Source organism: Winogradskya humida (genome assembly GCF_016862215.1).
Classification (GTDB): domain Bacteria; phylum Actinomycetota; class Actinomycetes; order Mycobacteriales; family Micromonosporaceae; genus Actinoplanes; species Actinoplanes humidus.
The window spans coordinates 1-115343 of sequence record NZ_BOMN01000108.1 but is presented as its reverse complement, the minus strand read 5'-3'; the positions used below and the strand labels follow the sequence as shown (position 1 = coordinate 115343).

The following is a 115343-nucleotide window of genomic DNA, read 5'->3' as shown; positions in this document are numbered from 1 at the left end:
CAGTGGACCCGCGCCGGTCCCGTTGTCATCGCGCTGGTCTGCGCCGTGGCACTCATCGGGTTCGTCATCCTTGCGCGACCGTCACCGAGCGTGGTGCGCGCCGCGGCCATGGGAGCAATCGGGCTCCTCGGTCTCGCCGTCGGCCGCGCCCGTGCTGCCGTGCCCGCGCTCGCCGCCGGGGTGGCCGTGCTGATCGTGATCGACCCGGAACTGGCCGGGGACATCGGGTTCGCGCTGTCGGCCCTGGCCACCGGCGGTCTGCTGCTGCTCGCCCCCAAGTGGCGGGACGCCCTGACCAGCCGGGGCTGGCCCGCGTGGGCCGCCGAAGCACTCGCCGTCCCCGCCGCAGCCCAGGTCGCCTGCGGGCCCGTCGTCGCCGGGATCTCCGCCGGCATCAGCCTCGTCGCGGTGCCGGCAAACCTGCTGGTCGTGCCGGCGATCGCACCCGCCACCCTGATCGGCGTCAGCGCCGCGGTCCTGTCGCCCTTCTGGCCCGCGGGCGCCGAGTTCGCCGCGTGGTGCGGTCAGTGGCCCACCCGCTGGCTCGTCCTCGTCGCCACGCACGGCGCCCGGCTGCCCGCAGGGGCGCTTCCCTGGCCCGGCGGTATCCCCGGGGCGCTGCTGCTCGCGATGCTCACCGTCGCATCACTGGTGGCCACCAGACGGCCCGCGGTGCGGCGACTCGTGGCCGTGGTCGCGGTGAGCGCGATGCTGGGCGCGCTGCCAGTGCGCCTCATGGCCGCGGGCTGGCCGCCACCGCACTGGCTCGTGGTCACCTGCGCCGTGGGACAGGGCGACGCGATCGTCCTGCCCGCAGGCGAGGGCCGGGCGGTGGTGGTCGACGCCGGACCTGACGCCACACTGATCGACCACTGCCTGCGGCGGCTGGGCGTACGACAGGTGGCGCTCTTCGTGGTCAGCCACTTCCACGTCGACCACATCGGCGGGGTCGAAGGGGTGTTCCGCGGGCGCACGGTCGCCGGGGTGGCCACGCCCGACTGGCCGGACCCGCCCGCAGGCCGAGCCTCCGTCGCAGCCCAGGCCGCCAGTTCACGAGCCCCGATGGCAGCGGTCGGCCCAGGCTGGCGATACACGATCGGCGGCCTCGAACTCACCGTCCTCGGCCCCCTCGAACCCCTGCACGGCACCAACTCCGACCCGAACAACAACTCGCTCGTCCTGCTCGCCCGCATCGAAGGACACACCGTCCTGCTACCCGGCGACGCCGAAACCGAGGAACAACAGGAACTCCTCAACCACCTCGGCCCCCAAGCCGTCCACGCGGACGTACTGAAGGTCTCGCACCATGGCTCGCCGTACCAGCTCCCGGCCTTCGTGGACGCCGTCGACCCGGCTGTCGCCCTGGTGTCGGTCGGGCTGGACAACGATTACGGGCATCCGAACGGGGCTCTGCTTGATCGGATCAGTCGCGGGGGTGCGCGGGTTCTGCGTACGGACAAGGAGGGTGACCTGGCCGCGGTCCGCATCCCCACCGGCCTAGCCGTCGTCGCCCGCGGCGACCCGCCGCCACCTTGACCCAGGTCAGCCGAGCGAGCCCGAGCAGCACCATGGCCGAGGTCCGCCTGCCTGCCCGGCGCTGCCTGCCCGGCCCTGCCTGCCTGCCTGGCTCGCCTGCTTACCTGGGTCGGCTCGCCTGCTTACCCGGCTCGGTTCGGCTTCCCGGGTCGGTTTGGCCGCCGGGGTTGGTTCCCGCCTGGCTCGGGTTCGACTGGCTGGCGCGAGCTCGGCCTTGCCCCGTCTGGCCTCATTCCGTTCCGTGCGGCTTGGCCATGTTCCGTGCGGCTTGGCCCTGTCCCGTGCGGCTTGGCCCTGTCCCGCGCGGCTTGGCCTTGTCCTGTCCTGCGCGGCTCGGCCCTGTCCTGTCCTGTCCTGTCCTGCGCGGCTCGGGCTGGGTCCCGTCCTGCGTGACTTGGTGGGGCCTGGCTTTGATGGGCTGGTTGCTCGTGGCGGGCTTGTGAGGCGTTGCGCGGTGCCTGGCGGGAGTGGTGATGGGTTAGTTGTTCGCGTAGGAGCGGGCGGCCAGCCATTCGTCGAAGGTTGCTGTGCCGCGGGGGCCCGGGGTGGTGGGTAGTAGGCCTCCGGTGCTCATGGGGCCGGGGAGCCAGAGGGGCAGGACCGGGCGGCGGCGGGCGCCTCCGGCGGCGATGAGGCGGCGGGTCATGGTCACCATGGATTCGACGTGGGGGCCTGCCAGTTCCGGGGCCATGCCCTGGGGCGGCTGCCCGGCTGCCACGTCGACGAGGGCTCGGGCTACCTCGCGTACGGCGATGGGCTGGGTTTTCATGGTGGGCACCAGGGCGACCGGGCCGGGAAGGCCGCTGAGCAGTTGGCCCGCGAATTCGTGGAACTGTGTTGCGCGCAGGATGGTCCACGGGACACGACCCTCTCGGACGATCTCCTCTTGGCGGATCTTGCCGGCGTAGTAAGGGTTCTTGACCACCTCGACGCCGACGATCGACAGGGTGACCAGGCGCCGGACGCCGGCCCGGTCTGCTGCGCCGGCCAGGTTGCGGCCCGCCTTGTCGAAGAAGGCAACCGCCACATCGCGCTTCATCGTGCTGACATTGCTCACGTCGATCACCGCGTCGGCTCCGGTCAGCGCCGCGTCAAGCCCGGCCCCGGTCACAAGGTCCACGCCCTCGGCCCGCGCCAGCGTGATCGGCTCGTGCCCTGCCGCCGTCAGCGCACGCACCACGTGCCGCCCGGTGAGGCCCGTGCCGCCCGCAACTGCGATCTTCATCGTCCGCTCCTCTCGATGGGTACGGGAGGGGGACGAGCGGCCGTCCAAGAATGTGACGGTCTGGCGTGAGTGACCCGGGTCATGAAGACGTCGAGCCCGGAGCAACAGGAAGTGCACGCGGGCTGAGATCGGGGACATCCGGGATCAGCTGCGCTTAGAGAAGCACTTGCGTGCCAGCACATGAGCAGCTGCGCTGAGAGACGCGCTCGGGTGCCGACCCCAGTGATCAGCCGTGCTTTGGGGAGCATTTGCGTGCCGGCATGTGCTCAGCTGCGCTGAGTGGGCATTCGCGTGGCGGCACGTGCTCAGCTGCGCGGAGGGGGCATTTGCGTGTGGGCACCTGCTCAGCTGCGCTGAGAGGGCGTTCGCGTGGCGGCATGTGCTCAGCTGCGCTTGGGGAGTATTCGCGTGCCGGGGCCGGCGTGATCAGCTGGTCTGGGTGGGTCCGGCTACTCGTAGCGGCGGGCCGCTGACTGGCGGGCTCGTTGGTGGTCGTCGAGTTGGTCGGCCCACTGGCGGGCTGGTGTTGTCCCGTTGATCGTTATGGCTTCTGCGTTCCATGTGCTCGAGTCTCCACCTGCGACGGAAGGGCCGGACTTGCCCGAGCCCGCGCCCGGGGAGTCGCGACGCCCACTTGAGTCGGTGCCTTCGCTCGGTTTGGGGTCTGCCTGCGAGCCGGCGTTCCCGTCTGCGTTGCTCCCGCTGGATGACCCAGAAGACCCGGAAGAACTGGATGACCCGGAAGACCCGGAAGACCCAGAAGAACTGGAGGACCCGGAGGACCCGGAGGGCTTGGAGGAGTCGGAGGGGCTTGGTGCGCTGGGCCAGCCGGTGGCGATGGGGCCGCCGGCGTCGATGGAGGAGCCGGGGCCCAAGGGGGAGGCGGGGCCGGGTGTCCATTGTTCTTGGTCGTCGGAGTGGCTTGTGCGGCCGCTTGTTAGTTGGCGGGGGAGGGTGGTCAGGGTTGGTTCGGGGCCGAGGGGTGGGACTTTGCGCTGGGTGGGTTCTGCGGATCTGGTCGTGGGGGAGCCTCGTTTTGCCGCCCGGCGGGCTGAGCGGCCCTGCTTGGACCAGCTTCGGGCGGGGGCGTCCTGGTCTGCTTCGCGGGTGGGTGAACCCCAGCCCCAGCTTCGGGGAGGGGCTGCCTCGGCGTCGGTCGACGCATCGGATTGCCTCTGGCCGGCGTTGGCGGCGGCAGACGCTGATCCGTATTCCCGGGCGCGTTCGGTGCTCGAACTCGACCCGTTGCCCGCAGCCAGCTCGACGCCTGAGCTCGACCCATACGCCGCAGGTGGCTTGACGCCTGAGCTCGACCCGTACGCCGCAGGTGGCTTGACGCCTGAGCTCGACCCGTACGCCGCAGGGCGCTCGACGCCTGAGCTCGACCCGAAGCTCGCGGGCAGTTCGACGTCTGAGCTCGGTCCATGGCCCGCGGCCGGCTCGCCGCTTGAGGTTGACCCGTAGCTGGCGGTTGGCTCGGTGGTTGTGGGGGGCTGGTCTGAGCGGGGGTGGAGGCGGACGGTGGGGCCGTCTTCCTGGGTGGGTGGGGTGGTGATCCGGGAGAGGGCCGTGGCGGACAGGCGGACTGTTTCTTCCGCTGGTGGCGTGTCGGTCACCGCGGTTGCGGACAGGTCGATCACCGAGGTGACGGCGGCGGAGGGGTAGGTGGTGGTACGGGGGGTGGGGTCGCGGAATCCGGCGGGGCCGGCGTTGGTGCTGCGGGCTCCGGGGGTGCTGAATTCGGGGGCGCTGAATTCGGGGGCGCTGAATTCCGGGGCGCTGATTTCGGGCTCGCGGGAGTGAGGCTCGTGGGGGTGGGACTCGCGGGCGTGGGGGTTGCGGGAGGTTGCGGGGGTGGTGGAGCGGTGGGGGGAGGAGGTCAGCGCGGCGACGGGCGAGGTGGGGACGGTGGGGCGGGGGGTGAGGGCGCCGGCCACGATGTCGTTGAGTTTGACCATGGCGGCGACCGTGAGGGGCAGGACCAGGACGCCCCACCAGCTGACCAGCTCGGCGAGGGCCAGGAGGATGCCGAGGGCCACCGCGCCTTCGAGGAAGACGAAGCAGAGGAAGCCGCTGGGGGCCAGGTATTGCAGGCCGAGGAGGCGGGCGTAGAGGGGTTGCTGGCTGACTTCTTCGCGGGAGAGGCCTGCGCGGCGGGAACGGGTCATCGGGATCCTCCCGCGTGGCGGGCCCGGGCCACGGCGAAGACCGCGACTTCCAGGGCGTAGCCGCGGTCCTCGGCGCCGCCCTTGACCGCGGCGTTGCAGTCGGCTGCGGCGCGCATGGCGTCGACGAGGCCTTCGGGGCTCCAGCCTCGGCTGCGTTCCTGTGCCTTCTGGATCTTCCACGCCGGCATGCCCAGTGAGCTGGCCATCTGGTAGGGGTTGCCGCGGCCGGCGGAGGCGACCCGGGCGACTGTGCGCACGCCGTCGGCGAGTGCGTCGGCGATCGGCACCGGGTCGACGCCGACGTGCAGGGCCCAGCGCAGTGCCTCCAGGGCCGCGGGGACGTCACCGATCATCGCCGCGTCGGCCACCGCGAAACCGCTGACCTCGGCGCGGCCCTTGTAGTAACGCGCCACCACCTCGGCGCTCATCTTGCCGTCGGTGTCGGCGAGCAGCTGGGAACAGGCCGCGGCGATCTCACGCAGATCGGTGCCGACAGCTTGGAGCAGCGCGGACGCCGTGGCCTCGTCGCATCTGCCGCCGTTGCGCCGGAACTCGTCGCGGACGAACGCGATGCGCTCCCGCTCACCCTTCAGCTTCGCGGCGGGCACCACGGTCGCCCCGGCGCTCTTGAGGCCGTCGGCGAACGCCTTGCCCTTGGCCCCGCCCAGGTGGGTGACGATCAAGGTCACTTCAGGATCGGGATTCTTCGCGTACGCCAGGAGCGCCGCAACAAGATCCTTACGCGCATCCTGCCCGGCGCGGATCACGAGCACCCGCTGCCCCCCGAACAGCGAGGGGCTCAGCATCTCGGCGACCTCGCCGGGGGAGAGCTGGCCGGCCTCATACTCCCGCACGTCCGCCCCGGGGTCGGCCGCACGCGCGGCGTCGACCGTCGTGGTGACGGCCCGGGCGGCGAGCAATTCCTCGTCACCTTGGACGAGGACCAACGGGGCGGGCGGGGCGCTGTTCACGGTCAAAATCTTTGCACGTGGGTCCGACACTTCCCGAAGGCTCACTCCTACGCGCAGCTCTCTGATCATGGAATGCGAAAGCAGACATATCGGCCGACTGGTATGTCGGCTCGGTGGCAAAACCGCTCGATCAGGCTGGATGTCTGATTTGAGAACACGGAGTGATCCGACGCACATCACGACCGATCGTCCGGGGTCGAATCGCATGGACGGCCTAATCCGGGCGTGTCGCTCCCGCCGCAACGTCCGGCTTCGATCTTCCGAACCGTCACAAAGCGCGATCATGGTGACCGGGGAGGCCCAGGGCGTCCGTGCCAGCAGTAACCGGGAGATGCAAAACGGGCGGGGCGTGGGCGCGGGATGGCCGGGGCCCTGCCCGGCAGTGGAATGCGGCGCGCCTGATCGGTCAGCCCGGTGGAGTGGGCGCGGGGGTGAAACGACTCAGGCATCGCTGGACCTGGGTCCGGCGATGCCTGGAGTGCGTTGATCCTGCTGCCGAGTGATCAGCACGCAGAGACGCACGAGTGCGGCCGCCTTGCTCAGACGGCTCCTCGCGGCGGCTCGGGACGCTTGGGCGCGTCGGCGCCGCGAGCGAGCCCTGCGATGATCAGGCCGACAGGGCGGCGATCTTCTTGGCGATGGCCGACTTGCGGTTGGCCGCCTGGTTCTTGTGGATGACACCCTTGCTGACGGCCTTGTCGAGCTGGCGCGAGGCGTCACGCAGGAGCGCGGTGGCCGACTCGGTGTTGCCCGCGTCGCCCGCCTCGTGCAGCTTGCGGATCACGGTCTTCAGAGACGACTTGACCGACTTGTTGCGCAGCCGGGCCTTCTCGTTCTGGCGGTTGCGCTTGATCTGGGACTTGATGTTCGCCACGCGACAGCCTTGTCCTGACTAGTTCGGATGATTCGAAGAATCATGTACTGGCTACTGCTGAATAACTGATCTTGCAGAAGTGCTGAGTAACTCGGTCTTACTGAGTAACTGGACGAGTGGCAGCACGCATGAACGCGTCACCACACGCGACGTACCAATGTATCAGGCCCCTCTGACGCCACCCAAATCGAGCGGCTGCACCCCGCGAGAAACGGCAGCTCAGGACCACCCTCGGCGTTCGGCGAGCCATGCCAAGGCCTGTCGGCCGCTGAACCGCTGGTGCTGCCGGCTGTGCGGTGAGGCGCTGCTCGGGCCGCTTGCCGCACGGGTCAGCCAGTATCCGCCCATCGCGGCGAGGGCGCCGTCGATCCCTTCCGGCGGTGCGTCCCACGGTTCCAGGAGGCGATCCGTGTCGAGGCCGCTGGCGTACGCCGTGATGAGCAGTGTCACGGTGTCGAACCATGGCTGACCCGTGGCCGGCCAGGTCCAGTCGCACAGCCACGCCTCGCCGTACGCGTCGATGAGGGTGTTGTCTATTCGCAGGTCGCCGTGGAGCATTCCCGGGCCCTTGACCAGGTCGGGGAGGCGTTGTTCGAGTGCTGCGAGGGTTTCGAGCCGGGCCGGGACCCAGGGCGGTGACGGTGGGAGTGGTGCCCGCCTCGCGAAGATCTCGGACCAGTGGGAGAGCTCCGTGCGTACGAGATGATCCAGAGGGGGAAGTCGCAGGTCTCGCGGTGGATTTTGCAGTGTCGCGGCGGACCGGTGCCAGGCGTTGAGGGTTGCTCGGAGGTCCTCCGGCTTCCAGGGCAGGGAGGGGATCCGGCCGTCGATCGCGTCCAGGCAGAGGACGAAGTAGCCCTCGGTCACGAGCGTCCAGCGGGGGCGTGGGGCGCGTACCTCGATCGGCAGTGCGGATGTGACGGTCGCCTCACGGGCGTACGCGTCGGAATTTGGATCGTGAAGTGGGGCTGCCTTCAGGAAGGCCCGCTCGCCGTTTGCGGTCTCGACGACGCTGGCGAAAGCCCTGGTGAAACCCCCGCCTGCGGTGGTTGCGGCAGCGACGGGAGACCCGAGCCGATCATCGATCGCGGCCCGCAGAGGCAAGGGCAGATCAGACCAATGCGGCCGTACGCTCGTAGCGCCGTACGCGATCTCGGGAAGTGACACGGGACGCATGCGTCCATCCTGCTCTCGGGATCCCCGATTTTGTCGTACCCGGCTGGCAGGCTGTGCGCATGAGAACGGACGACTTCTGGGCGGTCATCGACCGGGCGACTGCCGACCGGCCGGGTTCGCCCGGTGAGGTGGCCAGCCGCGCCATCGCGGAGCTTGCCACCCGCGAACCCGACGAGATCGTGGCCTGGGGCCGCCATCTCGACAAAGTCATGGGCGCCTCCGGCAAGGAGGACCTCTGGGCCGCCGCCTACCTGATCAACGGCGGCTGTTCCGACGACGGATTCGACCACTTCCGCGGCTGGCTCGTCGCCAACGGCCGCGAGGTCCTTGCCCGTGCGGTCCGCGAGCCCGACTCCCTGGCCGATCTTCCCTCGGTCCGCGCCGCCGCCACGACGGGCGCGGTGTTCGAGGCCGAGGAGGTGCTCGGCATCGCGGGAGAGGCATATCGGCAGGCCACCGACGAGGAGATGCCGCCGAGCGACGCGCCGCCGGGGCGGCCCGATGCCGCGATGCTCTGGGACTTCGATGACGAGGAAGAGATGCAGAAGCGGTTGCCGAGGCTCTCCTCCCTCTTTCTGGAGCCGCCGGACTGACATCCCCGTGGCCGGTATCTCCGTTGCCACCGGGCCGGGGCCTCGGGAGGATCGGGCTATGAGTGCTGTGCTGCAGGGTGGTGTCGCGGCCGTGAGCTGCAACGACGTGTATTCGTTCAGCAAACCGAACCGGGGTCGGATCGTGCTGGTGCCGGGTTTGGGAGTGGAGGGTGACATCCATGCGGGGGTGACTGTCCGGCACCGGTCGCGGGTCGCCGCTGATCCTTCGCAGCCCAATCTCCGGCAAGTGCACCTCATCCAGTCCGAGTTGTTCGGCGAGGTCGGCGCCAAGGGGTATGAGGTGCCGGACGGCGGGCTCGGAGAAAACGTGACGACCGTGGGGCTCGACCTGCTCGGGTTGCCGTGCGGGACGGTGCTGCGGTTCGGCTTGAATGCCCCCGTGCGCCAGGCCGTGGAGCCCGGCAGTGCCCTGGACGTTCTTGCTGCGGCCCGGCGTGCGGTGCTGGATGACGATATCGCCGGCACCGTGGCGGTGGTGGGGGAGGCGATCGCTGCCGAGTTCGAGCGGGGTGATGGGGACACTCGGCCCGCGGTGGTCATCACCGGGCTCCGTAACCCGTGTGCGCAGATCAACCGGTTCCGGCCGGGGCTGCTCAAGGAGGTTCTCGGGCGCGATGAGCAGGGCGGGGTCGTGCGGAAGGCGGGTGTCATGGCGGTTGTGCTCCGAGGTGGGGAGATCAGGCCCGGAGATGTCTTTGTTGCCGAGGTTCCGGCCCGGCCGCACCGGGCTTTGACGAAGGTGTGAGCGGTGGGCCGGGGTCGCTGATCGGGTCTCATCGGGCCGGGGCTGCGCGGCGTGGGACCATGGAGTGGGCGGTCTCCCTTGACCGGCCCCTTGAATGTCGGACCTGACCACTGCTTCAGAACGGACGAACGTGCCTGGACCGCTCGACCCCGGCGTGAACATCATCGGAGCGACCGATCCGCGTCGCATCCGGAACTTCTGCATCATTGCCCACATCGACCACGGCAAGTCGACCCTGGCCGACCGGATGTTGCAGATCACCGGCGTGGTCGATCCGCGGCAGATGCGCGCGCAGTACCTCGACCGTATGGACATCGAGCGCGAGCGCGGGATCACGATCAAGAGCCAGGCCGTGCGGATGCCCTGGGTGATCCGCAACGGCGACAAGCAGGGCGAGACCGCCGTGCTCAACATGATCGACACCCCCGGTCACGTCGACTTCACCTACGAGGTGTCGCGCAGTCTCGCCGCCTGCGAGGGCGCGGTCCTGCTCGTCGACGCCGCGCAGGGCATCGAGGCGCAGACCCTGGCCAACCTGTACCTGGCCATGGAGAACGACCTGCGGATCATCCCGGTGCTCAACAAGATCGACCTGCCGGCCGCGCAGCCCGAGAAGTACGCCGAGGAGCTCGCCAAGCTCATCGGGTGCGAGCCGAGCGACGTGCTCAAGGTCTCCGGCAAGACCGGCGAGGGCGTCGAGCACCTGCTCGACGAGATCGTCCGGGAGTTCGTGGCGCCGGTCGGCGACGCCGATGCCCCGGCCCGCGCGATGATCTTCGACTCCGTGTACGACGTCTATCGCGGCGTCGTCACGTACGTCCGGGTGATCGACGGCCGGATCGAGGCCCGCGACAAGATCAAGATGATGTCCACCGGGGCCGTGCACGAGCTGCTCGAGATCGGTGTCGTCTCGCCCGAGATGGAGAAGGCCGGCGCGCTCGGCGTCGGCGAGGTCGGCTACATGATCACCGGCGTGAAGGACGTGCGCCAGTCCCGGGTCGGCGACACCGTCACCGGTCACAACCGGCCGGCCAAGGAAGCCCTCGGCGGCTACAAGGACCCGCGGCCGATGGTCTACTCCGGCCTCTACCCGATCGACGGCTCCGACTACCCGGCGCTGCGTGACGCGCTCGACAAGCTCAAACTCAACGACGCCGCCCTGGTCTACGAGCCCGAGACCTCCACGGCGCTCGGCTTCGGCTTCCGCTGCGGCTTCCTCGGCCTGCTCCACCTGGAGATCATCTCCGAGCGCCTCGAACGCGAGTTCAACCTCGACCTGATCTCCACCGCGCCCAACGTGATCTACCAGGTGATCACCGAGGACATGAAAGAGTCCACGGTCACCAACCCCAGCGAATTCCCCGAAGGCAAGATCGCCGAGATCCGGGAACCCACCGTACGAGCAACCGTGCTGGTCCCCAACGAATTCGTCGGCGCCGTCATGGAGCTGTGCCAAGGCCGCCGCGGCACCATGCTCGGCATGGAGTACCTCTCGTCGGAGCGGGTCGAACTGCGCTACACGCTCCCGCTCGGCGAGATCATCTACGACTTCTTCGACCAGCTGAAGAGCAAGACCAAGGGCTACGCCTCCCTCGACTACGAACCCTCCGGCGAACAGGCCGCCGACCTCGTCAAGGTCGACATCCTCCTCCACGGCGAACCGGTCGACGCCTTCAGCGCCATCGTCCACAAGGACAAGGCCTACAACTACGGCGTCTCCATGGCCGGCAAGCTGCAGAAGCTCATCCCGCGCCAGCAGTACGAGGTCCCCATCCAGGCCGCGATCGGCAGCCGCATCATCGCCCGCGAAACAATCCGCGCCATCCGCAAGGACGTCCTCGCCAAGTGCTACGGCGGCGACATCAGCCGCAAGCGCAAACTGCTGGAGAAGCAGAAGGAAGGCAAGAAGCGCATGAAGATGGTGGGCCGCGTCGAGGTTCCCCAGGAAGCCTTCATCGCCGCACTGTCGACCTCGGACTCCCCGGACCCCAAGGCGGCCAAGAAGTAACGTCCGCCCTGGCGGGTAGCGCAGCAGGATTTGGCGGGGCAGGGCCGGTGAGGCTCTGCCCCGCTTTGCTGTGCCCGGACGAGGTGGGCGGGGCGGGGGGTTGGCGGGGGCTGGGATGAAGGCTGGGTTCGTGGGCTGGGTTCGTGGGCTGGGTTCGTGGGCTGGGCTGTCGGCTGGCCTGGACGTGTGGACTTGGGGGATAGAGCCGGCCGGGTGGGTTTGGCTCGGGCGCAGGGTGGCTCGGAGGCACGGTCTGGGTGAGGGCGGTCTGGGTGAGGCGCGATCTGGGTGAGGCTCGGTCTGGAGTGAGGCGCCGGGGTTGGGCGGGTTGAGTTGGGTGGCTTGGGCGAGGCGGTTTGGTGATCTGGGGGTGGGCGGTCCGTGTGCGGTGGGGTGGGGCGGGGCTGGCTGGACGGGGGACGGAGTGAGGGGGTGGGGAAATTTTTGGGGTGGGAATTTTGGGTGGGAGGGGGGCTGAGCTGGGCGGATTCTGGGGGTGGGGGGTTTCTGGGCGGGTGGGCTGAGAGGTTGCTGGCAATTAGGCGGTTTGGTTTTTTGGGGGGGCGGGAACTCTGTTTTTCGACGGACGCAACGAATGTTCCACCCCGAGAGGATCTCCCCCATGACTGTTACCGGCATCATCACCGCACTCATCGTCGGTCTCATTATCGGCGCGCTGGGCCGTCTTGTCGTACCGGGCAAGCAGAACATTCCGATCTGGCTGACCATGGTTATCGGTGTTGTCGCCGCGCTGCTGGGCACGGTTCTTGCCCGCGCGTTCGGTGTTGCTGACACCAATGGTTTCGACTGGACCGAGCTGCTGTTCCAGATCGTTCTGGCCGCGATCGGTGTGGCGCTGGTTGCCGGTATCGGCAGCCGTCGGGGCTTCAGCCGCCGGTGATTTCAGGTCCCTTCGGGGGCCTGTCAGGAACCGTATAGAAACAAGTACTCAACGAAATACGCCGGACCCCTTAATTGGGGGGCCGGCGTTTTCGTGTTTGCAGCCGGAAGGCGCGGCCGGGACGCGCGGGGGGACATTGCCGGAACGGGTGGCCGGGACGCGCGGCGGGGACGGGTGGCCGGGACGCGCGGCGGGAACGCGCGGCGGGAACGCGCGGCGGGAACGCGCGGCGGGAACGCGCGGCGGGGACATGGCTGGAAGGCGCAGCCGGAACGCGTGGCTGGAAGGCACGGCTTGGGGCATGGCCGGAATACACGGTCGGGACGCACGGCGGGGATGCACGGTCGGAACGCATGGTCGGGACCCTCTACGGGGATGCACGGCGTGAAACAGACGGCGGGAAGCGCGTTAGCGGGGAACAGGTAGTGGGGACGCACGGCTGGGTTTCACGGCGGGGAACAGGTAGTGAGGACGCACAAGCTGGGACGTACAAGCTGGGACGCGCGGTGGAGACAGGCGGCGGAAGCGCGTGGCGGGAGGTGGGTGGCTGGGACGCACGGTGGGAGGGTGCGCCGGAGAGGGGGCGGGGTGCGCGTGGCGGGGGGATTGGTTCGCTGAAGGGGGGCAGTGGTGGGCAAGATCGACCTGGCAGGTCAGCCCGGTGGTCCCGTTCGGAGCCTTGAGTGGGCAGGTAGATCGGGTGGTGGACTCGGTGCGGGGGGTTGGGCGTACTTAGAGGGTGGTTTTGGGGGTTAGTAGCGGAATTTGTGCTGGGCGCTGCGGCGGTTGACCCAGGCGGGGAGTTCGTCGACGTGGTCGAGGTGGGGGAGGCGTTCGACGGGGTCGTGGGCGTGGGTGACGTCTTTCATGGTGACGACGAAGCCTCTGACCAGGCGGTCTTCTCGGAGGTCTCGGTAGGTGGCCTCGACTAGGACCTGGGTCTGGTCGGCTCGTTGGAGGGCGCAGTAGACGACGCCGTCGCCGTCTTCGCGGAGTTTGCGGCGGACCTGGCTGCTGTCGTCGGGGTGGACGAGGTCGGCGAGGGTGGTGAAGGGTGGGAGGTCCTCTTCGCCGATGAGTTCGCGCAGGGCGGGGCTGGCATATCTGATGACCTGGTCGTCGTCGATGACAAGCATGATGTCGGCGGTGTTGCGGATGACGGCGCGCAGGTAGAGGTCGCTGTCGCGGCGGCCGACCGCGTCGACGAGGGAGATGCGGTCCAGGGCGAGGGCAGCTTGGCCGGCTAAGACCTCGAGGGCGTCGCGGCCTGCTGTCAGGACGTCGCGGCGGCCGGTCAGGACCAGGGCGCCGCCGTTGGGGCGGGCGACGGCCAGTGGTTCGAGCCAGAGTGGGCAGACCAGGGTGGCGTCGTCCGTGCCGGGGTCGCGGGGGCGGGTGGGGTTGAGCCACCAGCTGCGGGAACCGGCCGGGGTGGTGGGTGTCGCGGGGAGCGGGAGTTTGCGGTCGTCCGCGGCGAAGACCAGCTCGACCGGGCTCTGGGGCAGGAGCTGGGTGACGGCCGCGCGGACCGCGTCGTCGACCGCGGCTTCGTCCGCCGCTGCGACCAGGGCCGCGCTCGCCTCGCGCAGGGCTCGCTCGCGGGTGAGGGACTGGCTGCTGAGCTGGACCGAGTCGGAGAGGCGGGTGATGGTCAGCACCAGGGTGATCGCGCCGCCGACGCCGATCACGACACCGTCGGTGACGGGGCCGGTGACCGCTTCGATCAGCAGGACGATCGGCGGGGTGGCCACCGAGACGCCGAGCAGGGCCGCCCAGCTGCTCTTCCACGGCGTCGCGCGGGCCGGCATGGGGGAGCTCAGCTCGACCATCGACGGGTGCAGGGCCGCCGCGCCCCAGGACAGGTAGAGGACCATGTAGCCGATCTCGGCCCAGTGACCGGGGACCAGGCCGTACGCGATGTCGCCGCCGAGCACTCCGACCGCGCCCGTCAGCAGCAGGATCGACGACCAGTTGAACCAGGATGCCACCGCCAGGCGGATCGCGACGCCGAGCAGCAGCATGCAGCCGAGCATGTCCGCGGCGGGGAAGTCGCCGAACGGGTTGTTGTCGCCGACCGCGACGACCCAGACCACGAGCAGCGTGGAACAGGAGAACGCCAGCAGATCGATGAGGCGGGCGCGGTTCAGCAATAGTGCGCCGCCACGGGTCAGTTGTATCAGGGCGAGCGAGACGAAGACGTACATCGTCAGGTACCACGCGGTGGCCGCGTCCGGCAGGTCGAACGCGAAGAAGACGTCGCCGACGGTCATGCACGTGACCGATGCGGCGAGCAGCAACCAGGGGCCGACCCGGGCCGGTCGGTGCCGGCTTGTTCCGAGAACGATGGCGCCTACGCTCGCGGCTCCGAAGAGGATCCATTCCAAGGCGTGGAGCACGAATAACTAGTACCAGTGCGGTCGCTGTCTGTCCATGTCGATGTATACGTAGCGCTATGGATCGGGGGAGTGTTTTCTGTCAGCGAAATACTTCCGCCACGACCGTGTCATTGCCGACGCGGCGGTCACCTGTAACCGGCTGCCACTTGCCGTCCGGGGCGTTCCACTCCCGATCGGCGAAACGCACCCGCTCCAGGCCCGTGGTCTGGGCGTGTGAGACCAGCCAGTGTGCGTAGCGCCAGCCGGTGTTCGCGTCCTTGACCGCGACTTTCAGGCCCGCGTCCTGGGACGCGTCGAGGCCCCAGTCCAGCCGCAGACCCTCGGTGAGAGCGGCCGCGGCAGCCGCCCCGCGAAGCGCCGGTTCGCCACTCACCGTGCACTCGACGGCACCCGTGGCTCGTCCGGTGAGCGCTTTGGTCAGGACTTCGGACTCGTCGGCCCATTTCTCGTACGCGTTCGGGTAAGCCGACCGTTGCACCTTCTGCGCGGCATCGGTGACCCGCATCTTCTTCCAGCCCTTGACCTTCTTGAGGGCGGTGTAGAACTTGTCGGCGGCGTAGCGCGGGTCCTGGATCTGCTCCGGCGTGCCCCAGCCCTGGCTGGGCCGCTGCTGGAACAGCCCGACCGAGTCACGGTCGCCGGTGTCGAGGTTCTCCAGCTTCGACTCCTGCAGCGCGGTGGCCAGCGCGACCACGATGGCCCGCTCGGACATCTTGCGCCGCATGCCGACCGCGGAGATCGTGGCGGCGTTCGCCATCTGCACGGAGTCGAGGGTGACCTCGCCGTCGGCCTTGACGGTGCATTCCGGGCCGAGCAGCGGCAGCTTGATGGTGCCCTTGAAGGACTGCGAGACGAAGAAACCGAGTGCGACGACCAGCGCTAGAACCGCGACGATCGCGAACGTCTTGTTCTTCACCCACGCTCCTCTGTTTGATCAAGATTAGACTTTCACGTCACGGGCACCCAGTTCGCCGGTCGTTTTTCCCGGAAGGCGGCGACGCCCTCCCTGCCTTCCGCGGACTTGAAGTACGAGCCGGAGCGGGCCGCCAGCTCGGCCATGTCGGCGCGGATCGACTCCGCGGGCGGTCGGCGGAGCAGCTGTTTCGTCCCCGCCAGGGCGATCGGGCCGCCCTTCACCAGAGAGTCGCAGAACGCGGCAACCCGCCCGTCCAACTCCTCCAACGAGACGGCGGCGGTCACGAGGCCGATCTCGGCAGCTCGTACGCCGTCGAAGACGTCACCGGTCAGGTAGAGCTCGGCCGCGGCGCGCGGGGCGAGACGGGGCAGCACGGTGGCACTGATCACTGCCGGGATCACGCCGAGCCGTACCTCCGAGAACGCGAACGTGGCATCACGTGTGCACACCGCGAGGTCGGCCGCCGCGATCAGGCCGAGACCGCCCGCGCGGGCCGGCCCGGCGACCCGGGCGACCACCGGTTTCGGGAACTCCCAGATGGCGGCCAGCACGTCAGCCATGATCTCGGCGGGAACCTTGGCGTCGTCGCGGGTCTCGGCGGTCTCCTTGAGATCGGCGCCGGAGCAGAAGACCGGGCCCGTGTGCGAGATCACCACCGCGCGCACGGACGTGTCGGTCAGCGCCGCGCCGAGACCGCTGAGCAGGTCACGCATCAACGCGGAGGAGAGGGCGTTGCGGTTCGCGGGGCTGTCCAGCGTCAGGGTGGTCACCCCGGCGTCGGTGACGGAACGGACCAGAGCCATGCGAGGAACCCTAACCGGGGGCGTGCACACTTGACGGATGCCTGGAGCTTTGCCCGATGGGGAGCCTGTCCCGAGTGACGGGTCGTTGCCTGACTCCGTGCGGGTGTCCGATCAGTTCGGCGTCTATGTCCACGTGCCTTTCTGCGCCAGCCGGTGCGGGTATTGCGACTTCAATACGTATACGGCTCGGGAGCTGGGTGGGGGCGCGAGTCAGGCTGAGTACGCGTCGACGGTCCTTACAGAAGTCCGATTTGCTGGAAAAATCGTGACTCGGCAACCGGTCCAGACCGTCTTCGTCGGTGGCGGCACGCCTACGCTGCTGTCGGCAGAGGATCTTGGGCGGATTCTCGAGGGCATCGATGAGACCTGGGGAATCGCTACCGGCGCGGAGATCACCACGGAGGCCAACCCCGAGACGGTCAGCCCGGCATATCTTGAAAAATTGCGAAGTGTCGGGTTCAACCGCATCTCGCTCGGCATGCAGTCCGCCTCGGCCGGCGTCCTGAGGATCCTCGAGCGTAACCACACCCCGGGACGCGCGATCCAGGCCGCCACGGAAGCACGCGAAGCCGGGTTCGAGCACGTCAACCTGGACCTGATCTACGGGACGCCCGGGGAGACCGCTGACGACTTCGCGGCCTCGCTCGACGCGGTGATCGGGGCGGGGGTCGACCATGTGAGCGCGTACTCGCTGATTGTCGAGGACGGCACCAGGATCGCGGCCCGGATGCGGCGGGGCGAGCTGGAATACCCGAGCGACGACGTGGCCGCCGACCGCTACCTGACCGCTGACCGGGCGCTGACGGGTGCGGGCTTCGAGTGGTACGAGGTGTCGAACTGGGCCACGTCACCCGAGGCGCAGTGCAGGCACAACCGGCTGTACTGGACCGGTGGCGACTGGTGGGGGTTCGGGCCGGGGGCGCACAGCCATGTCGGCGGGGTGCGGTGGTGGAACGTCAAGCACCCTTCGGCGTACGCGCAGCGGTTGGCGGAAGGTGTCTCACCCGGCCTGGCCCGCGAGATCTTGACCCCCGATGACCGCCGGGTCGAGGAAGTGATGCTGGGGCTGCGACTGAAGGACGGCCTGCCGCTCGCCGGGCTGGACCCGGTCGGGGTGGAGAAAGCGCTGGCCAACGGCCTGCTGGAGCCTTCCGTCCCGGGGCGCGCCGTGCTCACCCTGCAGGGCCGCCTGCTGGCCGACGCGGTGGTCCGCGATCTGCTGCCGTGACACGCCGGGAGGTCGTGACACGCGCGGGCAGCAGATCGCGAATCCGCACTATTTGATGATCGAAACCGTCAGCGGGTAGTTGTACGGCTCGTTGTTGCTGGCCTTGACGCCCGCGATGACGCCGATGATCGCCGCGATCAGCGTCGCGACCGGGGCGATGATGAACCCGATGATGGCGCAGGTCGTGATCCAGCCGATCAGCGCGATGATCGACCAGAGGATCTGGAAGTTCAGCGCCTTGATCGCCTCGGCCCGGGCCACGGGCGACTTCGGGCCCTGGACGAGCAGCGCGACCAGCGGTGCGATCCAGCCGGCGCAGCCCGCGCCGAGGAACGCTCCCGCCGCGCCGCCGAAGTGGGCGACGAGGATCCAGGTCTTGTCATCGTTGGCGCTGCTCGACGGGTAGCCGCCGCCGTAAGGCTGCTGGCCGTAAGGCTGCTGCTGCCCGTAGGGCGCGCCGGAGCCGGGCGGGGTCGACCCGTAGCCCGCGTCGGAGCCGGGTGCGGGGGATCCGTAGGCCGGCGGCGGTGGGGGAGGCGGCGTGCCATGAGAGGGCGGGGGATAGTTGTACGGCTCGGTGGGATCCGAAGGATTCCCCTCACCGGGCGGGCGCGGCGGCTCAGTCATGGGCAACACGGTAGGACCGCGGGTCGACCGTGGCGAGGGCAACACCCAGGTGGGGTCGGAGAATAGACACTCGGCTAAGCAGAGGTCGACCTACCGGTCGATCATCGCGCGCATCGCGACGGCGACGTAGACTGGCACTCCGGGAAGTCGAGTGCCAGGACCGATAGAGGGGGAGGGGTCATGAGTCTTGATGACCGCAAGCTCGAGGTTCTGCGCGCCATCGTCGAGGATTACGTCGCGACGCAGGAGCCCGTGGGCAGCAAGTCCCTCGTCGAGCGCCACCAGCTGGGGGTTTCCCCGGCCACGGTGCGCAACGACATGGCCGTGCTGGAGGAAGAGGGCTACATCCGGCAGCCGCACACCAGCGCCGGCCGGGTGCCCACCGACGCCGGCTACCGGCTCTTCGTCGACCGGCTCTCCCGGGTCAAGGCACTGAGCCCGGCCGAGCGGCGCGCGATCGAGCGCTTCCTGGCCGGCGCCGTCGACCTGGATGATGTGGTGCACCGCACAGTGCGGCTGCTCGCCCAGCTGACCCGCCAGGTCGCCGTCGTGCAATATCCCAGCCTGTCGCGCTCCGCGGTGCGTCATCTGGAGCTGGTACCGATCTCCAGCACCCGGATGATGCTCGTGATGATCGCGGACACCGGCCGGGTCGAGCAGCGTCTCGTCGAGCTGCCCGGTCCGACCAGCAACGACGACGTGCTCGACATGCGCCGTCAGGTCAACACCAAGCTCAGCGGGCAGAAGATGGCCGACACGCCGCCGCTCGTGCAGGCGCTGGTGGACGAATGTCCGCAGGAGAAACGCAATACCATGGCCTGCCTGGCGTCCGTGCTGCTCGAGACCCTGGTCGAGCGCAGTGACGAACGTCTCGCCCTAGCCGGCACGGCCAACCTGACCCGCGGCGGTGTCCTGGACTTCCAGGGCTCCCTGCGGCCGGTGCTGGAAGCGCTGGAAGAGGAGGTCATCCTCCTCAAACTGATCGGTGAAGTGGAGCCGAGCACCACGCGCGTCCGCATCGGCGACGAGAACGAGATCGACAACTTGCGGGCGGCCTCGGTCGTCAGCTCGGGTTACGGACCGGGTACGACAATCGTTGGTGGCCTCGGCGTGCTGGGGCCGACCCGGATGGATTACCCCGGCACCATCGCTACGGTGCGTGCAGTGGCACGCTACGTTGGCGATTTGCTGGCACAGAACTGACGCACAAGCGACGACGCTCTCCAGCGCGTAGCGCGGGGCAGACATGAGGACTCGAAACCCAGTGGCCAAGGACTACTACGGAATTCTCGGCGTCAGCCGGGAAGCCACCGACGACGAGATCAAGCGCGCCTATCGCAAGCTGGCCCGTCAGTACCACCCGGATGTGAATCCGGACCCCGAGGCGCACGAGAAGTTCAAGGACATCAACGCCGCCTACGAGGTCCTCTCCGACGACCAGAAGCGCCAGATGGTCGACCTCGGTGGTGACCCCCTCGCGCCCGGTGGCGGAGGCGGTGGCCCGGGCGGTCCCGGCGGCGCAGGCCCGTTCGTCGGCTTCCAGGACATCATGGACGCGTTCTTCGGCACGGCCGCCGGCGGCGGCTCCCGAGGCCCGCGCCCCCGCACCCGTCCCGGCGCCGACGCGATCCTGCGCCTGGAGCTGGACCTGGTCGAGACGGCGTTCGGCGTCGAAGCCCCCATCACGGTCGACACGGCGGTGCTCTGCACCCAGTGCTCCGGAGCGGGCACGGCCCCCGGCACCCACCTCGCCACGTGCGAGACCTGCGCGGGCCGCGGCGAGGTCCAGTCGGTGCAACGCACCTTCCTGGGCCAGGTCGTCTCGTCCCGCCCCTGCCAGACCTGCCAGGGTCACGGCACCGTCATCCCGCACCCCTGCCCCACCTGCGCCGGCGACGGCCGCATCCGCACCCGCCGCTCACTCACGGTCAAGATCCCCGCGGGCGTCGAGGACGGCATGCGCATCCGCCTCGCCCAGCAGGGCGAGGTTGGCCCCGGCGGCGGCACGGCAGGCGACCTCTACGTCGAGATCCACGAACGCCCCCATGACGTCTACTCCCGCAAGGGCGACGACCTGCACTGCCGGGTCACCCTCCCGATGACGGCCGCCGCCCTCGGCACCAGACTCACGATCAAAACCCTCGACTCGGAAGAGAACATCGAGGTCAAAGCCGGCACCCAGCCCGCCTCCACGTTGCGCGTCCGCGGCAAGGGCGTCCCCCACCTGCGCGGCCAGGGCCGAGGTGAGCTCTTCGTCCACCTCGACGTCAAAACGCCCACCAAGCTCACCCCCGATCAGGAACGCATGCTCCGCGACTTCGCCAAGACCCGGGGCGAGGACATCGCCGAGCTCAGCAAGCAGGGCGGCTTCTTCTCCCGCATGCGGGACGCCTTCAACGGGCACTGATTTTTCCGGCTCCGCTTTTTGGAGCTTCAGACGCGGCAAGTCCTTTCAGGCACGGCAGCAGATCAAGGTCAAGATCTTGCTGTCGTGCCTGATTGCATGGTGCTGACCGCAGTTCCCACCGAGGCCGGCGTCGATCAGCCAGGCGCCTGGCGGCGCCGGAACGGCCGCTCGCCACCTTCATTCTGCGCGAGTGGTCTCGCCTCGCTCCGCATCGTGCGCGGATCTTTCGGTCGTGATCGGCGTCGCGTACCGTCTCCATTCCCGGGGAGCATCGCGGAGTGTGCACGGAGGTGCCGGTGGAGTGCCGGTGGAAATCATTGATGGCCCGCGGGTTGTCGCCGCGCCACTCCGGCATTGCGTCGGGATTCGGGTGGTTACGCCGTTCCGGGGGATGTTCGCCGTACGGGACCAGCTCATGGCGGAGCTCTACTCGTGGGCGGACGAGCGCGCCGTTGCGTACGGTCACACGTTCTTCCGGCTCCATGTCGTGGACATGGACGGCCCGATGGACGTCGAGGTCGGCGTCATCACCGACCGCGACGTGCCGGTCCGGGACGACGACCGGGTCCGCGCCGGAGTGTTGCCGGCCGGCCGCTACGCAACATTGACGTACATCAACCACGGCCGCCGCGCGAACGGCATGTTGCGCGACTGGGCCCACGACCAGGGCCTCACCCTGGACCGCACGGTCAGCCCCGCCGGCGAACGTTTCGCCTGCCGCTACGAGGCCTACCTCACCGATCCCCGCACCGAACCCAGGAAAACCCGTTGGCACACCGAACTGGCCATCCGCTTGACCGATGAATCCCCGGAGGCCTCATCCATCGATTGACTTGAGATGCACACTTGTCGAGTGCATACTAGCTTCATGTCTAGAAGTCATGGTTCTAGCTTGGCTCAGCTCGAGCGACCAGATGTTCCGCCGGACGTTACGAACGATGCGGCAGGTCCCGGCGATGACGACACTAGTATTTACGTCATGGGCGCTGAGGCAGTCGGCAACTACTTTCCTGCCACCGTCACGCTCGACGACCTGACGGTGATGAATACCGCGGACCGGTATGGCCACCGTTATGAGTTGAGCCCTGAGGGAGTGCTGACCGTCATGCCGCCGCCTGGTTCGAGGCACGCTGCCATCGCCCAGCGGCTGTCCTTCTGGTTCGGATTTGCCGGCTGGCCAGCGGACCATGTTCTCCAAGGTCTCGGGATTCTGGTCTCGGGACCGGACGGCGACGGGGGACGTATCCCGGATGTGACGTTGTGGGCGCAGCCGTTGCCGGATGGTGTCTGGTTCACCCTCGACGACCTGCTTCTGGTGGTGGAGATCGTCTCACCCAGTTCCGCAACAATGGACGGGGTTACCAAGCTTCAGGAGTATGCCGCGACCGGGATTTCTCGGTATTGGATCGTCGATCAGGACGACGCACGGACTGTCTCCATGTACGAGCTCGGCGCTGACAAAACGTATGAGCTGGCGGCGGAGGTGCCGCTCGCCGATTTGCTGGAGGCTGCGCCGGGGGATTACGGCCTGGGCTGGGATGCTCGCTGACCTTGGGAGTGGGGTGACCAGGTAGCGTTCGGGGCGTGTCCGCGCCGCTGTTTCTTGTCGACGATCTGCCCACTTCCTCCCGGTACACGCTGGCGGGTAAGGAAGGGCATCACGCTGCTGATGTTCAGCGGTTGAAGGCCGGGGAGGCCGTGCTGCTCTCCGACGGTCGTGGGGGGCTCGCCCGGGCCGAGGTCGCGGGCGTGGGGCGGGGCAGCGTCGACATGCTGGTCAGCGAGCGGTCGTTTGTCGCCGCCGGGGATCCGCGGCTGGTTGTCGTGCAGGGGATCGCCAAGGGTGACCGGGGTGAGCTCGCCGTGCAGGCCATGACCGAGATCGGGGTCGACGAGATCGTTCCGTGGGCCGCGTCGCGTTCCGTGGCGCAGTGGCGTGGCGACCGCGGGGTGCGGGCCCGCGAGAAGTGGATCGCCACCGCGCGCGAGGCCGCCAAGCAGGCGCGCCGTTCTTGGCTTCCGGTTGTCTCCGGGGACCCGGACACCTCCACGAAGAAGGTCGCTGCCCGACTGGAGAGGGCGGCCGCCGCGTTCGTGCTGCATGAGGAGGCGAGTGACCGGCTGACCGTCGCGAAGCTGCCCGAGGCCGGGGAGATCGTGCTGGTCGTCGGGCCCGAGGGCGGGATCAGCGACCAGGAACTGGGCTCGTTCGTGGCGGCCGGCGCGCATCCGGTCAAGCTCGGTGATTCTGTGCTGCGAACGTCGACGGCGGGAATGGCAGCTCTGGCCGTACTCTCCGCTCGCCTTGACCGGTGGTGACGGCAGCCCGGACCGGTCGATCCCCGGTGGGGCGTCCCGGGTGCTGACGAATAGGGAAGGCTAGCCTAAGCTTCGGCGCATGGTCCTGACGCGTACGGCGGCGCCTGCGCGTCCGCAGCCGGCGGCCGGGCTGGCGAAGACCCAGGCGCGGCGGGGTGTCGGGTTGCTGCTCTGCCTGGTGCTGCTCGGTGTGGTCTGTCTGCTCAGCATTGCGCTCGGTACGCGCAACATCTCGCCGCATACCGTCTGGGACGCGTTCTTTCATTACGCGGACACCGATGACCAGTCGATCGTTCGGGAACTGCGGGTGCCGCGGACGATCCTGGGGCTGCTCGCGGGGGTTGCGTTCGGGCTGTCCGGCGCTGTCATCCAGGCGGTCACCCGTAACCCGCTCGCGGACACCCAGGTGCTCGGCATCAACGCCGGCGCTGCGCTCTTCGTGGTCGTCGCCGTCGGTCTGCTCGGGCTGACCAACCTGCACCAGTACATGTGGTTCGGGTTCGCCGGTGTCGCGTTCGCGCTCACCATGGTCTATCTGCTGGGCTCGGCGGGACGGGCCGGCGCCACACCCGTACGCCTCACTCTTGCCGGTATCGCCCTCGGTGCCGTGATGGACGGGATCTCCAGCGGTATCCGGCTGATCCGGCCGCGGGCCTTCGACTACCTGCGGTTCTGGGACGTGGGATCGCTCGCGGGGCGGCCGGCCGATGTGGCGTTGACGATCGCGCCGTTCGTGCTCGCGGGGGTGTTGCTCGCACTCCTCGTTGCGCGGTCGTTGAACGCGGTGGCGCTCGGTGACGATCTGGCGCGCACGCTGGGTGCGAGCGTCGGGCGTACCCGGATCCTGGCAACTGTCTCGGTGATGTTGCTGACCGGGGCCGCGACCGCCGCGGTCGGGCCGATCGGTTTTGTCGGGCTGATGGTGCCGCATGTGGTCCGGTGGATCGTCGGCCCGGACCAGCGGTGGATCTTCGTCTACACCATGGTGCTCGGGCCGGTGCTGCTGCTGGTCTCCGACATCGTCGGCCGGCTCGTGGTGCGGCCCGGCGAACTCCGCGTCGGGGTGGTCACCGCGTTCGTGGGCGCGCCCGTCCTGATCTGGTGGATCCGCCGCTCGCGGGTGAGCGGCCTGTGACCCCGGACCGGACCGAGCGGGTTGATTTCGGGCGGCGGGTTCTGGTTCTGCGGGGGCCGGGCGTTTCCGCGCGGATCAGTCTCAAGCCGTTGCTGGTCACCGTGGTGCTCATGCTGCTGGCTCTTGCGGTGGGTGTGCTTGCGCTGGGTACGGGTGAGTTCACGCTCAGCCCGGCGCAGGTCATCGAGGCGTTGGCAGGCGAGGGTACGCGTGCCGCGCGGCTCGTCGTGGTCGAGTGGCGGCTGCCGCGGGTGCTGCTGGCGTTGATGATCGGTGCCGCGCTGGGGCTGTCCGGGGCGATCTTCCAGGCGTTGACGCGGAACCCGCTGGGGAGCCCGGACATCATCGGGTTCAACACCGGCGCGTACACGGGTGTGCTGGTGGCGACGGTTTTCGTCGGGAACGGTTACTACCTGCTGGCCGGGGGCGCGCTGGCCGGCGGGCTGGCCACGGCGGTCGTCGTGTATCTGCTGGCGTTCAAGCGTGGGGTGCAAGGCTTCCGGCTGATCATCGTGGGCATCGCGATCGGTGCCATGCTCGCGTCGGCGAACCAGTGGTTCATCATCAGGATGAATGTGCAGGCCGCGTACTCCGCCGCGTTGTGGGAACAGGGCAGCCTCAACGGGCTCGGCTGGGCACAGGTCACGCCGGCCGCGGTCATTCTGGCGGTGCTCGCCGGCGTGCTTCTCGCGTACGGTCCCCGGCTTGCTCTGCTGGAGATGGGTGAGGATGCGGCGGCCGCTCTGGGCGTACGTGTGGAACGGGTCCGGCTTGTGTATCTGATCGTCGGTGTTGCCTTGATCGCGGTGGCGACGGCGACGGCCGGACCGATCTCGTTCGTCGCCCTCGCCGCGCCGCAGCTCGCCCAGCGGCTCACCCGTACACCCGGGATCGCTCTTGTTCCGTCCGCGGCCATGGGCGCGTTTCTGCTCATGCTCAGTGACTGGCTCGCTCAGCGTGCCTTCGCGCCGACCCAGTTACCGGTCGGTGTGGTGACCGTGTCGGTCGGTGGCGTCTACTTCGTCTGGCTGCTGGTGCGCCAGGCTCGTCGATAAGGGATCACAGCCATGAGCCTCGCCGCCCGCGACATCACCATCGGATACGACAAGAAGACGATCAGCGAGCATCTGTCGCTGGAGATCCCGGCCGGTAGGTTCACCGCGATCATCGGCCCGAACGCGTGCGGCAAGTCCACGTTGCTGCGGGCGTTGTCGCGGCTCATCAAACCTGTTACCGGTGAAGTGCTGTTGGACGGTAAGGACATTCACGGTCGCCCGGCGAAGGAGGTCGCGCGCCGGCTCGGGTTGCTGCCGCAGTCGTCGATCGCGCCGGACGGCATCTCGGTGGCCGAGCTGGTCGCCCGTGGCCGGTTCCCGCACCAGAAGCTGATCCGGCAGTGGTCGGCCGCGGACGAGGCCGCCGTGGTCGGTGCCATGGCCGCGACCGGGGTGACCGAACTCTCGGGGGAACTGGTCGACACCCTTTCCGGCGGTCAGCGCCAGCGGGTGTGGGTCGCCATGGTGCTGGCCCAGCAGACGCCGATCGTGCTGCTCGACGAGCCGACGACGTTCCTGGACATCGCGCACCAGATCGAGCTGCTGGAGCTTTGCGTACGGCTGAACCGGGACCAGGACACCACGATGGTCGCCGTGCTGCACGACCTGAACCAGGCGGCCCGGTACGCGGACCACCTGGTCGTGATGAAATCCGGCGAGATCGTCGCCCAGGGTGACCCGCGTGAAGTGATGACCGCCGATCTGGTCGAGCGGGTTTTCGGGCTCGGCTGCCGGATCATCGACGATCCCGAGACGCACACCCCGATGGTGATTCCACGCTCTAGCTTAGGTTAGCCTTACCTGGTAAATCGGTGTCGATGCAAGGAGCCTCTGTGTCCAGCAACCCGTTCGATGACGAGAACGGCACGTTCCACGTCCTCGTGAACGACGAGGAGCAGCACTCGCTCTGGCCGGCGTTCAAGGAGGTCCCGTCCGGCTGGCGCAGTGTGTTCGGCCCGTCCTCGCGCCAGGAGGCCCTGGACTATGTGGACCGCACCTGGACGGACCTGCGGCCGAAGAGCCTTCGCGACAGCATGTCCCCCCAGTGAATCGTTCCGGTTCAGGGAGTCGTTCCGGTTCGCGGATCCTGCGGCGGGTCATCTCCCGCAACGGCAAGCGTCTCTGGACCGGGACCGCGCTGATCGGCGTACACCAGGCCTGTGAGGCTTCGATCCCGATCCTGATCGGTGTCACGGTCGACAGTGCGGTCGGTCCCGGCGACGGTATGTCGCTGATTCTCTGGGTGAGCGTGCTGGCTCTGCTCTTCGTCGTGCTGAACCTCGCGTACCGGTTCGGGTCGCGGCAGCTGATGAAGGCGATCGCCGAGGAAGCCCATGTCCTGCGGGTCGAGGTCGCCGCGAAGATCCTGCACCCGCGCGGGGCGCAAACCGGGTTCCGCACCGGTGATCTGCTGACCGTCTCCACGACCGACGCCGACGAGACGTCATACCTGCTCGACTATGTGCCACGCATCGCCGGCTCGATCGTCGCCACGATCATCAGCGCCGTCACGCTGCTGTGGATCAGCGTGCCGCTCGGCCTGACAGTGCTGGTCGCCACGCCGATCGTGCTGGTTGTGCTGCAGATCAGCGCACCGCTCATCACGAAGCGGGTCGCGGACCAGCAGGCTCAGGCCGGCCGGGCGACGTCTCTCGCCACCGACCTGGTCACCGGGCTGCGGCCGTTGCGCGGTATCGGCGCCCAGGACGCTGCCGCCGACCGGTACCGCGCGGTCAGCCGCCGATCGCTGGCGGCGACCCTGCGCGCCTCCCGCACCCAGGGCACCTACCAGGCCGCCTCCACGACCCTGAGTACATTGCTGGCCTGCGGCATCGCGGTCATGGCCGGCTGGTTCGCGCTCACCGGTCGGATCACCGTGGGCCAGTTCATCACCGTGATCGGGTCCGCGCAGTTCCTGATGGAGCCGTTCGGCCTGCTGGCCATCGTGCCGAGCTGGGTCGCCGAGGCCCGCGCCTCCGCCGACCGGGTCGCCCAGGTCACCGATGCCGGGATGGTCCTGCCCGAGGGCGTGGCCGACCCCAGCGAGGAACGCTGCGAACTCAGGCTCACCGGGGTCCGTCACGGTCCGCTCGAAGGTCTGGACCTGCATGTACGCCCTGGCGAGCTCGTCGGCGTGGTAGCCAACCGCCCCGCCGACGCCGAAGCCCTCGTGAAACTGCTCGCCGTCCCCACCGGGTTCGAGGGCACGGTGCTGCTCGCCGGCGTTCCGCTGGAGGACATCGAGCGGTCCCGCGCCCGCCGGCTGCTGCTCGTGGAACCGCACAACACCGACCTCTTCACCGGCACCATCGGGACCAACGTGGCGCTGTCCGACGACCAGCCCGCGCTTTTGTCTGATGCGCTGGCTGCGGCCGCTGCGGATGATGTGCTTTCGCTTTCCGCGGATGGGCTGGACGCTCCCGTCGCCGAACGCGGCGCCAGCCTCTCCGGCGGGCAACGCCAGCGACTCGCCCTGGCCCGCGCACTGCACGCCCGCCCACCGGTGCTGGTGCTGCACGACCCCACCACCGCCGTCGACGCGGTCACCGAACACGCCATCGCGCAGGGCATCCGCGCACTGCGCCACGGCCCGGACTCCGGCTTCGCCACGATCGTGATCACCAGCAGCCCGGCACTGCTCGCCGTCACCGACCGCGTGGTCGTGCTCGGCGAGGGTGTGGTCACGACCGAGGGTTCGCACGCCGAACTGGGAACCGACGACGCCGACTACCGCCGGATGGTGCTGCGATGACCCTCCCCATTGCATCGTCCGAAGAGAGCCGCGCGTGGCTCCGGGCCGAACTGCGGACCCGCAAGGCAGAGGTCAGTTACACACTGGCCGCCGGCGTCGTCGCGGCCATCGCGACGATCATTCCCGTGTACGTGCTCGGCCGCCTCGTCGACCAGGTCCGCGACGGTGCCGGTGCCTCCGCCATCATCCCGATCTCCGTGGTCATCGTCGTGTCCGCGCTGATCGGGGGCGCCGCGACGGGACTGTCGACGTACCTGGTCGGGCGGCTCGGCTCCCGGATGCTCGCCGACCTGCGCGAAAGCACTGTCGCGACCGCGCTGCGCCTGCCCGCGCTGGTCCTGGACCGGGCCGGCCGCGGTGACCTGCTCTCCCGGGTCGGCGCGGACATCGCCGCCATCGGCAAGGCCGTCTCCGAGGTGCTGCCGCAGGTGATCTCGGCAGTGCTGCTCGGCCTCCTCAGCCTCGTGGCGATGGCCGGCATCGACTGGCGGCTCGGCCTCGCCGGCGCCGTCGCGGTGCCGTTCTACGTGTTCGCCCTGCGCTGGTACCTGCCGAAGGCCGCCCCGCGGTACGCCCAGGAGCGCGCGGCCGTCGCCGAACGGTCCCAGCTGCTGGTGGAGAGCATGCAGGGGTTACGGACGGTGCACGCGTACCGGCTCGAGGACCGGCACCAGGCCGAGATCGGCACGGCTTCCGCGAAGGCCCGCGACATCTCGGTGAACGTCTTCATCCTCTTCACCCGCTTCGGTGCCCGGATCAACCGCGCCGAGTTCTTCGGCCTGGCAGTGATCCTCGTAACCGGCTTCTGGCTGGTCCGCAACGGCTCCGTGACGGTCGGCGAGACCTCGGCGGCGGCACTGCTGTTCCACCGCCTCTTCAACCCGGTCGCCATGCTCATGTTCACCTTCGACGACGTGCAGGCCGCGGGCGCGAGCCTCGGCCGCCTGGTCGGAGTCGTACGCATGGACGTGCCCGCTGTGCCGTCCGGTGACCGGCCCGCCGGTTCGGCCCTCACCCTCGACAAGGTCAGCTTCAGCTACGACGGCGTCACCCCGGTCCTGCACGAGGTGTCACTGCGGGTCGAGCCGGGCGAGCGGGTCGCGCTGGTCGGTTCGACCGGGGCGGGCAAAACAACAGCTGCGTCGATCGCCGCCGGCATCCTGCGACCTTCACAAGGCTGCGCGTACGTCGACGGCGTCCCGGTCCCGGACCTGCCCCCTCGAACCGTGGCGATCGTCAGCCAGGAGACACACGTCTTCGCCGGGCCGCTCATCGAGGATCTGCGTCTGGCCCGGCCGGGTGCGACCACGGAGGACGCGCTGGCCGCGCTGTCCCGGGTCGGGGCTCTGACCTGGGCGCAAGCGCTACCTGAGGGGTTGGACACGCTCGTCGGTGACGGTGAGCACGAATTGACCGCGGCGCAGGCTCAGCAACTTGGCCTTGCCCGGTTGGTGCTGCTTGATCCGGCCGTCGCGGTGCTTGACGAGGCTACGGCTGAGGCTGGTAGTGCCGGTGCGCGGGATCTTGAGGACTCCGCTGCTGCTGCTCTTGAGGGGCGTACGGCGCTGGTGGTTGCGCATCGGCTTACCCAGGCTGCCGCCGCTGACCGGGTGATCGTGATGGAGCACGGGTCGATTGTGGAATCAGGGCCGCATGAGGAGCTGGTTGCTGCCGGTGGGCGGTATGCCGGGTTGTGGGCTGCCTGGTCGGCGCGGACCCCGGCTTCTGCCTCTGCCTCTGCTTCTGCGTCGCCGGGTTCGGCGTCGGGGTCTGGTTCGCCGGGGTCTTCGGCCGGCGACTGAGTGACTTTGGCGGGTGGTCCGGGCTGTGTCTGGCTCGGGCCGCTTTCGCCTGCGCGCGTTACGCCACTTCGATCGGCATCCGGGGTCTGGCCGTCTGGCACTCGGTCTGGCCGGCAGTTGAGCTGGCAGTCGGACTGGCAGTCGGGCTGGCAGTCGGGCCGGCAGTCGGGCCGGCAGTCGGGCCGGGCCGGCAGTCGGGCCGGGCCGGGATTCGGGGGTTGAGGGAGGGCGGTCTGGTGTTGATCAGAGGTTAGGCTAACCTAAATTCGCGTCGGTGACGCGCGCCCTCGTGGGCGTTCTACATCGGAGGTGCGGGGCACATGACGGCTGGGCTGCAAGGGATCGAATCTTCGCTGGCGCGGTGGAACAACAACACCACGCCCGCTGAGGTCTCTACCGTGGTCGATGCCTTCGTTGCCGAGGCGGCGCGGCACCCGCAGGCGTTGGCGCTGGTCGCGGGGGAGACCCGGCTGACCTACGGCGAGCTCAGCGAGCGGGTGTTCGCCCTTGCCAGGCAGTTGCGCGAGCGCGGCATCGGCACTCCCGGCCCCGGCTCGAACCCTGGCTCCGGCTCGGCCTCCGGCTCCGGCTCCGGCTCCGGCTCGGCCTCCGGCTCCGGCTCGATCCCTGGCTCCGGCTCGGTCTCCGGATCCGGTTCGGATGGTGGCGGGGTTGTCGGTAGCCGGGCCGAGGACGTGGTGGGCGTCGGGATGCCTCGATCGGCCGAGATGGTGATCGCCGTTCTCGGGATCATGGTGGCCGGCGCGGCGTTCGTACCTGTCGATCCTGCTTGGCCTGAGCAGCGCCGTGAGCAGGTCCTGGCCGAGGCCGGTGCGAAACTTGTGCTGACCGCCGCCGACATTCCCGCGACCCGCATTCCTTCGCAGCGGATCTCCGCCGGCATCCCGTCCCGGCAGGGTGAGGAGATCGATCCGCGCGGGCTTGCGTACGTCATCTTCACTTCGGGGTCGACCGGACGCCCGAAGGGCGCGATGATCCGGCACGAAGCGATCCATGAACGCCTGCGCTGGCAGCGCGACGAGATCCTGCACTTCGGGCCGGGTGACGCGACGCTGTTCAAGGCGCCCCTGTCGTTCGACATCAGCGTCAACGAGATTTTGCTGCCGCTCGTCTCCGGCGGGTACGTCGTGGTTGCCGAGCCGGGCGGGGAACGTGACCCGCAATACCTGCTCGACCTGATCGCCACCGAGGGTGTCACCTTCGTCTACCTGGTCAGTTCCATGCTGGATGTATTGCTGCAGCTTTCCCGGGGCACCCATCAGCTCGACGGGTTGCGGCACGTGTGGTGCGGCGGCGAGGTGCTCACACCGGAACTGTTCGAACGTTTCCGGGCGCAGCTCACCACGACGCTCTACCACGGGTACGGGCCGGCCGAGGCGACGATCGGCGTCTCCCACGTCATCTACCGTGACCATGCCGAACGGATCGCCACCTCGATCGGGCGCCCGAACCCGCACACCCAGCTGTACGTCCTCGACGACGACCTCAACCCGGTCGGTGCGGGTGTCACCGGTGAGCTCTACGCGGCGGGCTTCCTGCTGGGTCGCGGCTACGTCAACGCTGCTGCCCTGACCGGGTCACGGTTTGTCGCCAACCCGTTCAGTGCCACCGGCGAACGCATGTACCGCACCGGGGACCTGGCCCGCTGGACCGGCGACGGCAGCCTCGAGTTCGTCGGGCGCGCCGACAACCAGGTGAAGATCCGCGGCATGCGGCTCGAGCTCGAGGAGGTCGAGGCCGTCGCCTCGACAAACCCCGCGGTGCGCCAGGCAGTCGTCACGGTCCAGGACAGACACCTCATCGGGTACGCCGTCCTGAGCGCACCCGCTACCGCCGACGACCTCCGCGCGTGGTGCGCCGGCCGGCTGCCCGAGTACATGGTGCCGTCGGTGTTCGTGATCCTGGACGCGTTCCCGCTCACCGCGAACAGCAAGGTTGACCGTCGCGCGCTGCCGGCGCCTGTGCTGGGTGGTAGCCGCTCGCGCTCACCGCGTACCCCTGCTGAGGTTTCGCTCTGTGAGGTCTTCGCATCGGTGCTCGGGCTGGACGAGGTCGGCGCTGAGGATGACTTCTTCGCGCTCGGCGGTGACAGCATTGTCGCGATCGGTGCTGTACGCGCAGCCCGGCGGGCCGGCTTCACATTGCGGGCGCGTGACCTCTTCGCCAACCCGACTCCAGCGAGCCTGGCCCTGGTTGTCTCGGCCTCGGAGCCGTCGAAAGCCGCTGTCGTCCCGCCGATCGGCGAGGTCCCGGCTACCCCGATCATTGCCTGGCTGGATGAGGTCGGTAATGCGCACGACGGGTTCTTCCAGGCCATAACGCTGCCGGTTTCGGGGGATGTGTCCGCGCTGGTCGACGGGTTGCTCGCTGCGCATGACGTGTTGCGAGGTGCCATTGATGGCGCTGTGCTGACCATCGCGCCGGTGGGTTCGGTGTCGGCTGACGATGTGTTGCGGGTGGGCGAGGACCTTGAGACGACGGTCGCCCGGCTGAGCACCGATCGGCTGGTCGCATTCTCGTACCTGCCGGCGGCGGGCCCGGCGGGCCCGACCGGTTTGGCGGGGTCGGCGGGTCAGTTGATTGTTGCTGTGCATCACGTGGTGGTGGATGGGGTTTCGCTGCGGGTGCTTGCTGAGGACCTGCGGGGTGGGTTGCCGATCGAGGCCGCGCCGACCTCGTTCCGGCAGTGGGCCAGCGCTCTGCGCGACGCCGACTTCTCCGCTGACCTGCCTTTCTGGACGGCGGCAGCGCAGACCTCGACGCGCGTCCTGGGTGATCGCCCGCTCGACCATGACACCGACACCGTGGCCACCGAGGAGAGCCTGACGGTCGTTCTGCCGGATGACATCGCCGAACGGTTGCTCAGCGCTGTCCCCGCGGCGGTCCATGGCGGTGTCAATGACGCGCTGGTCGCCGCGCTCGCGCTTGCTGTTTCCCCGGACGAGCCGTTCCTGCTGGAGCTGGAGGGTCACGGACGCGAAGAGGACGCCGTGGACCTCGACCTGTCGCGTACGTTCGGGTGGTTCACGACGCTGTTCCCCGTACCGGTCGACGTCACGGGTCTCACACCGGCCGCTGCGGTGAAGGCCGTGAAGGAACAGTTGCGCGCGGTTCCACGCAACGGGCTCTCGTACGGTGTCCTGCGTTATCTCGCCGGTCATGCTGATCTTGCTGTCCAGCCGCAGGTGCTGTTCAACTATCTCGGCCGCTTCGACTCCGACGAGGTCGTCGTCGAACGCCGCGACCCCCGCATGCCGCTGCCGCGCGCCCTCGAGGTCAACGCGGTCACGGTCGGCTCGCAGCTCTCCGCGGTGTTCAGCTGGCCCGGCCGGTTGCTGACCCACGACCAGGTGCAGAAGCTCGCGGACCGCTGGATCGAACAGCTCACCACGATTGCCACGGACCCCGCTGTCGCCGGGCACACCCCGTCGGACTTCCCGCTGGTGACGCTCCGCCAGTCCGAGGTGGACGCACTCGGCCCGGACATCCGTGACGTACTGCCACTCACCCCGCTGCAGGCCGGCCTCTACTTCCACGCCACGTACGCCCCGGGCGCCGACCCGTACGTCGTGCAGCAACTCATCCATCTCGACGGCCCGATGGACGCCGAACGTCTGCGCCGCGCCGCCAACGCGCTCTTCGACCGGCACCCCAACCTCGCCGCCGCATTCCGCCCGGCCGGCGACGGTGACATCGTCGCGGTCATCGGCAGAGCTCTTACCGGCTCGGGCGCGGTTAGCGGTGGTCTTACCGGTTCGGGCGCGGTTGGCGGTTCGGCTGGTCTTACCGGTTCGGGCGCGTTCGGCGGTTCGGCTGGTCTTACCGGTTCAGGTGTGTTCGGTGGTTCGGCTGGTGTCACCGGTCTTGGTGTGGAGGCGCCGTGGCGTTATGTCGTCGGGGGTGATGTGGACGCGGTGGCTGCCGCCGAACGGGCCGAGCCGTTCGATCTGTCCCGGCCGCCGGGTATGCGTTACGCACTTGTTCGTACCGGCGTCGACAGGCACACCCTGGTGCAGACCGTGCACCACATCGTGGCCGACGGATGGTCGGTGCCGCTGATCCTCAACGAACTGCTCGCGCTCTACGCGGGGGAGTCGCTGCCGACCCCGCCGGCGTTCCGCGATTTCCTGGCGCACCGCGGCGAGGGCGACCCGGACGCGTACGCCCACCTGCTCGACGGCGTCACCGAGCCGACCCTGCTGGCACCGGACGCGCAGCAGAAGGCAGCCAGCATTGTCACGACTGTCGACGGCACCGCTGTGCAGGAAGTCGCTCAGCGTTTCGGGGTGACGGTCGGCAACGTCATCGCGGCGGCGTGGGGTGTGCTGGTCGGGCGGGTCGCCGGCGCTGACGATGTGGTGTTCGGGTCGACGGTCTCCGGGCGTACGGGTGATGTGCCCGGTGTTGATCGGATCGCCGGACTGCTCATCAACACCGTTCCGGCGCGGGTGCGCTGGACCGGCTCGGAGACGCTGGGTGACGTGGTGCGCCGCTTCGCCACGGACCAGCGTGAGGTCGTCGAGCACGAACAGACCTCGCTCGCCGAGATCCAGCGGCGGGTCGGGCTGCCGGAGCTGTTCGACACCCTGGTCGTCATCGAGAACTATCCGGCCGCGGCGGCCCACGAGGACGGCGTGCTGCGGATCAGCGGCATGGACGTGATCGAGGCACCGCACTATCCGGTAACCCTGATGGTCAAGCCGGGCGACACGATCTCCATCACCCTGACGCACCGTCTCCCTCCGGAGACCGCCGAGCGTCTGCTGGATCAGTACGTCCGAGTTCTCACCGCCGATGTGACCACCCCGGTCGCAGCTGTGTCCTTGCTCTCCGACACAGACCGCGCCGACGTTCTCACCCGCGGTATCGGCGCCCCGCCCGCTACCGCCAACGTCTCCGGGGCGATCGGCGCCGGCAGAATCGGGTCGACTGACGCCAACGTCTCCGGAGCGATCGGCGCCACCCTCTCCGGAGCGAGCGGCGGCAAGCGTGCCGGGGCGGTCGGCGCCACCCTCTCCGGAGCGAGCGGCGGCAAGCTTGCCGGAGCGACCGGCGCCACCTTCTCCGGAGCGAGCGGCGGCAAGCGTGCCGGGGCGGTCGGCGTGACCGTTCCGGAGATGATCGGTGCTGTTGACCCGGTGGGGATTGCTGTCCGTGCGGGGGCGGCCGAGCTCACCTACGCCGAACTCTGGACCCGGTCCGGGGCGGTTGCCGCGACTCTGCACCAAGCCGGCGTACGCCGTGGTGATGTGGTCGCCGTGGCCACCCGCCGCAGCACGGAGCTGCCCGTTGCCCTGCTCGGGGTGTTGCGGGCCGGTGCCGCGTACCTGCCGGTGGATCCGGGTTACCCGGCCGCGCGCATCGAGTTCATGCTCGGTGACGCCGAGCCGGTGTGCGTACTCGCCGATGACCTGAGCAACCGTGCCCTGCCTCCGCACGATCTTCCTGTTGTCCGGCTCCGGACTGCTCGTGGTGACGCTCCGGATGTCCATATCGGACCCCACGACGCGGCATCCGTCGTTTACACGTCGGGCTCGACGGGCCGTCCGAAGGCCGTGGTCGGCACACACGGTGCGCTCGCGAACAGGCTGGCGTGGGCCCGCGATCAGTGGACCGGGCAGGTCCGGGTCGCGAAGAGTTCGATGAGCTTCATCGACGGCACCACCGAACTGCTGGGCGGCCTGGTAGCTGGCGCGACCGTTGTCGTCGCCGACGAGACCGCGGCTTCGGACGGCACCGCTCTGGCGATCCTGGTCGCGGATTCGGGCGCTACCCAACTGCTCGCCGTCCCGAGCCTCGCCGCCGCGCTCGCCGAGACGGCACCCGGCAAGGTCCGGAATCTCGAGCGGTGGATCACCAGTGGTGAGGCCCTGGACGCGGGTACGGTCGCCGTGCTCGCGGCCGCGTCACCCGGCGCCGAGCTCGTCAACTCGTACGGTGCGTCCGAGAACACCGGGGACGTGCTGGCCGGGACCGTCACGCCGGGCGGGACTGTCACCCTGGGCCGTGCAGTTCCTGGCGTACGCATCTACTTGCTGGACGCCGCCCTCGAACCTGTCGCCCCCGGGGCTGTCGGCGAGATCTATGTCGGTGGCGCGCAGCTTGCCCGGGGTTACCGCGGGCAGGGTGGTGCGACCGCGGCCCGCTTCGTGGCGGACCCGTTCACCCCCGGTGAGCGTCTGTACCGCACCGGTGACCTGGGTCGCTGGATCGATGACCGGGTCGAGTTCCTGGGCCGCAACGACGACCAGGTGAAGGTCAACGGTCACCGGGTCGAGCTGGCCGAGGTCGAGGCCGCGCTGCTGCGCCGGCTCGGTGTGCGGGAGGCAGTCGCGGTCGCGCGCAACCGCAAGAGCCTGCACGGGTACGTAGTCGCGGAGTCCGGAGAGACGTTGGACCCGCAAGCACTGCTCGCAACACTGCGCGAGGAACTGCCCGCCTATCTGGTGCCGGCGACGGTGACCGTGCTGGATGCCGTACCGCTGCTGCCGAACGGGAAGCGTGACCGGCGCGCGCTGCCGGACCCGGTCGCCGCAGTCGCCACCCCGCCACGCACCCCCCGCGAGGCGCAGGTTGTCACCCGCCTGGCAGAGTCGCTGGGTGCCGAATCCATCGGCGTCCACGATGACTTCTTCGCGCGTGGTGGCGACAGCATCACCGCGATCCGCCTCGTCAACCTGCTCGCCCGGGACGGCATAGTGCTTTCCACCCAGGACATTTTCCGTACGCGCACCGCGGCCGCGATCGCCGCCACAGCCGACGGTCCGGTGGTTGCTGACACCCCCGTCTCAGCCGCCGACGAGGTCTGGGACCTTTCCCCGCTGCAGCAGGGTGTCTACTACCAGGCCACGTACGCGGACGGCGCCAACACCTACATCGCGCAGAACGTCTTCGACTTCGACCGCCGTCTCGACGTCGCGGCGCTGGAGCTGGCGTTCGCGGCGTTGCTCGACCGGCACCCGACCCTGCGTGCCGCGTTCGTCAACGACCCGCGCCCGCAGCAACGCATCGCCGCGCACGTCCCGGCAGTTGTCACCGTGCTGGACGGCGACCCCGAGCAGATCGCCGCCGAGGACCGCGAGCGCCCGTTCGACCTGACCGCGCCGCCGCTGATCCGGCTCACCGTCGTCCACGGTCCCGACGGCACCGACCGGCTGCTGCTCACCTGCCATTTCCTGCTGTGGGACGGGTGGTCGCGCGAGCTCGTGCTGCGGGAGCTCTTCGCTCTGTACGACTCCCGCGGCGAGACCGGTGTCCTGCCGGAGGAAGGCCCCGGGTTCCCCGACTATCTCACGTGGATCGCCGCGCAGGACCGGGACGCCTCAGCCGCGGCGTGGAAGGCCGTCCTCGACGAGCCGACGATCGTCGTGCCGGACGCGGTCGGCCGTGAGCCGATGCTGTCCGACCGGATCCTCGCCGCGTTGCCGACCGCGGTGACCACGCGCCTCACCGAGCAGGCCCGCCGTGCCGGCGTCACCCTCAACTCGGTGCTCACCGCCGCGCTCGGCCTGGTGCTGGGTCACCGCACCGGACGCGGTGACGTCACCTTCGGCACCACGGTCGCCGGCCGCCCGACCGGGATCGCCGGCATCGAGAACGTGATCGGGTTGTTCCTGAACACCGTCCCGGCCCGGGTTGCGGCCACCCCGCGCACGACCGTCGCCGACCTCGCCCGTCGTGCCCAGCAGGACCGGCTCGACCTGGCCCCGCACGAGTACCTGGGCCTCGGCGACATCCAGCGCGCCGCCGGGCAGGACCAGCTCTTCGACACGCTCTACGTGCTGCAGAACTTCCTCGCGGACAGCACCTTCGACGACCTCGAAGCCGCGCAGGGCATCGTCGACGTGCAGTACACCGACACCACGCACTACCCGCTGACCTGGGTGCTGACGCCGGGCGCGAACCTGCGCGTCAAGCTGGAGTACCGCCCGGATGTGATCACGGCCGCCCTGGCGCGGGAAATGGTCGATGACCTCGTCGCCGTGCTCAAGCATCTCGCCGACGGGCTCGACGTTCCGGCCGGCTCGCTGAACTTCGGTGCCGCGCGCCAGCTGGACGGTGTCGCCGCGGACATCCCCGACGTCACCATCGCGGAGATGCTGGCCGCGCAGGCACGGCGTACCCCTGAACTGACCGCACTGGTCTTCGGCGACGTGCGGCTCACCTACGCGGAGCTGGATGCGCGGATCGACGCCGTCGCCCGGGGCCTTGTCGCACGGGGTGCGGGGCCGGAGCGACTGGTCGCGCTCGCCCTGCCGCGGGGTATCGACATGGTGGTCGCGCTGTTCGCCGTGTTGCGTGCCGGGGCTGCGTACCTGCCGCTGGATCTTGATCTGCCCGCCGAGCGGCGACAGACGATGCTCGACGACGCGCGGCCGCTGCTCGTGCTCTCCACACTGGATGGTCTGGCGCAGGACGACGGGCCGGCTACGCATCCGGACTTCCGGGGTGACCGGCTCGACCGGCCCGCGTACGTCATCTACACCTCAGGGTCGACCGGCAAACCCAAGGGTGTCGTCACGCCCTACCGCGGTTTAACGAACATGCAGCTCAACCATCGTGCCGAGATCTTCGACCCGACCGTGGCCCGGGCCCGCGCCGCCGGTGTCGAGCGGCTGCGGATCGCGCACACCGTCAGTTTCTCCTTCGACATGTCGTGGGAGGAGTTGCTGTGGCTGGTCGAGGGCCATGAGGTCCACGTCTGCGACGAGGAACTGCGCCGCGATGCCACCGCCCTGGTCGCCTACTGCCGCGAGCACGGCATCGACGTCATCAACGTCACTCCCACGTACGCGCACCACCTGTTCGGAGAGGGCCTGCTCGACGGGCACCGGATGTGGCTCGTGCTGCTGGGCGGCGAGGCCGTCACGGACTCGGTGTGGTCGCGGCTCAGCGACCCGGACGGACCGATCGGCTACAACCTCTACGGACCGACCGAATACACGATCAACACCCTGGGTGCGGGTACGCCCGACAGCGCAACACCCACGGTGGGCCGCCCGATCTTCAACACCACGGGGTACGTCCTCGACGACTGGCTGCGCCCGGTCCCGTTCGGCGTCGTGGGGGAGCTCTACATCGCCGGCGCCGGCCTGGCCCGGGGCTACCTCGACCGTCCGGCGCTGACCGCGTCCCGCTTCGTCGCGGGCCCGGACGGCAGCCGCCTTTACCGCACCGGTGACCTGGTGCGCGAACGTCCCGACGGCACCCTCGACTTCCTCGGCCGCAGCGACGACCAGGTCAAGATCCGCGGGTACCGGATCGAGCTGGGCGAGGTGGAAAGCGCCGTGGCAGCCGTCCCCGGCGTACGCCAGGCAGCAGTGCTCGCCCGCGACGGCAAACTGCACGCCTACCTCGTCGGCCCGGTCAGCCCGGCGGACGTGCGCGCGGCGCTGATCGAACGGCTGCCTTCCTACATGGTGCCGTCGCTCTACGCAGTGGTCGACGCGTTGCCGCTGACGGTCAACGGCAAACTCGACGCCAAGGCGCTGCCCGAAGCCACCCCGATCCTCGGCGTCGCCCGCGGCCCCCGCGACGACCGGGAACGCCTGCTCGCCGACATCTACGCCGAGGTGCTGGGCCTGCCACAGGTCGGCATCGACGACGACTTCTTCACGATCGGCGGCGACAGCATCTCGTCGATCTCCGTCGCCGGCCGCGCCCGCAAGGCCGGCCTGCACGTCACGCCGCGTGACGTCTTCCGCCGCCGCAGCGTCCAGGCCCTCGCCGCGGCCCTGCCCGCCACAGTCGTCGAAACCGTGACCGCTGACGGCGGCCTCGGCGATGTGGCGCTGACCCCGATGCTGGCCGAGACGGTGAAGTCCGCGACGCCGCTGGGCCACTTCTACCAGTCGATGTCCTGGCACACCCCGGCCACACTGACCCGCGACCGCCTCGAAACGATCCTGCAGGCGCTGCTCGACCGCCACGACCTGCTCCGGGCCAGCTTCAACGAAACCCTGCCCATCCCGGCACCCGTCCTGAACGACGCTGGTCTGCAGGTTCCCGCGGCCGGGCTGAACGACGCTGGTCTGCAGGTTCCCGCGGCCGGGCTGAACGACGCTGGTCTGAAGGTCCCAGCGGCCGGGCTGAACGACGCTGGTCTGAAGGTCCGAGCGGCCGGGCTGCACGCCGCAGGTCTGCAGGTCCCAGCGGCCGGTTTGCGCGCCTCGGGGCTGATCACCGAGGGGCCGATCGACGAGGAGGCCGAGGTAGCGCGGCTCGACCCCGCGAACGGCATCATGCTGCGTGCCGCGTGGGACGGGCGCCGCCTGCTGCTCGTCATTCACCACCTGGTCATCGACGGCGTCTCGTGGCGCATCATCACCGACGACCTGCGGCGGGCCGCGCGCGGTGAGGAGCTCGAACCGGTCGGTGCGTCCTTCCGCACGTTCGCGGCGGCCCAGCCCGCCTTCGAGGGCCAGGAGAACTTCTGGCGTCGTACGCTCGCCGGGCCGCGCCCGTTGCTCGGCGACCGGCCCGCGGACCCGGCGACCGACACCGCCGAGACCGTACGGTCGATCTCGGTGACCCTGCCCGCCGAAGTGACCGTTCCACTGCTGACCACCGTGCCCGCGGCGTTCTTCGCCGGCATCAACGATGTGCTGCTCACCGGGCTCGCCGTCGCCGTGAACCGCGAAAGTGGCAACGCCGGCGCGCCCGTCCTGGTCAGCCTCGAAGGCCACGGCCGCACCGGTGACCTAGACCTCTCCCGGACGGTCGGCTGGTTCACGGCGATCCATCCGGTACGCCTCGAGCCGGGAACTCTCACGGATCTCGCCGCTGCCGCGCGTACGGTCAAAGAGCAGTTGCGGGCCGTGCCCACCGACGGCCTCGGGTATGGCTCGCTGCGCTGGCTGCGCGACCAGGACTTCGGCCCGGCGCCGGAAATCCTGTTCAACTACCTCGGCCGTTTCGGCTCCTCCGCACTGCCGGACGACTGGGCCCAGGCGTCCCCGCTGCGTGAGGGTGTCGACCCGGCCAACCCGGCGATGCCGCTGGAGATCAACGCGCACGTGACCGGTGACATCTTCGAGGCGACGCTCTCCTGGCCGGCCGGACTGCTCACCGAGGAACGTGTCGTTGCTCTCGCCGAGCAGTGGACGACCGTGCTGCGGGAGCTGACCACCACGGATCTCGCCGGGCACACTCCGTCGGACTTCCCGCTGGTCACCGGGCTTACCCAGGACGACGTGGACGCGTTCGCCGGCGCCACCGACGTGCTGCCGTTGCTGCCGCTGCAGGAGGGGATGCATTTCCACTCCGTGGTTTCCGAGGTGGACACTTACGCGGTGCAGCAGGTCGCCTCGCTCTCCGGCGAAGTGGATCCGGCAAGGCTGCGTGCCGCCGTCGAGACCGCGGTCCGGCGCCACGACGCCCTGCGGGCATCTTTCCGTGAGCTTCGCGACGGCCGGATCGTCCAGGTCATCGCGGACGAGGTCCAGGTCCCCTGGCAAGAGCTGGATCTCACGGGTACGCCCGAAGCGCACGCCCGTCTCGAAGAGTTCGCCGCCGCCGAGCTGGCCCAGCCGTTCGACCTGGCCCGCCCGCCCGTGCTGCGGTACGCCCTCGTCTCGCTGAGCCCGACCGACCACCGCCTGGTCGAGACGATGCACCACATCCTCGCCGACGGCTGGTCCTACCCGCTGGTCTTCTCCGACGTGGTGGCCGCCTACCACGGCCGCGCCCTGCCTCACCTCACCGCGACGTTCCGCGACCACATCGAATCGGTGGTCACACGCTCGTCCTCGGATGCCCGCGCCGCCTGGTCAACCGCCCTCGCCGGTGTCGAACCGACCGTGCTGTACCCGGACATCAGCACGGTCTCCCACCACGAGAGCGTCTACGCGTATGTCGACGGGATCTCCTCGGCCGCCCGCGCGCACGGCATCACGGTCAGCACCTTGATCCACGGCGCGTGGGGGCTGCTGCTGGGCCGTCTGCTCGGCCGTGACCGGGTCGTCTTCGGGTCGACGGTCTCGGGCCGCGGCGGTGAACTGCCCGGTGTCGAATCGATCGTCGGCCTACTGATCAACACCGTGCCGGTGCCCATGGCGTGGCGCCCGGACGAGCCCCTCGCCGACGTGCTGCGCCGCCTGCAGGAGCAGCAGACCGACGTGCTCGACGTGCAGCAGGTCGGCCTCGCCGAGCTGAACCGCCTCGCCGGCGTACGCGAGCTCTTCGACTCCATGGTGGTCGTGGAGAACTTCCCGCCCGTCGACGGCGGTGACGCGCAGGGCCTCGGCGTCACCGGATTCACCGGCACGGACTCGCCGCACTACCCGGTCTCCCTGGTCGCCTTCCCCGGCGAGCGCCTCACCCTGGAGATCAAATACGACGCTGCCGTCGGTGTCGCTGCCGCGCAACGCCTGGTCGACCAAGTTGCGTACGTCCTGACTCAGCTCATCTCGTCCCTGGACGAGCCGGTCTCCGCGCTGACTCTCGGCGCTGTGCCTGCTCTTCCCGCGGCACCCCCCGTGCCGGTTTCGGCGGGGACCCTCGATCTTCACGACGTCTCGGACCGCGCAGCTGTCGACGACCTCACCTACGCCCAGCTGGAAGCACGGGCCAACCAGCTCGCCCACGAACTCATCGCCCGCGGCGTCCGGCCGGAGTCACGCGTCGCGGTCCGGCTGCCACGCGGAGCCGACCTCGTTGTCGCGCTGCTCGCGGTGGTCAAGGCCGGCGGTTGTTACGTGCCCGTCGACAGTGCCGCTCCCGCCGCCCGGCAGGAATACATCCTGGCCGACGCGGCACCGGTCTGCGTGATCGGTTCGGGCGGGATCGACGTGGCCGCACCCGGGCAGCCCACCACCAGGCCCGTCGCCACCCACACCGGTGACAACGCGGCGTACGTCATCTACACGTCGGGCTCGACCGGCAGACCCAAGGGTGTCGTGGTCACCCACCGCGACGTGCTCGCGCTGTTCGCCGCGGCGTCCCAGCTCTTCGACTTCGGGCCGGACGACGTGTGGACGATGTTCCACTCGTACGCCTTCGACTTCTCGGTCTGGGAGCTGTGGGGCCCGCTCCTGCACGGCGGCCGTCTCGTGACGGTGCCGCACGACGTGGCCCGCGACCCGCAGCGTTTCCGTGCACTGCTGCGCGACGAGAAGGTGACCGTCCTCAACCAGACGCCGTCAGCCTTCTACCCACTGATCGAGGCGGACTCGACGGCGAACGACCGGCTGGCGTTGCGTTACGTCGTCTTCGGCGGCGAGGCGCTGGACCTGTCCCGCCTCGCCCCCTGGTACGCCCGCAACAAGACTCCACTGCTGGTCAACATGTACGGCATCACCGAGACCACCGTGCATGTGTCCTTCCGTGCGCTGGACCCGGCCGACGTGACCCGGCCCAGCATCATCGGCGCCGCGCTGCCCGGGCTGACCGTTCACGTGCTGGACGCGTACCTGCAGCCTGTGCCCGAAGGCGTGACCGGCGAGATGTACGTCGCCGGTGAGCAACTCGCGCGCGGCTACCTCGACCGGCCCGGCCTGACCGCCACCCGCTTCGTCGCCAACCCGTTCGGCCCCGGCCGGCTGTACCGCTCCGGTGACCTGGCCCGCTGGGAGGACGGCGAGCTCGTCTACCTCGGCCGCTCGGACCACCAGGTGAAGGTTCGCGGCTACCGCATCGAACTGGGCGAGATCGAGACGGCATTACTGGCACTGCCCGGCGTCGCCAACACCGCCGTGATCGTGCGCGACGGCCGCCTGGTCGCCTACCTGGTGTCGCGCCCCGGCAGCCGCCCGGATGTAGACGCCGTCCGCGACCACCTCGCTACCGTGCTGCCCGTTTACATGGTCCCGGCCGCGTTCGTCACCCTGCCCGCACTGCCCTTGACCGTGAACGGCAAGCTCGACCGGGAGGCGTTGCCTGCTCCGGCGCGTACGGTCGCTGCGTCCTCGGTTGCCCTTTCTGACGAGAACCCCGCGGTCACGACGCTGCGCGGGTTGTTCGCGGAGGTGCTGAGCCTGGACGCGGTACCCGCGGACGGCGACTTCTTCAGCCTCGGCGGCGACAGCATCGTGGCCATCCAGCTCGTCAACCGTGCCAAGCGCAGCGGCGTCAAGCTCTCCCCGCGCGACGTCTTCCTCAAGCGCACCCCTATGGCGCTGGCCGGGGCCGCGTTGCCCGTGGCAGGTGCTGCTGCGGTCACGCCTGCTGTCAGCGACGGCGTGGGGGAGGTTGCGCTGCTGCCGATCGTGCACCGTCTCGCGGAACTCGGCGGCGGTATCAACCGCCTGCACCAGGCAGACCTGATCCGTACGCCCGCCGGGGCGACGCCGGCCAGGCTGCGGGCGGCGCTCGACAAGCTCGTCGCCCACCATGACGCGCTGCGGCTGCGGCTGAGCCGCCCGGCGCCGATGCTGTGGTCCCAGGAGATCACAGCCACTGGCTCTGGTTCGGTTTCACTTAACACGGTGGACGGGATCGAGGCTGCCACGATCCTGCGCGAGGCCGAGGCTGCGGTGAGCCGGCTCGACCCCGAGGCGGGGCGGGTGCTGGAAGCCGTCTTCTTCGACGCCGGGCCGGGTGAGCAGGGACGGCTTCTGCTGGTCGCGCACCACCTGGTCGTCGACGGTGTCTCATGGCAGATCCTCACCGAGGACCTGCGGCAGGCGTACGAGGCGGCCGAGCTCGACCCGGTCACGACGTCATTGCGGTCGTTCGCGCGTACCGTCGGTGAAGAGGCCGGGACCGCCGCGAGGATGGCTGAATTCCCGCAGTGGCAGCTGGCACTCGCACCCGGCGCCGAGCTTGATCCGCAGGCCGTGACGTTCGGGCTGACCGTCGGTCAGACCCGCGATCATGAGGTACGCATCCCGGTCGACCCCAGCGTTCTGACCGGCGACGTCACGGCGACACTGCTCACCGCCCTGCACACGGCGGTGAACCGTTGGCGTGGCACCGAGGCCGAACTCGTCGTCGACGTGGAACGCCACGGCCGTGAGCCGGTCGGCGACGCTGACCTCTCCCGCACCGTCGGCTGGTTCACCTCGATCGCCCCGGTGCGGCTCCCTGACACCCGCGCTGGTGACGCGCCCGCCGGTGATAAACCCGCCGGTGACGGGGCTGCCGGTGACGGTCTGGGCTACGGCATGCTGCGGTACGTCAACCCGCGCAGCGCGGCCGCCCTGGCGCGGCTCGGCACGCCGCAGGTCCTGTTCAACTACCTCGGCCGCTTCACCAGCGACGCGGGCGACTGGTCGTCCGCCGACGAGGACATCCGGGTGCGGCCCGACGACGACCTCGGCACCCCGTACCTGCTCGAGATCAACGTCGCTGCTCGGGGCTCCGAGCTGCACGCCGTCCTCACCTACGCCGACGAGGGCCTCGGCCTGGACGCGGTCACCGCCATCGCCGACGGCTGGGCGGCCGAGCTCGCCCCCGTCGACGAACGGACCTGGCCGCTCTCGCCACTGCAGGAGGGCCTGTACTTCCAGGCGAAGCTGGCCGGTGACGCGGACGTCTACGTCGCTCAGAACGCCTTCGACGTCAACTACCGTCTTGATGTCGCGGCCCTGGAGCGGGCCTTCGCCGCGATGCTCGCTGCTCACCCCGCAGCGCGCCTGGCCTTCACCGATGACGGGGCGATCCTGCGCCGCGACGTGCCGGTCACCGTCGAGGTGATCGAGAACCCTGCTGACCTCGAAGCGGTGATGATCGCCGACCGCACGCGCCCGTTCGACCTGGCGCACGCGCCGCTGGCGAGGCTCACGGTGGTCCGTCTGCCCGACGGCCGCGACCGGCTGCTCTTCACGTACCACCTGCTGCTGTGGGACGGATGGTCGCGGGAGCTGGTGCTGCGGGACCTGTTCGGCGCCTACGCCGGGCGCCCGGTCCAGCCCGAGGGCGCGAGCTTCACGGACTACCTCGAGTGGATCGCGCGGCAGGACATCCAGGAGTCTGTCGAAGCCTGGACACGGGCCCTCGAGGGCGCCGAGCCGACGATCCTGTACCCGGCGGCTGCCGGCACCGAGCCGGTGCTCGCCACCAGCCTTGCCGTCCAGCTCACCGAGGAGCAGACCGCCCGGCTCACCGACCAGGCCCGAGCCGCCGGCGTCACCCTCAACGCCGTGCTCAGCACCGCACTCGGCCTGGTGCTCAGCCACGCCACCGGCCGCCCTGAGGCGCTTTTCGGCACCACGGTGGCCGGCCGGCCCACCGAGCTGGACGGCATCGAGGAAGTCGTCGGTGTCTTCCTCAACACCGTGCCGCAGCGTGTCTCCTTCGCCGCCACGGAACCGGTGCGCGACGTGCTGAGCCGCGTCCAGGACGAGCGGATCGAGCTGATGGCCCACGAGTTCGTGGGCCTGGGCGACATCCAGCGCGCGACCGGCCGTGGCCAGCTTTTCGACAGCCTCTACGTGCTGCAGAACTTCCTGGACGACAACACCTTCGACGACCTGGAGGCGGAGCACGGCATCGTCGGTGTCGAGTCGGTCGACGCGACGCACTATCCGCTGACCTGGGTGGCCACCCCCGGCAGGGCCCTGCGGATCCGCCTCGAATACCGCTCCGACGTGGTCACGGCCACCGAGGCCGCATCCCTGCTGGACCGCCTCCGGACCGTACTCGAGACCTTCGACACCGACCGGACCGTCGGCGCGATCGCACTGCCCGCCACTGAACCCCAGACCGGCGTAGCCGCGGACATCCCCGACATCACCATCGCGGAGATGCTCGCCGAACAGGCCGCACGAACCCCGACCGCCGCCGCGCTCACCCACGCCGGCGCCACCCTCAGCTACGCCGAGCTGGACGGCCGGGTCAGCGCCGTCGCCCGTGGCCTGCGCTCACGCGGCGCGGGCCCCGAGACGATCGTCGGGCTGGCGCTGCCCCGCGGCGTGGACATGGTGGTCGCGCTCTTCGCCGTGCTGCGTGCCGGGGCGGCGTACCTTCCACTTGACCTTGATCTTCCGCCCGAACGCCGGCAGACGATGGTCGACGACGCGCAGCCGGTATTCGTGCTGGACTCGCTGGCCGGGCTCTATCAGGAGATCGGGGAGCCCTGGCTGGACGACTTCGCGCCGGGCACCCCCGGCCGCCTGGACCGGCCCGCCTACGTCATCTACACCTCGGGCTCGACCGGCCGGCCCAAGGGCGTCGTCACGCCCTATCGCGGCCTGACCAACATGCAGCTCAACCACCGCGACGCGATCTTCGGACCGACCATCGACGCGGCGGGCGGCCGGGTCCTCACCATCGCGCACACGGTGAGCTTCTCCTTCGACATGTCGTGGGAGGAACTGCTCTGGCTGGTCGAAGGCCACCACGTGCACGTCGCCGACGAGGAGCTGCGCCGCGACGGCCGGGCGCTGGTCGCCTACTGCGCCGAGCACAAGGTCGACGTCGTCAACCTCACCCCGACCTACGCGCAGGCTCTGCTGGACGAGGGGCTCCTCGCCGGCACCCACCGGCCGTGCCTGGTCCTGCTCGGCGGCGAAGCCGTTTCGGAGAAGCTCTGGACGACGCTGCGCGACACCGACGGCGTGGCCGGTTACAACCTCTACGGACCCACCGAATACACGATCAACACCCTCGGCGGGGGGACGTCGGACAGCGTCACCGCCACGGTCGGCAAGCCCATCTTCAACACTGTCGGATACGTCCTCGACAGCTGGCTGCGTCCCGTGCCGCGGAGCGTCGCGGGCGAGCTCTACATCGCCGGCGCCGGCCTGGCCCGTGGATACCTCAACCGCCCCGGACTGACCGCCGCGCGTTTCGTCGCGGGACCCGACGGCAGCCGCCTCTACCGCACCGGCGACCTCGTGCGCGAGCGCCCTGACGGCAACCTTGACTTCCTCGGCCGTACGGACGATCAGGTCAAGATCCGCGGCTATCGCATCGAGCTGGGCGAGGTGGAAACTGCCGTGTCGGCCGTTCCCGGCGTACGCCAATCGGCGGTCCTCGCCCGTGACGGTGCCCTCGTCGCCTTTATTGTCGGCGACGCGACCCCGGCGCAGGTGCGCGCGGCACTCGCCGACCGGCTTCCGTCCTACATGGTGCCGTCGCTCTTCGCGACCGTGGACGTGCTGCCCCTGACCGTCAACGGCAAGCTCGACACCTCGGCGCTTCCGGCGCCGGCCCCCGTGGCCAAGGCCTCGAGGCCGCCCGCAGACGATCGGGAACGCCGTCTCTGCGAAGTCTTCGCCGAGGTGCTGGGGCTGCCCAGCTTCGGCGTCGAGGACGACTTCTTCGACGCGGGGGGCCACTCCCTGACCGCGCTGCGGCTGATCGGCCGGGTGCGCGCGGAACTGGGCGGGGACCTGTCGCTGCGCGCACTCTTCGACGCGCGTACCCCGGAGAAACTGGCCCGTGCCACCAGCGGCCCTGCCCGGGCCGCCCTCATTGCTCAGAAGCGGCCCGAGGTGCTGCCCCTGTCGCCGGCGCAGCAGCGGTTGTGGCTGCTCGACCAGCTCGACCCGGGGTCGAGCGCTTATAACTACCCGCTGCTGGTCCGGCTCGGCGGGCGCCCCGATCTCGGCGCACTGTCGCTCGCTCTCGGTGACGTCGTGGCCCGCCACGAGGTGCTGCGGACCCTGATCCGTTCGTCGGCTCAGCACATCGTGCCTCCGCCCGCGAGCATCACGGTGGAGACTGCGACGCCGGCCGCGGATCTCGTGGCGCGACCCTTCGACCTCGCCGAGGACCTGCCGATCCGGGCTGCGGTCGTCGATGAGGGATCGTCCAGCGTTCTGGTCCTGGTGCTGCACCACATCGCGATGGACGAGTGGTCCGACGGGCCGCTGCTGCGTGACCTGGACATCGCGTATGCCGCCCGGATCGCCGGTCACGCGCCCGCTTACGAACCGCTTCCGGTGCAGTACGCGGACTACGTTCTGTCGCTCACCCCCGCGAATGGTGACTTCTGGCGCGAGGCGCTGGCGGCGCTGCCGGAGGAGATCACGCTGCCGTCGGACGGTGCGCGCACGGTCGCGAAGAAGGCTGCGGGACTGGTGAGTGCGACCCTGCCGGCGTCGTTGATCGACCGCTTGCGGGAGATCGCCCGCGGTGAGTCGGCGAGCCTGTTCATGGCGCTGCATGCCGCCCTCGCGACGCTCCTCGCCCGGCATGGCGCCGGAACCGACGTGCCGATCGGCAGCCCGACCTCCGGCCGCGGCGACGCCGCCCTGGACGACCTCGTGGGCTTCTTCGTCAACACGATCGTCCTGCGCGCGGACCTTTCCGGAGACCCCACCTTCATCGAGCTGCTCCGGCGCGTGCGGACGGCGGACCTCGCGGCGTTTGAACACGCCGACGTTCCGTTCCAGCAGGTTGTGGAGCTGGTGAACCCACCGCGGGTGCCGGGCCGCAACCCGCTCTTCCAGGTCATGATCGGTTACTTCCACCGGCCCGCCTCCGGTGAGCTGCTGCTGGGCCTGCCGGTGCTCGCCGCGCCGGACTTTGCGGCGGATCCCAAGGTCGACCTCAACGTCACGTTCATCGACGGGGGACCGGACGGCGTTGAAGTGACCTGCGAATACGACGCGGATCGCTTCGCTGCCCCGACGGCGGGCCGGCTGCTCGATCGTCTCGAGACGCTGCTGACGGCCTTCGCCGGGGAGCCGGCCACCCCGGTCTTCCAGGCGCCGATGCTGGCTGCTGCGGACACGACGGATCTCCTTTCCTGGCAGACGGTCCCGGCGGCTCCTTCCCGGACCGACGCAGGCCATTCTGGCCTCGCGCTCGTCACTTCGGCGTCACCGTTTTCCGTCGAAGAGATCGACTACGCCGCAGGGTCGGTGGCGGCAAAGTTGATCGAGTATGGGGTCGCGCCGGGCAGCATCGTCGGCATCGGCCTGCCCCGGTCAGCGGACCTGGTCATCGCGGTGCTGGGGGTGCGCAAAGCGGGCGTCGCCTACCTGCCGCTCGACCCGGCCTTCCCGGCCGCCCGGCGCGATTTCATGGTCGAAGACGCCCGCCCTGCCTTGATCATCGACGAAAATTTCATGGCTGAGATCACACCGGCGCCCGCCCCGGTAGTGCAGGCCCCGTCGCCGGATGCCGCGGCGTACGTGATCTACACGTCGGGCTCGACCGGCCGCCCGAAGGGTGTTGTCGTCACCCAGCGCAACCTTGAGTCCTTCCTGGACGCTCTGCCGTTGATGCCGGGAGAGCGGCTGCTGGCTGTGACTACGCTGTCATTCGACATCTCGGTGCTGGAGATTCTTGGCACTCTGCGTGCGGGCGGCACGATCGTGCTCGCTTCTCCGGACGAGGTCCGCGACCCCCGGCTGCTCGCGGCAATGATCGAGAGACACAAGATCACCGCGATGCAGGCGACCCCCTCGCTCTGGGCTGCGCTACTGGAAGCGTCCGATACAGACCTTTCTTCGGTACGCGCCCTGGTCGGCGGCGAGGCGTTGCCCGCATCGGTCGCGGCGTCCCTGCGCTCGCGTGCCGCGTCCGTGGTCAACCTCTACGGCCCGACCGAGGTCACCGTATGGGCCACCAGCGAGGCCGTCGCCGAGGACTGGAACGGCTCGATCGGACGGCCGTTGCCGGGCGTCTCCGCCTACGTGCTGGATGGTCTCCTGCAAGCTGTGCCGCCGGGCGTTGCCGGTGAGCTCTATCTCGGCGGCCCTCAGGTGGCCCGCGGCTATCTCGGCCGTCCCGGCTTGACCGCGACCCGCTTCGTGGCAGGCCTCGACGGCGCCCGCCTGTATCGAACGGGTGACCTTGCCCGCTGGCGCGACGGCCACCTGGAGTACCTGGGCCGGACCGATCACCAGGTGAAGGTGAGAGGCTTCCGGATCGAACTGGAGGAGATCGAGGCGGTAGCACTGTCCCACCCGTCCGTGACACGCGCGGTGGTGGTGGTCCGGGGTGATCGGCTCGTCGCCTACCTCACGGTGGCACCGGAATTCTCACAGGCCTCGCTGACAGCCTTGTTCGAGTCGTCGCTTCCGGGCTACATGATCCCCGCGGTCTGCCAGGTGCTCGGGACCCTCCCACTCACCCCGAACGGCAAGGTAGACCGCAACGCCCTGCCGGAGATCACACTGCCTGCGACGCCGGTCTCGGAAACACCCCGATCCCGCATGGAGGCGGCCGTCGCACGTCTCATGGCAGCCGTTCTGGGCTTGGAGTCGGTGGGAGTGCACGACGACTTCTTCGCGCTGGGTGGGCATTCGCTGCTGCTGGTGCGGCTGGCAACGGCGTTGCGCGACGAGCTCGGCGCTGACGTTCCGGTGGCTCGGCTCTTCACCGCACCAACAGTCGCCGGGGTGGCTCGATTGCTCGACGGCGAGACCCCGGGAGGGGATGGGCTGGCTCCTGTCCTGTCGCTGTCCCCGGGCAGGCACGGAACGCCGTTGTTCTGCTTTGCGCCCGCCAGCGGGTTGGCTTGGCAGTTCGCGGGGCTCAAGCGGTTCGTGGATGCGCCTCTGATCGGGTTGCAGTCACCGCTGCTCGCAGGAGGAAGCCTGCCGGCGACCATGACTGCCCTTGCGGTTGAGCACGCGGACCGTATCGAGTCGGCGCAGCCGGCGGGTCCGGTCCGGCTCCTGGGATGGTCCTTCGGCGGGGCCTTGGCGCTCTGCACCGCAGCCGAACTGCAAGGGCGAGGCCGCGAGGTCACCTTCGTGGGAATGCTCGACGCCCGGCGCGATGCGGTCTCCGCGCCGTCGACGGTGGCCGGGTTGCTGACCGAGATGGGCTACACCGTCCCCTCCGCGAACCTAACTGTGGAGGAGGCCGTCGGTTTTGTGCGGGACGCCGGTGGTGCGGTGGCATCCCTGACCGATGCGCAGATCGCTCGGGTCCTGGAGAACTACCTGGCCAGCGATCGCCTGATGGCATCCGCCGAGTACACACCCTTCGACGGCGAAGTGTTCTTCGTGGAGGCGACTGTCCCGGAGCAGGGCTTCAACGGTCCGGGAGCTCCTGCATGGAGCCCTTTGATCACCGCAACCACGGTCCACGAGCTGCCGGTCGCTCACTCGGAGCTCCTGGACCCGGCGACTCTGGAGAAACTCGGCCCGCTGCTGTCGGCTGAACTCGGTGGCATTTCCTGACCGGTAGGGCAACCGTCAAGTACCCGCAGAGCAGCCGGGTCCATGCCTGCGAGGGCGTGGACCCGGCGTGCTGCTTTCTGCCTTCCTGAGCGGTCCAGGCGCACTGTGCCGCGGACGCGGCCGAGCAGGTGGTAGAGGGTGGTGAAATCCCCGCTCGGTCGGGGCAGTGCCGGTCACCGAAGGTAGGACACTCGGTCCGGACGCGCCGTTGGTCAGTGCTTGCGAGACGCACGAGCCTTGGTCGGCAAAGCGGTCCAGCAACAAAGACCGACAAGGCAGGCCGAAAGCAGGCTGAAAACGCAGGGCCTTCAACGCGGTCCGACAAGGCAAGCCGTGAAGTGCGGGTCCAGCAACATAGCCCGACTAGGCAGGCCGAGAACGCCGGGCCGACAAAGCAGACCGACGGAACGAGGCCGACGGAACGAGGCCGACGGAACGAGGCCGACCAGGTCGGGCCAGGAGGCCTGCATCGCAGGCCAGGACTGCGGGCCGCGGTTGACATCGGGGCGGGCCGGGGAGGCGGCGGGCTGTGGTGAACCGATCCGGGGAGCTGCCCGTGTGGAGGGCATACGGTTTCGATTGATCACGGAAGGGGCGCAGTTATGCGATCCTCGCGAATGCATTCATTTGCCGCGGCTGCTGCGGGGAGTGCGCTGCTGCTGGCTGGGTGTGGGAACGATTCTCCGGCCGCGCCGACTTCAGGGGCGCCTGCGCCGAGTGCAGCTGCGAGCGCCGAGGTGGGTTCTGGCGAGGCGTTTGCTGATGCTGCTGCGGGGCTTGCCATGCAGGCCGGGACGGCCAAGACGAGCAATGCCGCGGCTGGGACCGGGGACTGGGCCGCGCCCAAGGGTGGGGTCGTGACCGGGGATGCTGCTGAGGAAGCGCAGAAGTGGGTTCAGCTGACGGCGACCAGGCTTGAGGGGCTGGGCAAGATTCTTGTGAACGGGGCCGGGCTGACTCTTTACCGCTTCGATGAGGACACGGCCAAGCCTTCCAAGGCGACTTGCAACGGGGAGTGCGCTGCGAAGTGGCCGCCGGTGACCGTCAAGGCCGGGGGAAAGATCTTCATTGCCGGGGTGGCCAAGAAGGATGTCGGTGTCGTCAAGCGTGACGACGGGGCGCTGCAGGTGACGGTCAAGGGATGGCCGGTCTACCGGTTCGCCAAGGACGTCAAGGCCGGCGACGCGAAGGGCCAGGGTGTCGGTGACACCTGGTTCGGTGTACGACCGGACGGCGGTAAGGCCGGCGTCGAGGCCACCGAGCCGACAACGGCACCGGAGCAGGGCAATGACCAGCAAGGCAACGACCAGCAGGGCAACGAGCAGGGCGACCAGCAGGGCAACGAGCAGGAGCAGGGTGACAAGCAGGAGAGCATCCCGGCCAAGAGGGTCGTGTTGTTCAGCGGGTTCTCGTTCAACGTCTTCGATGACGATGCCGGTTCGCAGGTGATCGAGCCCGCGACCGCTCCCGACGGCGGATGTGTCAATGCTCTCGATCCCGGTACGGCTTCCTCCATCGCTTTCGACGGGCTGGTGAAGGTGTGGACCGGGGCGGACTGCACCGGGGAGTCCAAGGAGCTGGGTGCCGTGGACGCCGAGAACGTCGGGGGCATCGCGGACCTGCGGGACATCGATTTCAACAACAAGATCCAGTCGGTCAAGCTGCTGGGCTGACCCGAGCCAGGGAACAGGTTGGCGAAGCGCAGGGGCGTTAGCGAGCGAGCTCTGCGCGTACTGACAGTCAGGGCGGCCGGATGAACCGGCCGCCCTGACTTGTGCAGTGAGATCTGGCTTGCAGTGAGATCTGGCTGCAGTGAGATCTGGCTTGCAGTGAGATCAGGACTGGTTGGAGAGGTCCGTCACCGGGGTTGCGGGGTCGCCGTCGGTGGCGGCCTTGAGCTGCGGAACCAGGATGTCCAGCGCGTAGAGCAGGGCGTCGGGGCCGCTGTATGCCAGGGCGCCGGCGAGCGGCGTCTCGAACGACGTGTAAAGGGTGCGGTCCTCGGTGACGACCTTCAAGCGGGCGAAGGCGGGGGAGGTCAGCATGTCCTTCTTGGCCGCGCCGTTGACGAACAGCACGTCGCGGTCTAGCAGGTCGAGGCGTTCCTCGCTGACGTCGTCCTTCTCGGTCTGGACCGCGAAGCCGAGGGCGTCGAAGAGTGCGCGGCGGGGGTCGTTGGCGCCGAGGAGCCAGTGCTGGCCCTTTTCCGGGCCGAAGTCGACGACGAGGGTCTTACCGGCGAACTGGGGGTTGGCGGCCTTGGCCTCGTCGACCTTGGCCTTGACCTTGTCGACCAGGGCCTGGGCCTCGGTGGACTTGCCGAGCGCCTTGCCGATGGTCAGGGTCTGCACGTCCCAGGGGGTCTCCTCGTCCTTGTACTGCTTGGACTGGATGACCGTGGGGGCGATCTGGGAGAGCTTGTCGTAGGTCTCCTGGTTGATGGTCTCGTAGATCGCGATGATCAGGTCGGGGTTCTGCTTGATGATCGCTTCGTAGTTGATCTCGGCGGAGAACGTCGGGAGCTGCTTGCCGGCGAGGGCCGTCTTCACCCAGGGGTAGGTCGGGTACTCGGTGAACCACTCGCGGGTCGCGACCGGGACCACGCCCAGGGCCAGCGTCGGGTCCTGGTCGTTCCAGCCGACCGTGACCACCCGCTCGGGCTTCTTCTCGATGGTGGTGGACCCGAACTTGTGCTCGATGGTCACCGGGAACGCTGCCGCTGCCGAGCCGGACGCCGCGGGGGTCGCGGCCTCGTCCTCATCGGAGGCGCAGGCAGTGGCGGTCGTGATGGCCAGCAGGCCGGCTGCCGCGACGGTGAGGACCCGTCGCCAGCCTCGGTTGCGGGGGGTCATATGTGCTCCTGTGGGGGGTGGTCGTCCGTTGGCTCGGTAGTGAGGTTAGGTTAGGCTACCTTTGCTTCGCGATGGGGGATGCCCCGCGACCTTCTGGACCTTTTGGAGGACCACAGACATGCAGCGGACCCTGCTCGGCGGCAAGATCCACCGCGCCACGGTGACCCAGGCGGATCTGCACTACGTCGGTTCCATCACCATCGACAAGACCCTGATGGACGCCGCTGACCTCGTCGAGGGCGAGCAGGTGCAGGTCGTCGACATCGACAACGGTGCCCGGCTGGTCACGTACGCGATCGAGGGCCCGGCCGGCTCCGGGGTGATCGGCATCAACGGCGCGGCCGCGCGGCTCATCTCCGTCGGCGACCTCGTCATCATCATGAGCTTCAAGCAGGTCGACGAGGCCGAGCGCGCCGACTACGTACCGTGCGTGGCCCATGTCAACGAGCGCAACGAGCTGGTCGAGATCGGCAACGACCCGTCCCAGCCGGTGCCGGGTTCCGAGGACCAGATCTCCAGCAAGGTTCTGGTTCACTGAGATCATGGGAGCGCTGACGATCTGCCGGGACTGTTGCTGCGGCGACAGGAAAAAACATCCGGAAGTCGATCACGACGCGCAACTCGAGGCTTTCCGCGGCGCGGTGGGGGACAGGCATCGGGTACGCGTGAGCGAGTGCCTGAGCGTGTGTGAACGGTCCAATGTGGTCGTAGTGCACCCGACCCCCGCCGCCCGCCGCGACGGCGCCCGCCTGGTCCACCTCGGCGACGTCCTTGAAGATCACCTGGTCGGGGCGGTCGTCGGATGGCTGGACGCCGGCGGCCCCGGCGTCGCCCAGGTTCCGGGTGAACTTGCTGAACGCGTCTTCAACCCGGCTGACTACGCGGACTGAGCATCGTGGACAGGTCTATGCTTGCGCGCGACGATCGAGCAAGTTGCAGACGAACCCGAAGGAAGCGCACGTGGCAGACGGCACGGCCGCCCCCGGCGGCGGCGAGCGTGATATTCCCAAGCTGGACACGACAGTGCCTCAGACGGCACGGATCTGGAACTACCTGCTCGGCGGCAAGGACAACTTCGCGGTGGACCGGGAGGTGGGCGACCAGATCATCGCCGGTCTGCCGCAGCTCGCGGAGAACGCACGCCTCTCCCGGGCGTACCTCGCGCGTGCGGTGCGTTACCTCGCCGGGGAAGCCGGCATCCGGCAGTTCCTCGACATCGGGACCGGGCTGCCCACCGCCGACAACACCCACGAGGTCGCCCAGTCGGTGGCCCCCGACTCCCGGATCGTCTACGTCGACAACGACCCGCTCGTGCTCGCGCACGCCCGGGCGCTGCTGACGACCAGTCCCGAGGGTGCGACCGACTACATCGACGCCGACATCCGGGACAGCAAGACAATCCTCGGCGAGGCTGCCCGTACGCTGGACCTCGACAAGCCGGTTGCGCTCATCCTGATGGGCATTCTCGGTCACATCGAGTCCGACGACGAGGCGCGTACCCTCATCCGGTCCTTCACCGACCACCTGCCGTCGGGCAGCTACGTGGCGATGTACGACGGCAGCGACACCAGCCCGGACAACACCGAGGCGGTGCGCATCTGGAACATCTCGGCCAACCCGAAGTACCACCTGCGTACTCCCGAGCAGTTCGTGGGACTCTTCGAGGGGCTGGAGATCGTCGAGCCCGGCGCGGTGTCGGTGACCCGCTGGCACCCCGAGCCCGGCGCGGAGAACGCGAATGAGATCGACCAGTACGCCGTTGTCGGGCGCAAGCCGTAACCAGAGAGCCATGCCGGTGAGCGCACCAGAGCAGAACGGCGGGCCCACGGTCCGCCGGTTGCAGCTCGGCGCCCGCCTGCGGAGTCTGCGCCTGGCCGCGGGGATCTCCCGCGACCAGGCCGGCTACGAGATCCGCGGGTCCGAATCCAAGATCAGCCGGATGGAGCTGGGCCGCGTCGCGTTCAAGGAGCGCGACGTCATCGACCTGCTCAAGCTCTACGGGGTCACCGACGACGGGGAGCACGAGCGTCTGCTGGCACTGGCGCGCGAGGCAAACTCGCCCGGCTGGTGGCACTCGTACGGCGATGTGCTCACCACCTGGTTCCAGAACTATCTGGACCTCGAGCAGGCCGCCGAGCTGATCCGCACGTACGAGATCCAGTTCGTGCCGGGACTGCTCCAGACCGACGCGTACGCCAGAGCGGTCATCATGCTCGGCCACGGCACCGCCTCCGCCGATGAGATCGACCGGCGCGCCGACCTGCGCATGGCTCGCAAACAGCTCCTCACCCAGGAGCAGTCGCCGCGACTCTGGGCGGTGATCGATGAGGCGGTCCTGCGCCGCCCGATCGGCGGCCGTGAAGTGCTCCGCGAGCAGATCCGCTATCTGATCAACGTCTCCACCCAGCGAAACGTACGGCTACAAGTGATCCCGTTCCAATCCGGCGGCCACGCGGCAGCCGGCGGCGCGTTCTCGATTCTGCGCTTCTCCCACCAGCACCTGCCCGACGTCGTCTACATCGAGCACCTGACGTCCGGCCTCTACCTGGACAAACGCGAGGACGTCGACCACTACGCGGCTGCCATGGGCCGCCTGGTCATCGAGGCGGAGCAACCCGACCGTACCCAGGAGCTCCTCCGGAAGGCCCTGCACGACCTCGAGGACTGACCACTTGCCCGGGCCGGCCTCCAGCGCCGGCCCGGCAAGCTGACACCGATGCGTGTTCTTTTCCGCGCCGGTCGCTTCGTGTTCTTTCCGGAGCCAGCTGCTTCGTTTCCTGGCCCGCGTCGGTTCTTGTTCTCCGGCTCTCTCCGCGTCCGGTTCGCCGCCGTGTTCGGTTCGCTGCGTGTTCGGCTCGCTCTACGTCCTGGTCGCTGCCCGTCCGGCTTGTTCGGGGGAAAGTCGCTGGCGGCAGCGTGGCGGCGCCGTGAAGATCGCTGGGTGCATGTATTCGGGGAGTTAGTGAAGTTGCGGGCTATGGGGCCGTCGGATGCCGAGGCTCTGTGGCGGTGGAATCACGATCCGGTGGTCATGCGGTGGATGCATGAGAACTATGCACAGCCGCTGGAACGTACGCGTTCCTGGCTGGAGGAGCGGCCGCGGAACGCTTACGGGGATGTGCTTTTCGGGATCGAGACGCTTGCTGGTGCCACGTTGATCGGGTTGATCCGGTTGCGGGATGCCGAGCCTGAGCTGGGCTGCGCCGAGATGGATATCTACATCGGTGAGAAGGACCACTGGGGCAAGGGGTACGGGACCGATGCCGTGCGCACGGTGTGCCACTACGGGTTCGACAAGATGCGGCTGCACAAGATTTCGCTGACCGTCGTGGCGGCGAACGAGCGGGCGCAGCGGGCGTACGAGAAGGTGGGCTTTGTTGTTGAAGGTCGGCTTCGCAGCTGCTTCCGCAGGGACGGGGAGTGGTTCGACGAGCTGACCATGGGCTTGCTCGAAGGGGAACTGGTGTGAGGACCACAACACTCGGTAGTAAGGGCCCGCAGGTCGGCGTCGTGGGCCTGGGCTGCATGGGGATGACACACGCCTATGACATGGGTGCGACGCGGGACGATGTGACATCGATCTCGGTGATTCATCAGGCGCTCGATCTCGGGATGACGCTGATCGACACCGCCGACGTGTACGGGCCGTTCACCAACGAGGAGCTGGTCGGGAAGGCCCTGGCCGGCGGGTGGCGGGACCGTGCCGTGCTGGCCACCAAGGTCGGCCTGCTCTCCGCGAGCACCGCCGGGCTGGTGCGCGACGGGCGCCCGGAACACGTCCGCAAGTCGATCGACGACAGCCTGAAGCGGCTCGGTACCGATCACGTGGACCTCTACCAGCTGCACCGCGTCGACACCGCCGTGCCGATCGAGGAGACCTGGGGCGCCATGGCCGAGGTCGTCGCGGCCGGTAAGGCACGCCAGATCGGGCTCTCCGAGGTCAGCGTCGAGGAGATCAAACGGGCACAGGCCGTACACCCGGTGGCGTCCGTGCAGTCCGAGATGTCGTTGTGGACGAGGGATGCGCTCGACGACGTGCTGCCCTACTGCGAGGAGCAGGGCATCGCCTTCTTGCCGTTCTCGCCGCTGGGCCGGGGCTTCCTGGCCGGCCGGTTCGCGTCCTTCGACGACCTGCCGCAGGACGATTTCCGGCGCGGGCTGCCCCGGTTCCAGCAGGACGCGCTGCGCGCCAACCTGGAGATCGTCGGCCAGGTACGGGCGGTTGCCGAGCGGATCGGGTCGAGTCCCGCGAGGGTGGCGCTTGCCTGGGTGCTCGCGCAGGGCCGTTACGTCGTGCCGATCCCCGGCACCAAGACCCCGAAGTATCTGACCGACAACGCCGGCGCCGCGGACGTCACGCTCGGCAAAGCCGAACTCGCCGAGCTGAACGCCCTGCCCGCCCCGGAGGGCGGCCGTTACTGAAGCCCGAACCCTTTGAACGCCCCGCGGGGAGGTAACGAGGTCCTCGGGGAGAAATGCCCAGGTCCTCGCGAGGAGATGCGAAGCAATCCGCGGGGGGAGATGCTGAGGACCCCGCGGGGGGAGATGCTGAGGACCCGCGGGGGAGTTACTGAGCGCCCCGCGGGGAGATACCGAAGACCCGCGGGGCGAATACTGAGTGCCGCCCGAGCACCTACTCAGCCGAGGGCAAGGGCGAGGCCCAGGGCGAGGGCGAGGGCGAGGCGAGGGCGAGGGCCAGGGCTAGGGCCAGGGCGAGGGCGCGGATTAAGGCCGGCTCGTGAGGTAGCCGCCCATGGTGGTGAAGTACTCGTGGGCGGCCAGCTCGGTGCCGTCCTCCGTGCGTACCTTGGTGATCAGTAGTGCTTTGCTGCGGCCGCGACGGGCCTCGGCGCCGGCGACCACCGCGACCCCGTCGCCCTCGCGGTAGAAGATGCGGCCAGGGGTGCCGCCGTAGACGGCCTCGGAGACGCGCGCGGAGATGATCTCCAGGCGCTGCCGTTTGTGGAAGCAGAAGGCCTGCGGATACGGCGCTGACTGGGCACGGACCAGGCGGGACAACTCCTCGGCGGTCCAGGTCCAGTCGATGCGGATGTCTTCCTCGGACCGTTTGTGGAAGAAACTGGCCTTCGAGCGGTCCTGGGGGACGAAGTCGCGGCGGCCACTGGCGATCTCGGCGAGGCCGTCGACGGTGATCGGGCCGAAGAGCTCCAGCGTCTTGTGGAACAGATCGGTGGTGGTGTCCTCGGGGCCGACCGGGACGGCGCGCTGCAGGACGATCGGTCCGGCGTCGAGGGTGTCGTCCATCATGTGCGCGGTGACGCCGACCTCGGGTTCGTTGTTGAGCAGGGCCCAGATCAGGGGCGAGAATCCCGCGTACGCCGGGAGCAGCGCATCGTGCACGTTGAGCGTCCCGAAAGCCGGCAGTGTGAAGATGCGCGGCGGGATCCACGTGCGCCAGTTGGTGGCGACGATCACGTCCGGCGCGACCTGTTTGAGGGCTTCGTAGAGCTCCTCGTCGTCCGGCCGTTCGCGGACCATGACGGGCACGCCGGCCTCGCGTGCGAGTTCCTCGACGGAGTCCGACCAGACTTTCTCGTAAGCACCTTCACCGCGTGGGTGGGTTACCACCATGGCGACGTCGTGCTCCGAATCCAGCAGGGCTTGCAGGGTTCGGTGCCCCCACGTCTGGAAGCCGAACATGACGACCCGCATGAATATCTCCTCATCCGACACCGTGGACTTGAGCGTCTGGGCTTAGGTTAGGCTAACCGAAATCCGGGGTCAGAACGGCCCCGCCGTGGAGGGACGGACATGTCTGAACCTGAACTCGATGTCGTGGGGATCGGCTTCGGCCCGTCCAATCTGGCCTTGGCTCTCGCAGTGTCGGAACATAACGGCGCCGGCGGTTCCCCGGTCTCCACACAGTTCCTCGAGCGACAGGCCTCCTTCGGATGGCATCGCGGGATGCTGCTCGACGACGCCACCATGCAGGTCTCGTTCCTCAAGGACCTGGTGACCCTGCGCAACCCCACCAGCGAATTCAGCTTCCTGCGCTACCTGCACAGTCGCGGACGGCTGATCGACTTCATCAACCACAAAAACCTGTTCCCGCTGCGTGCGGAGTTCCACGACTACTTCACGTGGGCCGCCGAGCAGGTCGCCGACCAGGCCGCCTATGACGCGGAGGTGCTCTCGGTGACCCCGGTCGAGGACGCCCGCGGTGAGGTCGGCGCGGTCGACGTACTGTCCCGTCAGGGCGGCAGGCTCACCACCCACCGGGCCCGCAACCTGGTCATCGGCACTGGCCTGCGCCCCCGGCTGCCCGAGGGTGTCACCGCCTCCGACCGGATCTGGCACACCAGCGACCTGCTGCACAAGCTCCCGCTCGTACGAGGAACCCGCCCCCGCCGTTTCATCGTCGTGGGCGCCGGGCAGAGCGCGGCCGAAGCCGTCGCCACCCTGCACACGGAATTCCCCGAGTCCGAGGTCTGCGCGGTCTTCTCCCGGTACGGCTACTCGCCGGCCGACGACAGCTCCTTCGCCAACCGCATCTTCGACCCGGACGCGGTCGACGAGTTCTTCAGCGCCCCCGAGGAGGTCAAGCGGCAGCTGATGGACTACCACAGCAACACGAACTACTCGGTCGTCGACATCGACCTCATCAACGACCTCTACCGCCGCCAGTACCAGGAGAAGGTCCTCGGCCGCGAACGCCTCCGCATGATCAACGTCTCCCGCATGACGAGCGTCGCGGACGGCCCGTCGGGCGCGGTTGCCAGCATCCAGTCCCTGGTGACGGGCGAGACCAGCACCCTCGAAGCGGACGTGGTGGTCTGCGCGACGGGCTACCACCAGGCCGACCCGTACGCCGTGCTCGGTGACGTGGCCGCCCTCTGCCACCGTGACGCCCAGGGCAGGCCGAAGGTGGAGCGTGACTACCGCGCGGCGACCGACCCGCGCCTGCGGGTAGGCATCTACCTGCAGGGGGGTACGGAGCACACGCACGGCATCACCTCAGCGCTGCTCTCCAACACGGCGATCCGCGTCGGCGAGATCCTCGACTCGGTGGTCACCCGTCGCGCGGCTCCGGCACTGATCGCGGCCTAGTGGTCACCCTCGCGCGGCTCCGGCGCTGATCGCGGCCCAGTGGTCAGAACCGCGCGTGTACCCGGGTGCACGCGGCAGCGTGCCGATCGCCTAGCTCGTCGACGAGCGCGAGGAGGGTGGCGCGGTCCCCGGCGGGGTTCCGCACCACCCTCAATGCGTGCGTCACGTATCTGCCCGGCGTGGCAGGGGTAGCTGGGCAGGGGTAGTTGCGAGGAATGCTGCGCAGGGGTAGCCGCGAGGAATGCTGCCGTAAATGTATGCACTGTGCAGGCGTTCCGGGCTGAAGCATCTCGGCGATGCTCGTACGCGTCGCGACGACGACCGGCTCGAAATCGGCTGGGACGCGGTCGAGGTTGCCCTCGCGGGGGATTCGGGCTGGTTCGGGCGCGGGCGTGATGGTCCATCCGTGTGCTCCGCGACGGCAAAGTTTATCGTGACGACCCGGTCACGGAGCGAGATTTGCTGGTCAGCGGGGGTCTGCCGGCAAAGGTTCGCAGAATGCATCGGGCATCGGCAGGCGTCGAAGCAACGTAACGAGCGTTAGGTGTCCGGCCTGCGGTTTTCCGGCGCAAGGGGGTGAAGATCGACCTAACTTCCAATGTCGACTCATACGTTCAGACGAACTGCGTTCACGGATGTTGTTCTTGGTCGTCACTCAGAGGAAACTCAGCCCTCGCGTTGATCCCTCCCCCTCGACGCTCAAGGACGTGTGATGACCCACCCCCACGAAACCGTCTCCTCGACCCCGCGAAAGCGAAGTCCCCTTCCCTGGGTGCTTCTCGCGGTCTTCATCGTCGCCCTCGGCGTGGTGCTCGTGCCGCGTCTGATCGGCGACGACGCCCAGGCCCCGGCACCTGTCGCCGAGTCCGAGGCCGACCCGCTGCTCACCGCGGTCAGCAAGTGTGACCAGGGCAAGCAGCAGTTCCTCAAGCTCTCCAACAAGAACAAAACGCTGTCCGTGAGCGGCGCCGGGAAGAAGTTCCCGGTCGGTCTCAGCGAGGACGGCCTGAACTGTGTGTTCAGCACGCTGAGCATCCCGGGCGCCCTCAGCGACCGGATGACCACCACGGTCGCCGCCGACGGCAAGCTCGAAGGTGACTGGCCCGGCTTCAGCGTCACGTGGACCAACGACCCCGACAAGGGCCTCGACTTCAGCGTCACGCAGACCGACTGACCTTCGGCCAGGAACAAGCAAGCAGGCGCGAAGCAGCAGGAACGACGCAGGCCGGCTCACTGCCGGCCTGCGTCATTTCATGGGCTTACAGCGACAGCGTCGCGGTGAGACGTGGATCGTCGAGGGCATGGGCGGCAGTGATCGCGTACGCCCCCGGGACCGTGTGCCAGCCCTCGTCCCAGACCTGCCAGGTCCGTTCGGGCAGCGGGATCCGCACGGTGACCGTCTCGCCCGGGTGCGCCGTGACCGGGACGAAACCGGCGAGCCAGCGTTGCGGGCGGCCCGGCAGCACACCTCGCGGACCGACACCTGAGGGTGCTTCGCCGCTCGGGCCCGCGTACACCTGGACGATTTCACGGCCTGTGCGTGCGCCCGTGTTCGTCAGGGTGACCACAGCCTCGGTCGCGGTTACCGCGAGTGTCTCGTAGGTCCAGGTTGTATAGCCCAGCCCGTGCCCGAACGCGTACAGCGGTGGCACGCCGGTGAGGTCCCAGGCGCGATAGCCGATCATGACGCCCTCGTCGTAGGAGACGACCCCGTCACGGGGCTGGACCGCGAAGATCGGGCAGTCCTGTTCCCGGCGCGGCCAGGTGGCCGGCAGTCGTCCGCCGGGTTCCTGGACGCCGAGCAGCACGTCGGCTAGCGCTGCGCCCGCTTCCTGGCCGGGGAACCAGGTGAGCACGATCGCCGCGACGTCGTTCGCCCAGGGCAGGAGCACGGGCGAGCCGGCGTTCACCACGACGATGGTGCGGGGGTTGGCCGCGGCGACGCGTACGACCAGCTCGTCCTGCCGGCCCGGCAGCGCCAGTGACGTGCGGTCGAAGCCCTCGGACTCGACCTGTTCGGTGGTGCCCACGACCACGATCGCGACATCCGATTCGCGGGCCAGTGCCACCGCCTCGTCGATCATGCCGTCGGCGGAGACCCTGGGACCCTGGTGACCGAGCGTCGCGGAGACCGTGTGCGCCAGCCCCGGCTGGATGGTCTGCCGCAGCACCACTTCCACGGGTACGCCCGAAGCCAGCCCGACGATCGCCCGATGCTCACGCGGCGACAGCAGCAGGTCGGCCCGTCCCGTGCCCGGGGGATGCAGCGTCCCCACATAGAGATTGTGCCCGTCGACCACCAGCTCGAAGCTGCCGAACCCGGAAACCGCGAACGTGTGCTCGCCGGATTCCGAGGGGGTGAACATGGTCCGCAGTTCGAGCCCGGTCACCTCTGCCGGGGCGATACCGCCGGGCAGGTCACCGATCCACCGAACCGCCGCCGCCGGAACCTCGAATGCATGCAGCACCTCGTTCCTACCTGCCGAACCGGCGTCCTTACCGGTCAGAACAACTTCAGTGGTAAGTGCGAGGGCAGGAAGGAACGGCCGCGGATCGGCACCGACGGCGTGCACGACGTCGACGCCCGGCAGTGCGCGGCTCAGCCCCTCGAACGGGGAGATGACGTGCGGCGGGGTCACCTGCGCGCTGCCGCCGCCGAGGACCCGGGCGTCGGTGGCGAGCGCCCCGATCACCGCGATCTTCGTCAGCGCCGCGGCTTCGAGTGGAAGCGCGTGGTGCTCGTTACGCGCGAGCACGAACGAACGGGCGGCCAGATCGTGCGCCACCGAGTCGCCGTCGAGCTGCTCCACGTACGGTTCCGTGGCAGCGCCCAGGGCACCGACGCGGGCAGCGAGCCGCAGCACCCTGCGTACCTTGTCATCGATCAGGTCTTCAGCCACCTCGCCGGCGCGAACCGCCGCGACCAGCCTGTCCCCCCACGGGTTCTCCAGGGCGGGCATGGCGATGTCGAGACCTCCGAGCGCGGCACCCACCGTGTCCCTCGCCGCGCGCCAGTCGGAGATGACGACCCCGTCGAAGCCCCACTCATCCTTGAGGACGTCCGACTGCAGCGGCCCGTTCGACGCCATCGACAGCCCGTTGACGCCGTTGTACGCGCTCATCACGCCCCAGCCGCCGGCCTGCACGACCCGCTCGAAAGGCGCCAGGTAGACCTCGCGCAGCGCGCGCTCGCCGATACGTACGTCGACGGTCATCCGCTCGGTCTCGAAGTCGTTGCCGACCAGATGCTTCACCGTCGTGCCCACGCCGTGCTCCTGGACGCCGAGCACAAAACCTGCCGCGATCTCGCCGGACAGCAGCGGATCCTCGGAATAGCACTCGAAGTGCCGCCCGCCCAGCGGCGTGCGCTGCAGGTTCACCGTGGGTCCCAGCAGCACGTGTACGCCCTTACGCCGCGACTCCTGGCCGAGTAATCGACCCGCCGTACGCGCCATCGCGGGGTCCCACGTCGCGGCGAGCGCGGTGGGGGACGGCAGGGCGATCGAGGGGTCGTCCGGCGCCCAGCCCGTGCCGCGTACGCCGATCGGCCCGTCGGACATGACCAGCGAGCGCAGCCCGATGCGCGGTATCGGGGGCAGTGACCAGAAGTCCTGCCCCGCGAGCAGCGACACCTTCTCCTCGAGGGTCAACTGCTTGACCAGTTCATCAGTCATGGAAGCGCTCCCATCCGTGGTAACGGGCATGATCCTACGTACGCGTAAGTCGCCGCTCTAGGATCATCGCGGTGACCTCCGAACGCTTGATCCTCGCCCAGCGACGCCTCGAACGGGCAGCCCGACGTGCCCAGGCCGACGGAAGAGTGCCCGCGCTCTCCGCCGCCCTGTACCGCGCGGACCGTGACCCGTGGACATTCACCGTCGGTGACTCCGGCAACGAGGCCCACCCGCTGGACGACGACAGCCGCTTCCGCATCGGATCGGTCACCAAGACATTCACCGCGGTGCTGGTCCTGCAGGCCCGCGACGACGGCCTGCTCGACCTCGACGACCCCATCTCCGAGCACCTCGACGTCCCCGCCCACGGCACGGCGACGATCCGCAGCCTGCTCTCGCACACCGCCGGCTTCCAGCGCGAACCGCACGGCGACGTCTGGGACACCCTCATCGCCCCCGGCGACCGGCAGCTCCTCGACGACCTCGCCCGGGCCGAGCGCGTACTGCCCAACAACCGCCGCTTCCACTACTCCAACCTCGGCCTGGCCGTCCTGGGCCAGCTCGTCGCCGGACTGCGCGGCGGCACCTGGGCCTCGGTCCTGCGGGAACGCATCCTCGAACCGCTCGGTCTCACCGCGACCACCGTCGAGCCCACGGACGACGCGGCCGTCGGCTACCTGGTCGACGCCTACTCCGACACCGCCCGCCCCGAACCGCAGCTCGAGCTCGGCGGAGCATCCCCGGCCGCCCAGATCTGGAGCACCGCGGGTGACATGGCCCGCTGGGCGGCGTTCCTGACCAGCCCCGACATCATCGACCCCGGCGCACACGTGCTCGCCCCGGCCAGCCTCGACGAGATGCGCTGGCCGCTCACCACCACCGACGAGACGCTCTGGTCCGGCGGCTTCGGCCTCGGCCTCATCCTGGTTCCGCAGGGCAAGCGGGTCGTGCACGTCGGCCACGACGGCGCGATGCCCGGCTTCCTTGCGGGGGTCTACGGCCGCCGCGGTGGCGAGGGCAACCCGGGTGCGCTCGGCGCGGCGGTCCTCGGTTCCTCGGGAACGGCCGGTGAGATCAACGACCTGGTCCACGAACTGCTGCGGATCGCGGTGGAGGAGGACCCGGCGGAGATCCAGCCGTGGAAGCCGGGCCCGGCGGCCCCGCCGGAATACCGCTCGATCCTGGGCCCGTGGTGGAGCGAGGGCATGCAGTTCGTCTTCGCCTGGCACGACGGCACGCTGCAGGCCCGCGGTGCCGAGGCTCCGGTGGACCGCCCACCGGCGATTTTCAGGCCACTTCCCGAGAACCCCGACCTTCTGCGTACGCTCTCCGGCCGCGAAGCCGGCGAACTGCTCCGCCTGACCCGCGACGGGGACGGTGTGGTGGTCCGGATGCACTGGGCGACGTACCGCTTCACCCGCGTCCAGGAGACCTTCGACAACATCCCCGTCTCGTACGGCCCCGACGTCTGAGCCGCATTGATCTTCGTTCGCCCCCGATCCCGCACGAGCTGGGGCCCCGATCCCGCACGAGCCGGGGCCCCGATCCCGCACGAGCTGGGGGAGAGCCTCGACACAGCGGCACGGAAACCGGCGGTAATGGCCTCGGCGAGGTCGTGCCCGAGCGGATACGATGGCACCCGATCCTTACGCGCCGCCGTCCAGGCGGAGACGAGACAGAGAGCAGGTGGCGTAGGCCGTACGGCCGCCCCTATGACCGGCACCGAACACAGCAGCGCTGCCGCTCGGGTCCAGACCAGGATCTCGGTCGCTGACCCGAAGATCATGGTCAACCTGCTCGGCCCCAAGGACGAGATCCTCCGGCTCGTCGAGCGCACCCTCGTGAGCGACGTGCACGTGCGCGGCAACGAGATCACCATCACCGGAGCTCCGGCGGACAACGCCACCGCGGAGCGGCTCTTCTCCGAGCTCATCGAGCTCATCGAGAAGGGCGAGACGCTCACCGTCGACGCCGTGCGCCGCACAGTCTCGATGCTGGAGCAGAACACCACCGAGCGGCCCGCCGAGGTCCTCACCCTCAACATCCTGTCCCGGCGCGGACGCACCATCCGCCCCAAGACCCTCGGCCAGAAGCACTACGTCGACGCCATCGACGAGAACACGATCGTGTTCGGCATCGGCCCCGCCGGTACCGGCAAGACGTACCTCGCCATGGCCAAGGCCGTGCAGGCCCTGCAGGCCAAACAGGTCAGCCGGATCATCCTCACCCGCCCGGCCGTCGAGGCCGGCGAGCGCCTCGGCTTCCTCCCGGGCACGCTCAACGAGAAGATCGACCCCTACCTGCGCCCCCTGTACGACGCCCTGCACGACATGCTCGACCCCGAGACCATCCCCCGCCTCATGCAGGCGGGCACGATCGAGGTCGCCCCCCTGGCATACATGCGGGGACGCACGCTGAACGACGCGTTCATCATTCTCGACGAGGCGCAGAACACGACTCCCGAGCAGATGAAGATGTTCCTGACCCGGCTCGGGTTCGGCGCGAAGATCGTGGTGACAGGTGACGTCACGCAGGTCGACCTGCCCGGCGGGACGACCAGCGGGTTGCGCATCGTGCGGGAGATCCTGAAGGGCGTCGAGGACGTGCACTTCGCCGAGTTGTCGTCGTCCGACGTGGTCCGGCACCGGCTGGTCGCGGAGATCGTCGACGCGTACGCCCGGTACGACGCCGAGCTGGAGCAGTCCGACCAGCAGCCCGTGCGTGCGGTGCCCGGCCGGCCCAACCGCAGGCGTTGACGCTCCGGAAACACCGGGAAGCGCACAATAAGAGCGGGACAACTTCAGACGTAACGGCCCGGACCGGTTGTCTACCGGCCCGGGCCGCGCCACCAACACCTTCACCGCCGGGTCCACCGGCGATGGGACCGATCGAATCAGGGGTAAAGCACCACATGTCCATCGAGATCGCCAACGAGTCGGGAGTCGAGGTCGAGACCGACGCGATTCTCGCGGTGGCCCGGCACGCACTCGAGGAGATGGGGGTCAACCCGCTCGCCGAGTTGTCGATCCTGCTCGTCGACATCGACTACATGACCGAGCTCAACCATCGGTGGATGGGTAGCGACGGCCCGACCGACGTGCTCGCCTTCCCGATGGACGAGGGCAGCGTCGACCACGGCCCCGGTGAGGCCGGCACCGGCGAGCCCGCACTGCTCGGTGACATCGTGCTCGCCCCCGAGGTGGCCGCGAAACAGGCCGTCACCGCCGGTCACTCGGCAGCCGACGAGCTCCACCTGCTCACCGTGCACGGTGTGCTGCACCTGCTCGGTTACGACCATGCCGAGCCGGACGAAGAGCGCGAGATGTTCGCCCTGCAGGCACGACTGCTGCAGAGCTGGCGCTCCGGGCGGCGGACCGGCGGTTAGCCGATGGACCCCTCTTCAGCACTACCGACCCTGACACCCGGCTACCTGCTGGCCGAGGGTGCCGCCGCGGGGCTGCCCGACGTTCAGCTGATCGTCTACGCGGTCATCCTGGTCTTCCTGGCCGGGCTGGCGTCGATGACCGATGCCGCGCTCGCCACCGTCTCGTCCGCGCGGGCCGCGGAGATGGCCCGTGAGGGTCAGCGCGGCGCCGCGGCGCTGGCCGCCGTCGCCGGGGACGTCGTCCGGCACCTGAATCTTCTTCTGCTGCTCCGGCTCATCTGCGAGCTGACCGCGACGACCCTGGTCGCGCTGGTCGCCGTCGACAGCTGGGGCGTCGGCTGGCGGGCCGCGCTCGTCACCGCCGGTGCGATGACGCTGGTCAGCTTTGTCGTCGTCGGGGTCGCGCCGCGCACGGTCGGGCGCCAGCACGCGTACGCAGTGGGTAAGGCCACCGCGCCGCTCGTGCGGTGGATCGGGCGGGTGCTCAACCCGCTGGCGTCGCTGCTGATTTTGATCGGTAATGCCGTCACGCCCGGTAAGGGCTTTCCCGAGGGACCGTTCGGCAGCCAGGTCGAGCTGCGCGAGCTGGTCGACCTCGCCGAGCAGCGTGGCGTCGTGGAGCACGGCGAGCGCGAGATGATCCACTCGGTGTTCGCGCTGGGTGACACGATCGCGCGCGAGGTGATGGTTCCGCGTACCGAAATGGTGTGGATCGAGGCGCCGAAGACGCTGCAGCAGGCGCTCTTCCTGTTCCTGCGCTCCGGTTTCTCGCGGATCCCGGTGATCGGCGAGAGCGTCGACGACGTGCTCGGCGTGCTCTATCTGAAGGACGTCATCCGGCGCACCCAGAACGGCGACCCCGAGGCCCCGGCCATCGCGGTCGCCGAGCTGATGCGTTCCGCGACGTTCGTGCCGGAGTCCAAGCCCGTCGACGATCTGCTCTCCGAGATGCAGGCCGCCCGCACCCACCTCGTGATCGTGGTCGACGAGTACGGCGGCACGGCGGGCCTGGTCACGATCGAGGACATCCTCGAGGAGATCGTCGGCGAGATCACCGACGAGTACGACGTCGAGCGCCCGCCGGTCGAGCACCTGGACGACGGCGCGGTGCGGGTCACCGCCCGGCTGCCGATCGAGGACCTCGGCGAGATCTTCGGCGTGGAACTGCCCGCGGACGAGGTCGAGACCGTCGGCGGCCTGCTCGCCCAGACCCTGGGCCGGGTGCCGATCCCCGGTGCGACCGTCGACGTCGGCGGCCTGCACCTGATCGCGGAAGGCACGACCGGCCGCCGCAACCGCATTGACTCGGTGCTCGTACGTCGCATCGAGACGCCGTCGGACAACTCCGACGGCGAAGAGAACGCCCCCGAGACCGAGGAAAGACAGCACGCCGATGCCTGACCAGACCATTCCTGCTCCAACCGCGGACACCCAACTCAGTGCGGAGGACGCGAAGCTGGTCACCCTGGCCCGCGGAGCCCGCGCCCGGGTGGGTGCCGCCGAGGGAGCATCGGTACGCGACCAGGACGGCCGCACCTATGCCGCGGCGACGGTGTCGCTCCCGAGCCTGAAACTGACCGCGCTCCAACTCGCGGTGGCGTCCGCGGTGGCCGCCGGTGCCAGCACGATCGAGGCCGCAGCGGTGACCACCGAGGCGGACACCCTCGACGAGCCGGGCCGCGCAGCCGTCCGGGACCTGACGGCCGACGCGCCGATCCACGTCGCGGGCCCGACCGGCACGCTGCTGGGCACGGTGACCCGATGACCGATCCGGATCGGCAGCTCACTGCCGGAGAACGCAACGCCCAGCGCCGCCGCGAGCGTGCCGCCGCCAAGCGTGAGCAGGCCATCGAGGCGGGCCAGCGCGGGTCGGCATCGTCCACCCGCGGCGCCGGCGTGCCGAAGGGCCGCTCCGGTGCGGGCAAGCGCGGTGCCGGCTCGGGTTCGGCCTCTTCCGGCTCGGGCGGCTTCGGCTCGGGCGCCGGCAGGCGTGGCGAGGGCGGCGAGGCTGGTGGCGACGCCGGTGCCGGTGGTCGTCGTGGTGTCGGGATGGGCAAGCGTGGCGCGGCCACCAGCAAGTCCGGGTTCGGTGCCTGGGGCCGCGCGACGACCACGGGCAGCACAAGGAGCGGGCGGGGCGCTGACGCCGACGGGCGCCGGGTGGCCGGCCGCGACGGAAGCGCGCGACCCGGTGCTGGTGCTGCCGGGCGCGGTGCTGACGCCGATGGACGCCGGGTTGCTGGGCGTGACGGAAGCGCGCGGCCTGGTGCTGGTGCTGCCGGGCGCGGTGTTGCCGAAGGCGGCAGCGCTGGGCGTGGTGGCGCGCGGAACGGCCCCACCGAGCGCAGCGGTGCGGCCGGACGTGGCGTCGCCGAGGCAAGCGGCGTCGGGCGCGGTGGTGCTGGGCGTGCCAAGGCTGACGGCACCGCAACGCCTGCTGCCAAGGCTGACGGCATCGCAACGCGTGCTGCCAAGGCTGACGGCGCCGCAACGCGTGCTGCTGTTGCTGACGGCGGCGCGGCGCGTGGTGGCGCGGCGCGGGGCGGAGCTGCGCGGGGTGGTGGCAAGGAGCGGAGCAGTGAAGCGAAGCGGCGGCCGGTGGCGGTTGAGCCGCTGGTCGAGGGTGCGTCCGGCGCGGAACTGCCCCCGAGCCGCGATGTTCCCCAGGACAGTTCGGCGCCTGTTGCGCGTACCGAGAAAAAGCGGCATCGGCACAAGGTGGCGACGCCGACGAAGCCTGTTGATGATGTTTATCGCGCCGGTTTTGCGTGTTTTGTCGGGCGGCCGAATGCGGGTAAGTCGACGCTGACCAATGCGATTATCGGACAGAAGATCGCGATCACGTCGAATAAGCCGCAGACCACGCGGCACGTCATCCGGGGTGTGCTGCACAAGGAGAATTCCCAGCTCGTGCTGGTGGATACTCCGGGACTGCACCGGCCGAAGACGTTGCTGGGTGAGCGGCTCAACGACCTCGTGCGTGAGACGTGGAGCGAGACCGACGTGATCGGCATCTGCTTCCCGGCGGACGAGGCGGTCGGGGCCGGGGACCGGTTCATCTCTGCCGAGATGGCGGAGCTCAAGGCGACCGTGATCGCAGTGGTGACCAAAGTTGACCTGGTGGGACCGGCGTTGCTCGCGGAGCGGTTGCTGGCGGTGAGCAAGTTGTATAACTTCGCGGATATTGTGCCGGTGAGCGCCGTTTCGGGGCATCAGGTCGACAACCTGGTCGATGTGCTGGTGAGTCATCTGCCCGAGTCGCCGGCTCTCTATCCGGACGACGTGCTCACCGAGGAGCCCGAGCAGGTGCTGATCGGGGAGCTGATCCGCGAGGCCGCGCTGGAGGGTGTGCGCGACGAACTGCCGCACTCGATCGCCGTGCTCGTCGACGAGATGATCGTCGAGGGGAACACCACGAAGATCTATGCGAACCTGTACGTGGAGCGGGACAGCCAGAAGTCGATCGTGATCGGGACCAAGGGTGCGCGACTCAAGGATGTCGGCACCCGGGCCCGGGCCGAGATCGAGGCGCTGCTCGGCCGGAAGATCTATCTTGACCTGCATATTCGTGTGGCGAAAGAATGGCAGCGCGACCCGAAACTCCTGCGTCGTCTGGGATTCTAGGTAGAGGTTCAATCCAAACGGATTTGTGGAGTTGTTCACGACGGTTTGCAATCTCGATGGCTGGCTATATAGCCATCTACTATGCGGAATCGGTACCTGGACCTGTTGCGAGCCATCGCGATAGTTCGCGTGGTGGTCTACCACTGCACGGGCTGGGCGGCGCTCACCATCGCCCTGCCCGCGATGTCGGTGATGTTCGCGATGGCCGGTTCGCTGATGGCGGCCTCGATCGACAGATCGGGGCCGCTCGCCGTTGAGCGCCGGTTGCGCAGGTTATTGCCGTCGTTCTGGGTGATGTCGGCGATCGCGGTGCCTGCCATGCTGCTCAGCGGCCTGGCCTGGGACTGGAAGGTCCTCTACTGGGGCTTCCCGCTGCAGGACCCGCCGGCGAACTGGTGGGGCGCGATGGCCCTGAGCGCGACCTGGTACCTGCGGGACTTCCTCTGGTTCGTGCTGCTGTCGCCGCTGGTCCTGCCGATCTTCCGGCGCTTCCCGAAGATCGCGGTCCTGGTGCCGTACGCGGCGCTCGTGGTGATCACTTTCTCCGGGGTGACCGTTCACCCCATCGTGCACGATGCGGCGCTCTACGGCGGTGCGTGGCTGCTCGGGTTCGCCCATCACGACGGGATGCTGCGCAAGATCAACCGCAGGGTCCTCGTCGGCGCGGCCGGGGTGCTCGCCGCGGCCGGCGCGGCCTGGTTCCTCACCCATCCCGGACCCCGCGGGTACGACCTGAACGACATCCCGCTCGGCAACGCGCTCTGGTCCGCGGGGTTCGTCCTGATCGCCCTGGGGTTCGCCCCGGTGGCCACCGCGGCGCGCTCCGGCAGGCTCGTGACGATCCTGAACGCCCGCGCCCTGACGATCTACCTGTGGCACGTGCCGATCATCGTGGGCGTCACCAAGTGGGGTGAGGCGCACGGGCTGCCCACCCGCGGCTGGGACGGCATCAGCTGGCGGCTGGTCGTGGTCGGCACCCTGGTAACCCTCGCCGTGCTGCTCTTCGGCTGGGCCGAGGACGCCGCGGGAGACCGCCCCCTGCGCCTGCTCCCGGGCAAGAAACCCCGCAACGCCCCGATATCACCCGCCGTGCCGAGCGTCGCGGTAACGGCTGGGAACAAAGCCGGCTGAACCGGGCCCGACTGAACGGTGCCGGCTGAACCGGGGCCTGCTGACTAGAACGCGGTGACCTTGATGTTGCCGCTGCCCGTGGTGACGCTGATGGAGTTCGTGGCGGCCGGGCTGTTGGTCAGGTTGCTCTCGACCTCACCGGAGCCGACCTCGCTGCGGAACCGGTAGCTGCCGGTCGGGACGAGCAGTTCGACGTTGCCGCTCGACGCGTTCGCGGTGACCGAGGCGGGCTGGACCAGGTGCAGTTCGACGTTGCCCGATCTGGCCTCGGCGGTGATCGGCTTGCCACCGGTGATCTCCAGGCCCTCGACGTTGCCCGAGGTGGTGTTCAGCGTGGCCGGGCCGCTGAGCGCGTGCGCCATGATGTTGCCGCTGGTCGACTCCGCCCTGACCTCCCCGGCGATGCGCTGCAGGTAGATCTCACCCGAGTTCACGCTGATGTCCGCGGTGCCGACGTCGACGAGCGAGATGTTGCCGGAGTGCAGTTCGCCGGTGACCTTCACCCCGGCGGGCGCCTCGATCTCGTACGACACCCGGCAGTTCATGCCGCAGCTCGTGTCGACCTTCAGGGTGCTCCCCGAGATCGAGTACGACTGGCCGGGGTCGCGCCCGTCCGTGCGTACGATCCGCTTGATCCGTGTTTCGGTGATCGCGGCGGTCTTGACCGACACATCCCCGCTGGAGCCGGCCACCACGATGTCGGTGACCTTGACCTTCTCGGTGTCGTCGTAGGTCAGCTTGGCGCTGAGGCCGCGGTCGCACCCGGCGAGCGAGGCCGCCGCCGCAGCGGCGATCAGGGTGATGGCACCGGTACGCCGGATCAGGCTCGCGTTCATAAGAGAGACGCTATGAGTACGGGTACCCGCGCGGCTATCGGTCCCTCCACTGACCTGTCCCCGAGATGACCCTGAGATCCGCCTAAGGGTCTGTCGTAAGCAGGGGGCAGAATGTCTTGGTGCCCACCGGATACAAGCGTCAGCTCTACCGCGACGACGCGGTGGTTCTGCGCGTCCAGAAGCTGGGCGAGAGCGACCGGATCATCACGTTGCTGACCCGCCGGCACGGGCGGCTGCGCGCGGTGGCCAAGGGCGTGCGGCGGACGAGCTCGAAGTTCGGCGCGCGGCTGGAGCCGTTCGGTCACATCGACCTGCAGCTCGCGGGCGGCCCGGAAGGCGTGGGCAGCAGCCTGCACTCGATCAGCCAGGTCGAGGGGGTGAACCTCTTCGGCAGGAAGTTCCTCGAGGACTACCCGCGCTACACGGCTGCCAGCGCGATCGCGGAGACCGCCGAGCGGCTCAGCCCGGTGGAGCGCGAGCCGGCGTTGCGGCTGTTCCAGCTGACGCTCGGGGCGCTCAAGGCGCTGGCGGTGGGGGAGCACTCGACGACGCTCGTGCTGGATGCGTACCTGCTGCGGGGCATGGCCTTCGCGGGGTGGGCGCCGGCGATCTCCGAGTGTGCCGTCTGTGGCACCCCGGGCCCGCACGGTGCGTTCTCGGTGCCGGCCGGCGGGTCGGTCTGCCCCGACTGCCGGCCCCCGGGCGCTGCGCACCCCGCGCCCGCGACCTTGGCGTTGATGGCAGCTCTGACGAGCGGTGACTGGTCCGTCGCGGATCACACCGAGCCTTCCGTACGCCGTGAGTGCAGCGGCCTCGTCGCCGCCCACCTGCAGTGGCACATGGAGCGCAACCTGCGCGCCCTTCCGCTTGTCGACCGACGGGAGTCCCCGAAGTGACGCGTCCGCCCACCCCGCACCTCTCCGGCGCGAAACCGCCCGCCCTGCCGAAGGACGCGATCCCGAAGCACGTGGCGATCGTGATGGACGGCAACGGCCGGTGGGCCAAGGAGCGTGGGCTGTCCCGCACCAAGGGTCACGAGCAGGGTGAACACTCGCTGTTCGACACGATCGAGGGCGCCGTCGAGCTCGGCATCCCGTACCTCTCGGCCTATGCGTTCTCCACCGAGAACTGGAAGCGCTCCCCGGAAGAGGTCCGCTTCCTGATGGGCTTCAACCGCGACGTCATCCGCCGCCGCCGCGACCAGCTCAACGACCTCGGCGTACGCATCGTCTGGTCGGGCCGCGCCGGACGGCTCTGGAAGAGCGTCATCTCGGAGCTGCAGGCCGCCGAGGAGTTGTCGAAGAACAACAAGAAGCTCACCCTGCAGTTCTGCGTCAACTACGGCGGCCAGGCGGAGATCGCCGACGCCGCCGCCGCGATCGCCCGCGACGTCGCCGCCGGCAAACTCAAGGCCGACAAGGTCAACGAGAAGACCATCCAGCGCTACCTCTACCACCCCGAGGTGCCCGAGGTGGACATGTTCCTGCGCCCCTCCGGCGAGCAGCGCACCTCCAACTTCCTGCTCTGGCAATCCGCGTACGCCGAGCTCGTCTATCTCGACACCCTCTGGCCGGACTTCGACCGCCGCCACCTCTGGTACGCCTGCGAGCTCTACGCCCAGCGCGACCGCCGCTTCGGCGGAGCGATCCCCAACCCCATCGCGCCCCCGTCGGCGGCGATCCAGTGACCGCGACCCGCTGGCTCTACCTCGCCCGCCACGGCGACGCCGCAGAAACCGGAGGCCTGACGGACACCGGCCGCGAACAGGCGAAACTGCTCGCCGAGCGGCTCTCCGACGTCCCACTGGCGATCGTCACGCACAGCCCGCTGCAGCGCGCGGCCGAGACAGCCGCGGCGGTGCACGCCCCGTCCACCGAGATCTGGGCTGCGGCCGGCGACTACGTGCCGTTCGTCCCCGACCCGGTCCCGCCGGTTCTCGAGGGCTACACGCCGCAGGAACGAGCGGACGGTGCACGCTGGGCCGCCGAGGCCCTGGACCGGTTCGCCAAGCCGGTCGAGGGCGACATCGAAACCCACGAGCTTGTGATCACCCACGCCTTCCTGGTGGCCTGGTTCGTCCGCGACGCCCTGGGCGCCCCACCCGAACGCTGGCTGGGCCTCAACTCCGCCAACTGCGCGCTCACGGTGATCCGCTACACCCCGGACCGCCCGCCTGCGCTCGTACTCTTCAACGACCTCTCGCACCTGCCGCCGGAACTGCGCTGGACAGGTTTCTCCTCAGGGCTTGTCCCCCGGTAGCGCCGTCGCCGATCCCAGGAACCCGTCCCAGGTGAGGCCGGTTCCCGGGGAGGCTGCCAAATTGCCTCCCGCGCGGATTGCCGCGTAGGCCCGCCCGCCAAGCCGCATCGGCACGAGCAGGCGTCGCTGCCCGGTCTTTTTCAGGTACGCCCGGAGCAGCGCATCCATTCCCTCCACGCGCGGGCCGGCGACGTCTTCAACAAGCCCGGCCGGCGCGCCAAGAGCAAGCTCCACGAGCCGGGCCGCGACCAGACCGGCGTCCACCGGCTGGAACCGCACTCCCGCCGGGACGGGTATCACCGGCAGCTTCGCCATCTGGCGGGCAACCAGCAGAGTCAGGTCGTGGAACTGTGTCGCCCGCAATGTTGTCCATGGCAGCCCGGATTCCGCGATGACCCGTTCGGCGGCCAGTTGGTCGGCGAAGTAACCGAACATCGCCCGGTCTGTCCTGCTCACCACCGGCACCCGGTCCGCGCCGACCACCGAGATGAAGACGACGTGGGTTCCGGGCGCGAGGGCCCGGACGAGGGTGCGTGCCTTGTCCACGTCGCCGCTGGACCCGCCGGCGAGATGCAGCACCGTCGTGACGTCCCGGGATGCTTGTTCGACGCCCGCACCCGTCGCGAGATCACCAGTCACGTATTCGACGCCGGCAAGACCGCTGGGATCACCAGGCACGTGTTTGGCGCCGGTAAGGGCGCTGGGATCAGCAGGCACGTGTTTGGCGCCGGTAAGACCGCTGGGATCACCAGTCACGTGTTTGGCGCCGGTAAGAGCGGCGCGATCACCGGTCGTGGTCTCGACTCCGGTAAGGGCGGCGGGCGGTGGACGGCGGGTGAGGACCCGGAGGTGGCCGGCTCCTTCGAGCAGGGGCAGGACGTGGCGGCCGAGGGTTCCGGTGCCGCCGGTGATGAGAAAGAGTGGGGTCATGGTGTCGGCCGTCACATTCTTCGGGGCTCAGGGGTCAAGGACATGACACCCGGCGACGAAGGAATGTGACGTGACGGAACAGCCGAACCTGGCGGAGCACTTCGAGGGCAATCGGGCGCGGTTGCGCGCTGTGGCGTACCGGATGCTCGGCTCTTTGAGTGAGGCCGACGATGCCGTGCAGGAAGCGTGGCTGCGTGCCGACCGGGCCGGGACAGCGGGTGTCGAGAATGTGCCCGCATGGCTGACCACCGTCGTCGGGCGGGTCAGCCTGAACCTGCTCCGTGCCCGCCGGGCCCGCCGCGAGGAGCCGATCATGCCGGACCCGGTCGTCGATCCGGCCTCCGGCGTGGACCCGGAGCACGACGCACTGCTGGCCGATGCGGTCGGGGTCGCGCTGCTCGTGATCCTGGGAACCCTCACGCCGGCCGAGCGGCTCGCGTTCGTGTTGCACGACATGTTCGCGGTGCCGTTCGAGGAGATCGCGCCGATGATCGAACGGTCACCCGCCGCGGCACGCCAGCTCGCCAGCCGGGCGCGGCGCCGGGTGCGGGGTCAGGCCCCCACCCCAGATCCTGATGTACGCGCACAGCGCACCGTGGTCGACGCCTTCTTCGCCGCCGCCCGCGACGGCGATCTCGACCGCCTCGCCGGCGTCCTGCATCCGGACGTGGTGCTGCGCGCCGACGGAGGCACCGCCCGCGAACGGCAGACCGTCGTGCTCAGCGGCCCTGACGCGGTGATCCGCCAGGCACGGCTGGGCGCCCAGTTCTTCAACATCGCCCACCCGGCCCTGATCAACGGCGTGGCCGGCGCTGTGATCAGAGCCGGCGATCAGGTCCTGTCGATCATGGCTTTCACCGTGACGAATGGCCGGATAGCCGCCATCGACGTTCTCGCCGACCCCGATCGCCTCGCCACCCTCAACCTGTGAGGCACCCGGTCGGGTCCGGCCCGGGACGGGTGGCCTCAGCGTGTGATGGCGTCGACCGCGACCGCGACGTCGGAAAGGTCCGGTAGCACGATGTGTGCCCCGGCGAGGGTGAGCTCGGCCATGCTGTTCCCGCCCGTGGCTACGGCGACGGCGAGGGCGCCATTTGCGAGCGCGCCCGCGACGTCATGCACGGTGTCCCCGATCACCACGGCGCGGAACTTCTCACCGTACTTTTCCTGGGCTCGTTCCTGGGAGCGGCGCACGAGCGTTGCGCGTACTGAATCATCGGTGCCGTAACCACCCACCTGCGCGTCGAAGGCACCGGAGAGGTCGAAGGCCTCGACCTTCGCGGCCGCGACCTGCGGCACGTTGCCGGTCACCAGCGTCTGCACGACGTCGTCGCGGGCCGCGAGCGCATCCAGCACGTCGCGCACGCCGGGCAGCAGCGCACCCTGCTCCGCGAACAGATGCCGCGTCCCGTGCACCTCTTCTATGTAGCGCTCGAAAAACCGCTCGGGAGTGCAGTCCGTGACCCCGTGCGAGGCGAAGACCTCAGTGCAGATGTCCAGGTCGGTGCGGCCGCCGAAGTCCGGCGTGATCTTCCAGTCGACGCCGGTGACCGCGGTGAAGGCCGTCATCCACGCCCGGCCCGCCACCCCGCCGCCGTGCAGCAGCGTGCGGTCGATGTCCCACATGACCAGTCGTCTCACTGCTCGGCCAGCCTCCGCTCGACGTGCGCCACCTTCTCGTGCAGCGCGTCGACCACCCCGGGGCGGATGTCGGCCTTGAGCGACAGGCTGACCCGTGGCGCCTGCGCAGCGACGACGTCGACAGCCTGCTTGACCACGGCCATCACCTCGTCCCATTCGCCCTCGATGGTGGTGAACATGGCGTCCGTGCGGTTCGGCAATCCGGAGTCCCGGACCACTCGCACGGCGTCGGCGACGATGTCACCCACGGATTCGGAGACGCCGATCGGCGTGACGGAGAAGGCAACCAGCATGGGGCCATGATCCGCCAGAGCTGCGCGGATCGCTACCAGCCGCGTGCGGCGTCCAGGAGCAGATCACGCACCTTGCGTACGCCCGGATCGGCATCGGTTCCCGGACGTTGCACCAGATATCCGGTGTTGGTCGGTGGTTCGACGGGTTTGTGCAGCTCGACGAGGCGGCCGGTGGCCAGTTCCTCGGCACACATGAACCGGGGGAGCACACTCCACCCCGCGCCGGCGACAGTGGCCGAGAGCACACCGCGAAGATCCGGGATCGTCATGGCGGGACGGGCGTTGAGCTGCTTGCCGAAGGCGCTGCGCCAGTAGCGGCGCGCGATCGGCAGATGGTCCGCGTAAGTGATGAGGGGCATGTCCTCGAAGGCCGGAGCCGGCACCTGCCAGGCCCACTGCGGCGCGGCGACCAGCACAAACTCCTCCACCATGAACGGCACGGAGCTGAAGGCGCGGCTGCGCGGCCGCTGGGTGGAGATCACAAGATCATGCTGACCGGTACGCAGCTCCTCCAGCAGCGCATCCGTCAGCCCCATCGTGACGCGGATCTCCATGCCCTCCAGGATCAGCGGCGCCAGGGCCGGGGCCACCCGCAGACACAGCAGCTCAGCGGGCCCGGCGAGGCGAACCGGCCGGGCGCTCACCGCCCCGGCGTCATCCAGGGCGGACAGCGCGTCCAGCGGCCCGGCGACCCGGACGGCGAGCCCGTGCGCGAACGGCGTCGGCTCCACGCCGCGCGGCAGCCGGACGAACAGGTCCTCGCCGAGTTGCTGCTCCAGGGCCCTGACCTGTGCTGTCGCCGTCGGCTGCGAGATCGCCAGCAGCTTCGCGGCCTCCGTGATCGAGCCGGCCCGGTAGACCGCGAGGAACGTACGCAACAGGTTGAGGTCGCTCACGCCCGCCAATCTATCAAAATCCTGATGGCAGCCATGTCAACATCTATTGGCGAACCGATGGCTCTCCGCTCTATCGTCGAGCCATGACAAAAATCCTGTTCATCATGACCGCCGCCGCCACCTGGACCCTCAAGGACGGCACCAAGCACCCCACCGGCTTCTGGGCCGAAGAGGCCGTCACCCCCTACGAGCTGTTCAAGCAGGCAGGCCACGAGATCGTCGTCGCCACTCCCGGCGGCGTCGTGTCCCCCGTCGACGAGTCGAGCCTGGCCGACGACAACGCCGCCCTGCGCGACGTGATCGCCAAGGCCCCCGAATTCCAGAACCCCATCGCCCTCACCGACGTCCACCTCGACGACTACGCCGCGGTCTACGTCCCCGGCGGCCACGGCCCCATGGAAGACCTCGCCGTCGACCCCACCTCCGGCGCCCTCCTCGCCACCGCCGTCCGCGCGGGCACCCCGGTCGCCGTCGTCTGCCACGGCCCCGCAGCCCTCCTGGCCGCCGTCGACGAAACCGGCACCAACGCCTTCGCCGGCTACCGCATCACCGCCTTCACCAACGAGGAGGAAACCCAGGCCGGCAACGCCACCCAGGCCCCCTGGCTCCTCGAAGACCGCCTCACCGCAGCAGGCCTCGACGTCCGCACCGCAGCCCCCTGGGCCCCCCCACACCGAAACCGACCGCAACCTCGTCACCGGCCAGAACCCCGCCTCCTCCGCCGAGGTAGCAAAGGCCCTCCTGGCCCAGCTGTCCTAACCCGACCGCCACTGCCCTCCCGTCGGGGGCTGCCCTACGCCGGTTCGGGTTTCCTGCCGGCCCGAGTTTCCCGCCGGTTCGGACCTCCCGCCGGTTTGATTCTCCCGCCGGTCCGGGAGGGGCGCCGGCCCAGGCGTGGCCGGTTCCTTGTCGCCCGGTGAATTGGGCTGTTATTCGACGGATGGGCGATTGACAGGTTTTGCGAAGTGCGCCGCCGAGCATGGAGAGACGGAGGGCGCCGCTCCGAGCGTCCCGATCGACAACCGAGGAGATCGAAACCCGTGCGCCTCACCACCCCCCGCACCACGTCGTCCACGACCTCCCCGAGCCCAGCCGCGTCGGCACCTGCCTCCGCATCGGCACCTGCCTCCGCATCGGCACCTGCCTCCGCATCGGCACCTGCCTCCGCATCGGCACCTACCTCCGCACTGGTCGCTGGTTCCGCCCGGGCGGTGGGGTCGGTCCGGGTCCTCGTGGTGGCTGCCGGGTCGGCGCTCGCCTTGGCGGCCTGCAGCTCGGGGACCTCGCCGTCCGTGGATCCCGTCGGTGCGCCGAGCCGTCCGGCGGAGTCTTCATCCCCGGCGGTAGTGGAGTCGACCGGGTCGTCGCCGGAGCCAACCGGTGAACCCACAGCGAAGAGTGAGACCGGGTCCGCGGCGATTCTTGCGGGGGAGCGGCAGGTGGTGCTGCGTCCCGTTCAGACGTTCGAGTCCGTGCTGCACGTGGATGATCGGGGGCATCTCGCGCTGACCGATGGGGAGAGCGCGTTGAGCTTGTTCGTGCTGGTGCCGGTGCGCGAGGGCAAGCATCAGATCCGCACCGCGAAGGCCGGTGGCAACGGAAAGCCGGCCTGCATCGGGCTCAAGGAGAATCCGGCCGGGTCCGCGACGCTGGACGCCGTGGCCTGCGACGCGTCGAAAGCGGGGCAGCTGTTCGACTTCGAGGCGGGGAAGAAGAACAAGGAGGGCAAGCAGACGTACGCGATCCACACGGACAAGGACTACTACGTTCGGGCGTTGGACGAGACCGGGGTGGAAGCGGTCGGCGCCGCGACTCCCGACACGACGTTTGTCCTCGTCGACAACGGTGCAGCGCCGGCAAATTGAGGATTCTCCCCGGTTAGTGCCAAGGCGAATGCGGGCGATGCGATCCGGCGGCGCGGGCTTGGAACATGGGCCTTCGAGCACACCGCCGCCGGGTGGTGAGCATCCGACGAGGAGGTTCGTCCCATGCGCCGTACCAACCGATTCGCGACCGCCCGCTCTGCCGGGGTGGCGGTGACGGCGGGAGTCGCGTTCGCACTGGCAGCATGCGCCTCAGGGCCCGCGCCCGGCACCCAGCCAGGCGACGCGGCAGCCGCCTCGGGAGCACCTGAGTCCACCCAGGCCACCTCGAAACCGGCCACCTCAAAGCCAGCCACCTCGAAACCGGTCACCTCGAAGCCGGCCGTCGATACGACAAAAAACAACAGCGACAACAGCAGCGGCGGCGGTGATAACAGCGGCGGCGACAGTAGTGGTGGCGGTGACGGGGGAGGGGCGGGCGGCATCCTGGGTGGTAAGCGTCAGATCGTGCTGCGGCCGGTGCAGACGTTCGAGTCGATTCTGCACGTCGACGACAAGGGGCACCTCGCCCTGACCGATGGCGAAACCGGGAGCGGGCTGTTCGTCCTGCTCCCCGGCCGGGACGGCAAGCATCAGATCCGCCTGGCGAAGCCCGACCCGTCCGGCGAAGCGTCCTGCATCGGTCTCAAGGAGAACACCAGCGGCTCGGCGACGCTGGACGCCGCGCCCTGTGACTCGTCCAAGGCGGGCCAGCTGTTCGACTTCGAGAAGTTGAAGAAGACCGACAATGGCAGCCCCACCTACTCGATCCGGACCACCAAGGGCTACTACGTCCGCGCCCTGGACGAAACCGGCGTCGAGGCAGTAGCCGCCGGCCCCGACACGACGTTCGTCCTCGTCGACAACGGCACCGCCCCCGCCGGCCCCGGCGACTGAAACCCGCCGCTCAGCCCTGCCCGCCGCTCAGTCCTGTCCGCCGCTCAGCCCCTGCCCGCTACTCAGCCCTGCCCGCTACTCAGCCCTGCCCGCTACTCAGCCCTCCCCACCGCTCAGCCCTCCCCGCCGGGCGGCCCAATAGTGCCGGCCGGCGACGTTCAGTCCCTACCTCGCCCGAACAGCCGCAGCCAGGAACGCTTCTTCTTCGAGGAAGAGGTAGCGGGCGCGGCAGCAGGCGCGCCCAGAACGTCGGATGCCAAAGATGTCACCGCCGGGATCATCTCCGGGGTGATCAGGGCGAGCGTGGCCAGCGAGTCGAGGATGGTGACGACGCGTTCCTGGGATGCCTCGACGGCTCGGACGAAGCGGGTGCCGACGGTTTCGCGTACCTCGATGCGGCAGGAGGGGTCCACCCAGGCGGCGACGATGAGGGCGAAGAGGGCGGCCTCGGTGATCCAGTCCTCGATGCCGAAAGCGAGCTCGGTGAGCAGGTGGCGGTGGGCGGTGGTGTCCGTGGGGTGGTCGCGGCCGAGTTCGGCGGAGTGCAGGATGCCGAGGCAGATGTAGACCTGGACGCAGCGTTCCCACCAGCCGGGCGGGAGTTCGGCGAGCTCGGGCGGTGGGGCCGGGGGGTAGACCAGCAGGGCGAGGAGGTCGGTGATGGGGAGCTGGCCCAGCGGCAGGGCCTGGTCGTAGGCCGCGATCGGGTGCGGCCAGCCCGGGGTGACGACCTGGCGGACCAGGTCATTGGCGGCCGGTGGCGGTGGCTGCACGGCCGGGGTGGCGATCATTCCTTCGTACGCCCACAGCACGCGGCCTGCTCGCAAGGGGCCGACCATGTCAGCGGGCGGAGGTCCCGCGATCGATACGTCGGCGCCGGGGAACGCTCGCCGGACGACGCCGAGGGCGCTCGGGACCTCCAGGGCTGACAGGCTGAGCCGGGTCAGGCCGCTGGGGGCCTGGATGAGCGCGTTGATGCACGCCTCGGTGGCCGGGGCGGGCATGCCCAGCCAGTTGCGGCCCTGGCAGCAGTGTTCGAGTTCGTAGTGTTCGTGACCGGCGGGCGGGTGGTCGCGGGTGTAGTCGGCGAGGTCGATCAGGTGACGGGCTTCGCCGTTGCGGTCGTAGCGCAGGCGGTGCAGGGTGTGGACCACGCAGTCGTCGGAGGGGTCGAGCCGGACGGCCTCCTCGAGCAGGGACTGGGCCTCGTCGAAGTGGCCCTGTGCGGCGAGCCAGTTCGACAGGTCGGCGCAGAGGTCCAGTTCGGTGGGGTATCGGCGGTACGCGTCGCGGAGGACGCTGATGCCCGCTTCGGTGCGGCCGTCGGCTCTGAGGGCGTACGCGTACCAGACGAGCGTCAGTTTGCTGGGCTCGAGGCGTACCGCGTGCTCTCCCCAGGAGACGGCCTGGGCGGTCGCACCCAGCCGGCGCCCGAGTCCTGCCGCAGTGGCGTGGATCATGGCGGCTTCCGGGTGGGCTGTCACCGCTCGCCGTGCCAGATCGAGGTAGACCTCGTTGGCGGTGCGGATGCCGGGGGCGGCGGGGTCGCCGAGGGGGCGCATGACGGTGGTGAAGATCTGGGCGATGACCTGGGGATCCAGCGTGGCGAGGTCGAGAGCGCGGACCCAGCTGACATCGGCCCAGGGCTTCTCCGGCTCGGCGGCGGTTGCCTGCGCGAGCATGTTCAGGGCCCGGGCAGGGTCGGTGGGGGCCAGCAGGTGCGCGTGCGCGACGACCGTACCGATGAAGATGGGTTCTTCGATCGGGAAGAGCTCGGGGCCGGCGGCGCGGGTGGCCAGGACCGCGAGCAACTCGTGCACCTCGGGCAGGCCGGGGGCGTAGGCGAGGGCGCCGGCCAGGTGGGATGCAGCGTGCTGGAGGTCATCCTCCGCGAGGGCGACGCGGGCGAGTGACAACTCGCCGTGCGCCTCCTCGACCGTGGTGTCGGCGCCTTCGGGCATTGCGAGAGGCTAGATCATCCCTCGCGGCCGGAGAAAGTCGGCCGGAGAATGTGAGCGCCCGGCAAGATCAGCCGGGCTATCAGCGAAGCTCGGGCTGTCAGAGAAGCTGGGCCTGGCAGAGCGGCTCGGGCTCAGCCGGGCTGCTGGAGGATGGCCTCGCCGGCGATCTCGATGCGGACCCGTTTGCCGACGAGCCAGCCGCCGGCCTCCAGGGCGACGTTCCAGACCAGGCCGAAGTCCTCCCGGTTGATCTCGGTGGTCGCGCTGAAACCGAAGATGTCCTGACCGTACGGGTCGCGCCGGGCCCCGCCGAACTCGACGGTCAGGTCGACCGGGCGGTGCACGTCCTTGACGGACAGGTCGCCGCTGAGCACAAAACGCCCCGGGGAGCGGGCCGGCTCGGGCACGTCGGTGGCCGCGCCGCGGCGGGTGAGCGGGTTGTTGCGCAGCCGGGCCCAGTCGAAGATCGCGTCGTTGTTCTCGCGCCAGGCCAGGCCGGTGCTCTTGTAGGCGATCGTGGGGAAATTCTCCACGTCGAGGAAGTCGGCGCTCTGCAGGTGCACGTCACGGTCGGGGTTGTGCGTGGTGACGCTCGCCGTCTCGATGTGCGCGGTGACCGAGGACTGTGCCGGGTCGTCGCCGATGGTGATCGTGGCGCCGCCGCGGGCGAATTCACCGCGGACCGCGCTCACCATCATGTGCTGCGCCTGGAAACCAATTCGCTTGTGCGCTTCGTCAAGAATATAGATGCCCGGCTCTGGAATGGTGACGCCGTTCCACACCCGCGTCGGGCGGTCATTCATCGCAGCGGTCCCCCGGTCGGTGACTGTGCTCACTGTGCTCACCATTCCCTCCGCGTCGAACTTTGCATCGAACTTCATGTCGAACTTCATGTCGAACTTCATATCGAACTCGTGTCGAACTTCGCATCGAACGAGGCCCGGCGCGAGACCTCGTTGATCCTATGTCGCAATTTTGTGCGCCCGTCACCAGCGGTTGTAGTGCCCGCGCAGCGTTTTAGGGCGAACATGCAATTTATGTCCTGTTTGGCCCATGGATCAGGGTCGAAAATGTAAGCCAGAGCCCGCTCAACGGTAACGCGCCGTTACGGCCGACCCGGGTACGCCCACCTGAGAGTGGCGCAGGTTACCTCTTCAGAGCGTCGCTTCTTGACGGGAACAATCAATTGTGTTCGCTCCGCGTCCACCACGTCGACACCTTGTGTTGACGGCGGCCCGAGACATTGACGCCGTCATCCTCGTCGATCAACGGGAGACCTCGGACATGGGTCACGGCCATCACCACCACGATCACCTGCTGGACGGCGGCGCCGCGGATGTCGCGCCCGCGCTGGATCTGAGCATTCCCGACAGCGAACTTTCTCCCTCCGATGTGTCCCGTCGCGGATTCCTGCGCGGCGCCGGACTCCTCGGCGCCGGCGCGGCTGCCTCAGTGCTGGCCGTCCCGTCGGGAGCGGAAGCCGCCGCCGGGCAGCACTCACACGGCCCGGCCGGCGGTGGCACGGAGAAGGGTGGGTTCACATGGCTCGCCGGTGACCACCACATCCACACGCAGTACAGCTCCGACGGTCAGTACCGGGCCGTCGACCAGGCCAAGAACGGCCGCGCGTACGGGCTGAACTGGCTGGTCATCACCGACCACGGCAGCAACGCGCACGCCAAGATCGGCGTGGACAAGGTGAACCCGGACATCCTCGCGACCCGCGCGGAGCTCAAGGACCTGCTGACGTTCCAGGGCCTCGAGTGGAACATCCCGGCAGCCGAGCACGCCACTGTGTTCGTACACCCCGGCAAAAATGAAGTCGCGGTCCTCAAGCAGTTCGAGCAGACGTACGACGGTTCGCAGCTCCCCACCACGAACACCGACGCGCAGAACGAAGCCGCAGCGATCGCCGGCATCAAGTTCCTCGGCCAGCAGGTCCGCCAGCGCAAGGTCGAGGGCGCGCTGTTCCTCGCCAACCACCCGGCCCGCCGCGGCATCGACTCGCCGCACGAGATCCGCAACTGGCGTGACGCCGACCCGACCGTCGCCATCGGCTTCGAGGGCGCCCCCGGTCACCAGGCCGCCGGCATCAAGGCCCCTTACGGTCGCGGCGGCGCCCGCGGATACTACGACAACAACCCGTCGGCAGCGTCGTACGCGGGTTACCCGCTGGAGAGCTACCGCACGTGGGGCGGCTTCGACTGGATGACCGCCACGGTCGGCGGCCTCTGGGACAGCCTGCTCGCCGAGGGCCGCGCCTGGTGGATCACCGTCAACTCGGACAGCCACGTCAACTACCTCGACCAGTCCGTACGAGGCCCCGGCAGCGACTTCGAACTCAACGGCCGCTACAACGACCCCGTGTACGGCGGCGGCGCCCTCAACACCACCGCCGGCGATTTCTGGCCCGGCTACTACGGCCGCACGAACGTGGGCGCGACGTCGTTCTCGTACAAGGCGGTCATGGACGGCCTGCGCGCCGGTCGCGTCTGGGTCGACCACGGCCGTCTCATCAAGAACCTCGACGCCCGGGTCCGAGTCGCGGGTGACCGCCGCGCCGCCACGGGCACGCCCCTCGGCGGTGTCCTGCAGGTCAAGCGGGGCACGTCCACCGAGCTCACCCTCGAGATCGACCTCCAGGACCTCCCGAACTGGGCCCACTTCATCCCGGTCCTCAAGCGCGTCGACGTCATCACCGGCTCGGTCACCGGCCCGGTCGCGGACAAGGACACGTTCAAGGCCCCCGACACGAAGGTCGTCAAGTCCTTCGAGGTCACCCCCGGCACCAAAAAGTTCACGGTCACGTACAGCCTCGGCCGTCTCGACAAGCCGTTCTACCTGCGCCTGCGCGGCACGGACGGCAACCGCGCCCAGCCCGGCCTGATGGGTGCCGCGGTCGACCCGTCCGGCCCCCAGCTCGACGTGATCGGCGACGCCGACCCGTGGGCGGACCTCTGGTTCTACACCAACCCGATCTGGGTCCTGCCCAAGTGACGAACGCTCATCGGACCCCCGGCGGCTTCCCGGCCGCCGGGGTCACCCCGGTCTTCACCAACACGGCCGAGGCCGACCATTGGCTGACCACCCTGCAGCCACTCCCGCTTCAGGCCTTCACCACATTGGTACGCACACCGCGCCCGCACGTAGCGGTAACCGACACGCCGTCCGAGGGTGCCCGGGCAGTCATCTTCCCCGGCTCGTCCACCCTCACCGGCGACCTCCCGGCAGCCGAGATCCTGTCACTCAGCGCAATCAACGCCATCGAAATCCTCGGCGGCGCCGCGATCACCGACGATCGACTCATCCGAACCGGCGACTTCATTCGTCCGCAATGGCGCAACGGCCGCCTGATCCTCACGGTGATGCCCGCCGTGGGCGGCCTGCTGGTCCCATTCGAAACCCGCAACCCCACCCCCTGCTGCGCCGATCACGCCTGACTTCTGGCCGTTCCCCACCGGAAAACGAAAACCGCCCCCCACGCCATTTCCGTGGAGGGCAGCAACGTCGCCGACAATCAGATGTGCTGAGTCTCGGTCGTCGCAGGATGCAACTCAGCCGTCGTCTCCTTGACGAACCGCCCAGTGCTCGTACTGCGATTGACCTCCTGCTCATCCCGGCTCTTCTCGCCACCGACATGTTCAGTCGTGGTCGTCTTGGGAGACCGCTCCGCGGTGCTCTCCTTGACGAACTTGCCGGTCTTGGCACTCCGGTTGACGTCGTGCTCGTTGCCTGCCATGGGGAAGACCTCCTCGCGTTCTCCGTCAATGTCCTGCCCTTGACGTGCCCCGCCCCGCACCCCCTGAAACGAACAACCCGAGAGTTGTCAGCCCGAGCTTCGATGGTGCGCCCGGACTGACACGATCGGCTTGGGCATCAGCGTCGACGAATACTCAGTCGATGCTGCCCGGCTCAGCGACCCACCGGACCGGCTGGCCGGTCACCTCGGCAATTGTCACGAAGTCTCTGTCGTAGTGCAGGAGGGTCAGGTCTTGCAGTTCGGCTGCCGCTGCGACGAGGAGGTCGACTGGGCCGGCGGAACGATGTTTCCCGTGTTTGGTGAGGGAGGCCTGAACTTCTTTGGCGCGTTTGTACACCTGGTCCGGCATGGTCACCCAGGGGTAGAGATTCTCTAGGCGAGCTTCCATCATGTGGCGATGTTCTTGGGAGCGGGCGCTGAAAAGTATCTCTAGTTCAGTGACTGGGCACACGCTGATCAAGCCCTGGGAGAGCCGCTCCTTCCAGGCGGTGCGAACCTCCTCATTATTCGAAAGGCGAGTGAATGCGCTGGTGTCGCCGAGAAATTTCCTGGCGCTCATCAGCGGTAGTTCCGTTTGTCAAGAAGCGTGTCGAAGTCACCGGCCGCGCCCATTGCGGCCAGCGCGTCCAGAGCCTCCAGTCGCTTTGCTCGCTCGGCGACGTCGCGGAGGGCCGCATTGACGGTGTCTTTCTTGGTTTTGGTGCCGTAGAAGGCGGCTGCCTCGGCGAGTGCCACGTCATCGATATCGATGGAAGTTCTCGTCATGGCGTCCTCCAGGCTTGTGTCTGGTGCCAATTCTAGAATCCTTTCAGCCGATGATGGGGTTGAAGAAGCCCGTCAGGATGCTGACTGTGAGGGCTGCTCCTGATGCTAGCGCAGTGACTACTAGGAGCGCGACATCGGCTGGGCTGAATTTTTGGATTCTTGCGAAGGTTCTGGGGAGGCCTGAATCGAAGCCGCGGGCGTCCATCGCGGTGGCCAGTCGCCCGCCCCGACGCAACGCTCCCACCAGCAAGGCGAACGCCGTGGAGCCGAACAGCCGGAGCTTTGCCAGGGGATTGCGCCCGGCGTCGATGCCGCGGGCACGGCGGGCCAGGGACAGCATCTGCCACTCCGAGGTGAGCAGCGGGATCATTCGGAAAGCGGCCAGCGCCCCGATGGCGAACCGGGCGGGGGCTTTGGCGTTCTGCACCAACGCGTCCGCGAGGTCGGTGGGGTCGGTGGTGGCGAAGACGATGATGCCGGGGAGAGCTACGGCGAAGACGCGCAGGACCAGGCCGAGGGCGTCTCTGATGACGCCGGTGGTGATGACGAAGGGGCCGAGGGACGTCACCACCGACCCGCTGCGGTCTGATGCGAACAGCGTCATCGTGACGAGGATGCCGGCGGCGGCCACGGCGAGGGGCCAGGCGCGGCGGAGGACAACCGAGTAACGCAGGCCGAAGAACGGCAGGGCGAGCAGCTCGATGAGCAGGGCCAGGGCCGGGGTGACCGGGTCCAGGGTGGCCACCAGCGGCAGGGAGAACAGCAGCGCCGCGCCGAGCTTTGCTACCGGATTGCGGCGTGCCAGGACAGCGAGGCTCATGTGGAGGGTCCGAAGCGGGACGTGTTGCGGCGGGGGAGGGGGGAAGCCGGGGTGAGGTCGTGGACGCGGTCGGCCAGGGACGTGACGAAGGCTTCGTCGTGGGTTACGGCGAGGATGCCGTGGCCTTCGTCGCGGAGGGCCGCCAGGAGGGCGACGAGTTCGATCCAGGTGCTGCGGTCCTGGCCGAAGGTGGGTTCGTCGAGGACGAGCAGGCGGGGGGCGGTGGCCACGGCTGTTGCCACGCTGAGGCGGCGGGCCTCGCCGCCGGAGAGGGTGTGCGGGTTGGCGCCGGCGAGGGCGGTCAGGCGCAGGCGGGACAGCAGGTCGTCGACGATGCGGGTGACCTCGGCGGGGGAGCGGCCCTGGCGGCGGGGGCCGAGGGCGAGTTCGTCGTGGACGCGGGACGTGACGAACTGGTGTTCCGGGGATTGGAAGACCGAGCCGATGCGCTCGGCGAGCAGCCGGGCGCGCCAGCGGTGCGGGGGCTTCGGGTCGTCGAAGGCTGTCACGCGGCCCGAGGCCGGGGCGAGCAGGCCGCCCATGACGAGGGCCATTGTCGACTTGCCGGCGCCGTTCGGGCCGGTGACCGCGAGTACTTCGCCGCTGCTGACCGCGAGTGAGATCGGGGGGAGGCGGTCGCGCACGGTGACGTGCTCTGCGCGTACCAAATGATCGGCGGGAGTGGAAACGGCCTGGAACCGGGGCAGGGAGTAACCCGGCACCCAGACGCCCTGCTCAGCCAGGGCGGGGCCGTGGCCGGCGAAGATGACCTCGGGGGCGCCGTCGGCGATGACGCCGCCGCCGGGCTCGAGCACTACCGCGCGGTCGACCAGGGGGAGCGCCTCCGCGACCCGGTGTTCGACGATGATCAGCGTGGTGTCCGGGTCGAGGGCCTTGGCGATCGCCTCGCGGACCAGCTCGGCGCCGGGCGGGTCGAGGTTGGCGGTCGGTTCGTCGAGCAGGACCAGGCCGGGGCGCAGGGCCAGGACGCCGGCGAGGGCCAGGCGCTGCTGCTCGCCGCCGGAGAGGGCGTGGGTCTGGCGGGTGATCGGGTACGCGAAACCGACCCGGTCGAGCGCGTCACTGACCCGGGGCCAGATGTCGGTTGCGCGTACGCCCGTGTTCTCCAGGCCGAACGCCACGTCGTCGCCGCTGCGGGCCATCACGAGCTGGGTCTGCGGATCCTGGAAGAGGATGCCGGGGCGGCCACCGACGGTGACCGTGCCCTCGGACTCACCGGAGTCCTCCGGGAGCAGCCCGGCCAGCGCGGCGAGCAGGGTGCTCTTGCCGGAACCCGAAGGTCCGAGCAGGAGCACCCGTTCGCCGGCACGGATGTGCAGGTCGACGCCGCGCACGGCCCAGTTACGGCGACCGGCGTGACGCCAGCCGAACCCGCGCAGCACGACCTCACTCACGGTCAGACCAGCGCCCGGTCCCGGCCCGCGGCGAAGCGGTCCAGCACCCCGGTCGGTGCGAGGGCACGGGTCAGCGCCCAGCTGCCCACGCCCGCGATGATCGTGCTGCTCACGACGGTGAGCAGGGCGTACGGGATGCGGTAGTCCCACAGGGCGTAGGACGCGTTCCACGCGAAGAAGTCAAAAAGGGCCGCGCTCAGACCCGTGAGGGCTCCGGCCAGCAGCGCCGCCGGCAGCTTCCATGACCGGTACGCGAGGAGCGCGAACGCCAGCTCCGCCCCGAGCCCCTGCACGAGGCCCTGCGGGATGATCACGGCTCCCCACTGCGCACCGAGCAGCGCCGAGATGAGTGCCGCGACCGTCTCGGTGTAGAGCGACGCGCCGGGCTTACGGATGATGAGTCCGGCGAGCACGGCGGGCATGAGCCAGATGCCGTAGAGCAGCGTCTGCGCCGGCGGGAAGAACGCGAACGCGCCCTCGGTGGCGCCCCACACGATGTTCCAGGCCCAGAAGATGACGCCGAACGCGACGGCGATCACGGAGGCGATCACGATGTCGATCGTGCGCCATCGGTACTTGGTGTTTCCGGTGCTGCTCATGTTCCCTCCCAGGGGTGGTGGGAGGAGACGCACGCCGTCGCCGGGGTTACCCGGACACGGCGCGGCTGGAGAAAAGACCGAGCTCCCTGCGCTGGCATTACCCAGATCAGGTTCTAGGGTCTGCGGGTAGTCAACCCGCACTCTCAGCGCTGTGCGCTCCCCTGTCGGATGAGGTTTGTTCGCGACCTACCTTGAGACCGACGGTGCGCAATGTGCGCACTTGATCTCCACCGTCGCGAACAAACCTCACTGCTGCTTGTGTTTCGATGACGCTAACACCGTGGGGTGATGTGGGACAGCGTTGGAGGGGTCACATGGAGATCAAGGCCGGCGGGTACACGTTCGACGTCCATGCGGCGGGGCCCGAGGACGGCGTCCCGGTGCTCCTTCTGCACGGGTTTCCGCAGGATCACCGCGAATTCGACCTTATCCTGCCGCGGTTGCACGGGGCGGGGCTGCGCACGTACGCCCTCGACCAGCGCGGATACTCACCCGGCGCGCGACCTGCCGACGTCGCCGACTACGCGATCACCAAGGCTGCCGATGACGCCGTGGGCGTACTCGACGCGCTCGGCATCGAGAAGGCGCACGTCATCGGGCACGACTGGGGTGCGCAGGTGTCCTGGGTGCTGGCCGCCGCGCATCCGGAGCGGCTGCACACCCTCACCGCCGTCTCGGTGCCACATCCGCGCGGGCTCGCCGTGGCGTTGCGGAACCAGCCGTCGCAGCGGGCGCGGTTCGCGTACATGAAGATCTTCCAGTCCCCGGTGGCCGAACGGATCCTCCTGGCCCGGGATGGCGCGGTGTTGCGGCGGTTGATGCGCCCGATCGGGCCACGCGCCGCGATGTACGCCCGCGCCATGGCCGAACCGGGCCGGCTGACCGGGGCGCTGAACTGGTACCGCGCACTCTCCGGCCGCGACCTCGCCGGCGTGGGCACGATCACCGTGCCGACGACGTACGTGTGGAGCGACGGTGACCCGGTCGTGGGCCGCCCTGCCGCGCTGTCCACCGCGACCTGGGTGTCGGCGGACTACCGCTTCGTCGCGTTGCGCGGCATCGGGCACTGGGTGCCGGAGGAGGCCCCGAAGGCGCTCGCCGAGGTCGCCCTGGCGCGCATCGGCGTTTGACGCTGCCTGGGCCGGGGCACTTCAGGCGCCACAAAGTGACGCTAAGGAGACGACCTGATGGCCGCCGAGAAGCGCCGGATGAAACACGAGTCGGAGAAACAGCGCTGGGACCGCAACTTCGCGGACCTGTTGCAGGAGCTCCGGGTAGCACAGACCGGCGTGCAGATCCTCTTCGCGTTCCTGCTCACCCTGCCGTTCAGCAGCGGGTTCCCCAACACCACGGAGCTGCAGAAGGACACGTTCGTCGTCGCGCTGATCGCCGCGGCCTTCGCCACCGCGATGATCATCTCGCCGGTGGCGTTCCACCGGGCACTGTTCCGCCAGGGCCGCAAACCGGAGCTGGTCCGCTACGCGCACCGGATGGCGACGGGCGGCCTGGCCTTCATGCTCGTCTCGATGGTCAGCAGCGTCTTCCTGATCACCGACTACCTGCTGAACATCTGGGCAGCCGTGATCTTCACCGGGATCACCGCCGCGTGGTTCCTCACGTTCTGGGCCGCGATCCCGTTCGCCCGCAAGAACTGGATGGACGAGGATGCCGAGGAAGAGGACGAGGAAGCGCTCAACGAGCCGGTTTGAGACCCAGGTCCCTGAGCTCCAGGGCGGCGAGGGCGTCGACCGCGGCGGCGTCGCCGTTGCGCCAGGACTGGGCGATGTCCGGGCCGAGCTTGGTGAGCTCGTTGAGCGGTCGGCTGGCCAGGGCGCGCAGGGCGAGCAGGTCCTTGCCGGCCGGCTCGTTGCGGACCTTGACGGCCACCCCCGCGCGGCGCATCCAGCGCAGCCGTAGCGGCAGCCAGAGGAAGAGCACCAGGGCCAGCGGCACGGCGATGATCAGCAGCGACATGGCGAGGGCCAGGTTGTCGATGATCTCCTGCTGCTGGCGCCCGGCGTCGGCGATGCTGGCCGCAGCGCCGGCCGCGCTCTTGAAGGGGGAGGTCAGGTCGTCGCCGACCAGCGGCACCCGGCCGACCTTGCCGCTGATGTCGTTCAGGTTGCCGGCGATGCCCGTGCCGGCGTCCTGCAGTTTCTGGCCGGGGACGCCCAGCTTCTCGACCATGTCGTTAATCCAGAGGCCGGCTCGGATCCAGGCGTAGACCCAGAACACGACGAGCAGGTCGGTGAGCAGCTGGCGGACGGCGGTGGGGAGCCGGTCGGCGTACATCTTCACGGGCGAAAGCGTCCCACGGACGCGGCCCGGACGCTCAGTCCGTTTTCTGCTTCGCGGCGCAATCGGTGCACGTCCCGAAGATCTCCAGGGTGTGCGAGATGTCGACGAAGCCGTGCCGGCCCGCCATCTTCTCGGCCCAGCTCTCGACCGCCGGTCCCTCCACCTCGACCGTGCGCCCGCACGAGCGGCACACCAGGTGATGGTGGTGACCGCGGCTGCAGCGCCGGTAGAGATGCTCGCCGCCGGGCGGGCGCATCACGTCGATCTCGCCGGCATCGGCCAGCCCCTGCAGGGTGCGGTAGACGGTCGTGAGCCCGACGCGTTCGCCGCGGTCGCGCAGGAGGGCGTGCAGGTCCTGGGCGCTGTGGAACCCCTCGCAGTCGGCAAGGACATCCCGGACGGCGGCACGCTGCTTGGTGTTGCGTACAACTGTTTCCTCAGTCATGAGCCCTCCCTGGCGTGGCTTACGGCGTCAGCAACGATGTGCGCTACGTGTTCGTCCACCAGTGAGTATGCGATCTCGCGGCCGCGGCGGGCACCCCGGACCACCCCGGCACCGCGCAGTACGCGCAGATGCTGCGAGACCAGGGGCTGTGGTGCGCCCAGCTTCTCGACGAGTTCGTGGACGCAGCGTTCACCGGTGCCGAGCTCGGCGACGATCGCCACCCGGATCGGCGCGGACAGGGCGCGCAGCAGTTCGCCGGCTGCTTCGTACGCCTCGTAGCCGGTGGTCTGGCCCGGGGCTACATCGGAGCTCATCGGGCACCTGCCTGCAGAACGACGTCGGAGGGTTCGGCGTGCTGGTGGTTGCCGTCCAGGTTCATCCTCTGGCGCACCACCCGCCAGACCGTGGAGCCCACCGTGATCGCGAGGAAGACGGCGATGGCCAGGATGACGATGGTCGCGCCCGGGGGCGTGTCGACCTCGCCGGAGACGGTGACGCCGGCCGCCGCGGCGACCACCCCGATCAGCATCGCCACCGCCATCGTCGTGCGGAAACCGCGGGTGACCTGCTGCGCGGCCGCCACCGGCACGACCATCAGCGCGCTGACGAGCAGCAACCCCACGGTGCGCATGGCGATCGTCACGGTCACGGCTGTGGTCACTGCCAGCAACAGATTGAGCGTACGCACGGGGAGCCCCGAAACCTTCGCGTACTCCTCGTCGTTGCAGACCGCGAACAGCGCCGGGCGCAGCGCGAGCATCGCGACCAGCACGGCGACGCCCAGGACCGCGATCACGATGACGTCCGCGCGGGTGGTGGTGATCAGCGAGCCGAAGAGGTACTGCACGAGGTTGCCGCTGTTGCTGTCGGAGAGCCCGACCAGCACCACGCCGCCCGCGATGCCCCCATAGAAGAGCAGGGCAAGAGCAAGGTCCCCTGATGTACGCCCACGCTCGCGCACCAGCTCCACACCGATCGCGCCGACCACGGACACGATGACCGCCGTGAGCACCGGGGACTGCTGGAGCAACAACCCGACGCCGACACCGGTGAGCGCCACGTGACCGATGCCGTCGCCGATCAGCGAGAGCCGGCGCTGCACGAGATAGATGCCGAGCGCCGGCGCCGTCAGCCCGATGATCAGCGCGCCGACCAGGGCCCGGATCATGAAGTCGTACTGAAAAAGGTCCATGACTAATTCGCCGGCAATCGGTCGGTGGGCGCTACGCAGATCGCGGGGCGTTCGGGCTCGGCGTGCGGGTGGACGTGGTCGTGACCCGGGGCGGCGTGGTGGCCGGCCGGCTCCGGGACGCGGCCCTCGTAGGCGATGCGCCCGTCGTGCACGACGACTGCCTTGTCGATGAGCGGCTCCAGGGGGCCCAGCTCGTGCGCGACCAGCAGGATCGTGCCGCCCCGCTCGGCGAAGCGGCCCAGCACGGCGGCGAACGCCTCCTGGCTCGCGGCGTCGACTCCGGCCGTGGGCTCGTCGAGCACCAGCAGGTCGGGGCGGCCGGCCAGCGCACGGGCGATCAGGGTGCGCTGCTGCTGACCGCCGGAGAGGGTGGTGACCGGGTCGTTGATCCGGTCGAGCAGCCCGACGTCCTCCAGCGCTGCGCGTACGGCGTCACGGTCGGCCGCGCGGGCGGGGCGGAAGATGCCGCGGCGGGCGAGGCGCCCGGATGCCACGACCTCGCCGACTGTTGCCGGGACTCCGCTGCCCGCTCCGATGCGCTGGGGTACGTACCCGATGCGGGCCCACGTGCGGAAGCGGGCTCGGGGCGTACCGAAAAGATCGATCTCCCCACCCGCCAGCGGGACCAGGCCGAGGATCGTGCGCACCAGGGTGGATTTGCCGGAACCGTTCGCACCCAGAATGGCCACCACCTGGCCGGTCGCGACCTCGAAGCTGACGTCCCGCAGCACGTGCCGGCCGCCATAGGTGACCGCGCCGTGCCGGACCGCTACAACGCTCATGAGCTGCACCCCAGGGCCGTGGTCAGGGCATTCAGATTGGTACGCATGACCGTGAAGTAGTCCGCACCCGCCTCGGTCACGCCCTCGAGCGGGTCGAGGACCGCCGTCTTCGCACCCACCTCCCGGGCGATGGTCTCGGCGACCTTGGGACTGACCAGGGTCTCGAAGAAGATCGTGCTGGTTCCCGTGGCTCTCGCCTCCTCGGCGACGTGGGCGAGGCGCTGCGGGGAGGGCTCCGCCTCGGGGGAGATGCCGGTGATGCCGACCTCGGTCAGGCCGTAGCGGTCCGCCAGATAGTGGAAGGCGGCGTGGCTGGTGACTATTTCGCGGCGCTGGCAGGTTTTGAGGGCCGCGGCGTAGGCGGTGTTGAGGTTCTGGAGCTCTTTTTTCACGGCTGCGGCGCGACTCTGGTAGGTATCCGCGTGTTGTGGGTCGATCTGTGCCAGCCGGTCGGCGACGGCCTGGGCGATCTGCTCGTAGCGGAGCGGGTCGAGCCAGACGTGCGGGTCGGCGTTGCCGTTCGCCTCGGCGTGCTCGTCCTCGCCGGGCTCGTGGGAGTGCTCCTCGGCGGGCAGCAGCCGCACGACCGTACTGATGTCGAGGGACCGGTCGGCGGCCTCCTGGGCGACGGCCTGGTCGACCGCGGGCTGGAAGCCCTTGAGATAGATCACCAGGCCGGCGTCGGCGACCCGGCCGACCTGGCGCGGGTTGAGCTCGACGTCGTGCGGCTCTGCGCCCGGCTTGGTGAGGTCGGTGACCGACACCTCGGCGCCGCCGATCCGCGAGGCGAGGTATTGCAGCGGGTAGAACGCGGTCACGACATCGAGGCGGCCGTCGCTGAACCCGTCGGAGCGGGCGGCACACCCGGCCAGCACCAGCGTGGCCGCGGTGAGCGCGGCGGCGATGCGGAGTCGGGGGGACGGCGGCATGGCATCAACAATGACCGATAATGGTAATGATTGTCAAAAGCGCATGGGTCGGTTTCTAGATCGTCTTCGTCACAGCCGCTGCGAACAGCAGGGCCAGCATGATCACCCGGATCGTGCGGACCGCGGTGGACTGGACCGGCCAGGTCGTGAACGTGAGGGCGGCCATCGCCACGCCCAGCAGGAACAGCAGGGCGCCGCCGATGATGCCCGGCAGGAACAACCCCGCGAGCAGCAACGTCAGCGCGATGATGAAGGCGGTCGTCGGGTTCACGGTCGCCAGTCGGCGCATCAGGTTCACTTCGGCTCTCCCCGGGCGGTGTGCGTAGGCTCACGTCATGCTGGTGCTGAACCGTTTTGTCGTCCCGTCCGACACGCAGGAATCGTTCGCCGGGCGGGCACATGCCGCCCTGGCCGCCCTCGCCGCGAGCACCGGATACCTCTCCGGCCGGCTCACCCGCGCGCTCGACGACCCCGGCTACTGGACGCTGGTCACCGAGTGGGAATCCGTCGGAGCCTACCGGCGCGCGCTCGGCGGTTTCGACGTCAAGGTGAACGCCACCCCGCTGTTGTCCGAGTCGCTCGACGAGCCGTCCGCCTTCGAGACGCTCGCCTCCGCGGCGCCGGGCTCGCCCGTCGAGGTGGTGGCCAGCGACCGGGCCGCCGAACCCTGGCGCTGACCCGTAGGCTTGCCGCATGACGGCTCCGGCTGGTTTCTCGGCTCCGCCTCCCCCGCAGGGACCCGGCGTGCATCCGCCCTTCCCCGCGCCACCGATTGAGGGGCGCGGGCGGCGGCTCGGCACGAGCATCGCGCTGGCCATCGGGGCCGTGCTGCTCATCTTCGGGGTCGGGCTGGCCGCCGTCATCGGGATCGGCGCGGTCGGCGGCAAGGCCCTCAACGAGCAGGCCGACGCTGTCGTGGCCGACTATCTCGACGCCGTCCGCGACCGCAACTACAGCGACGCCTACGACATGCTCTGCGAGTCGGCGCGCTCGTCGCAGAGCGAGTCCGAGTTCACCGAGCAGGTCTCCGGTCAGGAGCCGATCGTCGACTACGACCTCGGCGACGTGTCCCTGGTGCGCCTCACCGTTCCGGTCGAGGTGCGCTACGCGGACGGTTCCCGCGCCGAGCTGGAGGCCGTCCTCGAGCAAAACACCTCGACCGGTCGCTTCGAAGTGTGCAGTATCGAGGAGTAATCTCCTCATTTCGTCCACATCCGCTACGTTCTCGCCGACAACCAGCCGGCGTAGGAGGAACATGCCCGCCGACCGTATCGACGCCGTCGTCAGCCTGGCCAAGCGCCGTGGCTTCGTCTTCCCCTCCAGCGAGATCTACGGAGGCACCCGTTCGGCGTGGGACTACGGTCCGCTCGGGGTGGCGCTGAAGGACAACGTCCGCCAGCAGTGGTGGAAGACGATGGTCCAGCAGCGCGACGACATCGTCGGCCTCGACTCCGCCGTCATCCTGGCCCGCGACGTGTGGACGGCCTCCGGCCACATCGACGCCTTCGTCGACCCGCTGACCGAGTGCCAGTCGTGCCACAAACGCTTCCGCGCCGACCACCTCGAGGAGGCCTGGGAGGCCAAGCACGGCGCGCCGCCCACCTCGCTCAGCGAGCTCAACTGCCCCAACTGCGGCAACAAGGGTACGTTCACCGAGCCCAAGATGTTCAACGGCCTGATGAAGACCTACCTCGGCCCCACCGAGAGCGCCGACGGCCTGCACTACCTGCGCCCCGAGACCGCCCAGGGCATCTTCGTCAACTACAACAACGTCGCGACCGCGGCCCGCAAGAAGCCGCCGTTCGGCATCGCCCAGGTCGGCAAGTCCTTCCGCAACGAGATCACCCCCGGCAACTTCATCTTCCGGACCCGCGAGTTCGAGCAGATGGAGATGGAGTTCTTCGTCGCCCCCGGCTCCGACGAGGAATGGCACGAATACTGGCTCCAGCAGCGCTGGAACTGGTATCTCGACCTCGGGCTGTCGGAGGAGAACCTGCGCTTCTTCGAGCACCCCAAGGAGAAGCTCTCCCACTACTCGAAGCGCACGGTCGACATCGAATACCGCTTCCAGTTCGGCGGCACCGAATTCGCCGAGCTCGAAGGCGTCGCCAACCGCACCGACTTCGACCTCAAGACCCACTCCAAGCACTCCGGCGTCGACCTCTCCTTCTTCGACCAGGAAAAGCAGGAACGCTGGGTCCCGTACGTCATCGAGCCCGCCGCCGGCCTCACCCGCGCGGTCCTGGCCTTCCTCCTCGAGGCCTACGACGAGGACGAGGCCCCCAACACCAAGGGCGGCGTCGACAAGCGCACGGTCATGCGCTTCGACCCCCGCCTCGCCCCGGTCAAGGTCGCCGTCCTCCCGCTCTCCCGCAACCCGGAGCTCTCCCCGAAGGCCCGCGGCCTCGCCGAGACCCTCCGCAAACGCTGGATGGTCGAATTCGACGACTCCCAGGCCATCGGCCGCCGCTACCGCCGCCAGGACGAGATCGGCACCCCCTTCTGCATCACCGTCGACTTCGACACCCTCACCGACGACGCCGTCACGGTCCGCGACCGCGACACCATGAAGCAGGAACGGGTCGCCCTCGACCAGATCGAGGACTACCTCATCAAACGCCTCCCCGGCTGCTGACCCAGCCTCGTTTCCCAGGCCCGCCCCCGATCACTTCGGAGGCGGGCCGTTCTTATTCTCCAGGGTAGTCAATGGTCAACTTTACGCGGTACTCTGTGAGCGTGTTTCTGAGTCATTTGCTCCGTAGGGAAGAGTCCTTGGCACCCTTGAGTTGTACGCTCGGTGGTACGTCGAAACGTACTACCGAGGGGGTTGTGATGAAGGTGCTGACCATCAGTGATGTCCGGAAGAACCTCGCCGCAGTGGTCGACGCGGTGATCGACGATGCCGAGGAATGCGTCATTCCCCGCGGCGGTGGCAAGGCCGTCGTCATGGTTTCCCTCGACGAGTGGAATTCCATGAAGGAGACCTTGCACGTCCTCGGGTCAGCCTCGAACGCCCGCCGGCTGCTGGAGAGCATTGCCCAGGCCGACGCGGGACTGCTGCAGGAGCACCCATTGCTGGGTGTTGACGAACCAGCGCCGGCACCCTCGGACAGGGCGGCGTGAGTCTTCGTGTCGTCTTCACCCCTGACGCCTGGGACGACTACGACGCCTGGCTGCAGAACGACGTGAAGATGGCGCGCCGGATCAGCAGGTTGGTTCTGGACGTGCAGCGGGATCCGCAGGGAGGAGGCCTCGGTAAACCCGAGCTGTTGAAGGGACCATTGTCCGGCTGGTCATCACGTCGCATCACCGAGGAGCACCGGCTGATCTATCGGATTCGCGGGGACGACCTGGAGATCGCGGCGTGCCGTGGCCACTACGGCGGTAAGTGAGCCTTCAGAAGGTGAAGCCGCCGGGGCGGTTGTTGCGGTCGGCGATGAGGCCGGCGAGGGTGGAGACGGCTATCTCGGCGGGGGTTCTGCTGCCGATGTTGAGGCCGATCGGGCGGTGGATGCGGGCGATCTCGTTGTCGGGGACGCCCAGTTTCTGCAGGGCGGCGAGGTGGGGGCCCTCGTGGTGGGGGTTGCCCATGATGCCGATCCAGCGGGCGTCGGTGCTCAGGGCGTCCTTGAGGATCTGGCCGAGCTCGGGGCGGTGATGGTCGGTGAGGACGATGTCGGTGTGCTCGGTGATCTCTGCTGCTTGGAGGTCGGCGACCAGCGAGTCGCCGTGCGGGCCGGGTGGGCCCTGCAGGACGGTGGGGTCCGGCTCGAGGAGGGTGGTGCGGAAGCCCAGGTCGAGGCCGAGGCGGATGAGGGCGGCGGCGACCGGCGAGTCGAAGACGGCTACCAGGTGGCGGGGGCTCTGCTCGGGCTGCACGCTTTGACTGTGCCAGAGGGCGGTGTGCCATGCTCGATGATGTGACTCTCGCACTCTCCGCCAAGCCGCTGAAGCTCGGCACGCACGAGGCCTGGCCGCCGGTGGTGCTGGCGCCGATGGCCGGCATCACCAATGTCGCTTTCCGTTCGCTGTGCCGGGAACAGGGCGGCGGCGTCTACGTGTGCGAGATGATCACCACCCGGGCGCTGGTGGAGCGGATCCCGAAGACGCTCAAGATGATCGAGTTCGGGCCGGACGAGGACTTTCGCAGCCTGCAGCTGTACGGCGTCGACCCGGACGTGACCGCCGCCGCCGTGCGCATGGTGGCCGACAACAACCTGGCCGATCACATCGACCTGAACTTCGGCTGCCCGGTGGCGAAGGTGACCCGCCGTGGCGGCGGCAGCGCGCTGCCCTGGCGGCGCAAGCTGTTCGGGCGGATCGTGAAGCAGGCCGTCGAGGCCGCCGCGCCCTTCGGGATCCCGGTCACCATCAAGATGCGCAAGGGCATCGACGACGACCATTTGACGTACGTCGAAGCCGGCCTGATCGCCCAGGAAGCCGGCGTCGCCGCGGTGGCCCTGCACGCCCGCACGGCCGAGCAGCGCTACTCCGGCGTCGCCGACTGGGATGCGATCGCCACCCTCAAACAGGCCCTCGACGTCCCGGTCCTCGGCAACGGCGACATCTGGGAAGCCGCCGACGCGATGCGCATGGTCGACCACACCGGCGTCGACGGCGTGGTCGTCGGCCGTGGCTGCCTCGGCCGGCCCTGGCTCTTCAAGGACCTGCAGGCCGCCTATCTCGGGATCGAGTCGCAGGAGCTCCCCAACCTCGGCGAGGTCGCCGCGATCATGTCCCGCCACGCCCACCTGCTGGTCGACGCTCTCGGGGACGAACGCCACGGCTGCGCCGACTTCCGCAAGCACGTCGCCTGGTATCTGAAAGGCTTCCCGGTCGGCGGCGAACTGCGCCGCGCCCTGGCCATGGTGACGTCTCTGGCCCAGCTCGACGACCTGCTCGCCAAGCTCGAAGCCGACCTCCCCTTCCCCCGCGAATCCCTCGGCCAGCCCCGCGGCCGCATCAACGCCCCGGGCAAGGTCACCCTGCCGTACGGCTGGCTCGACAGCCGCGACGACGACACCGTCCCCGAGGGCGCCGAAATGGAGAACAGCGGCGGCTGACCCGAGCCGGATGCCGGTTAAACGGCTGCGTCGCGTTTCGGATAGCGGGGCCTGATGGTCTTTGCTCGGCATTAAAATATGGGCATGTCTGGAGCGCCGGGGCAGGGGAAGTGCAGGGTTTTCCCCCTGCCCCGGCGGCGCCGGTCAGACGTCGATGTCGTTCTCGATGCGCTTGAGGTGGTGCCGGGACATGGCCAGGTTGGAGCGGTCGCGGCGCAGGGCGACGTAGAGGAACAAGCCCTTGCCCGAGCGGCTCGTGAGCGGCCTGATCAGGTGATACTGCGTGTCGAGGGTGATCAGGATGTCTTCGATCTTCTCGGTGATGTTGAGCATCTCCATGGCGCGGAGCTTGGCGCGGACGACGTCCGTGTTGCCGGCTGCCGCGACTGTCAGGTCGAGTTCCTTGCCTCCGCCGGCGGTGCCGAGAGCCATGCCGCTGGTGTGGTCCACCAGGGCGACGCCGATGGCGCCGTCGATGTCCATGATTTCCTTGAGTGCGGTTTCCATTTCAGCCATGGGACTTCCTCCGTTGGTGGGTTCAGTTGGTGGGAGTGGGCGGCCTCAACGGCCTCGGATGGTGCTTTGCAAGGTGGCCATGGGGGTGCGCCGGGCCAGGGGAGCGGCCTGCGACGGGATGTCCGGGCGGGCCGGGGCGGGGGCCTGAAGGACGAGGCTCTTCACCAGCCGGCGTACGGCCCGGCGGGCTTCCAGGTGGACCATGGCCAGGTTCGCGTTGCGGGTCGTGACGAGGGTGAGCAGGGCATTCGGGCCCGCGGTGTACGACGTGATGTAACCGCCGTCGCATTCGACGACCGATTCGCGCAGGTCGCCGTGGTTGACCGCGTGGGCGAAGCGCCGGGCGAGGGCGAGGTGCGCGGCGGCGAGGGCGGCGATGCTGTCGGGTTCGATGCCGTGGGCGTCGTGGGCGACCACCATGCCGTCGGTGGTGGCGAGGACACTGCCGGAGAGCTCGGGCAGCCTCGTGCGGAGGTTGCCGAGTTCCTTCAGTACCGCCGGGTCCACCGTCATCCTCGGGGACTCCTTCCTGATGGGGATCGCGCCCGCGAGCCGGGCGGTAGGGACCGGGCGGCACGAGCGGGGAGGAGCGCGGGTCACCGGAGGGCCCGCAGCGCCGTGCGAATGCGTTTGAGCAGCACCTCATCGGTGCCGGGGTGGGGCTGCGGGGGCTCGGCGGCGATCTCCTTGGGGAGCTTCGCGCCCGGCTTGCGCCGATCGAGCCGGGGACGTTCCGCCGGTGGATCGCCCGATGTGGACACAGGGGGAGCGGAAGTAGCGACCGCGGCGGGAACAGCGGCACGGGTGGGGTCGCCGTCGAGGGGGACGTCGATGGAGAGGTCGATGGAGACGCCGGCCGCGGGGGATTCCGGGGCGGCGTGCCGGTGGGCGGGGGCTGATGCGCCTCGCATGCGCGGCAGGCGTACAAAATCGGGATTGTCGGTGGCACGGGCCTTGGGTTGCTCGATCAGGCCGAGTGCCGCGAGCCTGCGCAGCTCCTGAATGGTCGCGAAGCCGGCACGGCCGAGCAGTTGTGCCAGGTCAGCCGGGGTGCGCTGGCCATCGGCGTGCACCAGCAGCTCCCACTGCGCGGCGGTCAGCGTGACCCGTTCGCGCGGCGGGCGGGGGACCGGGATGACCGCGGCGGTGTCGATCCGGGGGTTGGCGATGATCTCGTTGAGCAGGCGGATGCGGCGCCCCGACTCCCGGTTGAGCGCTGCAGCGTCGATGCTGACCACGTCGCCGAGCCAGTGGCGTACGCCCTCGTGGAAGGCCGCCGTGCCCGCGGCGAGCGCGAAATACGCGGCGTCGTAGGTGGCGCCCAGCACACACAGTTCGAGTTCGCCCTGGGTGAGGTGGCCCTGGTCCAGCAGCAGCCGCCCGACCGAGGCCTGCGCACTGCCCGCGTCCAGCGCGGCCTGCCAGGTCCGGGCCGCCAGCCGGCCGGACGCGGTGAGTAGTTCGCCGACGCCCGGGGCGGCCGCCGACTCGGCGTACGTCACCTGACCCTCGGCCAGATAGACGGTGCCCCCCGGCGTACCACCGACCACCAGGGCACCGGTCCGCCGTTCGCCGGCGACCCGCGTGAGCAGGCTGCCGGGGCCGGGGGACTTCGCGGGCGTCACCTTTGAGCTCCTTTTCCGTGTGGCTTCGCGAGTCGGGCTTCAGGGATCAGACGACGAGCTGCTCGGCGAGCGTCTGCATGCGCCGGCGAGCCACCGCGAGGTTGCCGCGGAGCCGGTCCAGCCACACATAGAGCACCAGCCGGCTGTCGAAGTCGGTCGGGACGAGCCGCAGCAGGTGGTATCCCCCCGCGGTCGTGATGATCAGGTCCTCGAGCAGGTCGTGCGGTACGGCCGAGACGAACAGCGACCGGCTCTGCGCCGCCTGTACGACGTCCGCAGTTCCGGCGGCCGCGGCCTCGTGGTCCTCGTTCGGTGCGGCTCCGGTCATGGCGACCGGGAAGCCGGTGGTGTAGTCGACGATGCTGGCGCCGATCGCGCCGGGGATCGCCATGGCCTCCTGCAAACACTTCTTGACCCCGGGCACGTCACTCCTCAGCCGAGGTAACCTCCGTCACAATGGGCCATCCTGCGGCCACGCAGAGATCGAGAGTCGCACCCGCTGTGCGTCAAATATTTAGATCCCTGGCAGGCCGGAACTTCGGGGCGCCGCACGATCCGTACGTTGTTTCCCCGGTGGTGCGACCGTGGGTTGCGCGTAACATGATCGCCACTTTCGATGGCGTCTCAGGGGAGGTTCGCGCTATGCCGAGTAGCTGGGAACAGGTCGTCGTCGACGCGGAGGATCCCGCCCGGCTGGCCCGCTGGTGGGCGGAGGCGCTCGGGTTCGTGATCGTGCACGAGGAGCCCGATGAGGTGGAGATCCGGCGCACCCCGGACACGCTGCCCGGCCTGCTGTTCGTCCCGGTTCCCGACGCCAAGACGGTCAAGAACAGGCTGCACCTCGACCTGCGCCCGGACGATCAGGAAGCGGAAGTCGAGCGGCTCGTCGACATGGGTGCGCGACCGGTCGATATCGGTCAGCACGATGTCGGCTGGGTGGTTCTCGCCGACCCGGAGGGCAACGAGTTCTGCGTACTGGCGGCAAAGGCCTAGACGGTGAACTGACCGATCAGGCGCTGAATGTCGGAGGCGGCGGCGCTGACCTGCCCGGCCGAGTGCCGGGTCGTGTTCGCGCCCTCCGCGGTCGCGCCGCTCGACGCCGTGATCCCGGTGACCGTGCCGCTGATCTCGTTCGCCGCGGCGGAGATGTCGCTGACGTCACGGGCCATCAGCTCGGTCGTGGCCGACTGCTGCTCGACGGCGGCGGCGATGGTCCGCTGGCCGTCGTCGATCGACGTGATGACCTCGGCGATCTCGTCGATCGCTCCGGCCGTACGCCCGGTCATGTCCTGAATGGCAGTGATCTTGGCAGTGATGTCCTCGGTCGCCTTCGCGGTCTCCTGCGCCAGCTCCTTGACCTCCGTCGCCACGACCGCGAAGCCCTTACCCAGCTCGCCGGCGCGGGCCGCCTCGATCGTCGCGTTCAGGGCCAGCAGATTCGTCTGCTCGGCGATGCCGGTGATCAGCCGCACGATGTCGCCGATCTCCCGGCTCGCCTCACTCAGCGTGGCCACCAGCGCCGCCGTCCGCGTGGCGTTCTGGCTCGCCTGATTCGTCGTCACCGCGGCGTCCGACGTCTGCCGGGCGATCTCGCGGATCGACGCCGACAACTCCTCGGTCGCGGTCGACATCCCGGTCACCGAGTCCGACACCTGCCGGGCCGCGCCGTCCGCCGTCCGCGCCTGCGACGACGTCTGCTCGGCCGACGTGTCCAGCCGCCCGGCCAGTTCCTGCAGGTCACCACTGGCGGTGGTGAGGGTGCCGACGCTGCCCGCGGTCGCGGCCACCGTCGTGCGGATCGCGCCCAGCGCCTCGTTCAACGCCTCGGCCATCTCGCCCAGTTCGTCCTTGTTGACCACTTCGGCGCGTACGGTCAGATCCTTGTGGGCCGCCGCCCGCAGTGACGTCAGCATCTGGGCCAGCGGCCGCCGGACCGCACGCAGCGTGAGCCAGGCCGCACCGGCCGTCAGCGCCGCACCGAGCAGACCGGCGATCAGAATCAGCCACGTGCTGGTGTCACCCGCGGCACTGCCCCGCGCGTTGGCGTCACTCACCGCATCGAGCATCGACTCGTCGATCGCGCCGAGCGTCTCCTCCAGCGCATTGAACTTCACCAGAAAATCGGGCAGCTGAGCCACGGCCGCGGCATGATCGCTCTCGGCGAGTGCCACCAGGGCTTTCGCAGCCTCACCGTACGCGACCACGTCCGGCCGCACCTGCGCGTAGCGCCCGGTCAGCGACGCGGGAGCCTCCTTGGCAGCCAGGTCGTAATTCTCGACCAGCGTCGTGACGTTGTCGGACACCCCGTCGACGCCGTACGCCTTCCGCTGCTCGGCGGTCGTCGCGAACATCGCGGACATGACATCGGCGCGCAGGCCGTCGTGCATCATGTCGGCATTCCACTGATGGCTCATTCCGTCACTGATGACGGCAATATCATCGGTAGCGGCATCCTGCCGAGAAGTTCCCACCGTGGCAACGGCGCCGACCAGTGCGACCGAAGCCACCCCGATAGCTGCCATGGCGACCAGCCGAGTCCCGATCTTCACAACAATGTCATCGGCATCACACCCCCGAACCTTAAGGTTTGATCCATGTCGCGGTCCCCGGAACGTTTCGCCGCGTCGCGGTCCTCCGAACGTTTCGCCGCGTCGCGGTCCTCCGAACGTTTCGCTGCCGAGCCGGCCAAGGACAGCGGTTACGGGCGTACCCAGTTCGAACGCGACCGGGCCCGGGTGCTGCACTCCGCCGGGTTCCGCCGCCTGGCGACCAAGACCCAGGTGCACACGGCGGGCGTTGACGACTTTCTGCGTACGCGGCTCACGCACTCGCTCGAAGTCGCCCAGATCTCCCGCGAGATGGGCTCCCGGCTCGGCTGCGACCCGGACGTCGTCGACGTCGCCGGCCTGGCCCACGACATCGGCCACCCGCCGTTCGGTCACAACGGGGAAGCCGCGCTCGACGACGTCGCCCAACCCTGCGGCGGCTTCGAAGGCAACGCCCAGACCCTACGCGTACTGACCCGCCTGGAAGCCAAGGTCGACGGCGCCGGTCTCAACCTCACCCGCGCCTCACTCGACGCGGCCTGCAAATATCCCTGGCTCCGCCGCCCCGGCGAGCGAAAATTCGGGGTCTATCAGGACGACCTCAAAATCTTCGACTGGGTACGCGAAACCGCGCCGCCCGGCGACCAGAAATGCCTCGAAGCGCAGGTCATGGACTGGGCCGACGACGTCGCCTACTCCGTGCACGACGTCGAGGACGGCATCCACGGCGGCTACCTCTCCCTGCAACCCCTGATCCGCGACGCCGACGAGCGGGCAGCGCTCTGCGCCGACGTCGCCGAGACCTACTCCACCGAATCCGCCGCCGACCTCGGCGAAGCCCTGGACCTTCTCCTCGCCGACGAACTCGTCCTCGCCGTCGGCGACTACGACAGCTCCTACCGCGCCCAGATCGCCCTCAAACGGATGACAAGCACCCTCACCGGCCGCTTCGTCGCCTCCGCCGTCGGCGCCACCAGCAGCCGCCACGACCAGCAACCGGTCCGCCGCTACGACGCCGACCTCATCGTCCCCCGCACCGCCCGCAACCAGTGCGCCCTGCTCAAGGGAATGGCCCTGCGCTACGTGATGCGAGCCCGCGCAGCCGAACACTGGTACGACCAGCAGCGCGAGATCCTCACCACTCTGGTGGCGGAACTCTGCCGCCGTGCCCCGGACCATCTCGACCCCATGTTCGCCGCCATGTGGCACGAGGCCTCGGACGACGTCGCCCGCCTCCGCGTGATCGTGGACCAGGTCGCCTGCCTCACCGACCCCGCCGCCGTCGCCTGGCACCGGACCCTCGTGGCAGCCGACCGCTGAGGCGAGGCAGTATGTAGCCGTGGCGGGCAGGGTCAAGGACGAGGACATCGCGCTGGTCCGCGACCGGACCTCGATCGCGGACATCATCAGCGAGACCGTAACGCTGCGCTCAGCAGGCGGCGGCAACCTCAAGGGCCTGTGCCCCTTCCACGACGAGAAGACCCCGTCGTTCACGGTCTCCCCTGCTCGAAACGTGTATTTCTGTCTCGCGGGTGAGACCCGGGTCCTCACCGATCAGGGTGTCCGGCCGATCCGCGAACTCGCAGGTGGGCGCCACCGCGTCATCACCACGCACGGACGATTCGTCGAGGCGCCGTTCCTCTCCTTCGGCGACCAGCCGGTCGTGCATCTCAAGCTGAGCCGCAACGGCCAGAAGAAGACGATTCGCACCACGACCAACCATCGCTGGTTCATCCGCAGCCGCAGCAAGGGCGTGGAGAAGCGACTCGAACGCACCACGGCGGAGCTCAAGAAAGGCGACGGTCTAGCCCACGTCTTCCCCCGGGCCCTGGCCACCCGCGACGGCGGCCACCATCTGTCACCCTCGCCGTTCGGCATTGCCCGGGGCATCGTGTTCGGGGACGGCACGGTGCTCAACAAGGGCAGCGTGGCGCTGCTCTACGGGGACAAAGACCGGGACCTCCTGAAGTGGTTCCCGCTCAACGAGACGTATGCCTCCGAAGGCCGCATCACGGTCACAGACATGCCGGCGTACTTCAAGACTGATCTGCCGCCGCTCACCGAGTCGCTTTCGTATCTCTACGGCTGGCTCGCGGGCTACTTCGCCGCGGATGGTGATGTCGCGGCAGACACCTGCATCTCTCTGAACTCGGCCCACCGGGAAAATCTCGAATACGTCCGTGACCTCTGCACCCGGATCGGTGTCGGCACCTACGGCATCAGGGAGTACACCCGGACCGGCTTCGCGGACGTCGAGCGCCCGGACGGCACGGTCGGCTACACCGGGCCGATGTATCGCCTGACGCTGATGGGTGAGGACATTCCGGAGGAATTCTTCCTCATCCAAACTCATCGCGATCGCTTCGTGGCCGGGCGTAAGAAGTTCGAGCGCCGGGGCTGGGTGGTCGAGGGGATCGAGGATCACGGGGAGGTCGAAGAGGTCTTCTGCCCGGTCGTCGACGGCACCCACGCCTTTGTGCTCGAGGACAACATCCTCACCGGCAACTGCCACGGCTGTGGGGCGGGCGGGGATGCGATCAAGTTCCTCATGGATGCCGAGCATCTGACGTTTGTGGAGTCGCTGGAGCGGCTGGCTTCGAAGTCCGGGATTCAGCTTCGGTATGACAGCTTCGGCGACAACCGCGAGGGTGGGCAGCCGCGGCCGCAGGCGGGGCAGAAGCAGCGCCTTATTTCCGCGCATGCCGCTGCCGCCGAGTTCTACCAGGATCAGCTCGGTAAGGCCGGGGCGCGGAAGGCGCGTGAGTTCCTCGCTCAGCGTGGGTTCGGGCGGGACGCTGCGGAGAAGTACGGGTGTGGGTTCGCGCCTGAGGGCTGGGATCTGCTTGCCAAGCATCTTCGGCAGAAGGGGTTCACGCACGAGGAGCTGACCGCGGGTGGGCTTGCCAAGCCGGCTCGGTCCGGGTCGCTGATCGACCGGTTCCGGCGGCGGCTGATGTGGCCGATCCGGGATCTGAGCGGGGACGTCATCGGGTTCGGGGCGCGGAAGCTCTTCGATGACGATGACGGGCCGAAATACCTGAACACGCCCGAGTCGCCGCTCTACAAGAAGTCTCACGTGTTGTACGGCATCGACCTCGCGAAGCGGGAGATGGCCAAGCGGGGGCGGGCGGTCATCGTCGAGGGTTACACCGATGTGATGGCGTGTCATGAGGCGGGCGAGCCGACGGCGGTGGCGACGTGCGGGACGTCGTTCGGGGTGGATCACATCGGGGTGTTGCGGCGGTTGCTGATGGACAGCGACAGCTTCACCGGGGAGATCATCTACACGTTCGACGGGGATGCGGCGGGGCAGAAGGCGGCATTGCGGGCGTTCGAGGAGGATCAGCGCTTTGTCGGGCGTACCTTCATCGCGGTCAGCCCGGACAACATGGACCCGTGCGAGCTGAGGCTGGCCAAGGGTGATCTTGCCGTGCGCGACATGATCGCCAGGCGGGAGCCGCTGGTGGACTTCGCGCTGCGGCAGACGCTGGGCCGTTTCGATCTTGACACGGTCGAGGGGCGGGTCGATGCGATGCGCAAGGCCGCGCCGCTGGTCGCCAAGATCAAGGACAGGGAGAAGCGCCCGGAGTACGCCCGCAAGCTCGCCGGTGACCTCGGCATGGACCTGGATCCGGTGCAGCGCGCGGTAGCCCAGGCGATGACGCCCGACGCTCCGGTGGCCGCCCAGCGGCGGGCGCCGGACAGCCCGCAGCGGCAGGTCGAGCGGGAGACGCTGAAGCTGGCCCTGCAGTTCCCGGTGCTGGCCGGGCCGATGTACGACACGACCGAGCCCGAGTCGTACGGTGATCCGGTGTTGCGCAGTATCCGTATGGCGATCGCCGCGGCCGGGGGGACGGCCTCCGCGACCGATGGTGTGGTCTGGATCGAGGCGGTGCGCGACGCCTGTGACGACCTCGGTGGCAAGGCGCTGATCAACGAGCTGGCGGTCGAGCCGATGCGCATCGACGGCGAGGCCGACCTGAGGTATGTGCAGATCACGCTGGCCCGGCTGCAGGTCGGGTCGGTCACCACCCGGATCAAGGATCTGAAGTCCAAGGTGCAGCGGCTCAACCCGGTCGCGCACAAGGACGAGTATCTTGCTCTTGCCGGTGAACTCTTCTCCCTCGAGCAGCACGCCCGTGCGCTGCGCGACCAGGCAGCAGGTGCCCTGTGATGAAACTGTTCCGCCGCCGTCCGAAGCTGCCCGCCGACAGGACGCCGGCGTTGGAGCCCGATGAGCGCGTTCTGTGCTGGGCCCCGTCGGCCGACGACGCCGTGCTGGTCGCGACGAATCGTGGTCTCTGGCTGCCGGACGGCACCCGGCTCGGCTGGCACGAGATCCACAAGGCGGCGTGGTCAGGCCGGGAGCTGATGGTCACGCCCGCGGAGATCGCCCAGCAACGCAATGGGTACGTCGTCCTGGTCGACGCTCCCGTGATCGGGTTCCTCCTGCTCGAGCCGGGGGAGTTGCCGGACCAGGTGCGGGCGCGGGTCACGCGCTCTGTCGCGTACACATCGCATCATCCTCTTCCGCCCGAGGGTGGCGTGCGCGTTGTCGGACGGCGGGTCAGTGGTGTGGACGGTCTGACCTGGTCGGTGCGGTACGACGCCAAGACCGCCGTCGACGCCGATCCCATTGTTGAGGTCACCGATGAGCTGGTGGCCTCGGCGCAGGACGCGACGACCCCGCCGGCGTAAAACCACGCGATTTTTGTCAGACCCCCTGGCTAGGGTCTGGCTTGTGACTCTCATTCACGCCCGAGGGCTGGTCAAACGCTTCGAGGGCTTCACCGCGGTCGACGGGATCGACGTCGACGTGCAGCCCGGTGAGGCGTTCGGTTTCCTCGGTCCCAACGGTGCCGGTAAGAGCTCCACCATGCGCATGATCGGGTGCGTCTCGCCGCCGACCGGTGGGGAGCTGCGCATCCTGGGCATGGATCCGGTGCGGGAGGGCCCGAAGATCCGGGCCAGGCTCGGCGTGTGCCCGCAGCTCGACAACCTCGACCTGGAGCTGACGGTCCGGGAAAACCTGACGACCTACGCGCGGTTCTTCGGGATCCCGCGCAAGGTGGCCCGGGCGCGCGCCGACGAGTTGCTCGACTTCGTGCAGCTCACCGAGCGGGCCGACAGCAAGGTCGAGCCGCTGTCCGGTGGCATGAAACGGCGGCTGACGATCGCCCGGGCGCTGGTCAACGAGCCGGAGATCGTGCTGCTCGACGAGCCCACCACGGGCCTCGACCCGCAGGCGCGCCACCTGGTCTGGGAGCGGCTGTTCCGGCTCAAGCAGCAGGGCGTGACCCTCGTGCTGACCACGCATTACATGGATGAGGCCGAGCAGCTCTGCGACCGGCTCGTGGTGATGGACGGCGGCAAGATCGTCGCGGAGGGTTCGCCGCGCGCGCTGATCGACCGCTATTCGACCCGCGAGGTGGTGGAGCTGCGCTTCGCCGCCGAGTCGCAGGAGCCGTTCGCCAGCAAGCTCGACGGCATCGGCGAGCGCGTCGAAGTGCTTCCCGACCGCATCCTGCTCTATGTGGAGCACGGCGACGAGGCGGTGGCCGAGGTGCAGGGCCGTGCGCTCAGCCCGGCCGGCGTGCTGGTGCGCCGCAGCAGCCTCGAGGACGTCTTCCTGACCCTCACCGGCCGGACGCTGGTGGACTGAGATGTTCTACGTCCTCGAGTATTACCTGATCAACTATCGCCGGGTGTGGCGCGGCAGCGTGCTGTCCTCGTTCATCCTGCCGCTGCTCACGATGCTCGGCTTCGGCGTGGGCGTCGGCGCCTATGTCACCGGCGGTGTCGAGGGTGTGCCCTATCTGGACTGGATGGTCCCCGGGCTGATCGCCTCGACGGCCCTGCAGGTCGCGGTCGGCGAGTCCACCTGGCCGGTCATGGGCGCGTTCTCCTGGGACCGGCTCTACTACGCGCAGGCCGCGGCGCCGCTGCGGGTCACCGACATCCTCGACGGTCACCTGATCTTCGTGGTGCTGCGCACGCTGCTCAGCTCGGCGGCGTTCCTGGCGATCGCCGCGGCGTTCGGCACCCTGCACTCGTGGTGGGCCCTGCTGACCCTGCCGATCGCGGCGCTGGTCGGCCTCGCCGTGGCCACCCCGACGTTCGCCTACTCAGCGACCATCACCGTCGACAGCTACCTGTCGATCCTCTACCGGTTCGGCGTCATCCCGATGTCGTTGTTCTCGGGCGTCTTCTTCCCGGTGGAGTCGCTGCCGGTGCTGTTCAAATGGGTCGCCTACGTCTTCCCGCTCTGGCACGCCGTCGACCTCAGCCGCGCCGCGACCCTCGGCGTCGCCCCGGCCTGGTCAACCGCCGGGCACCTGCTCTATCTGGCGTTGTGGGTGGCCGCGGGCTGGCTCCTGGCACTACGCCAATTCCGCCGCCGGCTCGTGCTGTGAGGAACCCCTGATGGTCACCCTGGTCCTGCCCCGCCTCATCTCCTACGAGGGCGCGGCCCGCCGCTCCGGCTACGTCGTCGAACGCAACGCGGCAACCCTCAGCCGTTCCTACTGGCTCGTGATGATCTCCGGCTTCCTGGAGCCCGTCCTCTACCTCTTCTCCATCGGCCTCGGCGTCGGCTCCCTGGTCGGCGATCTCACCCTCCCCGACGGCCGCGTCATCGAATACGCCGCGTTCGTAGCCCCGGCCATGCTCGCCTCGTCCTCGATGACCGGCGCGCTGTCCGAGACCACCTTCAACTTCTTCGGCAAAATGAAGTTCCGAAAGCTCTACGACGGCATGCTCGCCACCCCCATCCGCCCCATCGAGATCGCCCTCGGCGAGCTCGCCTGGGCCATGGCCCGCGGCAACATCTACGCCGCCGCCTTCCTGGTCATCATGGTCGCCATGGACCTCACCACCCCCGCCCGCGCGGTCCTCGCCTTCTTCGCCGCCATCCTCGTCGGCTTCGCCTTCGGCGGCCTCGGCATGGCCCTCTCCACCTACATGAAAAGCTGGCAGGACTTCGACATCGTCGTCTCCGTCCAATTCACCCTCTTCCTCTTCTCCGGCACCTTCGTCCCCGCCACGGCCTACCCAGCGGCGCTCCGCTGGCTGGTGGAGGCCACCCCCCTCTACCGCGCCGTCGACCTCATCCGAGCCCTGACCACCGGCAGCGCAGGCTGGTTCCAACTCCTCGACATCGCCTACCTCCTGGCCGCCCTCGCCCTCGGCCTGACCATCGCCGGCCGCCGCATGGGCAAACTCCTCCTGAAGTAGCCCACCCACAGACCGACCCCGTACACCTTCCCCGGCGTGCGGCGCGCGGCGTGCGGCGTGCGGTGTGCGGCGTGCGGTGTGCGGTGTGCGTAGTTGGCTTGTGGGGTGCGGCACCGGCTTCTCCCGGCTCGGGGTCCGCGGCCCGCGGCGCAGGCTGATGGGGTGCGGCACCGGCTTCTCCCGGCTCGCGGCCAGCGGCATCGACTCGCGGTACCGGTTCGGGGCTCGCGGTCCCGGCTCTCGGTTCACGGCCTGCGGCCCCGGCCCCCGCGCCTGCGGCCCCGGCCCCCGCGCCTGCGGCCCCGGCCCCCGCGCCTGCGGCCCCGGCCCCCGCGCCTGCGGCCC

General features: G+C 69.0%; 94 protein-coding genes, 5 pseudogenes and 1 riboswitch (1 of these 100 running past the window's edge). Of the genes and pseudogenes, 61 read left to right on the top strand and 38 right to left on the bottom strand.

What is annotated here, in order from left to right; genetic code table 11:
- Positions 1-1536: the 3' portion of a ComEC/Rec2 family competence protein gene (locus Ahu01nite_RS37215; protein ID WP_203841416.1), read on the top strand. 786 nt of this gene lie to the left of the window's left edge; the window shows 1536 of its 2322 coding nt (coding positions 787-2322); the start codon falls outside the window, past its left edge; its stop codon occupies positions 1534-1536.
- 478 nt (positions 1537-2014) lie between these two features.
- On the opposite strand, the gene Ahu01nite_RS37210 is transcribed toward Ahu01nite_RS37215, so the two are convergent.
- The 5 genes and pseudogenes from Ahu01nite_RS37210 to Ahu01nite_RS37190 form a co-directional block, all read right to left on the bottom strand.
- Positions 2015-2761 (bottom strand): SDR family oxidoreductase, encoded by a 747-nt coding sequence (locus Ahu01nite_RS37210; protein ID WP_203841415.1) that lies wholly within the window; start codon positions 2759-2761, stop codon positions 2015-2017.
- A gap of 1931 nt (positions 2762-4692) precedes the next feature.
- Positions 4693-4929 (bottom strand): annotated as a pseudogene (locus Ahu01nite_RS37205) (hypothetical protein); the annotation flags it as partial.
- Complete coding sequence (gene holA / locus Ahu01nite_RS37200; protein ID WP_239159449.1) at positions 4926-5900, bottom strand: DNA polymerase III subunit delta; 975 nt, start codon at positions 5898-5900, stop codon at positions 4926-4928. The gene holA and the pseudogene Ahu01nite_RS37205, both read right to left, overlap by 4 nt.
- 607 nt (positions 5901-6507) lie before the next feature.
- Positions 6508-6774, bottom strand: coding sequence for a 30S ribosomal protein S20 (rpsT, locus tag Ahu01nite_RS37195; protein WP_203841413.1), 267 nt, complete (start codon positions 6772-6774; stop codon positions 6508-6510).
- A 219-nt stretch (positions 6775-6993) separates the two neighbouring features.
- Positions 6994-7950: a phosphotransferase family protein gene (locus Ahu01nite_RS37190; RefSeq protein WP_203841412.1), complete on the bottom strand. Its 957-nt coding sequence runs from the start codon at positions 7948-7950 to the stop codon at positions 6994-6996.
- 59 nt (positions 7951-8009) lie between these two features.
- On the opposite strand from Ahu01nite_RS37190, the gene Ahu01nite_RS37185 reads away from it, so the two are divergent.
- The 4 genes from Ahu01nite_RS37185 (at position 8010) to Ahu01nite_RS37170 (ending at position 12218) form a co-directional block, all read left to right on the top strand.
- Positions 8010-8543, top strand: coding sequence for a DUF4240 domain-containing protein (locus Ahu01nite_RS37185; RefSeq protein WP_203841411.1), 534 nt, complete (start codon positions 8010-8012; stop codon positions 8541-8543).
- A 58-nt stretch (positions 8544-8601) separates the two neighbouring features.
- On the top strand, positions 8602-9309 hold the full coding sequence (locus Ahu01nite_RS37180) for an MOSC domain-containing protein (RefSeq protein ID WP_203841410.1): 708 nt from the start codon (positions 8602-8604) through the stop codon (positions 9307-9309).
- A 94-nt stretch (positions 9310-9403) separates the two neighbouring features.
- On the top strand, positions 9404-11317 hold the full coding sequence (lepA, locus tag Ahu01nite_RS37175; RefSeq protein ID WP_239159448.1) for a translation elongation factor 4: 1914 nt from the start codon (positions 9404-9406) through the stop codon (positions 11315-11317).
- A 622-nt stretch (positions 11318-11939) separates the two neighbouring features.
- The gene (locus Ahu01nite_RS37170; RefSeq protein WP_203841408.1) at positions 11940-12218 is read left to right on the top strand and encodes a GlsB/YeaQ/YmgE family stress response membrane protein; all 279 of its coding nucleotides are present in this window, start codon (positions 11940-11942) and stop codon (positions 12216-12218) included.
- Positions 12219-12970: 752 nt separating this feature from the next.
- On the opposite strand, the gene Ahu01nite_RS37165 is transcribed toward Ahu01nite_RS37170, so the two are convergent.
- From Ahu01nite_RS37165 to Ahu01nite_RS37155, 3 genes are all read right to left on the bottom strand, one after another.
- Positions 12971-14614, bottom strand: coding sequence for a PAS domain S-box protein (locus Ahu01nite_RS37165; RefSeq protein ID WP_203841407.1), 1644 nt, complete (start codon positions 14612-14614; stop codon positions 12971-12973).
- Positions 14615-14693: 79 nt separating this feature from the next.
- The gene (locus tag Ahu01nite_RS37160) at positions 14694-15530 is read right to left on the bottom strand and encodes a hypothetical protein (RefSeq protein WP_239159447.1); all 837 of its coding nucleotides are present in this window, start codon (positions 15528-15530) and stop codon (positions 14694-14696) included.
- A 32-nt stretch (positions 15531-15562) separates the two neighbouring features.
- A complete protein-coding gene (locus Ahu01nite_RS37155; RefSeq protein WP_203841406.1) occupies positions 15563-16333 on the bottom strand; it encodes an enoyl-CoA hydratase-related protein in 771 nt (256 codons plus the stop codon).
- Between the two features lie 37 nt (positions 16334-16370).
- On the opposite strand from Ahu01nite_RS37155, the gene hemW reads away from it, so the two are divergent.
- On the top strand, positions 16371-17561 hold the full coding sequence (gene hemW, locus Ahu01nite_RS37150) for a radical SAM family heme chaperone HemW (RefSeq protein ID WP_203841405.1): 1191 nt from the start codon (positions 16371-16373) through the stop codon (positions 17559-17561).
- Between the two features lie 48 nt (positions 17562-17609).
- On the opposite strand, the gene Ahu01nite_RS37145 is transcribed toward hemW, so the two are convergent.
- Positions 17610-18188, bottom strand: coding sequence for a DUF4870 domain-containing protein (locus Ahu01nite_RS37145; RefSeq protein WP_203841404.1), 579 nt, complete (start codon positions 18186-18188; stop codon positions 17610-17612).
- 180 nt (positions 18189-18368) lie between these two features.
- Here Ahu01nite_RS37145 and hrcA point away from each other — a divergent pair, with 180 nt between their 5' ends.
- The 13 genes from hrcA (at position 18369) to Ahu01nite_RS37080 (ending at position 53374) form a co-directional block, all read left to right on the top strand.
- Positions 18369-19391 (top strand): heat-inducible transcriptional repressor HrcA, encoded by a 1023-nt coding sequence (gene hrcA / locus Ahu01nite_RS37140; RefSeq protein WP_203841403.1) that lies wholly within the window; start codon positions 18369-18371, stop codon positions 19389-19391.
- A 61-nt stretch (positions 19392-19452) separates the two neighbouring features.
- A complete protein-coding gene (dnaJ, locus tag Ahu01nite_RS37135) occupies positions 19453-20595 on the top strand; it encodes a molecular chaperone DnaJ (protein WP_203841456.1) in 1143 nt (380 codons plus the stop codon).
- Between the two features lie 307 nt (positions 20596-20902).
- Positions 20903-21427, top strand: a complete 525-nt coding sequence (locus tag Ahu01nite_RS37130) for a GyrI-like domain-containing protein (RefSeq protein ID WP_203841402.1) — start codon at positions 20903-20905, stop codon at positions 21425-21427.
- Between the two features lie 60 nt (positions 21428-21487).
- Positions 21488-22144 (top strand): Uma2 family endonuclease, encoded by a 657-nt coding sequence (locus Ahu01nite_RS37125; RefSeq protein ID WP_239159446.1) that lies wholly within the window; start codon positions 21488-21490, stop codon positions 22142-22144.
- A 35-nt stretch (positions 22145-22179) separates the two neighbouring features.
- Positions 22180-22914: a 16S rRNA (uracil(1498)-N(3))-methyltransferase gene (locus tag Ahu01nite_RS37120; protein ID WP_203841401.1), complete on the top strand. Its 735-nt coding sequence runs from the start codon at positions 22180-22182 to the stop codon at positions 22912-22914.
- 79 nt (positions 22915-22993) lie between these two features.
- Positions 22994-24049, top strand: coding sequence for a FecCD family ABC transporter permease (locus Ahu01nite_RS37115; RefSeq protein ID WP_203841400.1), 1056 nt, complete (start codon positions 22994-22996; stop codon positions 24047-24049).
- The gene (locus tag Ahu01nite_RS37110) at positions 24046-25104 is read left to right on the top strand and encodes a FecCD family ABC transporter permease (protein ID WP_203841399.1); all 1059 of its coding nucleotides are present in this window, start codon (positions 24046-24048) and stop codon (positions 25102-25104) included. Before Ahu01nite_RS37115 ends, Ahu01nite_RS37110 begins: the two co-directional genes overlap by 4 nt.
- A gap of 12 nt (positions 25105-25116) precedes the next feature.
- Positions 25117-25899, top strand: a complete 783-nt coding sequence (locus tag Ahu01nite_RS37105) for an ABC transporter ATP-binding protein (RefSeq protein WP_203841398.1) — start codon at positions 25117-25119, stop codon at positions 25897-25899.
- A gap of 38 nt (positions 25900-25937) precedes the next feature.
- Positions 25938-26153 (top strand): MbtH family protein, encoded by a 216-nt coding sequence (locus Ahu01nite_RS37100; protein ID WP_203841397.1) that lies wholly within the window; start codon positions 25938-25940, stop codon positions 26151-26153.
- Positions 26150-27856, top strand: a complete 1707-nt coding sequence (locus Ahu01nite_RS37095) for an ABC transporter ATP-binding protein (protein ID WP_239159445.1) — start codon at positions 26150-26152, stop codon at positions 27854-27856. Before Ahu01nite_RS37100 ends, Ahu01nite_RS37095 begins: the two co-directional genes overlap by 4 nt.
- Positions 27853-29658: an ABC transporter ATP-binding protein gene (locus Ahu01nite_RS37090; RefSeq protein WP_203841396.1), complete on the top strand. Its 1806-nt coding sequence runs from the start codon at positions 27853-27855 to the stop codon at positions 29656-29658. Before Ahu01nite_RS37095 ends, Ahu01nite_RS37090 begins: the two co-directional genes overlap by 4 nt.
- A 320-nt stretch (positions 29659-29978) precedes the next feature.
- Entirely contained in the window at positions 29979-51701 is a 21723-nt protein-coding gene (locus tag Ahu01nite_RS37085; protein ID WP_203841395.1) for a non-ribosomal peptide synthetase, read from the top strand.
- 782 nt (positions 51702-52483) lie between these two features.
- Positions 52484-53374, top strand: a complete 891-nt coding sequence (locus tag Ahu01nite_RS37080) for a hypothetical protein (protein ID WP_203841394.1) — start codon at positions 52484-52486, stop codon at positions 53372-53374.
- A gap of 162 nt (positions 53375-53536) precedes the next feature.
- On the opposite strand, the gene Ahu01nite_RS37075 is transcribed toward Ahu01nite_RS37080, so the two are convergent.
- Positions 53537-54553, bottom strand: a complete 1017-nt coding sequence (locus tag Ahu01nite_RS37075) for an ABC transporter substrate-binding protein (protein ID WP_203841393.1) — start codon at positions 54551-54553, stop codon at positions 53537-53539.
- A gap of 118 nt (positions 54554-54671) precedes the next feature.
- On the opposite strand from Ahu01nite_RS37075, the gene panD reads away from it, so the two are divergent.
- The 6 genes from panD (at position 54672) to Ahu01nite_RS37045 (ending at position 58975) form a co-directional block, all read left to right on the top strand.
- Positions 54672-55091, top strand: coding sequence for an aspartate 1-decarboxylase (gene panD, locus Ahu01nite_RS37070; RefSeq protein WP_203841392.1), 420 nt, complete (start codon positions 54672-54674; stop codon positions 55089-55091).
- Between the two features lie 172 nt (positions 55092-55263).
- Entirely contained in the window at positions 55264-55443 is a 180-nt protein-coding gene (locus tag Ahu01nite_RS50820) for a hypothetical protein (protein ID WP_239159444.1), read from the top strand.
- Positions 55444-55513: 70 nt separating this feature from the next.
- Positions 55514-56332, top strand: coding sequence for an SAM-dependent methyltransferase (locus tag Ahu01nite_RS37060; protein ID WP_239159443.1), 819 nt, complete (start codon positions 55514-55516; stop codon positions 56330-56332).
- Between the two features lie 10 nt (positions 56333-56342).
- A complete protein-coding gene (locus tag Ahu01nite_RS37055; protein ID WP_203841391.1) occupies positions 56343-57221 on the top strand; it encodes a Sco1979 family transcriptional regulator in 879 nt (292 codons plus the stop codon).
- 48 nt (positions 57222-57269) lie between these two features.
- Positions 57270-58022, top strand: coding sequence for a GNAT family N-acetyltransferase (locus tag Ahu01nite_RS37050; RefSeq protein WP_239159442.1), 753 nt, complete (start codon positions 57270-57272; stop codon positions 58020-58022).
- On the top strand, positions 58019-58975 hold the full coding sequence (locus Ahu01nite_RS37045; protein ID WP_203841390.1) for an aldo/keto reductase: 957 nt from the start codon (positions 58019-58021) through the stop codon (positions 58973-58975). The genes Ahu01nite_RS37050 and Ahu01nite_RS37045 overlap by 4 nt, the downstream gene beginning before the upstream one ends.
- A 303-nt stretch (positions 58976-59278) precedes the next feature.
- On the opposite strand, the gene Ahu01nite_RS37040 is transcribed toward Ahu01nite_RS37045, so the two are convergent.
- On the bottom strand, positions 59279-60226 hold the full coding sequence (locus Ahu01nite_RS37040) for a methionyl-tRNA formyltransferase (protein WP_203841389.1): 948 nt from the start codon (positions 60224-60226) through the stop codon (positions 59279-59281).
- A 99-nt stretch (positions 60227-60325) separates the two neighbouring features.
- Here Ahu01nite_RS37040 and Ahu01nite_RS37035 point away from each other — a divergent pair, with 99 nt between their 5' ends.
- Positions 60326-61621 carry a lysine N(6)-hydroxylase/L-ornithine N(5)-oxygenase family protein gene (locus tag Ahu01nite_RS37035; RefSeq protein WP_203841388.1) on the top strand — a complete coding sequence of 432 codons (1296 nt, stop codon included), beginning with the start codon at positions 60326-60328 and terminating at the stop codon, positions 61619-61621.
- 772 nt (positions 61622-62393) lie between these two features.
- Positions 62394-62795: a hypothetical protein gene (locus Ahu01nite_RS37030; RefSeq protein WP_203841387.1), complete on the top strand. Its 402-nt coding sequence runs from the start codon at positions 62394-62396 to the stop codon at positions 62793-62795.
- 85 nt (positions 62796-62880) lie between these two features.
- On the opposite strand, the gene Ahu01nite_RS37025 is transcribed toward Ahu01nite_RS37030, so the two are convergent.
- A complete protein-coding gene (locus Ahu01nite_RS37025; RefSeq protein WP_203841386.1) occupies positions 62881-65295 on the bottom strand; it encodes a beta-glucosidase family protein in 2415 nt (804 codons plus the stop codon).
- Positions 65296-65366: 71 nt separating this feature from the next.
- Here Ahu01nite_RS37025 and Ahu01nite_RS37020 point away from each other — a divergent pair, with 71 nt between their 5' ends.
- The 7 genes from Ahu01nite_RS37020 (at position 65367) to Ahu01nite_RS36990 (ending at position 73435) form a co-directional block, all read left to right on the top strand.
- Entirely contained in the window at positions 65367-66767 is a 1401-nt protein-coding gene (locus tag Ahu01nite_RS37020; protein ID WP_239159441.1) for a serine hydrolase domain-containing protein, read from the top strand.
- 240 nt (positions 66768-67007) lie between these two features.
- Positions 67008-68051, top strand: coding sequence for a PhoH family protein (locus tag Ahu01nite_RS37015; protein ID WP_203841385.1), 1044 nt, complete (start codon positions 67008-67010; stop codon positions 68049-68051).
- Positions 68052-68206: 155 nt separating this feature from the next.
- The gene (ybeY, locus tag Ahu01nite_RS37010) at positions 68207-68680 is read left to right on the top strand and encodes an rRNA maturation RNase YbeY (protein WP_203841384.1); all 474 of its coding nucleotides are present in this window, start codon (positions 68207-68209) and stop codon (positions 68678-68680) included.
- A gap of 3 nt (positions 68681-68683) precedes the next feature.
- Positions 68684-70081, top strand: a complete 1398-nt coding sequence (locus Ahu01nite_RS37005; protein ID WP_203841383.1) for a hemolysin family protein — start codon at positions 68684-68686, stop codon at positions 70079-70081.
- Positions 70074-70445, top strand: coding sequence for a cytidine deaminase-like protein (locus tag Ahu01nite_RS37000; protein WP_203841382.1), 372 nt, complete (start codon positions 70074-70076; stop codon positions 70443-70445). The genes Ahu01nite_RS37005 and Ahu01nite_RS37000 overlap by 8 nt, the downstream gene beginning before the upstream one ends.
- A gap of 953 nt (positions 70446-71398) precedes the next feature.
- The gene (gene era / locus Ahu01nite_RS36995) at positions 71399-72304 is read left to right on the top strand and encodes a GTPase Era (RefSeq protein WP_203841449.1); all 906 of its coding nucleotides are present in this window, start codon (positions 71399-71401) and stop codon (positions 72302-72304) included.
- Between the two features lie 81 nt (positions 72305-72385).
- Positions 72386-73435 carry an acyltransferase family protein gene (locus Ahu01nite_RS36990; protein WP_203841381.1) on the top strand — a complete coding sequence of 350 codons (1050 nt, stop codon included), beginning with the start codon at positions 72386-72388 and terminating at the stop codon, positions 73433-73435.
- Positions 73436-73479: 44 nt separating this feature from the next.
- On the opposite strand, the gene Ahu01nite_RS36985 is transcribed toward Ahu01nite_RS36990, so the two are convergent.
- Positions 73480-74271 carry a DUF4097 family beta strand repeat-containing protein gene (locus Ahu01nite_RS36985; RefSeq protein ID WP_203841380.1) on the bottom strand — a complete coding sequence of 264 codons (792 nt, stop codon included), beginning with the start codon at positions 74269-74271 and terminating at the stop codon, positions 73480-73482.
- 119 nt (positions 74272-74390) lie between these two features.
- On the opposite strand from Ahu01nite_RS36985, the gene recO reads away from it, so the two are divergent.
- From recO to Ahu01nite_RS36970, 3 genes are read left to right on the top strand one after another with little or no spacing between them, the layout of a single operon-like run.
- A complete protein-coding gene (gene recO, locus Ahu01nite_RS36980; protein WP_203841379.1) occupies positions 74391-75167 on the top strand; it encodes a DNA repair protein RecO in 777 nt (258 codons plus the stop codon).
- On the top strand, positions 75164-75958 hold the full coding sequence (locus Ahu01nite_RS36975) for an isoprenyl transferase (RefSeq protein WP_203841378.1): 795 nt from the start codon (positions 75164-75166) through the stop codon (positions 75956-75958). The genes recO and Ahu01nite_RS36975 overlap by 4 nt, the downstream gene beginning before the upstream one ends.
- Complete coding sequence (locus Ahu01nite_RS36970) at positions 75955-76530, top strand: histidine phosphatase family protein (RefSeq protein WP_203841377.1); 576 nt, start codon at positions 75955-75957, stop codon at positions 76528-76530. Before Ahu01nite_RS36975 ends, Ahu01nite_RS36970 begins: the two co-directional genes overlap by 4 nt.
- Here Ahu01nite_RS36970 and Ahu01nite_RS36965 read toward each other — a convergent pair.
- Positions 76510-77460 carry an SDR family oxidoreductase gene (locus Ahu01nite_RS36965; RefSeq protein ID WP_203841376.1) on the bottom strand — a complete coding sequence of 317 codons (951 nt, stop codon included), beginning with the start codon at positions 77458-77460 and terminating at the stop codon, positions 76510-76512. The two genes, Ahu01nite_RS36970 and Ahu01nite_RS36965, sit on opposite strands and share 21 nt — an antisense overlap.
- Positions 77461-77530: 70 nt before the next feature.
- Between Ahu01nite_RS36965 and Ahu01nite_RS36960 the strand changes: the two genes are divergently transcribed.
- Positions 77531-78391, top strand: a complete 861-nt coding sequence (locus tag Ahu01nite_RS36960) for a sigma-70 family RNA polymerase sigma factor (RefSeq protein WP_275411807.1) — start codon at positions 77531-77533, stop codon at positions 78389-78391.
- A gap of 35 nt (positions 78392-78426) precedes the next feature.
- On the opposite strand, the gene Ahu01nite_RS36955 is transcribed toward Ahu01nite_RS36960, so the two are convergent.
- The 3 genes from Ahu01nite_RS36955 to Ahu01nite_RS36945 are packed head-to-tail and all read right to left on the bottom strand — an operon-like array spanning position 78427 to position 80290.
- Positions 78427-79101 (bottom strand): haloacid dehalogenase-like hydrolase, encoded by a 675-nt coding sequence (locus Ahu01nite_RS36955; RefSeq protein ID WP_239159440.1) that lies wholly within the window; start codon positions 79099-79101, stop codon positions 78427-78429.
- The gene (locus Ahu01nite_RS36950) at positions 79098-79394 is read right to left on the bottom strand and encodes an MTH1187 family thiamine-binding protein (RefSeq protein WP_203841375.1); all 297 of its coding nucleotides are present in this window, start codon (positions 79392-79394) and stop codon (positions 79098-79100) included. Before Ahu01nite_RS36950 ends, Ahu01nite_RS36955 begins: the two co-directional genes overlap by 4 nt.
- A gap of 32 nt (positions 79395-79426) precedes the next feature.
- On the bottom strand, positions 79427-80290 hold the full coding sequence (locus tag Ahu01nite_RS36945) for a LysR family transcriptional regulator (protein ID WP_203841374.1): 864 nt from the start codon (positions 80288-80290) through the stop codon (positions 79427-79429).
- 83 nt (positions 80291-80373) lie between these two features.
- Here Ahu01nite_RS36945 and Ahu01nite_RS36940 point away from each other — a divergent pair.
- The 3 genes and pseudogenes from Ahu01nite_RS36940 (at position 80374) to Ahu01nite_RS36930 (ending at position 83049) form a co-directional block, all read left to right on the top strand.
- Positions 80374-81049 (top strand): annotated as a pseudogene (locus tag Ahu01nite_RS36940) (type 1 glutamine amidotransferase domain-containing protein).
- A gap of 680 nt (positions 81050-81729) precedes the next feature.
- Positions 81730-82155, top strand: a complete 426-nt coding sequence (locus Ahu01nite_RS36935; protein ID WP_203841373.1) for a hypothetical protein — start codon at positions 81730-81732, stop codon at positions 82153-82155.
- A gap of 123 nt (positions 82156-82278) precedes the next feature.
- Positions 82279-83049, top strand: coding sequence for a hypothetical protein (locus Ahu01nite_RS36930; protein WP_203841372.1), 771 nt, complete (start codon positions 82279-82281; stop codon positions 83047-83049).
- 158 nt (positions 83050-83207) lie between these two features.
- On the opposite strand, the gene Ahu01nite_RS36925 is transcribed toward Ahu01nite_RS36930, so the two are convergent.
- Together Ahu01nite_RS36925 and Ahu01nite_RS36920 are read right to left on the bottom strand one after the other, a co-directional pair.
- Positions 83208-85010: a tetratricopeptide repeat protein gene (locus Ahu01nite_RS36925; RefSeq protein WP_203841371.1), complete on the bottom strand. Its 1803-nt coding sequence runs from the start codon at positions 85008-85010 to the stop codon at positions 83208-83210.
- Positions 85011-85141: 131 nt separating this feature from the next.
- Positions 85142-85813 carry a YceI family protein gene (locus Ahu01nite_RS36920; RefSeq protein ID WP_203841446.1) on the bottom strand — a complete coding sequence of 224 codons (672 nt, stop codon included), beginning with the start codon at positions 85811-85813 and terminating at the stop codon, positions 85142-85144.
- 481 nt (positions 85814-86294) lie between these two features.
- On the opposite strand from Ahu01nite_RS36920, the gene Ahu01nite_RS36915 reads away from it, so the two are divergent.
- Positions 86295-88007: a twin-arginine translocation signal domain-containing protein gene (locus Ahu01nite_RS36915; RefSeq protein WP_203841370.1), complete on the top strand. Its 1713-nt coding sequence runs from the start codon at positions 86295-86297 to the stop codon at positions 88005-88007.
- The gene (locus Ahu01nite_RS36910; protein WP_203841369.1) at positions 88004-88450 is read left to right on the top strand and encodes a hypothetical protein; all 447 of its coding nucleotides are present in this window, start codon (positions 88004-88006) and stop codon (positions 88448-88450) included. The genes Ahu01nite_RS36915 and Ahu01nite_RS36910 overlap by 4 nt, the downstream gene beginning before the upstream one ends.
- A gap of 77 nt (positions 88451-88527) precedes the next feature.
- Here Ahu01nite_RS36910 and Ahu01nite_RS36905 read toward each other — a convergent pair whose 3' ends face one another.
- The 6 genes from Ahu01nite_RS36905 to Ahu01nite_RS36880 all read right to left on the bottom strand — a co-directional run bounded on the left by Ahu01nite_RS36905 (position 88528) and on the right by Ahu01nite_RS36880 (position 92369).
- Complete coding sequence (locus Ahu01nite_RS36905) at positions 88528-88749, bottom strand: hypothetical protein (RefSeq protein WP_203841368.1); 222 nt, start codon at positions 88747-88749, stop codon at positions 88528-88530.
- Between the two features lie 154 nt (positions 88750-88903).
- The gene (locus Ahu01nite_RS36900; RefSeq protein WP_203841367.1) at positions 88904-89329 is read right to left on the bottom strand and encodes a PIN domain nuclease; all 426 of its coding nucleotides are present in this window, start codon (positions 89327-89329) and stop codon (positions 88904-88906) included.
- A complete protein-coding gene (locus Ahu01nite_RS36895; protein WP_203841366.1) occupies positions 89329-89535 on the bottom strand; it encodes a type II toxin-antitoxin system VapB family antitoxin in 207 nt (68 codons plus the stop codon). The genes Ahu01nite_RS36900 and Ahu01nite_RS36895 overlap by 1 nt, the downstream gene beginning before the upstream one ends.
- Positions 89536-89578: 43 nt before the next feature.
- Positions 89579-90355, bottom strand: coding sequence for an energy-coupling factor transporter transmembrane component T family protein (locus Ahu01nite_RS36890; RefSeq protein WP_203841365.1), 777 nt, complete (start codon positions 90353-90355; stop codon positions 89579-89581).
- On the bottom strand, positions 90352-91770 hold the full coding sequence (locus Ahu01nite_RS36885; protein WP_203841364.1) for an ABC transporter ATP-binding protein: 1419 nt from the start codon (positions 91768-91770) through the stop codon (positions 90352-90354). The genes Ahu01nite_RS36890 and Ahu01nite_RS36885 overlap by 4 nt, the downstream gene beginning before the upstream one ends.
- A 2-nt stretch (positions 91771-91772) precedes the next feature.
- Positions 91773-92369 carry an ECF transporter S component gene (locus tag Ahu01nite_RS36880; protein WP_203841363.1) on the bottom strand — a complete coding sequence of 199 codons (597 nt, stop codon included), beginning with the start codon at positions 92367-92369 and terminating at the stop codon, positions 91773-91775.
- A 65-nt stretch (positions 92370-92434) separates the two neighbouring features.
- Positions 92435-92542, bottom strand: a riboswitch (TPP riboswitch).
- A gap of 141 nt (positions 92543-92683) precedes the next feature.
- On the opposite strand from Ahu01nite_RS36880, the gene Ahu01nite_RS36875 reads away from it, so the two are divergent.
- Together Ahu01nite_RS36875 and Ahu01nite_RS36870 are read left to right on the top strand one after the other, a co-directional pair.
- On the top strand, positions 92684-93499 hold the full coding sequence (locus Ahu01nite_RS36875) for an alpha/beta fold hydrolase (RefSeq protein ID WP_203841362.1): 816 nt from the start codon (positions 92684-92686) through the stop codon (positions 93497-93499).
- 57 nt (positions 93500-93556) lie between these two features.
- On the top strand, positions 93557-94078 hold the full coding sequence (locus Ahu01nite_RS36870; protein ID WP_239159438.1) for a DUF6328 family protein: 522 nt from the start codon (positions 93557-93559) through the stop codon (positions 94076-94078).
- On the opposite strand, the gene Ahu01nite_RS36865 is transcribed toward Ahu01nite_RS36870, so the two are convergent.
- Genes Ahu01nite_RS36865 through Ahu01nite_RS36835 form a run of 7 tightly spaced genes read right to left on the bottom strand, consistent with a single transcriptional unit; the run spans position 94062 to position 98304 of the window.
- Positions 94062-94661, bottom strand: a complete 600-nt coding sequence (locus Ahu01nite_RS36865; RefSeq protein WP_239159454.1) for a hypothetical protein — start codon at positions 94659-94661, stop codon at positions 94062-94064. The two genes, Ahu01nite_RS36870 and Ahu01nite_RS36865, sit on opposite strands and share 17 nt — an antisense overlap.
- 40 nt (positions 94662-94701) lie before the next feature.
- Entirely contained in the window at positions 94702-95112 is a 411-nt protein-coding gene (locus Ahu01nite_RS36860; RefSeq protein ID WP_203841360.1) for a Fur family transcriptional regulator, read from the bottom strand.
- Positions 95109-95426, bottom strand: coding sequence for an ArsR/SmtB family transcription factor (locus Ahu01nite_RS36855; protein WP_203841359.1), 318 nt, complete (start codon positions 95424-95426; stop codon positions 95109-95111). Before Ahu01nite_RS36855 ends, Ahu01nite_RS36860 begins: the two co-directional genes overlap by 4 nt.
- Positions 95423-96304, bottom strand: a complete 882-nt coding sequence (locus tag Ahu01nite_RS36850) for a metal ABC transporter permease (RefSeq protein WP_203841358.1) — start codon at positions 96302-96304, stop codon at positions 95423-95425. Before Ahu01nite_RS36850 ends, Ahu01nite_RS36855 begins: the two co-directional genes overlap by 4 nt.
- 2 nt (positions 96305-96306) lie before the next feature.
- On the bottom strand, positions 96307-97086 hold the full coding sequence (locus Ahu01nite_RS36845) for a metal ABC transporter ATP-binding protein (RefSeq protein ID WP_203841357.1): 780 nt from the start codon (positions 97084-97086) through the stop codon (positions 96307-96309).
- A complete protein-coding gene (locus tag Ahu01nite_RS36840; protein WP_203841356.1) occupies positions 97083-98015 on the bottom strand; it encodes a metal ABC transporter substrate-binding protein in 933 nt (310 codons plus the stop codon). Before Ahu01nite_RS36840 ends, Ahu01nite_RS36845 begins: the two co-directional genes overlap by 4 nt.
- A gap of 55 nt (positions 98016-98070) precedes the next feature.
- A complete protein-coding gene (locus tag Ahu01nite_RS36835) occupies positions 98071-98304 on the bottom strand; it encodes a DUF6703 family protein (protein WP_203841355.1) in 234 nt (77 codons plus the stop codon).
- Between the two features lie 46 nt (positions 98305-98350).
- Between Ahu01nite_RS36835 and Ahu01nite_RS36830 the strand changes: the two genes are divergently transcribed.
- From Ahu01nite_RS36830 to Ahu01nite_RS36810, 5 genes are all read left to right on the top strand, one after another.
- A complete protein-coding gene (locus Ahu01nite_RS36830) occupies positions 98351-98692 on the top strand; it encodes an antibiotic biosynthesis monooxygenase family protein (protein WP_203841354.1) in 342 nt (113 codons plus the stop codon).
- A 16-nt stretch (positions 98693-98708) separates the two neighbouring features.
- Entirely contained in the window at positions 98709-99209 is a 501-nt protein-coding gene (locus Ahu01nite_RS36825) for a hypothetical protein (RefSeq protein WP_203841353.1), read from the top strand.
- 61 nt (positions 99210-99270) lie between these two features.
- A complete protein-coding gene (locus tag Ahu01nite_RS36820; protein ID WP_203841352.1) occupies positions 99271-100650 on the top strand; it encodes a glycine--tRNA ligase in 1380 nt (459 codons plus the stop codon).
- A 197-nt stretch (positions 100651-100847) separates the two neighbouring features.
- Positions 100848-101138: a type II toxin-antitoxin system Phd/YefM family antitoxin gene (locus Ahu01nite_RS36815; RefSeq protein ID WP_203841351.1), complete on the top strand. Its 291-nt coding sequence runs from the start codon at positions 100848-100850 to the stop codon at positions 101136-101138.
- A complete protein-coding gene (locus Ahu01nite_RS36810) occupies positions 101135-101407 on the top strand; it encodes a Txe/YoeB family addiction module toxin (protein ID WP_203841350.1) in 273 nt (90 codons plus the stop codon). Before Ahu01nite_RS36815 ends, Ahu01nite_RS36810 begins: the two co-directional genes overlap by 4 nt.
- 4 nt (positions 101408-101411) lie before the next feature.
- On the opposite strand, the gene Ahu01nite_RS36805 is transcribed toward Ahu01nite_RS36810, so the two are convergent.
- The gene (locus tag Ahu01nite_RS36805; protein ID WP_203841349.1) at positions 101412-101894 is read right to left on the bottom strand and encodes an XdhC family protein; all 483 of its coding nucleotides are present in this window, start codon (positions 101892-101894) and stop codon (positions 101412-101414) included.
- 29 nt (positions 101895-101923) lie between these two features.
- Here Ahu01nite_RS36805 and dusB point away from each other — a divergent pair, with 29 nt between their 5' ends.
- Positions 101924-103078 carry a tRNA dihydrouridine synthase DusB gene (gene dusB, locus Ahu01nite_RS36800; protein ID WP_203841348.1) on the top strand — a complete coding sequence of 385 codons (1155 nt, stop codon included), beginning with the start codon at positions 101924-101926 and terminating at the stop codon, positions 103076-103078.
- Positions 103079-103222: 144 nt separating this feature from the next.
- On the opposite strand, the gene Ahu01nite_RS36795 is transcribed toward dusB, so the two are convergent.
- The 4 genes from Ahu01nite_RS36795 to Ahu01nite_RS36780 form a co-directional block, all read right to left on the bottom strand.
- Positions 103223-103594: a hypothetical protein gene (locus Ahu01nite_RS36795; RefSeq protein WP_203841347.1), complete on the bottom strand. Its 372-nt coding sequence runs from the start codon at positions 103592-103594 to the stop codon at positions 103223-103225.
- Between the two features lie 45 nt (positions 103595-103639).
- A complete protein-coding gene (locus Ahu01nite_RS36790; RefSeq protein WP_203841346.1) occupies positions 103640-104107 on the bottom strand; it encodes a roadblock/LC7 domain-containing protein in 468 nt (155 codons plus the stop codon).
- Between the two features lie 83 nt (positions 104108-104190).
- Positions 104191-105219: a DUF4388 domain-containing protein gene (locus Ahu01nite_RS36785; RefSeq protein ID WP_203841345.1), complete on the bottom strand. Its 1029-nt coding sequence runs from the start codon at positions 105217-105219 to the stop codon at positions 104191-104193.
- Positions 105220-105265: 46 nt separating this feature from the next.
- Positions 105266-105643: a roadblock/LC7 domain-containing protein gene (locus tag Ahu01nite_RS36780; protein ID WP_203841344.1), complete on the bottom strand. Its 378-nt coding sequence runs from the start codon at positions 105641-105643 to the stop codon at positions 105266-105268.
- 218 nt (positions 105644-105861) lie between these two features.
- On the opposite strand from Ahu01nite_RS36780, the gene Ahu01nite_RS36775 reads away from it, so the two are divergent.
- On the top strand, positions 105862-106212 hold the full coding sequence (locus tag Ahu01nite_RS36775; protein WP_203841343.1) for a VOC family protein: 351 nt from the start codon (positions 105862-105864) through the stop codon (positions 106210-106212).
- Here Ahu01nite_RS36775 and Ahu01nite_RS36770 read toward each other — a convergent pair.
- Positions 106209-107633, bottom strand: coding sequence for a methyl-accepting chemotaxis protein (locus tag Ahu01nite_RS36770; RefSeq protein WP_239159437.1), 1425 nt, complete (start codon positions 107631-107633; stop codon positions 106209-106211). The two genes, Ahu01nite_RS36775 and Ahu01nite_RS36770, sit on opposite strands and share 4 nt — an antisense overlap.
- A gap of 180 nt (positions 107634-107813) precedes the next feature.
- Between Ahu01nite_RS36770 and Ahu01nite_RS36765 the strand changes: the two genes are divergently transcribed.
- From Ahu01nite_RS36765 to Ahu01nite_RS36725, 9 genes and pseudogenes are all read left to right on the top strand, one after another.
- Positions 107814-109085, top strand: coding sequence for a deoxyguanosinetriphosphate triphosphohydrolase (locus Ahu01nite_RS36765; protein WP_203841342.1), 1272 nt, complete (start codon positions 107814-107816; stop codon positions 109083-109085).
- Between the two features lie 19 nt (positions 109086-109104).
- A pseudogene (locus tag Ahu01nite_RS51720) lies at positions 109105-109290 on the top strand (CHC2 zinc finger domain-containing protein); the annotation flags it as partial.
- A 498-nt stretch (positions 109291-109788) separates the two neighbouring features.
- A pseudogene (locus Ahu01nite_RS51715) lies at positions 109789-109980 on the top strand (LAGLIDADG family homing endonuclease); the annotation flags it as partial.
- A 75-nt stretch (positions 109981-110055) separates the two neighbouring features.
- Positions 110056-111939: a DNA primase gene (gene dnaG, locus Ahu01nite_RS50815; RefSeq protein WP_307794680.1), complete on the top strand. Its 1884-nt coding sequence runs from the start codon at positions 110056-110058 to the stop codon at positions 111937-111939.
- The gene (locus Ahu01nite_RS36745; protein ID WP_203841341.1) at positions 111939-112463 is read left to right on the top strand and encodes a hypothetical protein; all 525 of its coding nucleotides are present in this window, start codon (positions 111939-111941) and stop codon (positions 112461-112463) included. The genes dnaG and Ahu01nite_RS36745 overlap by 1 nt, the downstream gene beginning before the upstream one ends.
- 43 nt (positions 112464-112506) lie before the next feature.
- Positions 112507-113427 (top strand): ABC transporter ATP-binding protein, encoded by a 921-nt coding sequence (locus Ahu01nite_RS36740; protein WP_203841340.1) that lies wholly within the window; start codon positions 112507-112509, stop codon positions 113425-113427.
- A 1-nt stretch (position 113428) separates the two neighbouring features.
- On the top strand, positions 113429-114178 hold the full coding sequence (locus tag Ahu01nite_RS36735; RefSeq protein WP_203841339.1) for an ABC transporter permease: 750 nt from the start codon (positions 113429-113431) through the stop codon (positions 114176-114178).
- A 10-nt stretch (positions 114179-114188) separates the two neighbouring features.
- A complete protein-coding gene (locus Ahu01nite_RS36730) occupies positions 114189-114998 on the top strand; it encodes an ABC transporter permease (protein ID WP_203841338.1) in 810 nt (269 codons plus the stop codon).
- An 85-nt stretch (positions 114999-115083) separates the two neighbouring features.
- Positions 115084-115343, top strand: a pseudogene (locus tag Ahu01nite_RS36725) (hypothetical protein); the annotation flags it as partial.

Coding starts and splice junctions, on each gene's coding strand:
- Ahu01nite_RS37180 (WP_203841410.1), top strand. CDS start 8,602: ATGAGTGCTGTGCTGCAGGGTGGTGTCGCGGCCGTGAGCTGCAACGAC.
- Ahu01nite_RS37090 (WP_203841396.1), top strand. CDS start 27,853: ATGACCCTCCCCATTGCATCGTCCGAAGAGAGCCGCGCGTGGCTCCGG.
- Ahu01nite_RS36770 (WP_239159437.1), bottom strand. CDS start 107,633: ATGAGCCATCAGTGGAATGCCGACATGATGCACGACGGCCTGCGCGCC.
- Ahu01nite_RS37000 (WP_203841382.1), top strand. CDS start 70,074: ATGCCTGACCAGACCATTCCTGCTCCAACCGCGGACACCCAACTCAGT.
- Ahu01nite_RS37075 (WP_203841393.1), bottom strand. CDS start 54,553: ATGACCCCCCGCAACCGAGGCTGGCGACGGGTCCTCACCGTCGCGGCA.
- Ahu01nite_RS37085 (WP_203841395.1), top strand. CDS start 29,979: ATGACGGCTGGGCTGCAAGGGATCGAATCTTCGCTGGCGCGGTGGAAC.
- ybeY (WP_203841384.1), top strand. CDS start 68,207: ATGTCCATCGAGATCGCCAACGAGTCGGGAGTCGAGGTCGAGACCGAC.
- Ahu01nite_RS37080 (WP_203841394.1), top strand. CDS start 52,484: ATGCAGGCCGGGACGGCCAAGACGAGCAATGCCGCGGCTGGGACCGGG.
- Ahu01nite_RS37115 (WP_203841400.1), top strand. CDS start 22,994: ATGGTCCTGACGCGTACGGCGGCGCCTGCGCGTCCGCAGCCGGCGGCC.
- Ahu01nite_RS37025 (WP_203841386.1), bottom strand. CDS start 65,295: ATGACTGATGAACTGGTCAAGCAGTTGACCCTCGAGGAGAAGGTGTCG.
- Ahu01nite_RS36765 (WP_203841342.1), top strand. CDS start 107,814: ATGTCGCGGTCCCCGGAACGTTTCGCCGCGTCGCGGTCCTCCGAACGT.
- Ahu01nite_RS36730 (WP_203841338.1), top strand. CDS start 114,189: ATGGTCACCCTGGTCCTGCCCCGCCTCATCTCCTACGAGGGCGCGGCC.
- Ahu01nite_RS36855 (WP_203841359.1), bottom strand. CDS start 95,426: ATGAGCTCCGATGTAGCCCCGGGCCAGACCACCGGCTACGAGGCGTAC.
- Ahu01nite_RS36830 (WP_203841354.1), top strand. CDS start 98,351: ATGCTGGTGCTGAACCGTTTTGTCGTCCCGTCCGACACGCAGGAATCG.
- Ahu01nite_RS36925 (WP_203841371.1), bottom strand. CDS start 85,010: ATGCCCGAAGGCGCCGACACCACGGTCGAGGAGGCGCACGGCGAGTTG.
- Ahu01nite_RS37105 (WP_203841398.1), top strand. CDS start 25,117: ATGAGCCTCGCCGCCCGCGACATCACCATCGGATACGACAAGAAGACG.
- Ahu01nite_RS36875 (WP_203841362.1), top strand. CDS start 92,684: ATGGAGATCAAGGCCGGCGGGTACACGTTCGACGTCCATGCGGCGGGG.
- dusB (WP_203841348.1), top strand. CDS start 101,924: ATGCTCGATGATGTGACTCTCGCACTCTCCGCCAAGCCGCTGAAGCTC.
- Ahu01nite_RS37190 (WP_203841412.1), bottom strand. CDS start 7,950: ATGCGTCCCGTGTCACTTCCCGAGATCGCGTACGGCGCTACGAGCGTA.
- Ahu01nite_RS36915 (WP_203841370.1), top strand. CDS start 86,295: ATGGGTCACGGCCATCACCACCACGATCACCTGCTGGACGGCGGCGCC.
- Ahu01nite_RS37005 (WP_203841383.1), top strand. CDS start 68,684: ATGGACCCCTCTTCAGCACTACCGACCCTGACACCCGGCTACCTGCTG.
- Ahu01nite_RS37035 (WP_203841388.1), top strand. CDS start 60,326: ATGTCTGAACCTGAACTCGATGTCGTGGGGATCGGCTTCGGCCCGTCC.
- Ahu01nite_RS36825 (WP_203841353.1), top strand. CDS start 98,709: ATGACGGCTCCGGCTGGTTTCTCGGCTCCGCCTCCCCCGCAGGGACCC.
- Ahu01nite_RS36845 (WP_203841357.1), bottom strand. CDS start 97,086: ATGAGCGTTGTAGCGGTCCGGCACGGCGCGGTCACCTATGGCGGCCGG.
- Ahu01nite_RS37185 (WP_203841411.1), top strand. CDS start 8,010: ATGAGAACGGACGACTTCTGGGCGGTCATCGACCGGGCGACTGCCGAC.
- Ahu01nite_RS37050 (WP_239159442.1), top strand. CDS start 57,270: ATGCGTGTTCTTTTCCGCGCCGGTCGCTTCGTGTTCTTTCCGGAGCCA.
- Ahu01nite_RS36965 (WP_203841376.1), bottom strand. CDS start 77,460: ATGACCCCACTCTTTCTCATCACCGGCGGCACCGGAACCCTCGGCCGC.
- Ahu01nite_RS36880 (WP_203841363.1), bottom strand. CDS start 92,369: ATGAGCAGCACCGGAAACACCAAGTACCGATGGCGCACGATCGACATC.
- Ahu01nite_RS36790 (WP_203841346.1), bottom strand. CDS start 104,107: ATGACGGTGGACCCGGCGGTACTGAAGGAACTCGGCAACCTCCGCACG.
- Ahu01nite_RS36890 (WP_203841365.1), bottom strand. CDS start 90,355: ATGAGCCTCGCTGTCCTGGCACGCCGCAATCCGGTAGCAAAGCTCGGC.
- Ahu01nite_RS36950 (WP_203841375.1), bottom strand. CDS start 79,394: ATGCTGGTTGCCTTCTCCGTCACGCCGATCGGCGTCTCCGAATCCGTG.
- Ahu01nite_RS36795 (WP_203841347.1), bottom strand. CDS start 103,594: ATGGCTGAAATGGAAACCGCACTCAAGGAAATCATGGACATCGACGGC.
- Ahu01nite_RS36900 (WP_203841367.1), bottom strand. CDS start 89,329: ATGAGCGCCAGGAAATTTCTCGGCGACACCAGCGCATTCACTCGCCTT.
- lepA (WP_239159448.1), top strand. CDS start 9,404: ATGTCGGACCTGACCACTGCTTCAGAACGGACGAACGTGCCTGGACCG.
- Ahu01nite_RS36745 (WP_203841341.1), top strand. CDS start 111,939: ATGAAACTGTTCCGCCGCCGTCCGAAGCTGCCCGCCGACAGGACGCCG.
- Ahu01nite_RS36920 (WP_203841446.1), bottom strand. CDS start 85,813: ATGAATGACCGCCCGACGCGGGTGTGGAACGGCGTCACCATTCCAGAG.
- Ahu01nite_RS36865 (WP_239159454.1), bottom strand. CDS start 94,661: ATGTACGCCGACCGGCTCCCCACCGCCGTCCGCCAGCTGCTCACCGAC.
- Ahu01nite_RS36840 (WP_203841356.1), bottom strand. CDS start 98,015: ATGCCGCCGTCCCCCCGACTCCGCATCGCCGCCGCGCTCACCGCGGCC.
- hemW (WP_203841405.1), top strand. CDS start 16,371: ATGCCTGGAGCTTTGCCCGATGGGGAGCCTGTCCCGAGTGACGGGTCG.
- Ahu01nite_RS36985 (WP_203841380.1), bottom strand. CDS start 74,271: ATGAACGCGAGCCTGATCCGGCGTACCGGTGCCATCACCCTGATCGCC.
- Ahu01nite_RS36775 (WP_203841343.1), top strand. CDS start 105,862: ATGCCGAGTAGCTGGGAACAGGTCGTCGTCGACGCGGAGGATCCCGCC.
- Ahu01nite_RS37210 (WP_203841415.1), bottom strand. CDS start 2,761: ATGAAGATCGCAGTTGCGGGCGGCACGGGCCTCACCGGGCGGCACGTG.
- Ahu01nite_RS36895 (WP_203841366.1), bottom strand. CDS start 89,535: ATGACGAGAACTTCCATCGATATCGATGACGTGGCACTCGCCGAGGCA.
- Ahu01nite_RS36835 (WP_203841355.1), bottom strand. CDS start 98,304: ATGCGCCGACTGGCGACCGTGAACCCGACGACCGCCTTCATCATCGCG.
- Ahu01nite_RS37170 (WP_203841408.1), top strand. CDS start 11,940: ATGACTGTTACCGGCATCATCACCGCACTCATCGTCGGTCTCATTATC.
- Ahu01nite_RS37155 (WP_203841406.1), bottom strand. CDS start 16,333: ATGGCTCTGGTCCGTTCCGTCACCGACGCCGGGGTGACCACCCTGACG.
- Ahu01nite_RS37015 (WP_203841385.1), top strand. CDS start 67,008: ATGACCGGCACCGAACACAGCAGCGCTGCCGCTCGGGTCCAGACCAGG.
- Ahu01nite_RS36930 (WP_203841372.1), top strand. CDS start 82,279: ATGCGCCGTACCAACCGATTCGCGACCGCCCGCTCTGCCGGGGTGGCG.
- Ahu01nite_RS36905 (WP_203841368.1), bottom strand. CDS start 88,749: ATGGCAGGCAACGAGCACGACGTCAACCGGAGTGCCAAGACCGGCAAG.
- Ahu01nite_RS37145 (WP_203841404.1), bottom strand. CDS start 18,188: ATGACTGAGCCGCCGCGCCCGCCCGGTGAGGGGAATCCTTCGGATCCC.
- Ahu01nite_RS36860 (WP_203841360.1), bottom strand. CDS start 95,112: ATGACTGAGGAAACAGTTGTACGCAACACCAAGCAGCGTGCCGCCGTC.
- dnaG (WP_307794680.1), top strand. CDS start 110,056: ATGTATCGCCTGACGCTGATGGGTGAGGACATTCCGGAGGAATTCTTC.
- Ahu01nite_RS36820 (WP_203841352.1), top strand. CDS start 99,271: ATGCCCGCCGACCGTATCGACGCCGTCGTCAGCCTGGCCAAGCGCCGT.
- hrcA (WP_203841403.1), top strand. CDS start 18,369: ATGAGTCTTGATGACCGCAAGCTCGAGGTTCTGCGCGCCATCGTCGAG.
- Ahu01nite_RS36850 (WP_203841358.1), bottom strand. CDS start 96,304: ATGGACCTTTTTCAGTACGACTTCATGATCCGGGCCCTGGTCGGCGCG.
- Ahu01nite_RS36870 (WP_239159438.1), top strand. CDS start 93,557: ATGGCCGCCGAGAAGCGCCGGATGAAACACGAGTCGGAGAAACAGCGC.
- Ahu01nite_RS37055 (WP_203841391.1), top strand. CDS start 56,343: ATGCCGGTGAGCGCACCAGAGCAGAACGGCGGGCCCACGGTCCGCCGG.
- Ahu01nite_RS36815 (WP_203841351.1), top strand. CDS start 100,848: ATGAAGGTGCTGACCATCAGTGATGTCCGGAAGAACCTCGCCGCAGTG.
- Ahu01nite_RS36735 (WP_203841339.1), top strand. CDS start 113,429: ATGTTCTACGTCCTCGAGTATTACCTGATCAACTATCGCCGGGTGTGG.
- Ahu01nite_RS36990 (WP_203841381.1), top strand. CDS start 72,386: ATGCGGAATCGGTACCTGGACCTGTTGCGAGCCATCGCGATAGTTCGC.
- panD (WP_203841392.1), top strand. CDS start 54,672: ATGCAGCGGACCCTGCTCGGCGGCAAGATCCACCGCGCCACGGTGACC.
- Ahu01nite_RS37040 (WP_203841389.1), bottom strand. CDS start 60,226: ATGCGGGTCGTCATGTTCGGCTTCCAGACGTGGGGGCACCGAACCCTG.